The organism is Bythopirellula goksoeyrii (assembly GCF_008065115.1).
Taxonomy (GTDB): Bacteria; Planctomycetota; Planctomycetia; order Pirellulales; family Lacipirellulaceae; genus Bythopirellula; species Bythopirellula goksoeyrii.
Genome location: NZ_CP042913.1, coordinates 4,669,635 through 4,784,977, shown reverse-complemented (window position 1 = coordinate 4,784,977; position 115,343 = coordinate 4,669,635). Strand labels below are relative to the sequence as shown.

At 52.5% G+C, this 115,343-nt stretch carries 97 protein-coding genes and 1 tRNA gene (2 of these 98 cut by a window edge); 39 read left to right on the top strand and 59 right to left on the bottom strand.

Annotated features, from left to right (window positions below; all coding sequences use genetic code 11):
• The 3 genes in view from Pr1d_RS18815 to Pr1d_RS18805 are tightly spaced (at most 42 nt apart) and all read right to left on the bottom strand, a layout consistent with a single transcriptional unit that may run on beyond the window.
• Positions 1–2,664, bottom strand: the 5' portion of a protein-coding gene (locus tag Pr1d_RS18815; RefSeq protein ID WP_148074974.1) for an O-antigen ligase family protein. Its footprint begins 69 nt before the window's first position; only the first 2,664 of its 2,733 coding nucleotides appear in the window; the start codon lies at positions 2,662–2,664; the stop codon falls past the left edge of the window.
• Positions 2,665–2,692: 28 nt separating this feature from the next.
• Positions 2,693–5,047, bottom strand: a complete 2,355-nt coding sequence (locus Pr1d_RS18810; protein WP_148074973.1) for a polysaccharide biosynthesis tyrosine autokinase — start codon at positions 5,045–5,047, stop codon at positions 2,693–2,695.
• A gap of 42 nt (positions 5,048–5,089) precedes the next feature.
• Positions 5,090–6,307, bottom strand: coding sequence for a polysaccharide biosynthesis/export family protein (locus tag Pr1d_RS18805; protein WP_168205351.1), 1,218 nt, complete (start codon positions 6,305–6,307; stop codon positions 5,090–5,092).
• Between the two features lie 537 nt (positions 6,308–6,844).
• On the opposite strand from Pr1d_RS18805, the gene Pr1d_RS18800 reads away from it, so the two are divergent.
• The 8 genes from Pr1d_RS18800 (at position 6,845) to Pr1d_RS18765 (ending at position 15,592) form a co-directional block, all read left to right on the top strand.
• Positions 6,845–8,335 (top strand): lipopolysaccharide biosynthesis protein, encoded by a 1,491-nt coding sequence (locus Pr1d_RS18800; RefSeq protein WP_148074971.1) that lies wholly within the window; start codon positions 6,845–6,847, stop codon positions 8,333–8,335.
• A 6-nt stretch (positions 8,336–8,341) separates the two neighbouring features.
• Positions 8,342–9,691 carry an O-antigen polysaccharide polymerase Wzy gene (gene wzy / locus Pr1d_RS18795; protein ID WP_148074970.1) on the top strand — a complete coding sequence of 450 codons (1,350 nt, stop codon included), beginning with the start codon at positions 8,342–8,344 and terminating at the stop codon, positions 9,689–9,691.
• A 5-nt stretch (positions 9,692–9,696) separates the two neighbouring features.
• Complete coding sequence (locus Pr1d_RS18790) at positions 9,697–10,695, top strand: glycosyltransferase (RefSeq protein ID WP_148074969.1); 999 nt, start codon at positions 9,697–9,699, stop codon at positions 10,693–10,695.
• 82 nt (positions 10,696–10,777) lie between these two features.
• On the top strand, positions 10,778–11,755 hold the full coding sequence (locus tag Pr1d_RS18785; protein WP_148074968.1) for a class I SAM-dependent methyltransferase: 978 nt from the start codon (positions 10,778–10,780) through the stop codon (positions 11,753–11,755).
• Between the two features lie 120 nt (positions 11,756–11,875).
• Entirely contained in the window at positions 11,876–13,138 is a 1,263-nt protein-coding gene (locus Pr1d_RS18780; RefSeq protein ID WP_148074967.1) for a glycosyltransferase family 4 protein, read from the top strand.
• An 18-nt stretch (positions 13,139–13,156) separates the two neighbouring features.
• Positions 13,157–13,810: a sugar transferase gene (locus tag Pr1d_RS18775; RefSeq protein WP_148074966.1), complete on the top strand. Its 654-nt coding sequence runs from the start codon at positions 13,157–13,159 to the stop codon at positions 13,808–13,810.
• Positions 13,794–14,435, top strand: a complete 642-nt coding sequence (locus Pr1d_RS18770) for an acetyltransferase (RefSeq protein WP_168205350.1) — start codon at positions 13,794–13,796, stop codon at positions 14,433–14,435. The genes Pr1d_RS18775 and Pr1d_RS18770 overlap by 17 nt, the downstream gene beginning before the upstream one ends.
• An 8-nt stretch (positions 14,436–14,443) precedes the next feature.
• Entirely contained in the window at positions 14,444–15,592 is a 1,149-nt protein-coding gene (locus tag Pr1d_RS18765) for a DegT/DnrJ/EryC1/StrS family aminotransferase (protein WP_148074964.1), read from the top strand.
• A gap of 33 nt (positions 15,593–15,625) precedes the next feature.
• Here Pr1d_RS18765 and Pr1d_RS18760 read toward each other — a convergent pair whose 3' ends face one another.
• The gene (locus Pr1d_RS18760) at positions 15,626–18,811 is read right to left on the bottom strand and encodes a S8 family serine peptidase (protein ID WP_148074963.1); all 3,186 of its coding nucleotides are present in this window, start codon (positions 18,809–18,811) and stop codon (positions 15,626–15,628) included.
• A 556-nt stretch (positions 18,812–19,367) separates the two neighbouring features.
• Here Pr1d_RS18760 and Pr1d_RS18755 point away from each other — a divergent pair.
• The gene (locus Pr1d_RS18755; protein ID WP_148074962.1) at positions 19,368–21,086 is read left to right on the top strand and encodes a serine/threonine-protein kinase; all 1,719 of its coding nucleotides are present in this window, start codon (positions 19,368–19,370) and stop codon (positions 21,084–21,086) included.
• A 35-nt stretch (positions 21,087–21,121) separates the two neighbouring features.
• Positions 21,122–21,697 (top strand): NADPH-dependent FMN reductase, encoded by a 576-nt coding sequence (locus Pr1d_RS18750; RefSeq protein WP_148074961.1) that lies wholly within the window; start codon positions 21,122–21,124, stop codon positions 21,695–21,697.
• Here Pr1d_RS18750 and Pr1d_RS18745 read toward each other — a convergent pair.
• The 3 genes from Pr1d_RS18745 to Pr1d_RS18735 form a co-directional block, all read right to left on the bottom strand.
• A complete protein-coding gene (locus Pr1d_RS18745; RefSeq protein WP_210417774.1) occupies positions 21,694–21,888 on the bottom strand; it encodes a hypothetical protein in 195 nt (64 codons plus the stop codon). The two genes, Pr1d_RS18750 and Pr1d_RS18745, sit on opposite strands and share 4 nt — an antisense overlap.
• Before the next feature lie 195 nt (positions 21,889–22,083).
• The gene (locus tag Pr1d_RS18740; protein ID WP_148074960.1) at positions 22,084–22,290 is read right to left on the bottom strand and encodes a hypothetical protein; all 207 of its coding nucleotides are present in this window, start codon (positions 22,288–22,290) and stop codon (positions 22,084–22,086) included.
• Between the two features lie 130 nt (positions 22,291–22,420).
• Complete coding sequence (locus Pr1d_RS18735; RefSeq protein ID WP_148074959.1) at positions 22,421–23,245, bottom strand: rhomboid family intramembrane serine protease; 825 nt, start codon at positions 23,243–23,245, stop codon at positions 22,421–22,423.
• A gap of 264 nt (positions 23,246–23,509) precedes the next feature.
• Here Pr1d_RS18735 and Pr1d_RS18730 point away from each other — a divergent pair, with 264 nt between their 5' ends.
• The 5 genes from Pr1d_RS18730 (at position 23,510) to Pr1d_RS18710 (ending at position 29,311) form a co-directional block, all read left to right on the top strand.
• Positions 23,510–24,571 (top strand): ABC transporter ATP-binding protein, encoded by a 1,062-nt coding sequence (locus tag Pr1d_RS18730; protein ID WP_148074958.1) that lies wholly within the window; start codon positions 23,510–23,512, stop codon positions 24,569–24,571.
• Between the two features lie 43 nt (positions 24,572–24,614).
• Positions 24,615–25,430 (top strand): ABC transporter permease, encoded by an 816-nt coding sequence (locus tag Pr1d_RS18725; RefSeq protein WP_148074957.1) that lies wholly within the window; start codon positions 24,615–24,617, stop codon positions 25,428–25,430.
• 78 nt (positions 25,431–25,508) lie between these two features.
• A complete protein-coding gene (locus Pr1d_RS18720) occupies positions 25,509–26,330 on the top strand; it encodes an ABC transporter permease (protein ID WP_148074956.1) in 822 nt (273 codons plus the stop codon).
• A gap of 70 nt (positions 26,331–26,400) precedes the next feature.
• Positions 26,401–27,075 (top strand): NAD-binding protein, encoded by a 675-nt coding sequence (locus Pr1d_RS18715; protein ID WP_168205349.1) that lies wholly within the window; start codon positions 26,401–26,403, stop codon positions 27,073–27,075.
• A 157-nt stretch (positions 27,076–27,232) separates the two neighbouring features.
• Positions 27,233–29,311 (top strand): prolyl oligopeptidase family serine peptidase, encoded by a 2,079-nt coding sequence (locus Pr1d_RS18710; protein WP_210417773.1) that lies wholly within the window; start codon positions 27,233–27,235, stop codon positions 29,309–29,311.
• A 136-nt stretch (positions 29,312–29,447) separates the two neighbouring features.
• Here Pr1d_RS18710 and ispH read toward each other — a convergent pair whose 3' ends face one another.
• The 3 genes from ispH to Pr1d_RS18695 form a co-directional block, all read right to left on the bottom strand.
• Positions 29,448–30,383 (bottom strand): 4-hydroxy-3-methylbut-2-enyl diphosphate reductase, encoded by a 936-nt coding sequence (gene ispH / locus Pr1d_RS18705; protein WP_148074953.1) that lies wholly within the window; start codon positions 30,381–30,383, stop codon positions 29,448–29,450.
• A 78-nt stretch (positions 30,384–30,461) separates the two neighbouring features.
• Complete coding sequence (locus Pr1d_RS18700; protein WP_148074952.1) at positions 30,462–30,671, bottom strand: hypothetical protein; 210 nt, start codon at positions 30,669–30,671, stop codon at positions 30,462–30,464.
• A 218-nt stretch (positions 30,672–30,889) separates the two neighbouring features.
• A complete protein-coding gene (locus tag Pr1d_RS18695; protein ID WP_148074951.1) occupies positions 30,890–31,966 on the bottom strand; it encodes a hypothetical protein in 1,077 nt (358 codons plus the stop codon).
• A gap of 242 nt (positions 31,967–32,208) precedes the next feature.
• Between Pr1d_RS18695 and Pr1d_RS18690 the strand changes: the two genes are divergently transcribed.
• The 5 genes from Pr1d_RS18690 (at position 32,209) to Pr1d_RS18670 (ending at position 37,749) form a co-directional block, all read left to right on the top strand.
• Positions 32,209–32,670: a hypothetical protein gene (locus Pr1d_RS18690; RefSeq protein WP_148074950.1), complete on the top strand. Its 462-nt coding sequence runs from the start codon at positions 32,209–32,211 to the stop codon at positions 32,668–32,670.
• Between the two features lie 43 nt (positions 32,671–32,713).
• Positions 32,714–32,893, top strand: coding sequence for a hypothetical protein (locus Pr1d_RS18685; RefSeq protein ID WP_148074949.1), 180 nt, complete (start codon positions 32,714–32,716; stop codon positions 32,891–32,893).
• Positions 32,894–33,017: 124 nt separating this feature from the next.
• Positions 33,018–34,118, top strand: a complete 1,101-nt coding sequence (locus tag Pr1d_RS18680; RefSeq protein ID WP_148074948.1) for a PLP-dependent aminotransferase family protein — start codon at positions 33,018–33,020, stop codon at positions 34,116–34,118.
• A gap of 227 nt (positions 34,119–34,345) precedes the next feature.
• Positions 34,346–35,302, top strand: coding sequence for a hypothetical protein (locus Pr1d_RS18675; protein ID WP_168205348.1), 957 nt, complete (start codon positions 34,346–34,348; stop codon positions 35,300–35,302).
• A gap of 242 nt (positions 35,303–35,544) precedes the next feature.
• On the top strand, positions 35,545–37,749 hold the full coding sequence (locus Pr1d_RS18670) for a carboxy terminal-processing peptidase (protein ID WP_168205347.1): 2,205 nt from the start codon (positions 35,545–35,547) through the stop codon (positions 37,747–37,749).
• Positions 37,750–37,785: 36 nt separating this feature from the next.
• Here the strand turns inward: Pr1d_RS18670 and Pr1d_RS18665 are convergent, their stop codons facing one another.
• Positions 37,786–38,592, bottom strand: a complete 807-nt coding sequence (locus Pr1d_RS18665) for an MBL fold metallo-hydrolase (protein WP_238476535.1) — start codon at positions 38,590–38,592, stop codon at positions 37,786–37,788.
• Positions 38,593–38,621: 29 nt separating this feature from the next.
• Complete coding sequence (gene trpD / locus Pr1d_RS18660) at positions 38,622–39,650, bottom strand: anthranilate phosphoribosyltransferase (protein ID WP_148074945.1); 1,029 nt, start codon at positions 39,648–39,650, stop codon at positions 38,622–38,624.
• A gap of 175 nt (positions 39,651–39,825) precedes the next feature.
• On the opposite strand from trpD, the gene Pr1d_RS18655 reads away from it, so the two are divergent.
• Complete coding sequence (locus tag Pr1d_RS18655) at positions 39,826–40,746, top strand: nucleoside hydrolase (protein WP_148074944.1); 921 nt, start codon at positions 39,826–39,828, stop codon at positions 40,744–40,746.
• Between the two features lie 25 nt (positions 40,747–40,771).
• On the opposite strand, the gene Pr1d_RS18650 is transcribed toward Pr1d_RS18655, so the two are convergent.
• Both Pr1d_RS18650 and Pr1d_RS18645 read right to left on the bottom strand, forming a co-directional pair.
• On the bottom strand, positions 40,772–41,914 hold the full coding sequence (locus tag Pr1d_RS18650; protein WP_148074943.1) for a S1C family serine protease: 1,143 nt from the start codon (positions 41,912–41,914) through the stop codon (positions 40,772–40,774).
• Positions 41,915–41,995: 81 nt separating this feature from the next.
• On the bottom strand, positions 41,996–42,409 hold the full coding sequence (locus Pr1d_RS18645; protein ID WP_148074942.1) for a TraR/DksA family transcriptional regulator: 414 nt from the start codon (positions 42,407–42,409) through the stop codon (positions 41,996–41,998).
• Positions 42,410–43,129: 720 nt separating this feature from the next.
• Between Pr1d_RS18645 and Pr1d_RS18640 the strand changes: the two genes are divergently transcribed.
• Complete coding sequence (locus tag Pr1d_RS18640; RefSeq protein ID WP_210417772.1) at positions 43,130–46,801, top strand: FHA domain-containing protein; 3,672 nt, start codon at positions 43,130–43,132, stop codon at positions 46,799–46,801.
• Here the strand turns inward: Pr1d_RS18640 and Pr1d_RS18635 are convergent.
• Positions 46,798–47,811 carry a sugar phosphate isomerase/epimerase family protein gene (locus Pr1d_RS18635; RefSeq protein WP_148074940.1) on the bottom strand — a complete coding sequence of 338 codons (1,014 nt, stop codon included), beginning with the start codon at positions 47,809–47,811 and terminating at the stop codon, positions 46,798–46,800. The two genes, Pr1d_RS18640 and Pr1d_RS18635, sit on opposite strands and share 4 nt — an antisense overlap.
• Positions 47,812–47,880: 69 nt before the next feature.
• Positions 47,881–48,237: a preQ(1) synthase gene (queF, locus tag Pr1d_RS18630; protein ID WP_148074939.1), complete on the bottom strand. Its 357-nt coding sequence runs from the start codon at positions 48,235–48,237 to the stop codon at positions 47,881–47,883.
• A gap of 110 nt (positions 48,238–48,347) precedes the next feature.
• On the opposite strand from queF, the gene queC reads away from it, so the two are divergent.
• Both queC and Pr1d_RS18620 read left to right on the top strand, forming a co-directional pair.
• Complete coding sequence (queC, locus tag Pr1d_RS18625; protein WP_148074938.1) at positions 48,348–49,046, top strand: 7-cyano-7-deazaguanine synthase QueC; 699 nt, start codon at positions 48,348–48,350, stop codon at positions 49,044–49,046.
• 3 nt (positions 49,047–49,049) lie between these two features.
• Positions 49,050–49,736, top strand: a complete 687-nt coding sequence (locus tag Pr1d_RS18620; protein ID WP_148074937.1) for a 7-carboxy-7-deazaguanine synthase QueE — start codon at positions 49,050–49,052, stop codon at positions 49,734–49,736.
• Positions 49,737–49,832: 96 nt separating this feature from the next.
• On the opposite strand, the gene Pr1d_RS18615 is transcribed toward Pr1d_RS18620, so the two are convergent.
• Positions 49,833–50,234, bottom strand: coding sequence for a 6-pyruvoyl trahydropterin synthase family protein (locus Pr1d_RS18615; protein ID WP_148074936.1), 402 nt, complete (start codon positions 50,232–50,234; stop codon positions 49,833–49,835).
• 175 nt (positions 50,235–50,409) lie between these two features.
• Here Pr1d_RS18615 and Pr1d_RS18610 point away from each other — a divergent pair, with 175 nt between their 5' ends.
• The 5 genes from Pr1d_RS18610 (at position 50,410) to Pr1d_RS18590 (ending at position 55,654) form a co-directional block, all read left to right on the top strand.
• On the top strand, positions 50,410–51,501 hold the full coding sequence (locus Pr1d_RS18610; RefSeq protein WP_148074935.1) for a M24 family metallopeptidase: 1,092 nt from the start codon (positions 50,410–50,412) through the stop codon (positions 51,499–51,501).
• A gap of 98 nt (positions 51,502–51,599) precedes the next feature.
• Entirely contained in the window at positions 51,600–52,094 is a 495-nt protein-coding gene (gene accB / locus Pr1d_RS18605) for an acetyl-CoA carboxylase biotin carboxyl carrier protein (protein WP_148074934.1), read from the top strand.
• Between the two features lie 68 nt (positions 52,095–52,162).
• Positions 52,163–53,509, top strand: coding sequence for an acetyl-CoA carboxylase biotin carboxylase subunit (gene accC / locus Pr1d_RS18600; RefSeq protein ID WP_148074933.1), 1,347 nt, complete (start codon positions 52,163–52,165; stop codon positions 53,507–53,509).
• A 177-nt stretch (positions 53,510–53,686) separates the two neighbouring features.
• Positions 53,687–55,015 carry a 6-phosphofructokinase gene (locus Pr1d_RS18595; RefSeq protein WP_148074932.1) on the top strand — a complete coding sequence of 443 codons (1,329 nt, stop codon included), beginning with the start codon at positions 53,687–53,689 and terminating at the stop codon, positions 55,013–55,015.
• A 27-nt stretch (positions 55,016–55,042) separates the two neighbouring features.
• Entirely contained in the window at positions 55,043–55,654 is a 612-nt protein-coding gene (locus Pr1d_RS18590; protein WP_148074931.1) for an inorganic pyrophosphatase, read from the top strand.
• A 13-nt stretch (positions 55,655–55,667) separates the two neighbouring features.
• On the opposite strand, the gene hisB is transcribed toward Pr1d_RS18590, so the two are convergent.
• Positions 55,668–56,258, bottom strand: a complete 591-nt coding sequence (gene hisB / locus Pr1d_RS18585; RefSeq protein WP_148074930.1) for an imidazoleglycerol-phosphate dehydratase HisB — start codon at positions 56,256–56,258, stop codon at positions 55,668–55,670.
• 237 nt (positions 56,259–56,495) lie between these two features.
• On the opposite strand from hisB, the gene Pr1d_RS18580 reads away from it, so the two are divergent.
• Positions 56,496–56,711: a helix-turn-helix domain-containing protein gene (locus Pr1d_RS18580; protein WP_148074929.1), complete on the top strand. Its 216-nt coding sequence runs from the start codon at positions 56,496–56,498 to the stop codon at positions 56,709–56,711.
• A gap of 45 nt (positions 56,712–56,756) precedes the next feature.
• Here the strand turns inward: Pr1d_RS18580 and rsmA are convergent, their stop codons facing one another.
• The 4 genes from rsmA to Pr1d_RS18560 form a co-directional block, all read right to left on the bottom strand.
• The gene (gene rsmA / locus Pr1d_RS18575; RefSeq protein ID WP_148074928.1) at positions 56,757–57,662 is read right to left on the bottom strand and encodes a 16S rRNA (adenine(1518)-N(6)/adenine(1519)-N(6))-dimethyltransferase RsmA; all 906 of its coding nucleotides are present in this window, start codon (positions 57,660–57,662) and stop codon (positions 56,757–56,759) included.
• Positions 57,663–57,734: 72 nt separating this feature from the next.
• The gene (locus Pr1d_RS18570) at positions 57,735–58,334 is read right to left on the bottom strand and encodes a riboflavin synthase (protein ID WP_148074927.1); all 600 of its coding nucleotides are present in this window, start codon (positions 58,332–58,334) and stop codon (positions 57,735–57,737) included.
• 2 nt (positions 58,335–58,336) lie between these two features.
• Complete coding sequence (gene pssA / locus Pr1d_RS18565) at positions 58,337–59,203, bottom strand: CDP-diacylglycerol--serine O-phosphatidyltransferase (protein WP_148074926.1); 867 nt, start codon at positions 59,201–59,203, stop codon at positions 58,337–58,339.
• Between the two features lie 29 nt (positions 59,204–59,232).
• On the bottom strand, positions 59,233–60,180 hold the full coding sequence (locus tag Pr1d_RS18560) for a phosphatidylserine decarboxylase (RefSeq protein WP_210417771.1): 948 nt from the start codon (positions 60,178–60,180) through the stop codon (positions 59,233–59,235).
• A gap of 123 nt (positions 60,181–60,303) precedes the next feature.
• Here Pr1d_RS18560 and Pr1d_RS18555 point away from each other — a divergent pair, with 123 nt between their 5' ends.
• Positions 60,304–60,531: an AbrB/MazE/SpoVT family DNA-binding domain-containing protein gene (locus tag Pr1d_RS18555; protein ID WP_148074925.1), complete on the top strand. Its 228-nt coding sequence runs from the start codon at positions 60,304–60,306 to the stop codon at positions 60,529–60,531.
• A gap of 46 nt (positions 60,532–60,577) precedes the next feature.
• Here the strand turns inward: Pr1d_RS18555 and zwf are convergent, their stop codons facing one another.
• From zwf to Pr1d_RS26760, 10 genes are all read right to left on the bottom strand, one after another.
• Positions 60,578–62,032 carry a glucose-6-phosphate dehydrogenase gene (gene zwf, locus Pr1d_RS18550; RefSeq protein WP_148074924.1) on the bottom strand — a complete coding sequence of 485 codons (1,455 nt, stop codon included), beginning with the start codon at positions 62,030–62,032 and terminating at the stop codon, positions 60,578–60,580.
• A gap of 86 nt (positions 62,033–62,118) precedes the next feature.
• Positions 62,119–62,901, bottom strand: coding sequence for an SDR family oxidoreductase (locus tag Pr1d_RS18545; protein WP_148074923.1), 783 nt, complete (start codon positions 62,899–62,901; stop codon positions 62,119–62,121).
• 44 nt (positions 62,902–62,945) lie between these two features.
• Positions 62,946–64,385 carry a decarboxylating NADP(+)-dependent phosphogluconate dehydrogenase gene (gnd, locus tag Pr1d_RS18540; RefSeq protein WP_148074922.1) on the bottom strand — a complete coding sequence of 480 codons (1,440 nt, stop codon included), beginning with the start codon at positions 64,383–64,385 and terminating at the stop codon, positions 62,946–62,948.
• 100 nt (positions 64,386–64,485) lie between these two features.
• Positions 64,486–65,355 carry an HAD family hydrolase gene (locus tag Pr1d_RS18535; protein ID WP_148074921.1) on the bottom strand — a complete coding sequence of 290 codons (870 nt, stop codon included), beginning with the start codon at positions 65,353–65,355 and terminating at the stop codon, positions 64,486–64,488.
• 41 nt (positions 65,356–65,396) lie between these two features.
• Positions 65,397–66,698 carry a diphosphate--fructose-6-phosphate 1-phosphotransferase gene (locus tag Pr1d_RS18530; RefSeq protein ID WP_148074920.1) on the bottom strand — a complete coding sequence of 434 codons (1,302 nt, stop codon included), beginning with the start codon at positions 66,696–66,698 and terminating at the stop codon, positions 65,397–65,399.
• Between the two features lie 181 nt (positions 66,699–66,879).
• The gene (locus Pr1d_RS18525; protein WP_148074919.1) at positions 66,880–68,316 is read right to left on the bottom strand and encodes a M12 family metallo-peptidase; all 1,437 of its coding nucleotides are present in this window, start codon (positions 68,314–68,316) and stop codon (positions 66,880–66,882) included.
• Positions 68,317–68,762: 446 nt separating this feature from the next.
• A complete protein-coding gene (locus Pr1d_RS18520; protein ID WP_148074918.1) occupies positions 68,763–69,452 on the bottom strand; it encodes a transglutaminase family protein in 690 nt (229 codons plus the stop codon).
• Positions 69,453–69,522: 70 nt separating this feature from the next.
• Complete coding sequence (locus tag Pr1d_RS18515; RefSeq protein ID WP_148074917.1) at positions 69,523–70,305, bottom strand: anti-sigma factor; 783 nt, start codon at positions 70,303–70,305, stop codon at positions 69,523–69,525.
• Positions 70,302–70,985 carry an RNA polymerase sigma factor gene (locus Pr1d_RS18510; RefSeq protein WP_148074916.1) on the bottom strand — a complete coding sequence of 228 codons (684 nt, stop codon included), beginning with the start codon at positions 70,983–70,985 and terminating at the stop codon, positions 70,302–70,304. The genes Pr1d_RS18515 and Pr1d_RS18510 overlap by 4 nt, the downstream gene beginning before the upstream one ends.
• Entirely contained in the window at positions 70,960–71,565 is a 606-nt protein-coding gene (locus tag Pr1d_RS26760) for a DUF4864 domain-containing protein (RefSeq protein ID WP_390622092.1), read from the bottom strand. Before Pr1d_RS26760 ends, Pr1d_RS18510 begins: the two co-directional genes overlap by 26 nt.
• A 252-nt stretch (positions 71,566–71,817) precedes the next feature.
• Here Pr1d_RS26760 and Pr1d_RS18500 point away from each other — a divergent pair, with 252 nt between their 5' ends.
• Positions 71,818–72,300 (top strand): TspO/MBR family protein, encoded by a 483-nt coding sequence (locus Pr1d_RS18500; RefSeq protein ID WP_168205345.1) that lies wholly within the window; start codon positions 71,818–71,820, stop codon positions 72,298–72,300.
• Positions 72,301–72,332: 32 nt separating this feature from the next.
• On the opposite strand, the gene Pr1d_RS18495 is transcribed toward Pr1d_RS18500, so the two are convergent.
• From Pr1d_RS18495 to Pr1d_RS18475, 5 genes are all read right to left on the bottom strand, one after another.
• Positions 72,333–73,451, bottom strand: coding sequence for a lactonase family protein (locus Pr1d_RS18495; protein ID WP_148074915.1), 1,119 nt, complete (start codon positions 73,449–73,451; stop codon positions 72,333–72,335).
• A 56-nt stretch (positions 73,452–73,507) separates the two neighbouring features.
• Positions 73,508–73,580, bottom strand: a tRNA-Glu gene (locus Pr1d_RS18490).
• A gap of 159 nt (positions 73,581–73,739) precedes the next feature.
• Complete coding sequence (locus Pr1d_RS18485) at positions 73,740–74,666, bottom strand: ABC transporter ATP-binding protein (RefSeq protein ID WP_148074914.1); 927 nt, start codon at positions 74,664–74,666, stop codon at positions 73,740–73,742.
• A 64-nt stretch (positions 74,667–74,730) separates the two neighbouring features.
• Positions 74,731–76,968 (bottom strand): hypothetical protein, encoded by a 2,238-nt coding sequence (locus tag Pr1d_RS18480; RefSeq protein ID WP_148074913.1) that lies wholly within the window; start codon positions 76,966–76,968, stop codon positions 74,731–74,733.
• Positions 76,965–77,285 (bottom strand): MazG nucleotide pyrophosphohydrolase domain-containing protein, encoded by a 321-nt coding sequence (locus Pr1d_RS18475; RefSeq protein WP_148074912.1) that lies wholly within the window; start codon positions 77,283–77,285, stop codon positions 76,965–76,967. Before Pr1d_RS18475 ends, Pr1d_RS18480 begins: the two co-directional genes overlap by 4 nt.
• A gap of 155 nt (positions 77,286–77,440) precedes the next feature.
• Between Pr1d_RS18475 and Pr1d_RS18470 the strand changes: the two genes are divergently transcribed.
• Complete coding sequence (locus Pr1d_RS18470; protein WP_148074911.1) at positions 77,441–77,779, top strand: Rieske (2Fe-2S) protein; 339 nt, start codon at positions 77,441–77,443, stop codon at positions 77,777–77,779.
• Here the strand turns inward: Pr1d_RS18470 and Pr1d_RS18465 are convergent, their stop codons facing one another.
• Genes Pr1d_RS18465 through Pr1d_RS18455 form a run of 3 tightly spaced genes read right to left on the bottom strand, consistent with a single transcriptional unit; the run spans position 77,780 to position 80,842 of the window.
• Complete coding sequence (locus Pr1d_RS18465) at positions 77,780–78,682, bottom strand: hypothetical protein (protein WP_148074910.1); 903 nt, start codon at positions 78,680–78,682, stop codon at positions 77,780–77,782. It lies immediately after the preceding gene.
• Positions 78,683–78,699: 17 nt separating this feature from the next.
• Positions 78,700–79,389: a metal-dependent hydrolase gene (locus Pr1d_RS18460; protein ID WP_148074909.1), complete on the bottom strand. Its 690-nt coding sequence runs from the start codon at positions 79,387–79,389 to the stop codon at positions 78,700–78,702.
• A gap of 34 nt (positions 79,390–79,423) precedes the next feature.
• Positions 79,424–80,842, bottom strand: coding sequence for a glucose-6-phosphate isomerase (locus tag Pr1d_RS18455; protein ID WP_148074908.1), 1,419 nt, complete (start codon positions 80,840–80,842; stop codon positions 79,424–79,426).
• A gap of 186 nt (positions 80,843–81,028) precedes the next feature.
• On the opposite strand from Pr1d_RS18455, the gene Pr1d_RS18450 reads away from it, so the two are divergent.
• The 3 genes from Pr1d_RS18450 (at position 81,029) to Pr1d_RS18440 (ending at position 84,516) form a co-directional block, all read left to right on the top strand.
• Positions 81,029–81,292: a DUF4404 family protein gene (locus tag Pr1d_RS18450; protein ID WP_168205344.1), complete on the top strand. Its 264-nt coding sequence runs from the start codon at positions 81,029–81,031 to the stop codon at positions 81,290–81,292.
• Positions 81,293–81,433: 141 nt separating this feature from the next.
• Entirely contained in the window at positions 81,434–81,724 is a 291-nt protein-coding gene (locus tag Pr1d_RS18445) for a hypothetical protein (protein WP_148074906.1), read from the top strand.
• Positions 81,725–81,810: 86 nt separating this feature from the next.
• Positions 81,811–84,516, top strand: coding sequence for a protein kinase domain-containing protein (locus Pr1d_RS18440; protein WP_148074905.1), 2,706 nt, complete (start codon positions 81,811–81,813; stop codon positions 84,514–84,516).
• On the opposite strand, the gene Pr1d_RS18435 is transcribed toward Pr1d_RS18440, so the two are convergent.
• A complete protein-coding gene (locus tag Pr1d_RS18435) occupies positions 84,509–85,594 on the bottom strand; it encodes a bile acid:sodium symporter family protein (RefSeq protein WP_168205343.1) in 1,086 nt (361 codons plus the stop codon). The two genes, Pr1d_RS18440 and Pr1d_RS18435, sit on opposite strands and share 8 nt — an antisense overlap.
• A 261-nt stretch (positions 85,595–85,855) precedes the next feature.
• Here Pr1d_RS18435 and Pr1d_RS18430 point away from each other — a divergent pair, with 261 nt between their 5' ends.
• Positions 85,856–87,190, top strand: a complete 1,335-nt coding sequence (locus Pr1d_RS18430) for an MFS transporter (protein ID WP_148074903.1) — start codon at positions 85,856–85,858, stop codon at positions 87,188–87,190.
• Here Pr1d_RS18430 and Pr1d_RS18425 read toward each other — a convergent pair.
• Entirely contained in the window at positions 87,179–87,946 is a 768-nt protein-coding gene (locus Pr1d_RS18425; RefSeq protein WP_148074902.1) for a DUF480 domain-containing protein, read from the bottom strand. The genes Pr1d_RS18430 and Pr1d_RS18425 overlap by 12 nt on opposite strands.
• A 176-nt stretch (positions 87,947–88,122) precedes the next feature.
• Between Pr1d_RS18425 and alaS the strand changes: the two genes are divergently transcribed.
• Together alaS and Pr1d_RS18415 are read left to right on the top strand one after the other, a co-directional pair.
• On the top strand, positions 88,123–90,942 hold the full coding sequence (gene alaS, locus Pr1d_RS18420; RefSeq protein WP_148074901.1) for an alanine--tRNA ligase: 2,820 nt from the start codon (positions 88,123–88,125) through the stop codon (positions 90,940–90,942).
• A gap of 269 nt (positions 90,943–91,211) precedes the next feature.
• On the top strand, positions 91,212–91,550 hold the full coding sequence (locus Pr1d_RS18415) for an STAS domain-containing protein (protein WP_148074900.1): 339 nt from the start codon (positions 91,212–91,214) through the stop codon (positions 91,548–91,550).
• Positions 91,551–91,648: 98 nt separating this feature from the next.
• Here the strand turns inward: Pr1d_RS18415 and Pr1d_RS18410 are convergent, their stop codons facing one another.
• The 17 genes from Pr1d_RS18410 to Pr1d_RS18330 form a co-directional block, all read right to left on the bottom strand.
• Positions 91,649–92,272 (bottom strand): Clp protease/crotonase-like domain-containing protein, encoded by a 624-nt coding sequence (locus tag Pr1d_RS18410; RefSeq protein ID WP_210417770.1) that lies wholly within the window; start codon positions 92,270–92,272, stop codon positions 91,649–91,651.
• A gap of 337 nt (positions 92,273–92,609) precedes the next feature.
• Positions 92,610–93,440: a sugar ABC transporter permease gene (locus tag Pr1d_RS18405; protein ID WP_148074899.1), complete on the bottom strand. Its 831-nt coding sequence runs from the start codon at positions 93,438–93,440 to the stop codon at positions 92,610–92,612.
• A gap of 54 nt (positions 93,441–93,494) precedes the next feature.
• Positions 93,495–95,759 carry an extracellular solute-binding protein gene (locus Pr1d_RS18400; RefSeq protein ID WP_148074898.1) on the bottom strand — a complete coding sequence of 755 codons (2,265 nt, stop codon included), beginning with the start codon at positions 95,757–95,759 and terminating at the stop codon, positions 93,495–93,497.
• Positions 95,760–95,767: 8 nt separating this feature from the next.
• A complete protein-coding gene (locus Pr1d_RS18395) occupies positions 95,768–97,807 on the bottom strand; it encodes a glycoside hydrolase family 13 protein (RefSeq protein WP_210417769.1) in 2,040 nt (679 codons plus the stop codon).
• 212 nt (positions 97,808–98,019) lie between these two features.
• Positions 98,020–99,462, bottom strand: a complete 1,443-nt coding sequence (locus Pr1d_RS18390) for a PEP-CTERM sorting domain-containing protein (RefSeq protein ID WP_148074897.1) — start codon at positions 99,460–99,462, stop codon at positions 98,020–98,022.
• A gap of 47 nt (positions 99,463–99,509) precedes the next feature.
• On the bottom strand, positions 99,510–102,782 hold the full coding sequence (locus Pr1d_RS18385) for an alpha-amylase family glycosyl hydrolase (protein WP_148074896.1): 3,273 nt from the start codon (positions 102,780–102,782) through the stop codon (positions 99,510–99,512).
• A 37-nt stretch (positions 102,783–102,819) separates the two neighbouring features.
• Positions 102,820–103,290: a carboxypeptidase-like regulatory domain-containing protein gene (locus Pr1d_RS18380; protein WP_148074895.1), complete on the bottom strand. Its 471-nt coding sequence runs from the start codon at positions 103,288–103,290 to the stop codon at positions 102,820–102,822.
• Positions 103,287–103,943 (bottom strand): hypothetical protein, encoded by a 657-nt coding sequence (locus Pr1d_RS18375; protein WP_148074894.1) that lies wholly within the window; start codon positions 103,941–103,943, stop codon positions 103,287–103,289. The genes Pr1d_RS18380 and Pr1d_RS18375 overlap by 4 nt, the downstream gene beginning before the upstream one ends.
• Before the next feature lie 21 nt (positions 103,944–103,964).
• Positions 103,965–105,053 carry a DUF1559 domain-containing protein gene (locus Pr1d_RS18370; protein ID WP_148076446.1) on the bottom strand — a complete coding sequence of 363 codons (1,089 nt, stop codon included), beginning with the start codon at positions 105,051–105,053 and terminating at the stop codon, positions 103,965–103,967.
• Positions 105,054–105,348: 295 nt separating this feature from the next.
• Complete coding sequence (locus tag Pr1d_RS18365) at positions 105,349–106,314, bottom strand: PEP-CTERM sorting domain-containing protein (RefSeq protein ID WP_168205341.1); 966 nt, start codon at positions 106,312–106,314, stop codon at positions 105,349–105,351.
• Positions 106,315–106,509: 195 nt separating this feature from the next.
• Positions 106,510–108,372, bottom strand: coding sequence for a FecR domain-containing protein (locus Pr1d_RS18360; RefSeq protein WP_148074892.1), 1,863 nt, complete (start codon positions 108,370–108,372; stop codon positions 106,510–106,512).
• Complete coding sequence (locus tag Pr1d_RS18355; protein WP_168205340.1) at positions 108,369–108,944, bottom strand: sigma-70 family RNA polymerase sigma factor; 576 nt, start codon at positions 108,942–108,944, stop codon at positions 108,369–108,371. Before Pr1d_RS18355 ends, Pr1d_RS18360 begins: the two co-directional genes overlap by 4 nt.
• A 361-nt stretch (positions 108,945–109,305) precedes the next feature.
• On the bottom strand, positions 109,306–110,115 hold the full coding sequence (locus Pr1d_RS18350) for a hypothetical protein (RefSeq protein ID WP_148074890.1): 810 nt from the start codon (positions 110,113–110,115) through the stop codon (positions 109,306–109,308).
• A 222-nt stretch (positions 110,116–110,337) separates the two neighbouring features.
• Positions 110,338–112,521 carry a glycoside hydrolase family 30 protein gene (locus Pr1d_RS18345; RefSeq protein ID WP_148074889.1) on the bottom strand — a complete coding sequence of 728 codons (2,184 nt, stop codon included), beginning with the start codon at positions 112,519–112,521 and terminating at the stop codon, positions 110,338–110,340.
• A 97-nt stretch (positions 112,522–112,618) separates the two neighbouring features.
• On the bottom strand, positions 112,619–113,251 hold the full coding sequence (locus Pr1d_RS18340; RefSeq protein ID WP_148074888.1) for an EF-hand domain-containing protein: 633 nt from the start codon (positions 113,249–113,251) through the stop codon (positions 112,619–112,621).
• A 69-nt stretch (positions 113,252–113,320) separates the two neighbouring features.
• Positions 113,321–114,325 (bottom strand): DUF1559 family PulG-like putative transporter, encoded by a 1,005-nt coding sequence (locus Pr1d_RS18335; protein WP_148074887.1) that lies wholly within the window; start codon positions 114,323–114,325, stop codon positions 113,321–113,323.
• A 42-nt stretch (positions 114,326–114,367) separates the two neighbouring features.
• On the bottom strand, positions 114,368–115,343 hold the 3' portion of the coding sequence (locus Pr1d_RS18330) for a hypothetical protein (RefSeq protein ID WP_148074886.1). The gene runs 419 nt beyond the window's last position; only the last 976 of its 1,395 coding nucleotides appear in the window; its start codon lies off the right edge, out of view; it ends in the stop codon at positions 114,368–114,370.

Here is a 115,343-nt window from a genome sequence, read left to right as displayed (position 1 = left end):
ACGGCGGACCGCGGGATTGTTGGGGATTTGTTGGTTACACCAATGCAGATGGGATTCGGCTGCAGGAAATTGCTGAAGCGCTAGAAGGCACTTGCCCAGCTCATAGCGAATGGCGAATCGGTCCGGAGACAACAAATAAGCATTCTGAAGGCTATCTAGGGCGAGCTGTGGACCCGTCAACTCATTTTGCATTTTGGCTAGGTAGAGCCACGCACTTCCTGCGGCATTAGGGTGCATCGCAGGGATGGCTGCGTCTGCTTGCTGACTCGCATAGGCGAGCAGGGACTCAAGATTCTCCTGATTGTCAGTTTGCTTGTAGAAATGCCAGACGTTGTTCAATGAGTCCCATTCGGGCTGAAAGACTTCCACAAACTGAGAGGCCGGCATCCAGTTGACAGACAAGCGGATAATTTGATCGCGATGTTTGCCTGCCCCTTGATACGCCTTCGCCCAGAGTCGAAGTGCTTCAGTCTCGTTGCCGGCGAGCAGTTCGTTCTTTCCGATAGCGAACAACAGTTCGCCGTCACATGGTTGGACTCGTAACCCTTGTTGCTCGTAAGTCTGAAAGTTGGAAGAGGACGGCTTTTCCAAAAAGCACAACTCGGCAAGACACTGATAGGATTCTCCCTGGAGCGGACAGAGTTGTACGGCGCGGCGGGCGTGACGATAGGCCTGATACAAGAGTCGACTGCGCTCTCCGAAAGCATGGTGCATCCAATCTCGGAGTTGCTCAGCTGAGTTGAAACTGCTGGCAAGTGCGGCTTCGCGGATTTGGCTGATAGGCATGGGATTTTCGGAATCCTGCTGAAGATCTTCGAAAGTTGCCAGGAGGGTACCTGAAAGCCGAGCATGAGCCCGAGCCGAGTGAGGGTACTCCTGCACAACGTAGTTCAGATGCTCAAGCATCGAAGATCCATTTAAACGTTCCGATTCAGCAAGCGTCTCTTGTCGGCTTTCCGAGGCCCGTGTCCTCGCCACCGCCGAGCGTTGGTTGGTCAAACTCGCACGCAAATACGCATCCCATTCCAATGCTACCCGGGCTGGAGATAACACAGTCGTGACTGCCCACACACCAGAGAGGGTTACTCCCAGAGCCAAGTTGAAACGAGCACTTGGGGCCACAAGGCATCGGCTGGCCTCCTGTTGAGGGACCATCGCAGTTAGCTGGTGAATCCTGTGCAACGCAGCAATAAGCAAGAGGGTCGTACAAGTACATGCAGGTATGAACCAGACGAAGTCTACAAGTGAATGGACTGCACTGGCTGCCAGTGCTGCCGCAATACCGCCCGTCATGATTTGCACCTGGGGATTCCCGCGAGCGTTTCGTAGACTCGATGCACACCAATAAATGCAAGTGAGGAACGTGCCCAAAAGCAACAACACGCCAGGAAGTCCGTTTTCCGTAGCGATTTGCAGGTAACCGTTCTCGGCGTGAGTGTATTCCACATCCACTGGCTCGGCGAGATAAGCGGGATAGATGAAGCGATGCGTTCCTGCGCCGGAACCAGTAAGCCAGCCAGCGCGAATTGCTTCGAGGTTTGCAGCCCAGATAGGCTGACGACCTGCGACCGAGTCGATTGTACTGACATCTTGCGAAACGAAGTCGTCAAGCCGCTTGCTGACGTCGGAATACTTTCCACTGAGTGACAAGGCCGCCATTGCCAAGACCATCAGGATGACGCCAGCAGCCAAATGATTGAAGTTGAGCAACCGCGCGCGGGCGTAACAAGCGGTCGCCACCAGAATGACTGTCGCCATCGCCAGGATCCCCCCCCGGGAGAGAGAAGCCAGAATTGTGCAAGCGACCAACACGAGCGCGGTGACAAGTAGCCAGGATAGGATCATGGAAGAGTTGTGATTGGATTGCCAGCGCCGATTTGATTTGTTTGAATTCGAGAGGCTCAGTGATGAGTGTTTTTTCAGTGGTTGGCGCTCGACCATCACCCAGGCTACCAGCATCGCAAGCCCTAGAACCAGAAAGTGTGCAAAGTGGTTGCGGCATGTGAAACCCGCCTTTAATTCATAGGCAGTTGTGGTGAAGGGGTACTCGTAAAACCAAAAGAATCTACCATTTGAAGTGAAGTATTGAGCAATCCCGAACAGGGCAACCCCGACGGCAGAAAGTCCGATCATCTGCATCACTCGGAGGATGTCAGAGTGCGTCTCAAGTCGCTGCACAGCAGTCACGAACAACAGGCCATAGGCAACCAGCGCAGCCAGCGCGAGGCGAGTTTCCTCGGGTGCCAGCGACAATGTCTGCCAGGTCCCGAGTTCGCTCCCGTTGGCTCCAGACCAGAGGGGAAGCATCTCTTGCAAACGAGGCGAGAGCGTGGGCAGCCACTCGGCAGGTATCGGTACAAGCTGGAAGACAACTACCAATGCTGCCAAAGTCGGCACGATCCAGGCAGTAGAGCGAGTCCATGGAACGTTTCCTGAGAGCAGTTGTCGAGCGAACCAGGCGATGGCAGTAGCGACACAGAGAGCAACGATCACCAATCGCCCCAGGGGATGCCTCCCTCCAAACAGATGCGGGGCGACAAAGATTATTGCGCCCAGTCCCAGGTCAACTGTCTTCAGCAGCGCAGCGGAAATCGGCGATTCGCAGTCTACGCTTCGTGAACTTGAAGACCGCTTGCGAGTTCGAGATGACTTCCTTGTCGACATGATATCATTGATCTCAATGCGTCTATACTCAGGCTGCTCGACGAGGTCGGATCGGATCAGTGGGGCTTGTCTTACGTCGCGGAGTCACACTCATCTTGGTCGAAGGATGAGGGATCGTTTCTAGTGGTTCGTCGGCGACTTCGTCGCCGAACTCTTCCTCGTCGTGTCCGTAGCCGTAACCATATCCGTAGCCATACCCATAGCCACCATAGCCGTAGGTTTGCGATTCATCTGACAAGGCATTGGCGACTACGCCCAACACGTTGCATCCCACGGACTGGAAGCTTTCCACCGCCCGAATCACACTGCGGCGATGATTCTTTTCGGGGCGCACGACCAAGATTGCTCCATCCACCAATTGGCCAACGACTTGGGCATCGCTTACCGCCAGGACCGGCGGGCAATCCACTATCACCCGGTCATATTGCGAGTCGGCCCATGCCAGCAGTTCCACGAATTCATTGCTGCTCAACAGTTCAGCTGGATTGGGACGCCGCAAGCCAACCGGCAGAACATCGAGACCCGGTACTTCGGTTTCTACCACCATGGAAGGCGCGGATTCACTGGGAGAAAGCCCACTGGTCAGCACGTCGGCCACACCTGGTCGGCCTTTGAGTTTCAGCAAAGACGTAAAACCAGGCTTGCGCAGATCAGCATCAATCACGAGGGTCCGTTTCCCCGCCTGAGCCATCGCCACCGAGAGGTTCACTGAGATAGTTGTCTTGCCATCGCCCGGTTCAGAACTAGAAATCAGCAGCCGCTCGCAAGAGGTTCCTGAGAGTGAAATCGCAGTCCGCAATGTGCGGAACGCCTCGGTCTCTACGGCATGCGGAAGCTTGTACGTGTGAACGGTATCCATGCCCTCTCCAGGGAGTGGAGTCAAGTTGCGAACCATGGCCAACACAGGGACACCCAATTGAGAGGTCAGTTCCTCCGGTGAAGAGAACCGGTCGTCAAGGATGTCTTGCACGTAGACAATCGCCGTGCCGACGGCAATTCCGCTTGCCAGACAGATGAAGACTAAGAATCGAATCTGTGGTGAGACTGGCACCCGATCTGGCACCGGCTCGCGGACGACGGTGGCTTGAATGGGGGCCTGCATCTGTCGCATGTCGACGGTCGAGATCTTTTCAAACAGTAAGTCATACTGGGCTTCGAGACGTGTCACTTCGCGTTCCAACATGTGGAGTTGCACCAAGTCTCCACTATGTCTGGCAGCTTCCTTACGGGCCTCTTCAAACGAGGCGGACATTTGTTGTTCTTTTTGCCAGGTTTGCTCAACTGATTGTTCCAGCATCCGCTTTACTACCGGGCCAAGGTGATTTTGCGCCATCCCATTCGATTGATTTCCCAAATTGGCGCGATATTCCCGTACGTACCGTTCAGAATTGGCAATGCTGGTTTGCAAGTCAAGGATACGAGGATGATTGGGGCCATAGAACTTTGACAGCGAGCTCAGCTCCGCTTGTAATGTGAGAATCTGTTTCTGTTGTTCTTCGATCACACTAAGATCTTCGGAACTTAGTCCCAGCGAGGAGAGCATCAATTGCCTTCCCACGGACTCTTCCATGGCGACGAGATATTGATTGATATCTTCACCTCTCTCCAACGCTCCATCGATTGACGCAAGCGTTGCTTGCAATTCAAGCCTCCGTTGTTGCACGTCCATCAGGGCGTCGTTCAGTCGCAAGGCTCTTTGAATAGTCGGTTCCACTGCACTGTCGTCCTGACTCATCGCCAGGTGGCCGACTTCCTGGCTAAAGGATTGGAGCTCGTTTTGCTTCTCAGTGAGTTTGGCTTCCAGCTCGGCGCCCTTCTGCAAAAGGCTGTGGAGAGCGTCGCCGGCTGTCCCTTGATGCTTTTCTTGGACGAATTGCAGGTAGGAATTAATGACCGCTCGTACGACCGCTGCCGCTGCATCGGGGCTTTTGGAACGATACGTCACGTCGATGAAGTTGGTCCTCCGCGTGACTTGGGCGCTAAGATTCTCTGAGAGTGTCTCGACCCATTCATGTGTCGGTTTTCCCACCAGGTCGATTAGATGCTGTGGAGCAAGCTGTTTGATGGCGTTTTGCAGAACGATGGGCGAAGAAATCAGTTTTCGATTGGTGGCCATCGTGTCTTCGGAACTCTCGTGATCGCCAACAGTAGCCAAGTGGTCTTGTTTCTGCTGAATGATCAGAAGTTCCGCCGTCGAGGCATACTTTCGGGTAGCCAGCATGAAGTAGGTCATACCGAGCAATCCGCTAATCACAACCGAAGCTATCACCACCTGCTTGCGGCGGCGCACGATGCCGACGAATCGTGCAACTGCCGATACCGCATCGACCGACGGCATGAAGTCGGCGTCGGCTTGATTCTGATTGAAATCTGAATTGATCATAGGTCGCCGCGGGACGGATGGTGTTGGAATGAGGTGCGATTCTCAGAAGAAGGAATTGCCAGAGACGCCTACCGTGAGATGCATAAATTTGCCTAGTGCGTCGTACACGGCCGTAATAGGTGTCTGTTCAATGCTTATCATGTCCCCTTCGGCCATTAGCAGGTTTTCTGCGCCATCCTGCTTGGCTTTTTGCATACTCGCGAGGATTACAACAGGTTTTGGCTCACCTGCTACCTGGCGGATGACGTACACTTTGTCGGCCATCAGAGAACTCGATCCGCCGGCTAGTGCAATCGCGTCGAGCATTCGCAAGTCCTCGGTGGCGGGTAGTTCAAATTGTCCTGGCTTTTCGACCAAACCACCGACATGGATGCTGCGTTTCTTGCGTGCCTTGACCATCACTACATCACGGTCTTCCAGATGAAACTCATCCCGCGAGTAGTGGTTGGGCAAACTGGCCAGATCGATCCGACGGGCCACTTGCTCATCGGCGGGTTCTGTCAGGGCTTTTGCTTGTGCTGCTGGGGGGCCCTCAGGAAAGAGGTCGTTATAGGCTGTCTGTTGGACGCTGCCTTCTTCTTCCGAATTTGTCGGGGGCTGTTCAACAGAATAGTCTGCAAACCGTGTATAAGTGTTCCTCTTGGCAACGTGCTGTCTAATGATTTCCACCTCGGTGCCGGCTTCGTCGGTCAAGCCTCCTGCTAGGGCCAACGCACTCACTACATCGCTTGAATTCCGAGACACTTCATGCAGACCCGGCTTCTCCACCGCACCTAGCACGGTGATGTGGTTAACAGCCTTTTTCTTGATTTCGACAGTGATATTCGGCTGAATAAATATTCCCCGTTCGACTGCAGCTTTCGCAATCCGTTCGCTGGCAACGGCCGGATCCAGATTCTTAACGGCGACCGGACCGATCGGAGATACGTCAACTGCACCATCCTTGGAGACTCGGGCTACCAAGGGGACCGGCTTTTCTTCATTGCGACCACTCATGACCGTGATTTCCAACATATCGTCGGGGCCGATCAGCGAGTTGTCGTATCCCGCTCCAGTCAGCCGAGCCATGTTGACCGACACATCGCCAGGGCTCGGTTTCGCCCGAAATTGATTCGGCAAACTGGCCGCCCGATACTGCGCCGACTGACAACCTGCTAGGTAGCTTCCAATCAGCAGCAAGAAAACACTCCACGTAATGTGGAGCGCAGACTTCTCGACAGTCAGCAGCGGACCTTTCGGTGGCAGTTCAGCAAGGAGCATCGAGTTGCTCTTGGGGGTCATTGCGGATTAGATTTTCGAATTCATACGTAGGTCCGTCTCTGCAGAGATGGACAATGCTACGAGTCAGAGCGCGGGTAGTCACTCTCTGGGGCGCCTTTTCACCCCCTTCTAATGGGTGGAATACTTATTTTGCCGCTAGAGGGCAAGTCCGCTTAGGAGAAACGAGTCACTCTCGGTCATTCCGAACGGTATCCCTACTAGGTTGCTAGCAGAGCGAGCAGTGATTCTGGGGTTGTCTCCGGTAAACGACAAGTTTGCACGGTAAAGAGTAGGAAGCGAGGGGCACCTTTTTACCATATTCAAGTCCGCTCCCGCATTTGATTCTAGGGAGTACGAGCACGGAGCCGCTTGCTTCCGCGTTCAGAAGCTTGAGGAATGGAGCCGCAGATTTCAACGCTGCGCGGGGGACGTTGGGAAGAGCTTGTCCAAGATCGCTTGCATACTATCGACCGGTGGTGAGAGTGTTGCTAGCAATTGCTTCAGAGCTCGACCGCCAAATGAACTTGTTGGTCACGCATGCGCTGCCTACACTCCGCCTCCCGCGCCGAGGAAGAAGTGGCGGACGTCACCACCGATGCTGAAATGTCTCACAATTCGCCCAGCGCACAGAGTTTCGCCATGACCAGCGGTACCCGTAACAACTTGGAGTCCCTAGCAGGCACCGCCACAGTTCGCGATCTGTCGGGGGAAAGACGGGTTCACAGACACCTTGCCACGCAATTGGATTATTTGTTGACCTACGGTCTCTCTTGCGCGACATCGCTTTGTGGTATGATCGCCTTCCGATTGGCGCACACCAACTTAGGAGATATAGGCTTTGCAGAGTACGCTCTGATGCGCCGAGTCGTTGCCTTCTTAGTACCAATGCTGTCGATGGGAATGGCGGTGGCGATCACCAAAAAAGTCGCCCGGCAGGTTGCTGAGAAACGTGCTGTTGACTCGATTGAGACGCTGGGCGTCGGCATTTTGGTATCGCTGGTCGGCGCAACAATACTTGCGCTAGGTATCTTTCTTGCCCCGCGACAAGTCTCGCTTTTGCTTACAGGAGACCATGGTCAAGCACATCTTGTTAGACCTCTCGTGCCGTTGGTGAGCGGTTCGATCCTCGCAATCTGCGCTGGCACCTATTGTCGCGGCCGAATGTGGATCGGAGCATCAAACTCTCTGCAGCTGCTTTGCCTCGGTGTAATTCCGGCAGTCGTTCTCATTTGGGTCCACGATATTCAGACCTTCCTCTGGTGGTCGGGCTGTGCGGTCTGTGCTGTGAGCGGACTAGCTGTAGTCGCAGTTTACCTGAACCAGACAAGCTCGGCGACCTGGCCGTCATGGGGCACGGCTTACTCGCTACTGCAATTAGGGCTGCCTCGCGTTCCGGGCGACCTGGCGTATTACGGTCTGTTCACCGTGCCAGCGATTGCGGCAGCCTACAACGGCGGGTTGCAGGCCGGAGGCGATATGGCCTACGCTATCGCTTGGCTTACGCTTGCTGGTCAGCTCGTCGCCCCGATCAGTGCCCTGCTACTTCCTGAAGCGTCTTATCTGCTACATGTTGGCGAGGCGGCCCTTCTGCGTCGCCGCGTCGGCAAATTAGTCCGATATTCGCTCACGTTGACCACTTTCCTTGTAGCCATGCTAATCTATTGGGGACCGGAGATTATCACGCTCCATTTGGGAGTCTGTCGGTCGTCGCAGCTGCACGCCGTCCGTTTGCTGTTGATAGCGGCGATCCCATTAAATCTCTTTCTTTGTCTGCGAAGCGTGATTGACGCGGGCGAATCATCTGCGATCAGTCCTCGCCTGTGCCTGTTCGCATTCGCCACTTTCTGCGTTGCGTTGCCCTCATTTTGGCGAATGGGTTTGGCCAGTCCGGTGGTCTACGCGTTTGTGCTCGCGATGAGTGTCCTTGCCGTCCTTGCGATGGTGACCACCTCCCAGGTCTTCAGCAAACATCTCGGTACGGCGGGCAACCGACACGGCCCTACCTCAGCCGCTCCGGTCGGAGGTTAAGCCCCAATGTTTCCCTGGCTCGTGACGCTATATCTGATTATGTTTTACATTTGCGCGGTGCGGTTTGCATCGCGAGAAGGCTATTGGTCCCCGGTGATCGTCTTCGGGATCACGGCATTCTACTACTACTTGTCTTTGCCGTTAGAGCTCTATTTCCGCGGCCAAGAGGTATTTACGGCCTATCCCGCGGTGTTCGGTATTTCTCCGGAAGTGCGGAATGCTATAGGAATCTCAGCAGTCTTGGCGCTGCTGGGATTTGTGGCCGGGCACCTTCTCTCGGGCGTGGGACGTCTTGGTGCCCATCGTGATTTCATGCCGGATCGACGATTGCCAAATTCTCTGAAATATCTAGCCCTTTTTTCCCTTATTGCCATATTTTTACTCTACCGCTTCACGCTTTTTGAGAATTTGGGATACCAAGATGCCAACGAGCGTCGCTACAACGATCCCCTTTTTGGATATTTGACGCGATTGTGCTTGCTGTTGAGTTGCTTGTGCGTGGGCGTGATCGTGCAGCGAAAGGGACTCGCCCGGGCACCGGCCTTCTTAATCGCTGCGTTGGTTGTCGCCTGGGGATTTTATACCTCAGACAAGAACCCCATCTTGCAGGCAGCGCTTGGATTGAGCACCTACTGGGTCGGCGCGCGCAGTCGATCCATGAAGCACCTCTACATCTATTGTGGTGCGGCAGTACTGGCGATTGCCTCGCTGCCTCTCTTTTCTGCGTTTCGTGCTCATGCTCCGATCGACATTCGTAGTGCCGTTGCCGACTTTTCTGTGCAAAATACCGACGCGAAAGGTCCCATGATCAGCCTTGTCCTGGCCCTCGAAGAGGATGGGCCCCAATTCTACGGCAGTAGCTATTTGTACGCCCTCGTTGGCTGGGTCCCACGGGCGATCTGGCCAAATCGACCTAATGATCTGGCACAGGAGTTTGCGTTCGACCACATGCCTAATTGGCAGCCGGGAATGGGACTCGGTTACTCACTGTTGGCGGAGGCGTATCTGAATTTCGGCAAGGTGGGTGTCTTTTTACAGTATTTTGGCATCGCCTTTGGCCTTGGCCGACTTTGGCGAGGCCTCTACAATCTCTTCGCGCGTTACGGGGCGACCCCCTATTGGCGGGCGAGCCTCGCTGTTACCTACTTTGGAATCCTCGCGATTATGCACCGCGTGCCAAGTGGCTACGTAGTGCAAAGCTGTGTGTTCGAGTTGCTGGTTCCCGTCGTTGCGTTTTGTTGGTTGGATATCCGTCCCATGCGCAGATACCGGACTTATAATGCGCACTTGGTCACAGGTCCCCATAGAGTTCCTCGGCGGCGTCAGTTCGTTTCGACTCATTCTATTACAGGATAAATCCTATGCGTGTTCTTTGGGTTCATAACACGCCTGCCCATATAGAGTCTGCATGCCCTTTCATATTCATTCTGGCCGATGAAATGCGAAGCCAGGGGATTCACGTCGATCTCTACTCAACAGGGTCTCTGAGAGGCTTCGCACGACTGAATTCGGTGCGCCGTGACGTTACTCATCGATCTCACGACTACGATTTAGTGCATGCCCAGTTCGGTTCCGCTTGTGCCCATGTCTCCGCTCGGACCCCTTGTCGTCGTATTGTCTCGCTACGTGGAACCGATCTGCTCGGTTGTGATACCGGTTCCGCATGGTGGCGGCTGCACGGATGGGCTGCTCGGCGATTGACCCGCCAATCGCTGCCTAGCTACCAGCGCGTACTGGTAATGTCTCATCGTATGCGCGACGAGTTGAGCAGATATCACGGCCGTTGTGCGGGAGTCGAAGTACTGCCGGACGGAATCGACCTGCAACAATTTCAGCCACGGGAACGCATGGCCGCCCGCCGCGAATTAGGGTTTTCTGACGATACTCGTCCTTGGATTTTGTTCGCCTCGCTCAAAAGCTGCAATCCTGTAAAGCGATCCGGCTTGGCCAAAGCGGCGTTTGAGCGAGCGGCCGCCCAGAGGCCCGATGTAGTCCTACAAACTATCAGTGGCAAACCACATGACGAAATACCCCTTTGGATGAGCGCAGCGAACGTGTTGTTGATGACCTCGACTCGCGAGGGCTGGCCCAATGTCGTCAAGGAGGCGCTGGCGTGCAATGTGCCGTTCGTCAGTACCAACGTGAGTGACCTCTCGCGAATAACCGCCGTGGAACCAAGTTGCGTTGTTGCGGATGCCAATCCCGACAAGCTAGCTCAGGGGATTCTAACGGCCCTGGAAACTCCACCCTCTAAACCGTTGCAGAATTACGTGGCATCGATGGCACTGCCAAAAATCGCACGACAACTCACAGCCATTTACCATGACACATTGCAGAAGGCGTCCCCCATCGCAGCGTAGATTTCGCTCCGCAAAGATATCCGCCGGATGGTAATTCGACTATTTATTGCAACCCGCTTCCCCATTGAGGTCAAATACTAAGATGCGATGGCAACTTAAATCGTTTATTCAACAGCGGATAGCACAATTGCCGAGACCCTTGTCTGAGATGGCTTACTTCACACTTCAACGGCATTTCGGGAGCTTGCAGCGTAGTCGCGTTACCCCCGTTAACCGCTTAAGCGTCGGACTCGAAATATGTCGACAAATCGAATTGCAGGGCCGTTCTCCACAAAATGCTACCTTCTTCGAGGTCGGAACGGGCTGGCGACTCAATGTTCCTCTTGCCTGCTGGCTGTGCGGAGCGGGGCAAATTATCACTGCCGATCTAAACGCATTCCTAAATGATTCGCTGATTAACGAAGACTTGGCTTACATTCACAGGAATAAGGAGGCGCTTTTCCAGCAACTTCAGCCGAAGTTCGGCGACCTGATTCAGCTTGACCGCTGGGAACGCTTGACTTGCATGGCGAGTTCACGAGTCTCAACTGCGCAACTGTGCGATCGGCTTAACATCGAGTACTTGGCTCCCAGCGATGCTAGTTGCACGAATCTTGACTCACATTCTGTGGACTTTCACGTTTCCTGCAATGTGCTCGAACACATTCCTCAGGCAGAGCTGAGGAAGATCTTTCGAGAAGCCCGACGAGTTACTCGACCAGACGGACTTTTGCTCCATCGCGTAGACCACACTGATCATTTTTCTCATTCTGATTCCTCGCTAGCGCCTATTCATTTCCTGCGTTTCAGTGAAGCCGAGTGGCGCAAGTATGCGGACAATCGTTACGCATATGTAAACCGCCTCCGGGAAGACGACTACATCGAGATGTTTCAGGATTGCGGTCATATAGTGCGCAATGTGAATTCAGTTTCAGATCAGCACATCGCAAAACTTCTAGACAGTGGTTATTCGCTCAACCATCGCTTTCGTGATAAGAAGCGAGATGTGTTGACAAGACTTGATTCCCTATTTGTCCTGGTGCCTGATTCGGCTACCGCTTTCGAGTCAAACGCTGCATAGTGCTTTGTGAAACATTGTTTTAGGTTCGATTTGATCGGTGCTTGCCACCGGTAGCCTTGAAATACCGGTGGCTATCGCCAATCCGCTCACGATAGAGACCTCTCATTGGGTTAAATTGAAATGCAAACTTGGCTTCTTCATATCGGCGAGCGACTACCCATCGACGAGGGTGCAAGGTGCTATCGTTACGGCTATCTGGCCAGGGAACTGGCTAGCCGGGGCCATAATGTTTTGCGCTGGGCACCTACATTTAGCCACTTCGATAAGAAGCACCGGTTTCAAAGCGATCATCGCGTCGAAATTGCATCGCGGTACTCGATTCAGTTTGTTCATTCCACGGGATACGAGCGCAACATTAGTCTGAAGAGGGCCTGGGTTTATCAATCGCTTGGCCGCCGAATTCGAACGATGATGACTCATGAGTCACGTCCCGATTTGATCGTCGCAGCCGTTCCTTCGCCGGAGTGGGCTGCCGCAGCCGTTGACTACGGGCGCGCAAATGACGTGCCGGTTGTGTTGGACGTTCGTGATCTATGGCCCGATGTGTTTCTCAATGCTGTGCCGCGATTTGCTCGCAGAGCCGGTGAATTGGCTGTGCAGCCTTATCGTCGGCTGACCCAACGCATTTGCCGTGATGCCGATGCACTCGTTGGCGTCTCGCAAGGCTATCTCGATTGGGCGTTAAGGCAGGCAGATCGTGGACGAGGCTCTCAAGACGGAGTCGTTCCAATCGGATTTGAACCAGAGAAGGTTGCTCCCGAGATACTGGCTGAGCATCGAAGGCAACTTCATGAGCAAGGTATCGATCTTTCCTCTACCACTTGTTTTTTTTCTGGATCTCTCGAACGAAGCTATGATCTGAAGACGTTGTTATTGGCAGCCGAGAGGTTGCGGAGCCGCGGCTATGGCCAGTTGCAGTTCGTTATTTGTGGCGATGGTTCTAGCCGTCAGGCACTTGAGCAGCATGCAAGAAGGCTAAATCTAACCAATGTTTTTTTTCTTGGTTGGGTCGACGCGGCAATGTTGCAGGTGGTCACTTCAATCTCCCAAATCGGCATTTGCGCCTACGCCGCCGATGCCACTCAAGGATTACCCAATAAGCCCTTCGAGTATATGGCTGGTCGTCTTGCTAACGTGTCGAGCTTGCGAGGCGAGCTGGCCGAATTGCTCGAGCGGCACCAGTGCGGCGTCACGTACGAAGCAGGCTCGCCCGATTCTTTGGCGAAGGTGCTGGGGCAATTACTCGAAAGCCCAGATAGGTTGGATGCCCTCCGCCGCCGAGGCTACGAAACTTGGAAGCGCCACTTCCACACCCAAAGTATTTATCCAAAGTTCGTTAGCCGTCTTGAATTGCTTGCATCTGCACGGCAGCTTGCTGCCTAACTCCCATGAGCCACTTCGATGCCGTTACCCTCTTCAATCTACCGCGATTACTTCAAGCCACTATTCGACCGGTGCGTGGCAGCACTTGGCTTGCTCATAGTTTCGCCGGTGCTCATCGTCATCGCTGTACTAGTGCGCTACAAATTGGGATCGCCTGTGATATTCGTGCAAACCCGCTCCGGCAAAAAAGGCCATCCGTTTAACATTTATAAGTTCAGAACCATGAACGATGCCACGGATACCGCGGGCCAACTCCTTTCAGACGCGGAGCGTCTAACGCCCTTCGGCCAATTTCTCCGCAGTACAAGCCTCGATGAGCTTCCGGAACTGTGGAACGTCCTAAGTGGGGATATGAGCCTGGTCGGTCCACGGCCTTTGCTGATGGAATATCTGTCGCTGTATAGCATTGAGCAAGCTCGACGTCATGATGTGAGACCCGGCATCACAGGCTGGGCACAAGTACGTGGGCGAAACAAGACTTCCTGGGAAGAACGATTTACACTTGACGTTTGGTATGTGCGCAATCAATCACTCTGGTTGGATTGGAAGATCCTTGTGCTAACCATTCTTGCTGTGCTGATGCGACGAGATGTTTCTGCCGACGGTCACGAAACAATGCCGCGATTCAATGTTCCACGCTATACGAACACATACTATGACCGATCAGCCTAAGGAAATTTTTGTGATTGGTGCCGGTGGGCATGGCAAGGTGGCGGTGCGCGCTGCGCAAGCATGCGGTATTCGCGTAGCTGCGGTGTTCGATGACGACCCCAGTATGTGGAACTCAGCGCTTATTGGCGCTCCTATTTTTGGTCCGTTGGATGCTATCTACCGGCAGAGTCCTCTTCCAACTCTATTGGCTATTGGGGACAATGTACTTCGACTTGAACTGGTGGATAAGATGAATTTGCCCTGGGCATCTGTTATACATCCTGCCGCATACGTCGACGATTACGCTAAGATCGGTTCTGGTGTGCTAATACTCCCAAACTCTGTCGTCCATACCGACGCTGTCGTCGGCGACCATGCCATTGTCAACTGCAATGCGACCATTGAGCACGATTGCCGAATCGGCCCGGGGACGCACGTTAGCTGTGGAGCGTGCCTCACCGGTGGAGTTCAGGTGGGTCGAGGCGTTTTGATTGGCGCTGGCGCTATTGTGCTACCGGGTGTGCAAATAGGGGACTCTGCGCGGGTAGGTGCAGGTGCAGTCGTGACACGCGACGTTCCTTCCGGCATGACTGTCGTCGGAGTGCCGGCGCGCAAATTGGCTCCGAACAAGCGGCATGCCGCATAGGAAAAATCATGCAGAGAATCTACTTGTCTCCTCCCCACATGTCTCCTAAAGATCGCGAGTTACTGTTGGAGGCGTTTGATTCGAATTGGATCGCTCCTCTCGGGCCTCACGTTGATGGACTCGAAGATGAGTTCGCTGAGAAACTTGGCGTGTCGCATGCGGTAGCACTCTCAAGTGGGACGGCCGCGCTACATCTGGCCTTACTTGTCGCCGGCGTCGGCCCAGGCGATGTGGTGATAACGTCTACGCTGACTTTCGCTGCCACTGCCAATGCTATCCGGTACGTGGGAGCGACTCCTGTCTTTATCGATAGCGAACGTCAAAGCTGGAACATGGATCCTGAACTGCTCGAAGACGAACTGCGCGTGTCCGCTAAATTGGGACGTCTGCCCAAGGCAGTACTAGTAGTCGACGTGTGCGGCCAGTGTGCCGACTGGGAGCCGATCCTTTCATTATGTCGGCAGTATGGAATTACGGTGATTGAAGATGCGGCGGAAGCATTAGGTGCGACCTATCGCGGTCAACAGGCAGGCACACTTGCCGATATTGGCTGTTTTTCCTTCAACGGAAACAAGATTATTACGACGAGCGGTGGCGGCATGCTAGTCACCGAAAACTCAGAGTGGGCGTCACAGGTTCGCCACCTGGCCTGTCAGGCACGCGATCCGGCACTTCACTACGAACACTCCCAGATCGGATATAATTATCGACTAAGCAATCTCTTGGCGGCTGTTGGTCGTGGACAGCTTACCCTATTGGACGAGCGAGTTGCCAAGCGGCGGGCAAATTTCGATTGCTACCGCAACACACTCGGCGAACTGCCAGGTATTGAATTTATGCCCGAAGCCACGTTCGGCCAATCGACACGCTGGCTGTCGTGTCTGCTATTGGATCCTCAGGTCCATAGCGTTTCTCCGTCAGAAGTTTGCGCCGCAATGTTGGCAGAGGAAATCGAGTTGCGCCCGTTGTGGAAACCTATGCATCAACAGCCAGTGTTCATCGGCTGCAGAGTACGCAACAGTGGCGTAGCGGATGATCTTTTCCAAAGGGGTCTGTGCTTGCCTAGCGGGTCGAACATGTCGGACTCACAACTCGCACTTGTCGTTGATACGTTGCGTTCGACTCTGGAAAGCGGTGGCTGTCGTCACGCTGCCTAAGTCGGTCTACGCCGTGAATCAGTTCATCACGATTCATGAGGATTGGCCCAGGAGTTGAAACGCATAGTCGGCTGCCACTATATCTGTTTCGTCGTTGCCACCATTGGTTAAGTGAACGGTAATGTCGTCGAAGTCACGAGCCTCGTTGTGAAAGACACCGCCAGCTACATAGGCTCCCCACGCTGCCGCGACTACACGGTCGTCGCCTGCCGAGTCGTAGAATATAGCAAGATCATTACCTCCCGAAGTGGCTTGAGCTTTCGTGCGATCGAATCCGCGAGCTTCATTTCGGTATCCATTGCAGTACATGTAGGCTTGGTTTGACCACGCCACATATACGTCGTCGCCTACAGAGTCGAAGAACACAGCCTGATCATATCCGCCGGCAGTTGCGGATGCTGTCGTCCGATCAAAACCTCGGGCGTCGTGGTAGTAATTTGAACTCGGTCCGTAGATCACAGCCTGATTGGACCACGCCACGTAGACATCGTTGCCTGGCGAGTCGAAAAATACGGCTTGGTCGTATCCGCCGCGGGTTGCCAAGGCAGTTGTTCTCTCGAAACCACGTGCGTCGTTGTAATAACCGGATCCGTAAAGCACGGCCCGATCGGACCACGTTACGTACACGTCGTTGCCAGTTGTATCGTAGAATGCTGCTCGATCGTATCCTCCTGAGGTAGCTAAAGCCGTTGTGCGACCGAACCCTCGTGTATCATTGAAGTAGCCGTCTCCAATCATGTAGGCCCGAGTCGACCAAGCGGCAAATACGTCATCGCCTGTAGTATCATAAAATGCAACACGATCATTGCCGCCAGCGATTGAACGGGACACGGTTTGGTCGAAGTTGCGTGCGTCATTTAAGTAATCCGTGCCGGTCATGTATACTCGGTTGGACCAAGCAGCCACCACGTCGTCCCCTATCGTGTCGAGAAACTCGGCTGAATCATTTCCGCTACTCGCGTAGGCACGTGATTTCTGAAAGTTAATGGTCTCTAAGATTTCTCCGCTGGCGAGAACCAAGGTGACGTGTTGCCCCTGGGAAGTCAGTAGATCATCGCCCGCTGAATCGTATAAAGTGACCTCGTCTTGTCCGCCACCTCCGTAGACTTTCACATTTTCAGTGCTTACCGTGTCCACGGCAAATCCAGTACCGGTGAGATTTGCACTCCCCACCCTCAGCGTCGCCGTCTCATTGCCACTTGTCCCCGTCATCACAATGGTATCATTCCCCGCGCCACCATCGAGAATTATATTCGTCACCGCAATCGCAGCAAAGTTGTGGGTCACCCCATTCACGGTTACTTGGTGAGTATCTCCTGCCGTGAAGGCAAATGTGTCGTCCCCGGTCGTTCCCGTGACGTTCACCGTTGTTCCGTTGACCGTAACCAGATTACTCAATCGGTAGTCGACAGCGTCGTTCATGCCTTGGACGCAAACATAAAACTCTTCACCTGCAGTCGCATAGGCATCCACACGCGATATACCCCCCGCGGCATTGCCGGAAGTCACCATTTGCATGTTTACGTCGTAGAGCATTAGGTTGACCTGACCACCCTGCGCGTCAAACGCGCCTTCTACCGTCATGTAGCCGGCTTGGCTGGCCTGCACGCGATACCAGCTTTCTCCCTCCACGGAAAGTCCGTTGAGTTGGGCGTAGGAAACGGTGCCCCAATCAGTGAAAGTGAAGGTGTTGCTGGCTTCTAGCGTGGCATCGAGTGTGAAATAACCTAGCCCTCCGCTGGATGAGAAACCAACGGTGTAGGTTTGGCCAGCGACTACGTCGAATGAGAACGATTCATTCTGATTGCCACTGACCGTGCCAGTGCTTCCAGAAACTGTCCAGGCGGCCGCAAGCTCGTGCGTCATGTTGTCGGCTTCAACCGTTACCGTACCGTCGCTGCTGGCAGTGAATTTGAAGTAGTCAATGTCATTAAGCGTGCCGATCACACCACTTTGGCTCACGGTGCTCGTGAGATTTCCAAGATTAAACGCGGTTGCCAAAGTCGAGCCATAGTCATCGGACGGCATCAAAGCACTGATGGCCGCTTCGATATTGATGCGTTTGAAAGTGAGGTTGGTGGCGGCGTCGAGGAATTCATCCGCGGTGTCCCGCATATGGTCGTAGATCGTGTCTTGTGTGATATCTGTATAGCCTACGAATTGCATGGCTTCGCGTATCAATACGCTGGCACCTGCAATATAGGGCGAAGCCATGCTGGTTCCCGAATAATAGGCATAGTCATCGTCGATGCCGTTGTTGTTGCCTTTGTAGTCAGGAATCGTGCTACGAATTGAAGAACCGGGGGCGGCAATCGCTCGGACATCCCGCTGACTATAGCCAGCAAGTTGCCCATTGTCCTTGACCGACATGACGGGCACCACATTGGGACTCGAAGCTGGATTTCCCAAGCCTGGGGTGTTGTAACTGGCCCAGCCATTCCCTGCAGAGACGGAGATGAATATGCCATCGGCTTTGAGTTGACTAAACTCATCGTCCAAATTGGTGATCAACGAGGAACTCGAGTTGTATCCAGGAATTCCGAGTGAGAGATTGACCGCCGTAATGGGGTTCTCGAAAGAGGTGCGATTGTCGTGGACCCATTGCAAGGCGCGCTCGACCCAACTCATATACCCTGCGCCCGAGTCATCGAAAACACGTAGTCCGACCAGATCCACGCCAGAGGCGACCCCGTGATCGGCGCCAGCATCACCGCCGACGATACCAGCGACGTGGGTTCCGTGGGAACCCTCGGGACCATCATCATAGGGGTCGGCATCATTTTCAGTAAAATCATACCCACCGACGACACGATAGTTGGCGCCCAATCCTCCGCCAAGCGCAAAATGATTGTAGGCGATGCCGCTGTCGATGATCGCGACGGTTTGACCTTTTCCAGTGAAACCATAGTCGGCTAAGACCTGGTTGAGGCCGGTGGCGTTATGAGCACTTGATAGAGCTTGTTCGATCTCACCAATCTGTTCTTCGAAAGTGAAGGATTCCGAAGGATCAAACCAATAATCAGGTTCCGAGGCAAGATGATGTTCGATGGATGAGGATTCTTCAACGAATCCATGATGAACGATTGACTCGTCGAAAGCGTGATGGATGATCCCTTCGCCAAGGAAACCACTGAGCGGGTCGGCCGACATGACTCGACGTTCTTCCAGAGGTTCAATCCTGCCTTTCCAGTCGAACAGTTTCTTGGGCGGTTTATGCATCTTGGGTGCCTCGTCGGCAACTCACTTGGCATTCGAAGGAGATCTCAGTGCGCAGAGACTGAGTTACTTTCGAGAGCAAGAAGAGTTGTATTCCAGCTGGTGTGAACCGGTGTTAGAGCCGCCGAGGAGAAACGGCCAATCTAGGGAAAAGTCGTGAAAAGCACGTGTAAGCCTGCAGCAAACACACTAGAAGCTTAGGTTACAAAGTCCAGGCACAGAGAAGCTTTTGACAACTTGGCAGTTCACAAGCCAACCGTGTCCAATTCCGAGGTTCCTTCCGCAGAGCGTGTTGCTGGCCATCCACCTGGCCGCGCAATCGCGCTGGTTTTGGGCAACATCGTGTTGCTCCCTTGCATCACCCATGATGTAGTACGTATGCCAAACGAAACCGTTCGGGGGGCATAGTCGTCCGACTGTCCGAGTCGGTTTTCCCGGCTCAGAGTGTCGCGCCAGCTTTCGCCCCTGCCCCCGGAAGGCACTCTGGAGTACCATGGTAGGAATATCCCCCGGATCGCTTGCTCTGTCCAGCAGTGAATTTGTCCAAACGTGAAATCCTATGGAACAGCAAAATAATAATTCTGTCCCGTCGGCTGCCGACACACCGAGCAGCTATGCTGAGACGATTGAGTCGCCACTTTCCCTCTTGGAACTGTCGGATGCAACTCAACCGAGTGTCCGAGTTCCGCTTCAGCGAAATATTGCACTTGTTGAAGGGAGCGCCCCCCAGCTTTCCCAGGAAACACTCGACTTACTGCGAGATCGTCTGCGTACAGTCGCTCTACTCTTGTGTGGTGGCTTTGCTGTCTTTTTGGCATGGGATTTACTTTCGCCAGCACGCTACCTTTCCAGTCATTCGCAGTTGACTCTTTGGTTCCATGCTGCCGTGACAGTTGTGCTGGCAGTGCTAGCACAGCGGATGTGTACTCGATGTGACTTTGTTCTCAAGCATCTCCGCCTCACGGAGTTTTTAGTCTTCGGTACGCCGGCTCTGTTCTTTCTGTTGTTGAATTACGATCAACTTGTCCAATCCGCTGAACTCCAAGATGGTCATTCTCACATTCCTAATATCAGCGGTGTTTGGCTACTGTTAATTTTCACCTACGCGGTCTTCATACCCAATCATTGGCAACGCGCTGCAATCGTTTTGAGCCTGATGGGTCTGGCACCTATGGTCGTGTTGTCCATTGTTTATTTCACCTCACCAGCGTTCTCGGAGTTGAGCCACCTGGCGCCTTTCCGCGGTGTTTTTGTCCAGCAATTTCTTTCCACCTTGCTGATGGTTGTCGTTGGCACAGTCGGTGTAAGAACCATTGGTAATCTTCGCCAAGAGGCCTTCGCTGCCAAGCAACTTGGCCAATATCGCCTGCGGCAGATGCTTGGTAGTGGCGGCATGGGGGAAGTCTATCTGGCTGAGCACAACATGATGAAACGTCCGTGCGCGATCAAGATCATTCGCCCCGAGAAAACCCGCGATCCCAAAGTGTTGGCTCGGTTTGAACGCGAGGTGCAGGCGACTGCCAAGCTCTCGCACTGGAATTCGATCGACATCTACGACTATGGCCGCACGAGCGATGGCACGTTTTACTATGTGATGGAGTTCTTGCCAGGGCATAATATCGGTGAAATGGTAGATACATATGGATCCTTGCCTGCGGGGCGTGTGGTGTACCTCATGAAGCAAGTCTGCGAAGCGCTGTCCGAAGCACATTCCCATGGATTGGTACACCGCGACATCAAACCGGCAAACATCTTCTGCGCCTATCGCGGTGGGCAATTCGATGTAGCCAAATTGCTAGACTTCGGTCTAGCCAAACCCACCAAAGAAGTCGACGATGTCGAACTCACTCAGGAAGGGGCGATCACTGGTTCACCTCTCTACATGTCCCCCGAACAGGCAACAGGCAGTAACGAAGTCGATGAGCGGAGTGATATCTACTCTTTGGGAGCGGTCATGTATTTGATGGCCACCGGCCATCCTCCTTTCGATTATCAACAGCCGATCAAAGTTCTTATCGCTCATGCGAGTGAGGCGCCCATCGCTCCCCGCGAATGGAACCCCTCGGTACCTATCGAGTTGGAAGAGATCATCTTGCGCTGCTTAGAAAAGCAACCCGAAGATCGCTTCCAGTCGGTGGAAGAACTCCGCGACCAATTGGACGCGGTGCCACAGGCCGAGCCCTGGTCAAGCCATCAGGCATCGGAGTGGTGGAACTGCAACGGTTGCCCCAAACGGAAAAAACTTGCTGCCGAACTTGTCGAAATGGCGGCGGGGTAGTGTTTTGATTCGAGTGCAGATTGAGGAGTGGATTTGTGAATCAACTTGTGATTTCTTGCAGTCTGTCGCCCACCAGCCACAGCGCCTTGATGGCCAATCGGCTGGTCAATGAGTTGCGCAAAGTTGGCGACGAAACCGAGCTGGTTGATCTCCGCGATGTTAGTTTGCCATTTTGTGACGGAAATGCCAGCTACGATGATACCAACGTAGCGATGCTCTCGGCGAAGATTGAAGCGGCACACGCAGTCGCACTAGCGATGCCGATTTACTATTACGACGTAGGAGGAGCAGCACGAAATTTGATTGCCATGACTGGTTCATCTTGGAAGGAGCAGATCGTGGGTTTGCTAGGAGCCGCCGGTGGACGAAGCTCCTATATGTCGCTCATGCCAATTGGAAATTCGTTGATGCTTGATTTTCGCTGCATAATCCTTCCGCGATTTGTTTACGCTACCCGACAGAGTTGTGGCAACGGCAAATTGATCGATGCAGCGATCCAAGAACGCCTGGGTCGTCTAGCCGGTGACATGCACCATTTTGCCAGTTGCCTCAGACAGTTTAACGATTCGCCAGAAAACTCAAGTCAGAAGTGCACAAAGGGGAGTCGCTAAGACGCTTCGCCAGGAGTTCGTGTCAGGGCAAAGTAGATGACGTAAATCCAGGTAAGAACGCCAGCCACGATTGCCCATAAGATCGAACGGTTTCTTTGCCAGGAACAAACGACGGCGATGGCAGAACCGAGGCCGATTCCTGATTGAGTGGCTGTTTGCGTTGCTTGGGTGATCATGTCTGCCAAGAGCATGAGTTTTTCCTTACTAATGAAGAGGAATATTTAAAGCCTGCGCAAGGCTTGTTGGCAATTCTGACGTGTTTTTAGTCACGGATCGACACGGATAAAGAGAGGATTAAGTTTTGATGGTTGGATTGTCGGTGTTTGATCCACGCAAATCCGTGGCTAGGAAAAGAACAATTTGGTTGAGGCGACCATCGCACCATATCAATACAAGGCATGTGGCGAGACTCGCTCAGCAACACGACGCCACACCTCAGCGTTAATTTGTTGCTTCAATCGAAATCGATCCCAAAAGTTAGCGTGTGCGATGAGAGACGCGTATTTCTTGGTGACTTCTGTTTGGACTTGAGTTCGAACGGCGCTGGTTGCCCAGGAGAAACCGTCTGCGATGAATTTCGCTTGGTGAGTCATGCCTCTATTGTAGCTCCTAAGGAGGGGCAGTCTAGTAGGGGCTTGTTCTGTTTGTTGTGAAGCGATCGACAAGGCAAGAGTAGAAATGATCAAGCGAGTCTCTTGGCTCGCGTTTCCTTTTGGAGCGCGACTAAACGGCTTCCTCCGCTTCGACGATGTGTTCATGGTTTTGTATATGCTCGGGGCAGTAGCATTGTTGGCCGGCGCATTTGGAACAGTAGCGGAACGAAGTTTTGGGGGAGGTGTTGCTATCTAGGCCGCAAATGCGGCACGTATGCACTGGGGCTTTGCCCACTTTTTCCGCGCGGGATTGATAGGAACGGCGGCGTTGCGATTGTTTTAGATCTCGCAGATGATCGCGGCCAAAAAACACCAGGTAATTGAATACCGAAGCAATGATCAGCAATCGCTGCATCCAATCGCCGACGATCAAGCCGTAGCCTAGCCCGATCCACATCAAGAGGGCCAGCCATTTGATTTGAATCGGTAAGATAAAAAAGATATTGATGACGAAGTTGGGGAAGAGTCGTGCGAATGCCAGGAAGACCGTGCTATAAAGAAATCCGTTGCTGGCAATGTCCAACGCGCCGAAATGCCAGGCTACGAAGGCAGCGACGATGTTGGCAATGATCCCAATCAAGAGAAACAGATTGTAGCGGACGGTACCCCACTCGTTTTCCAGTGTCGTGCCACACATATAGAAAATCATCCAATAGAAGAATGCCCAGATCATCGCCATCTGCGGTGGAACAAAAGCGAAGGTGAACAGGCGCCACACTTCGCCATCAAGAACCATACCGGGGGCAAGATGGATTTTGGCGAGCGCATCGCCACCGAAATTCCCACCCGCTCGGGCCATCTTCAGAACATACAAGAGTGCCTGGCCAGCAATAAGAATGACCGTCAAGTTGGGGATCGCCCAAGGGCGTAGGAGAGATTCGAGGCGTTTGAGCATGAGTTACTGTTGGTTGGAATTCATGGCGAGCCGGATGCGTAAGCTTCCGATAGGGTTTGTGCAATTGCAAGTGTGGCACTAGTTTAGTCCCTATACGAGCAACCACCAACCGCCAATGACTAGTGAGCTTCGAGAGGCGAGTTCCGAGGAAAGAGGGTTTTGTTCGAAACTCGCGGCACGAAACTCTACCAGCCATACCGGAAGCTTACGCGTTCGGCTCGCCTACTGGGCGTGGGCGCGCATGGGGTCTATAATCGGTCGTCTATGAATGCTATTGAAATCCGCCAGCTCCAGAAGTCCTACCGCGTCTATCAGAAAAACGAAGGCCTTGTGGCTTCGATCCGTGGGTTGTTCCATCGTGAATATCGCGAGGTGGCCGCCGTGAAGGCGATTGATCTCGACGTGGAGCAGGGCGAGTTCGTGGCCTTCTTAGGTCCGAATGGTGCCGGCAAGACGACGACACTAAAGCTGCTCTCGGGAGTGATCAGTCCCACAGGGGGCGAGGCCCGCGTCTTGGGGCACGTTCCCTGGCTGCGAGAAAATGAATATCGCCGCCGCTTCGCCTTGGTTATGGGCCAGAAGAATCAATTGTGGTGGGATCTGCCGGCACAGGAGTCATTCACACTGCACGAAAAAATCTACCGCATCGAGCATCACAAATTCATCCGCACGCGTGATGAGTTGTGCGATCTGTTAGATGTGGGACACTTGTTAGGGCGCCCCGTGCGTGAGTTGTCGCTTGGCGAGCGAATGAAGATGGAACTGACTGCGGCGCTGCTGCACTCGCCGGATGTATTGTTTCTCGACGAGCCAACCATTGGGCTCGACGTGATCGCTCAGCACAATATCCAGAAGTTCCTGAAGTTCTATCAGCAGGAGCGGAAGATCACGATTCTGCTAACAAGTCACTACATGAAAGATGTGGCTGCACTTTGTAAGCGAGTGGTAATCATCGCGCATGGCGAGATTATTTATGATGGTTCACTGGCAGGTATTATTGACCGGTTCAGCGGTCACAAGATTCTGTCGCTCCATTTCGCCGATGGTCGGATGCCGAGCGACTTGGCCCGCTACGGCGACGTGCTGGAGATTGTCGAGCCGAAGGCACGGTTGCGGGTCGATCGGGGAAGCATCTCACAAGTACTTTCGTCAGTTTTGGCAAACAACACACTCGAAGACATCAGCGTCGAAGACCCACCGTTGGAGGACGTGATTGCAGAACTATTTTCGCACTCGGCGGCAGAGAGCGAACGAGGAGTGACCGCCGAAGAAATGCGCAACGGCATCAGGCGAGCCGAGAGCGTAAGCGATCGGAGCAGCAAATGATGAGCAATAACGGACAACTGACAACGGACAACTGATAACACCCATGCTTGCACGTGCCGAAACCTGGTGGACGATTCTCAAGATCTGTCTCGAAGAGCGCTTGGTCTATCGAGGAGACTTTGCGCTTGGTACTCTCATGCGATTTCTGCCGATCGTCACGCAGATTTTCCTGTGGACGGCTGTGTTCGCAGCGGCAGGGAGCGGGCTTATCATGGGCTTTTCGCCCGATGACATCATTGCGTATTATTTGCTGACGATGCTGGCGCGAGCATTCTCGAGCATGCCGGGTTTGGCATCGGGAATCGCACGGCAGGTGCGTGAAGGTGAGATTAAGAAGTTTCTCATCCAGCCTATCGATCTGATCAGTTATTTACTGCTGGCCCGAATAGCCCATAAGTCGGTCTACTATCTTGTCGCGGCGGGGCCGTTTGCGCTGGTGTATTATTTGTGCCGAAGTTATTTTCCGGGTTGGCCCCCTCTGGAAGTGTTCGCCGCTTTCCTACTATCGCTAGTGCTTGCGTTTCTCTTAGGATTTTTCTTAGAAGCAACAATGGGGATGATTGCTTTTTGGTTTCTGGAAGTCTCATCACTGTTGTTTGTGTACATGCTGTTTACATTTTTCTTTTCAGGACACATGTTCCCATTAGATTTTTTACCCGATCCATGGAGAACGTTCGTTGATTTTATGCCATTCAAATACATGGCCTATTTTCCAGCGGTGGTGTTCCTGGGCAAGGTGCAAGGGACGGAACTAGTTCACGGCTTGATGATTCAAGCCGCTTGGGTATTGGGATTTATCGTGCTGTGCCGCGTGACAATGCAAGCGGGTTTTAATCGCTACAGTGGATATGGAGGATAGGAAATAATTGCGGAACTCTGAATGCGGATTGCGGAATGAACACTCCGCATTCCGAATTCCGCAATCCGAAATCAGACTATGTCCTATCAACCCTCCTATCTTGGTGTGTTTCTCACCTTCGTCCGCAACAGCTTGGTGCGGGACATGACGTTTCGGGCGAATTTCATCATCGACACGATTTCTTCGATGTCTTGGATGATTATGAATTTGGGTTTTTATGTCCTTGTCTACCAATTCACGCCGAACATTGGTGGCTGGGGTAAATACCAGTTCTTTGTTTTCATTGCGACGACAATGTTTGTGAACAGCCTGGTGCAGGCTTTTTTCATGCCTAATGCTGAAGAGCTGAGCGAGCAGGTTCGTACGGGAGGACTCGACTTTGCGCTATTGAAGCCGATCGATACTCAGTTTCTCGTCTCGCTAAGGCGAATAAGCTGGTCGTCGTTAGGGAATTTCTTTGTTGCTTTACTGCTGCTCATCTACGCCGTCCCGAGGATCGAGGGACTGGAACTTTCTCTGTGGCAGGTTCTGCTGTATCCGGTATATGTGTTGATGGGCGTATTGATTTTATATAGCGTGATGATTGCTCTTGCCGCGACGAGCATTTGGCTGGGACGCAATCAATCGTTGTATGATTTTTGGTTTTACATCACAAATTTCTCGCGTTATCCGATGGAGATTTACGAAGGGACATGGGGTACTCCGTTAAGGCAACTGTTCACTTTTGTGATTCCGATCCTGGTGGTTATCAACGTGCCGGCTCGGTTGATGGCCAAGCCACTTGCTTGGGAGCACTCGTGGTTGGCAGTTTTTGGAGTGGTTGCGACGCTCGGTAGCTTGCTGGGGAGCCGGTGGGTATTCAAGCGAGCGCTATGGAGCTATCGAAGTGCAAGCAGCTAAAGGAATGCGGAATTCGGAATGCAGAGGTCGGAATGGCAAGCCAGAAGCGTAAGCGCCTGGAGAAATGGTAATGAGTGATGAGGATTTTCAACCACGGATAGCGATCCTAGGCGCAGGTCCCATCGGGCTTGAGGCTGCGATCTATGCTCGTTATCTGGGGTATAGCGCCGAAGTGTTCGAACGAGAGGAACTGCCGGCAAAGATTCTCCATCATGCCGAGGAGCGGGTGCTAGACCGTCCATTCAGTGAGCGTGTTTCAACTCTTGGAGTGGCGGCTCTACAGGCACAAGATTCGAAATGGAAATTCCCGGCAAGTTCGGCAAGTCTTTCGGCAGCTGAGTACTATCGCAGTTATCTTCTTCCACTCGCAGAGTCGGATTTGGTATCAGACTCACTGCGCCTCGGTATGGAGGTAGTAAGCGTGAGTCGTGACACCGAGGAAGCGTGGCAAATTGCTTGCCGCAGTAAATTGGGGCAAGAGACTGAATTCGGGGCGGATGTTGTCATCGATTGTAGGGGCAAGGGGAGTGAGAATTTTGTCGAGGAGGAAGGTCAATCCACCGAATCACTCTGTTTTCTCAATCCGGTTGCAGATTATTATGTGCTAGGAAGCAAGAGTTGCGTTACCGCAGAGGAATTCCTCTTCGCAAGTGGACTCGCGCAGATCCGGGAGTTATTTGCGATTCTGGGTGAGCGGGAAGACCTGGATGTTTATGCGACCATGCCGCCGATTGAATGGAAGTAGGAAGTTCAAGGCTAAAGGCTAGGAACCTTTCGTCTGGCTAAAAAAGCAGTTCGTGCTGAAAGGAATAGCGATGCGTTTCTTGTGGTGGGTGACACTCATTGTAGTCAGCTTTTGCTGGGATGATTGTGTAGAGAAATCTTGGGCGAAGGAGTCTGCATTGAAATATCCCGATGCGCGTCGTGAAGATCAGGTGGATACGTTTCATGGAGTCGACGTGCCGGATCCTTATCGGTGGATGGAAGAGGATGTTCGCACTTCTGAGGAAGTCGCCGAATGGGTGGCCGCCGAGAATGAGATTACCCGAAAGTACCTCGAAGCAATCCCCGAACGGGCGGGGATCGAAGAGCGGCTTACCAAGCTTTGGAATTTTGAGCGGTATAGCGTACCGACTCAGACTGCTGGAAAATTCTTCTATCTGAAGAACGATGGCCTGCAGAATCAGGCGGTACTCTACGTAGCTGACACCGCTGATGGTGCGGGACGCGTACTGATCGACCCCAACAGTTGGTCTGAGGACGGGACTGTCTCGCTCGGATTCATGGCGGAGAGTGATGATGCGCAATATTTGGCCTACGGCCGCAAGGATGCTGGTTCCGATTGGTCGACCATCTACGTGATGGACATCGCTTCGGGCGAGCAACTCCCCGATAAACTCGAGTGGGTTCGCTGGGGTGGCGTTCAGTGGAACGCCGAAGGAACTGGTTTCTACTATACCCGCTATCCTGAACCTGAGACCGACGAGCAGCATCAAGCGTTGGCGATCAAGCCGGCGATTCACTTTCACAAATTAGGAGAGAAGCAAGAGGAGGACGAGCTCATCTACAGTCGGCCGGATGAGCCGACTTGGAGCTTTGATTTAAGGCGTTCTGACGATAATCAGTTTTTGGTACTTATGATATCACGCAGTACGGATCCGCAGAATCAGGTGTTCTTCAAGCGAGTCGATGAGTCCGTTGACGCCCCATTTCGTCCGTTGATTGAGGATTTTGAAAACCAATTCTGGTTTCTGGGTAATGTCGATGAGCAACTCTATTTTCTCACGGATTTCGAGGCACCGACCAAGCGAGTCGTCTCCCTCGACGTGGCTAGTTTGACGGGTGACCAATCGGTTCGCAAAAGAATGACTGAGATTGTCCCGGCCGACGAGGCAACCCTGGAAGGAGTCGTGCTATTCAAGGATCAACTTGTGGCCATGTATCTCAAAGATGTGATCTCGAAAGTGAAGGCGTTTGAGCTCGATGGCAAATTCCTACACGACGTCGGGCTGCCAGGAATTGGCTCTGCGAATGGTTTTTCGGGGAGACAGAGCGACACAGAAACGTTCTTTTCCTTCACCAGTTACGTGGCACCAGCGAGTATTTTTCGGCTCGACCTCGAGTCGGGTAAGAGTACTCTGATCCGGCAGCCAGAAGTGGAATTCGACCGGTCGCTGTTCGAATCGCGTCAGGCGTTCTACACGAGTAAAGATGGTACACGAGTGCCGATCATCATATCGCATCGAAAGGGGTTGGAACGCAATAGCGAGAATCCGACGCTCCTCTACGGCTACGGAGGCTTTGATATTTCGCTGTCGCCGTATTTTTCGGTGGCGTATGCAACCTGGATGGAGATGGGTGGCGTGGTGGCCGTGCCAAACCTACGAGGTGGGGGCGAGTATGGTGAGGCGTGGCATCAGGCAGGTAAAAAGCTCAACAAGCAAAACGTGTTCGACGATTTCATCGCGGCAGCCGAATGGTTAATCGACGAGAAATATACCTCGACGCCTAAACTTGCGATCATGGGAGGCAGCAATGGCGGGCTCCTGGTGGGGGCATCGCTCACGCAGCGGCCCGACCTATTCGGCGCCTGTCTGCCTGCTGTGGGGGTACTCGACATGCTTCGCTACCAGAATTTCACGGCGGGCCATTTCTGGCGAGACGAATACGGCACGGTCGACGACGAGGAGGAGTTTCGCGCCTTGCTGGCCTACTCGCCTTATCACAACGTGAAGCCAGGAACCGTATACCCGCCGACGATGATACTCACTGCCGATACTGATGACCGTGTCGTGCCGATGCATAGTTTCAAGTTTGGTGCGGCTTTGCAGGCAGCACAAGCCGGCCCGGCTCCCATCCTCATGCGGATCGAAACCCGTGCAGGACATGGTGCGGGAACGCCCACGACCAAAAAGATCGAAGAAACCGCCGACTGCTGGGCGTTCCTGTGGAAGAACCTGAGGATGAGTGGCGGGGAGTGACGTTGTTGAGTTTATTGGAGTGCGTTCCTCACAATATTCTTCCTAGCCGCAGGCGGAAGCCCGCGGTTGTAATGAATATCCGTAGGCTTCCACCTGTGGATATTATGTTTCACATTGGTTCAAAGCTATGCAGTTCTTAGCGCGTCGATAGCACCCGTAGCTCCCGTGGCAATGGGAACGACACATCTTCAGTGCGGAGGGTACGGGCTTCAACCGTAGCGTCGAAGCGGTCTTGGAGAAAATCGAGTACGGCTTCCACGACGACCTCAGGGGCACTTGCCCCGGCGGTTACCAGGACCGAGTCGACATTTTCGAACCAGTCTGGATCGATATCTTCGACTCCATCGATGAGGTGCGCATTCACTCCTTTCTCGCGGGAGAGTTCGGCCAGTCGCTGGCTGTTGGAGCTATTCTGGCTTCCTAGCACTAAGGTGAGATCTGCCTTGTCAGCAAGAACCGAAACCGCCTCCTGACGATTTTGGGTGGCGTAGCAGATGTCGTCCTTGGGTGGGGAGGCGACGTCGGGGTATCGCTGCCGTATTCGCTTGATGATTCGGTTGGCGTCGTCAACGCTGAGTGTGGTTTGCGTGAGATAAGCTACTTTGGATTCGTCTACCACGGTGAGTCGATCGACTTCCTCAGGAGTTTCGACAAGTACAATGGCTTCAGGTGCTTCGCCCATGGTGCCGATGACTTCGTCGTGGCCCTCGTGGCCGATGAGAAAAATCGTGTACCCCAGATTGGCGTACTTGATTGCTTCAAGATGGACCTTCGTCACGAGCGGACAAGTCGCGTCGATTGCCCGTAGTTTGCGGTCGCGGGCCAGTTGGCGGACCTCTGGAGAGACGCCGTGAGCGGAGAACAAGAGGGTCGCACCTTCAGGTACGTCTGCCAGAGAATCAACAAAAACGACTCCCTGAGAGCGGAAGCGATCCACGACGTATTTGTTGTGGACGATTTCGTGGTAAACATAGATGGGTCCGGGCAGTGACTGGATTGCCAGTTCCAAAGCATCGATCGCCATATTTACGCCCGCACAGAAGCCACGGGGGCTGGCCAACAAAACACGCATGAGTACAAAGCCTGGGTGAGGAATGATTGAAGCAAGGTGCTTCCAACATCATAACCGCAGGCATAGAGATTCGACAACTCAGCGGGGCTTGTTGGGAGCCTGCTTCCAGGTTTGTCTGAAGTACGGAATCTTTTGCTTGTCTTTCGCACCGAAGCGAGTTTCAAGTCGCTTGAGATCCCTGTTCAACTTCAAACTGAATTCAAACAAGGCATGACCGTCCACAGTTACGGGAGGTAACTCGTGGCGTGCGTCTGCAGGACTGGGTGCTGGAGATTGTGAGTTTGCCATTTTCTTGCCTCTTCTCGACGGGGACACTTTTGTGTCAGGAGTATTGACCTGTACCGCCGATCCCTCGTTCCTTCAGCGAACAATCCAGTTCGCGTCTGTTATTTCCATCATACGCACGACACACCAAAATAGTTCGTGGTTCGGGCGGGGAAAAACGATTCTCTAGAGAGAGAAGCGGAGATTCGGGGGCGGTGTAACACCCCCAGAGGAAGAGTTTTTCATTTTTTGGGGCGTTTTGAGGAACTCTTGCGATTTGGAGAAGATTTGTTCGACATTTCTGGGGCAACATTATTCTGTAACTCAAGTGACTTAGACAGTTCTTGGCGGCTTAGTTTTCCGTCTCCATCGGCGTCGATCTCATTGAAACGCGCTGCCAGAAACCGGGGAGCTTCCCGGCGAGTGAGCATCCCATCACTGTTGCGGTCGGCACGACGAAATAGCTGAGCGATTCGTTTGGTAACTTCGGGACGATTAGAGTTCATTTCAGAGAACTTCGAGACCTTTCCCTGGAAGCCCAAGAACTCTGTTTCGGTGACTCGTCGATCGCCGTTCTGGTCCGCCCTTTGAAGCATACCAAAGAAACGCTCTTTCACTTCTTCAGGAAGATCGTCAATCGCGATAACACCATCCCCGTCGCGATCCAATCGACTGAAAATGGACTCGGCATTTTCACGGGTTGAGAAGGCTTTTCCAGGTTCAACTTTGCCACGAAGACGCTCGACCAGCGCATATTGCTCATCAGAGAGCAGGGACAACTCGACCTCGACATCAATCTGCTGGCGTTGGGTGTAGCGGAGCGCCAATTGGGTAAAGCGGGGTGACTGTTGTTGGAGTTGCCTTATTCGAAATTGGCTGCTGTCTTTTGATTTTAGTTGCTGATGGATCTGGTTATACAACGTCTTTAGATTCGCGGGTACTTCGTCGGACTTGATGGTCAGATCCGAGTTTGTGTCCATCCAGGCCAGTAACAAGAGCAGGGCATCGGAACCGGGCAATTCGGCACTCACTTTCTTCGCTAGCGGTTTCTCAGGCCGCTCTGCAGAGACTCCTTGTTGAAACTCCTCTATAGAAAGTTGTCCATCCGAGTTGGAGTCGGCTGTCCTCACTAGCCGGCGGAAGAGAAAGGAGTACTCGTCTGATATCTCGGCCGAGTTCAACTGGCCGTCGGTATCTTTATCGAGTCGTGTAAACAGATCGGCGGAGTCATCGGGCTTTGCTGCCGCTAAGCCTACCGAAACGAATTGCAGCGACAATGCCGCTGCGATCATCGATTTGTAATTTTTGAAGGATAGCATAGCTCGGGGGAAGGTTCTTGCTTTGGGACGGCACTTGTTCGACAGCTATCATATCAAAACCCTGCAGGAGCACTAAAGTTTCGAGTTTTTCGCTGTGATTTGCTCAAATTCTGCTGGCAAAAACCTCTCTGGACGGTATTGGCAAGATTTGGAACACTTCCGGCCCAAATAACAGTAGAAGGGCAGGGTGACTTGTTGAATACTTTTAGCACACTCCAGCCTAAGTACGGGAGATGACTGGTATGACACATTCTCATTTATTCAATAAAGCATTCTTTACGTTTGCGGTACTTTCTTGTCATATGATGCTACTCACAGCGCTCAGCGCTAAGTCTGCAGGCGCACCGGAAGCAGTAGGTGGTACTCCTCAAATGTATGAGGATTCGGAAGTTCGGCAAACCGGTTGGCCCTCAATTCCACTTCCCAAGATCACGATGCCGAAGGTGTCGATGCCTGACATGTCCTCAATTACTGGGCCCGTAAAGTCGGGGTACCAGAAAGTTAGCACTGGTACTGCCAAGGCATGGGAAGGCACCAAGGAAATGTTCACATTTGGCGGCGAAGAATCTCCAGCATCTAGTTCTCGTCAGTCTGCTCAGCAGAAGCAGGGTTTCTGGAGTAAGTTGTTCACAGCAGAACCTGAGCCATCCAGCGGCCCGCAGACCGTGGGTGAGTGGATGTCTCAACCTCGCCTTGATCCCTAGAAGCAGCCGCCACGCGGCTTAGTTACAAGAGTCTGACAATAACATGCGTAAACATATCTGGTCAATCGGCGTGACCTTCATGGCATGGACACTTGTCAGCGGTTGCACAGCCTGGCAAGACTCATCACCGCCAGGTCTCGGGAAATGGAATAACGAACGGCGCATCCTTCAGGAAGCGAAGAACGACCCGTTTCCCTCTCCTGAGCAAGTAGGGATCAAGTAATCGCACAGAACATTCTCGCAGGCAGAGCGGGAATCACTCGCTAAAATGCAGGTGCTAGACTCTTGACTCAAAGAGTACGATAATACGGACTTGACCAGTTAACTCCGTATTGCTGTGCCTTCTCATGAAATCAGAATCACCATTCTCCAAGCTCCCTTCGCTCGGCGAGCTCTTATCGCATCCTACAGTAGCCCGAGTAGTAAAACGGGTGAATCAAACTACTGTTGCGCAACGAGCAACTGGATTTCTCGAGGAGTTACAAACAAACATTCGGCAACGTGCTGATTGGGGGAATATTCCTTCGGTAGGTCAGTTGGCTGAAAGATTAGCACGCCGACTACTTGGCCCTGCAGAGAGTTCCATCCCCTGTGTTAATGCCACGGGGATTCTTTTGGGCGACTGTCAGCCAACCCCGCCTTTGGCCGAGGTGGCAGTCGACGAGCTCGTACGTGTATCAACAGAGTATTTAGCGGCGAATTCCACCTTGTCCGACCGTGTTGCGACGGCCCTCGTTGAGACCACGGGCGCAGAGAGTGCTTGGGTCACTCATAGTTTTGCAGTGGCTGAGAAAACAGCCAGGGCTGTTGGTGGCAATGTCATTGTCGCTCGCTATGCAGGGCTACTAAACCCTGGAGACTTTAGTTTGGTTCACTACGAGACGATTGCACAGAGATTAGAGAGTGCAGATATGGTTGTCGTCGATGGTGCCGGACTACTGGGGGGGCCTAGTTGCGGAATTGTCGTCGGCAAAGAAGAAAAGATTGCCGAGTGTGTTCGTCATGCTCCCATCGATGAGAACACCGCTAACGAACTCACCTTGGCTGCTCTCTGTGCCACGATGAAGATTTATCAATCCGGCGACCGTGTAACACATCAGATTCCCTTGTGGCAACTTTTGACTACGCCGCTTGAGAATCTTGAACAAAGGGCGCAACGAATTGCTACGCTTCTCACCTCGTGCAAAAATGTTGCATCGGCCCAGCCAACTCGCTGCACTTCGGTCTGGTGTGAATCGGATGCTGCCCGCCTGGCGAACGACTCTTGGGCGGTTGTCATCAAGCCGGATGGAGAGGAGGGCAACAATCTCAGAGACGCTTTTCTGGAGGCTACACCTCGAATCAACTGCCGCGACCAACAAAATGAAAGTCAGGACGGAGAAGTGTGGCTTGACTTGCGTGGCGTATTTCCCCGCTGGGATCAGCACCTTGTTGCCGCTTGCGAGTGATAGATCGCGCTTGTTGGATAGACTCATTTTCTACTGCATAAAGGCGGGAGTCTCTTAGTTCACTCTGTTTTCGCCCACTCTGTTCTACCACTGGCAAAGTTTATAATAGCAATTATCATGGGTATCTGATCTCGTCAAATTGCGTCGTTCCTTTTTCGTCATTTGGAATCGCTAGATTGCTGAATTTCACTACCGCCATTGTCTGTCTCTTTTTTGCAAATAGCCTCTTGGCTCCTAGCTTATTTGCTAAGGAAAAACTTCCTGCAGAGCAGGTGTCAGCAGTCTTGACTGCCGGTGACGACCGAACGCAGGCCGATGCTGAATTGAAACCAGAGCTGGAGAGCACAGCATCGGTAGACTTGGGGCAACCTGCAGAACCTACATCGAAGAGTGAAAAGACAAGGTCTGATCAAGAACAATTCACCTATCCTTCACAGCATCATCTTTGGGCTAAGTTCCCGATTGGTTCGTGGAGAGAAATTGAAATCACTACCGAAACCTTTGATGCTTCTGGAAAAATCTATGGTCGAAGTGTGACCCTTCAAAAGGAGACTTTGAAGGCAATTGCCGAAGACAGTTATGTACTGGAAACCCAGGCAACGGTAGAAGTCTCTGGCAAACAGATTGTGGGACCCGTCAATACTAGGATATTGAGGCTCTTAACTGATCGGCCTGGTGTCGTCTTTTCCATTTCTCGACGCGATGACGAGATTGTCATGCTCGATGAGCGTCCCATTGAGTGCGAGGTTTGGGATGTACTTTACGGCGAAGATGCTCAGAATCTGCGAGACCGCGTTTACTATTCGGCTGAAAAGTTTCCTCATTTCCTTCGTCGTGAAACATTCGAGGAGGCAGAACAAGTGCCTGTTGCGACCACTCCCACGGATACATCAGGTCTTGTTGCAGAACACGTTCCCCTGTTGATAGGAGATCAGCTTGTCCCTTGCGTCTGCGAAAAGTCTGTTCGCTTTCGAGAAAAAGGGAGCATTCAAAGTATCAGGATGATATCTTCGAAGATTCCAGGTGGCGAGGCACAAGCCTGGTCCACGGATTTCAACGCCGACGCTCAGCCTAATCGCTGGAGCGTGCTCAAATTGCTTGATTTTGGAGTGAACCCCGCCGCTGGTGATTCCGTACAAGACGACGGAACGAGTCTTCCTGGCAGAACGTCTCAAGCGAAATAGATTGTCCGCATTTCGGTCCCATTGTAGAGCCGGAAGTCGGTTCATAGCTAAATGTTGCGACTTTGCCCCGTGTGTGTCGATCTTGTCCGCATCGGGCTCGCCTTGTACTATGACAACAACCTATTTCGGGCTTGATGCCCATCTGCGACGATTTGCCTGGACACCTATCTTACCGTAGTTGCAGGCATATCATTTACTTCAGACGCAATAGTTTACTAAGCGTAACAATGAGAGGGATTGTCATGTTTTTTGACGGAGAGCGTTTCGGGCTGTCACGGCCTTTTCGCAATTTCGTGTTGGCCTCACTAGCGACCATATGTTTGGCGACAGCGCTATTGGTTCCGACCGTAGTCGCCAAGCCTACGGATCCCACGCGCGTTGATCGCCATATTGCAATTATGGTAGCCGCGCTGATGGATCGCAGGCATCTCTCTGAAATGCAGATGGACGATGAGATTTCGCATCGGGCTCTCGACATGTTTCTTAAGAGCCTCGATCGCATGAAACTGTTTTTTCTACAGAGCGACGTAGATGAATTCATGGCCGAGCGTGACAATCTAGATGACTACGTTAAGTCTGGGGATGTGAAAATCGCCAAGAAGATCTTCGATCGATTCCTGCAGCGGGTCAATGAGCAAGTTGCCGTCGCTCAAGTATACATCGACGACGAGCATGATTTCACGCTTGATGAAACCATGATTCGTGATCCCGATGAATGGGGCTACGCCAAGACAAAAGAAGAACTCAACGAAAGGTGGCGCAAGCGGGTCAAATACGATTTGCTATTGGAACTAGCTGACGAGGTTCCCCAAGAAGAAGCCGTTGAAAAACTACACAAGAGGTACCGTGGTATTCAGCGCAACTGGGAACAACACAGTAATGACGAATTGTTGGAGGATTTCCTCACTGCGATCACGACCAGCTTCGACCCCCATTCCAGTTACATGTCTCCAAGCAATTTGGATAATTTTACGATTCAGATGCGCCTGGAGCTTGATGGAATCGGAGCATCACTCGAATCCAAGTATGGTGAAACCATCGTTCGCCGGATCGTACCCGGTGGAGCAGCCGACAAGGATGGACGACTCAAAATTGAAGACGTCATTGTTGGCGTTGCCGAGGGAACTGATGGCGAATTTGTCGATATCGTCGACATGAAGATTAACGATGTCGTTCAATTGATCCGGGGTAAGCCGAACACGATCGTGCGGCTCGAAGTCATGCCAGCTGACAAGTCCGGTCGTAAGATTTACGACATAACGCGGGCGCGTATTGAATTAAAAGACAGCGAGGCTCGTAGCGAGATCTTAGAGCGTCCGATCCAGGAAACTCCTGCCACGGATCCGACCGCTTCCGACGAGCACTCTCATGCGGTTGACTCGATCGTGCCCGAAACCGAAACTGTGGAGAATGTTACAGGCAAGATCTTAGAACAACAAAAGGGATCGAATGGTCCCTCGCGACGCATCGGCGTTATCAGTCTGCCGAGCTTTTACATGGATATGGAAGGTCGTCGGGCCGGCAAAGTGGACTTCAAAAGCACGACTCGGGACGTTCGCAGGTTACTCGAAGAATTCAACAAGCAGAACGTCGACCTTGTCGTAATGGATCTTCGCTTCAATGGAGGTGGCTCGCTTCCTGAATCGGTGGAAGCCACGGGCTTATTTATTGACAAGGGTCCTGTGGTCCAGGTTAAGGGTCCTGACGGTCGAGTTCAGCCTTATCCCGACGAAGAAGCCGGCGAAGTGTGGTCGGGACCGTTGATTGTGCTTATCAATCGATTTAGTGCCAGCGCTAGCGAGATTTTTGCCGGAGCGATTCAGGACTATGGTCGTGGACTAGTGATTGGCGACCACTCAACCCATGGAAAGGGAACCGTTCAGCAATTGTTCGAACTTGGGACGCAAATCTTGCCACTGCAAGAAGCTCCTAATCTGGGTGCCCTTAAGATGACCATCCAGCAATTCTATCGACCCAGCGGAGACAGCACGCAGAACCGTGGTGTTGTCTCTGATGTTGAGATTCCCTATCGCACGAGCTATTGGGAAGGAATCGGCGAGGCAGATTTGGATTATGCTCTTAAGTTCGACCGGGTCGCGCCACAACCACATGACAATTACCACGCGGTTTCGGCTCCCATGATCGAGCAATTGAAGCAACGGTCCGCTGCTCGTGAAGCCAAAGCAGAGTTCTTCATCAAAGAACAGCAAAAGATCGATCAGATTATCAAACGTCAGCAAGAGCCCACAGTGACGCTCAATAAGGAAAAGTTCCTAGCTGAGCGTGCTGAAGTTAATTCGGACAAAGATCAAGAAGAAATGTTCGAGAGTCTCGAAGACAAAGATAGTCCGGTATTTCCGATGACGCCCTACAACGAAGAGGTCATTGCGATTGCACTCGATTATCTTGAATTGTTGCACGAAGATAATGTCGCCCTGGCGAAGTAACTTAGGTTCAAGCTAAGAAGCGAGAAAGAAGCTACTTCATTGGAGTGGAACGCTCAGGCCGTCATAGGCTAGTTCCACTCCGGCAGGGAGTTTAGCGCTTACTTTGGCGTGATCCAGTTCGTGCGATAGGTGTGTCAGCAGTGTCCTGCGCGGCGCGAGTTCTTCTGCAACTGCCAGCGCTTCATCTAGACTAAAGTGTGTCGTATGAGGATTGAATCTCAGGCAGTCGAGGATTAGCACTTCTAAATCGCGGAGCTTTTTCATGCTTTCGACGGGAATCGAATTCGTGTCGGTACAGTAAGCCACATCACCGAAGCGAAATCCGAGTACTTGGCAATGCGGCCCATGCTCTAGACGAAGCGGAATAACCGGGGTTCCGAGTACCTTAAAGGGCTCCAGGCCTATTCTCTCCATTTGCAATTGTGGAACGGCCCCACGGTGCAAGCCACTCGGATCGCGAAACGCGTAGTCGAAGGACTTGCGAATACGATCCTCCACCTGTTGCTCGCAATACAATGGTACAGGACCGCCAAGGTAGAACTGCATCAATCTCAAATCATCGAGTCCGAAGATGTGGTCGGCATGCTCATGGGTGTAGAGAACGGCCTGAACTATACCAATTTTTTCGCGCAAGAGTTGGGTGCGCAGGTCGGGGGAAGTGTCGATCAATAGATTTCCTGCTTCGAGCCCCAATACCAAACTGCACCGAGTGCGGTTGTTGTGTGGATCGGTACTCGTGCAAACTTCACACCCACAGCCAATGGCAGGAACTCCCACCGAAGTACCGGTGCCGAGGAATATCAGCTGGCCTCGGATATCACGTGTTGTAGGCAATCGGGACAATGGATGGTTCCTGTAGTTGACGAACTAGCTCAACTCGCCGGTTCGTGGGACAAGCAAACTAGCTGATCGAGCAATGCTTGGGCCTTGCCGCGATCGATTGCTTCCGCAGTTACTGAGGCTGCTTCTTTAGGGGAGGCAGAGTGGCCAACCACCAGCAGCCCCGCTGCGGCATTTAAGAGGACAATATCTCGGGCAGGTCCGGGTTCTCCATCCAGCACACTTCGTACGAGTTGAACGCTGTCCTCAGGACTTGTAATCTGTAGTGTATCGAGCCCACTACGTGAAATTGCGAAATCCTCTGGATCCCATTCAAACTCTTTTTCTCCAGCTGGGGACACTTCGGTGACATGCGTGGTGCCAGCCAGCGTAACCTCGCCGAGACCATCGTAGCCACTCACAACAAACGAACGCTCTGTACCCAGCATCCCTAGTGCCGAGGCAATGAGAGGCCGGATTTCAGGCCGCCCAACTCCCAGCAATTGATATCCTGCCCCGGCTGGATTTGCCAAGGGGCCGAGGAGATTGAATATGGTGCGGATGCCTAACCGCTTGCGAACTGCTGCGACATGCTTCATGGCAGGGTGCATCAGCGGAGCAAAGCAAAAACAGATCCCTAGTTCGTTCAAGCACCGTTCCACTTGGGGCACCGTAGCTTCGATGTTTACTCCTAAACCAGCGAGCACATCTGCCGAGCCGCTCTTGCTGGTTACGCTGCGATTGCCGTGCTTTGCGACGGGAACACCTGCGGCGGCGATTACCAGGGCGGCTGTAGTGCTAATATTAAATGTGGTGCTCCCACCTCCACCGGTGCCGCACGTGTCGAGCAGGACGTCATGATGGCTTAGAATGGGCGTCATGTTCGCCCTCATCGCTGCCGCCGCCCCGGCAACTTCGGCAACCGATTCTCCCTTCTCGGCCAAGGCCGTCAAGAATGTCCCTATCTCCAGATCGGTGCAGCCTCCCGTCATGATCTGACCGATAGCACCTTTCATTTGGCTGGCTGTGAGATCTTCTCCAGCGACTATTTGGGACCTCAATGTGCTGAATGTGTCTTCCATACTGGTTGTTTCTTGGAGGATCGGACCTTACAATGCCCGAAATGAAATCGGGCCCAGCGGTTGTCGGAGTTGATGTCTCTCCCGAGAGAGCCATTTCCGCTCAGTGCCGCATCCCCCTATTCTGGCAGGAGTGCCACACTTCTCCTAGGCAAAAAAAGGATCGGCAAGAAGCCAAATGGCCAGAAAAGTGATTCTCGACGTGGACCCAGGTGTAGCCGATGCAGTTGCGCTCTGCTTGGCGCTCTTCGATCCGAAGCTTGAAGTGGTCGCCGTCACTGCGACTGGGGGAAATGTTGGCCCCAAGCAGGCCACACTGAATGTACAGGCACTCGTCGAGCAGCTTGATCCTCAGCGTTGGCCACGAGTGGGAGCTGCGGATCCAGATCAATTGCTCGTCACCGATGGTCGCGAGTATTGGGGAGAGGATGGGCTCTGTGGGGCCAATTTTCGCATCGCAGAACTCCACCATCGTCATTCTGCCGTTAAACTCATATCCGATGAGATCAAAACCTCTCCAGGAGAAATCACGATCGTGGCAGGGGGGCCGATGAGCAATATTGCCACGGTCTTGCAGCGCGAACCGGACTTGGCAATGCAAGTGGGGCACTTGTTTATCGTTGGTGGAACACTTGCGGGACCAGGCAATGTCACTCCCACCGCCGAGTTCAATGTCTATTGCGATTGTGAATCCGCACGTTCTGTTTTTCTTAGCCCAATTACCAAGACTTTGTTGCCATTGGACGTCAGTTCGAAAGTCGTCCTGCGCTATGACTTGCTTGATCGTTTGCCAGATGAGAAGACGAACCGCGGTCGCGTACTCCGCAAACTACTTCCTGGCGCGCTGCGTTCCTCTCATGAGCGACTGGGTATCGAAGGATTGCTCGTACCAGAGGCAGTTGCCATTGTCGGCATTCTTCATCCGGAATTGCTGACCACCGAACGACTCTACTGCGACGTGGAAACCAGTGGCGAGCTAACTCGTGGGATGACGGTCATTGATCGTCGGCGTAATTCGCCGCATCAGCCGAATATGGATGTTGTGGTCGACATCAACGTCGAGGCAACGATTGACTGCATACTGCGCGGGCTGAAGTAGGTCTGCCGCAGTTAAGAGATTGAGCCTAGGGAGCCGACTGATCAGGGACTTCCCATCGTACGATACTGACATAGACCTTCTCTAGCTGACCTGAGCGGAATAGCTCCACGGGCACCTTGCGCCCCACTTCAGTGCGTTTGACTAGATTGATTAAGTGCTCGTCATTGTCGATCAACATTCCGTCGAAACGAAGGATGATGTCACCCGTCTGAATGTCGGCTCCACTGGCTGGCGAACCGGGAGTAATGTTGGTTACTCGGGCACCCGTCAGCCGAGTCAGGCCAACCCGACGTGCCGAGGCATCGTCAAAACTGCGGTCCAATGCAACTCCAAGGAAACCTCGTTCGACTTCGCCGGCATCGATGAGTTGGCGCATGATACGCACTGCGATGTTGATGGGGATTGAAAAGCCGATACCTTCGTTGCCACCGGAATTGCTGGCAATGGCAGTATTCATGCCTATGACTTCCCCTCGCATATTCACCAGCGGTCCACCAGAATTTCCAGGATTGATGGCCGCGTCGGTTTGAAGGAAGTTCTGATACATCACTTCCCCTTCACCAAGGTCCAGGTTGGAGCGGCCCTTGGCGCTGATGATTCCTCGGGTCACGCTTCGCTGGAGATTGAAGGGACTGCCAAAAGCAAGAACGATATCGCCAATTTCCATCTGGTCGCTATTGCCGATGCGAGCAGGGACAAGATTGGCTGCTTCTACGAGTAGCACGGCTACGTCTGTTTCTCGATCTTCCCATATCCGTTGAGGACGTAGCTGCCGACCGTCGGATAATTCCAGGGAAATTAGACTTGCGTCAGAATGCTTGATTACATGGCGATTTGTCAGCACGTAGTCAGACCCACGATAACGTACCAGCACGGCGGACCCCGCCTCTTCGGCATCCCGTCTCAAGCGATACTGAGGACGTGGTGTGGCTTCCACATGCACTACTGAAGGAGAAACGAGCTTAATGACACGCTTGTAGATGCCAAGTTGAGAATCGAGTGACTCTACATCGCGGTCTAATTCCGCAAAGGCCTGTTCTCGTTCGCTGACAGGAGCATTGCTTGTTACTTGCTGAGCAGCGAGTCGAAGTGGAGAGAACGAATTCCAGAACGCCAAAATAGATACTAGAAAGAGCCTCACGGATATTGGCAATTTTCCTGGAAGCATCAAAGGATTCTCTTTTTTTGGCTTGTGAGCGACAAAGTGCTCTTTGGCACTCTGTTAATCCCTGAATTCTATCAGGCGTCTCTAGTCAGTATAGCTGAAATCGCTATCGACGAGACTCCCCCAATTATTGCTTACTGATCCGCCACCACCCGACTCAGACGCACGTTGGCAATCGATGCAAGTTATGGCATAAGGAAGGGCATTCAGGCGAGCCAATGGAATTTTGCCTTCACAAACTTCACATTGTCCGTAAGTCCCTTCGCGCATCCGCTCTAAGGAACTCTCGATTTGAGCCAACTCGCGGCTCTCGACCTCGGCCAATTGCGAGCTGATTTCATCCTGGGCAGCATCGAGGGCAGCGTCGACCACATCCCCACCAGTCTGCTCTGGTAAAGACTTGAGCATACTCAGGTCCCCGGCCAAAGCCTTGCGTAAGGCATCGCGCCGGTAAACCAAAAGTTCACGCAATTTCAATATTGAGTCTTTTCTAGCCATGCTGTTCACCTTACCGATCAGGTCGCGACGTCCAATATCCTTTGGATTGCCGGGAGGCAAGTCTCAAATAGTTGTCGCGGTTGCCACTTTGCTCTGTTCCGCTTTGGAAAATGCCGATCCAACCGGCGTAATTCCAAAGTGCCTTTTGTTCCTCAGCTCGCCCCCCCTCTCAGGGGGAAACTATGCGAGATGCAACGTAACTATAGTACGCATCCGGCTGAGTTTAGGTCGCACAAACCCAAAAAGACGCCCTTAAACCTCAGTTTCGCAGCAATAATCCACGTAAGTCCTTATTTTGTAAGCAATTACGAACTCAACTAGCCTCTCGAAAAAGCGCTTGAAATAACACACTTTTCCTTTGCGAATCAGGACAAATCACCCTGAATCAGGAAATTTTGTCTAATTCCTCATTCTTGGGGCTAAATGTCTAGCCACTACCCAGCAGTTTCGATAATCGGTTGTTCTCGCGTCTGGGAACACCCTATTTTTGACACAATCCGCAAAATCTGATCCAAGCCACTTGCAGAACTTCTATGACTGGGCTTTCCCCAACAATCCAAGCGCTCACCTTCGCAATTGTCTGAGGCCTTTTCGCCGCATCCGCGCTTGGATTGTGCTTTCGTGACCTACTATTGCGTACATCATGATTTTTGGGTCACCCCCTATGGGGGGATCGAATTTCCCTATGCTCCTTACTTTTGCACATCTTGGCCAGGCATTATGACCACTCTGCAAGTAGAAGAAACAGTTGCATCGCAAAGTCTCCCGTCGAGTCCTACTCGGTTCAAGCTGGATATTTTCAGTGATGACCAGTGGACCCATTCGATCGAACTACCTGCGGGTAAATGTACCATCGGCTCGAGCCCCAGTTGCCAAGTACGGCTCGCAGAAGAGCAGGTTCGCCCTCTGCATTGTCTGTTGGTGCACGGCTGCGATGGAGTCACTGCCACAAGCTGGTCGCCAGGGATGTTGCTCAATGACCAAGAGTTCACTACTGCACCACTCTATGCAGGTGACAAACTCTCGATCGGCAGTTTGCAATTGAAACTAGCAATCACCGATGCCGTCGATTCTGAGCTGCCACAGGACGCCAAAAATACTCCCAGTAACGAACCGAAGTTGGAGCAGACTCCTGACCTACCACCAGACCCACAGCCCTGCCAGACAGAAGAATCGTCAAGAAAGTACGAAGTCTGCGATACCATTGTGTTGGTCGGAGACAAGAGCTCACTGCAAGCAGATAAGAAACTTGCCGAGATTAATCAGCAGTCGCGTAATCGGTGCAGGAGTCTGATCGCAAGCCTCCGCCAGGAGCGATCACTTGCAAAAAAGTCACAGCAAGAAGCAGAATCCTATGCCGAACGCTGGGAAGCTGCCGAGCAGGAGCGAAACTCTCTTGCCGCTGAATTGGAACAACTTCGGACGAGTTTTGCAGAAGAGAACCGCAGTCTTGCTGAGCAATTGCAGGCCCTAGAGGGAGAACGGGATTGGCTCTCCGGTGAGGTGGAGCAGTTGCGAACCAACGCTACCGAGGAGGTCCGGCACCTGACCGAGCAACTTCATTCCGTCCAAGGTGAACGTGAATTGCTCGCCGAAGAACTAGAAGAAGTCCGCACCAACACCTCGGAACAGATTCACCAGCTATCCGAACAACTCCAAGTTGGCCAGGCAGAACGCGAATCACTTTCCCACGAACTAGAGCAACTCCGCAACAGCTCAACTGAGCGTGACTCGCAGCAGGCCGCGGAGTTGGATCGTGTGATTGGCGAGTTATCTGCTGCCTACGAAAAAACATCTCAATTAGAAGCGGCGCTGAATGAGGCAGAGGCACGAAGTCAAGAAGCACAGCGTCGAATCGACGAACTGAGTGCAAATTGCGATCAATTTACAGAATCTACGCATTGCCTCCAGGAAGAGAAAAACCAACTCTCTCAGCAGATTGCCGAGCAAGACAATCGTATTGCCGAACTGGAGCATGATCACGTTGCATCCCTGGAAGCGGCACAGATCGCAGAAGCCAGACTTGCAGAACAGATTCAGGGCCAAAATGAACTCTCCGATGAATTGGCCGCTCTTAGAAAAGAGCTTTCTGAAGCGAAAACAGAAAACGCTCGTTTGAAGGAGGAGTCTGAGGATCTACAACGCTCGGCATCAGATTATCAACAGCTCTTGCAGTGTGCAAAAGAGGAACTTCGGGTTACTGTCGAAAATCTAGAACGGCACTCCAGTGAGCAAGAAGACCTCCGCAATGAACTATCTGAGTTGCGCACGGAGCGTGAACAGTATTCGGACGAGAAAGCGAAGCTGATCAACGAGGCTGCTGAGCAACGCAACCAAAACGAGTTGTTGGAGATCGACGTCAAGAGCCTTACCTCGGAATGGCAGCAATCGCTAGCTGAAATCACTCGGCTGAAGAAGGCAGAGGAAGAAAACCTATTCCGCATCGAAGAACTTGAAGAAGAGCAAGTCAACTTCGACAAGAATGCGTTTGAGGCACTCAGAGTAGAACGCGACCAATTGTCAGAACAATTGCGATCGATCCAGGAAGATATCGATGCACGCGAAGAACTACTCCAGAATGCCTCTCAACGGCTGGAACAACTCCACGCTATCGTCTCTGAGAGCGAGGAAGCTCAGGCCGAATTAAATGAAGACATTGCCGCCCGAATTGGACAGATTGAGCTGCTGACAGGCGAATTGGATGACTTGCGGGCGAACGTCATTCGCCATGAGGAAGAGCGCAAACAATTCTCAGAGAAGATCACTGACCGCGAGAATACGATAGAGCAGCTTCGTGCCGAATTCGATGAACTCAGAGCGAGTATTGCGCTAGCTGAGCAGGAGCGAGATAATATAGCCCAAAGCTTCGCCTCACAAGAGTCACAACTTATCGAGCTAACGAGTGAACTTGAGGGTAAGCGGGCGGAGATCGAAGCTTTCTCGATTGAACGTGAACAGCATGCTACAAGTATCTCCAACCATGAGAGCCAAATAGATCTGCTAAGCACCGATCTCGACACTTTGCGGACGAAACTTGAAGAAGTCGAACAAGAGCGGAACCAACTTGTGGAGAGATTGGCTTCCCAAGAGTCGGAGTCTGAAGGTTTCAAAGCTGAACTGGAAGAGCTGCGTTCCAAAGACTCTCAGATTGATGAAGAGCAAGAGGAATATTTCCAGTGCATAGCTGCCCAGGTTGATCAGATTGAAGAACTAACTTCCCAGCTCGAAACAGTTCATAAGAAGTTCTCTCTGGTTGAGCAAGAACGTGACCACGTCGCCAAGTCTCTTGCAGAGCGGGAAAGCAAAATCGAACAGTTGACAGCCGATCTAAAACAATCGCAAGAGTTGCTGACCGAATGTAGTGAACAGGCACAGCAGTTGAACGTGGTTCACAAGCAGACTCTGGCAGAGCTTGAGCAGGCCCGTGGGGCAGGTGCCACTGACACTACGGGAGTAGTGAAAGCTATGACTATTAAGCTACCAAGTGAATCGGAGGTCAACTCCGATAGCGCGGAAGCGGTGCCCACAGAAGAAGATTCCACAGAATACGTCAAATCGCCGACCGTTGCACTTACCACTCCTATCGATCTCGAAGAAAAAGAAGAACAAGCGGAGCCATCCGCTGATTTCCAGCCACCTTCGTTCATCGATCAATACAGCCATTTGCTTGATGAAAACGGCTTTGGACAGGTCGAAGAGAGATCCCCTCTAGCGCCAGAATCAATAGCACCCGCTAAGGATTCTCCGCTGCCAAGTAATCCTCTCTCTGAAGCGGATGGCGAAGACGATGGGGACCTGGAAGCCTATATGTCGAATCTCATGCGACGCGTGAGAGGAGAAGTGTCTGGTGTCTCGAACCCTCACACCTATAGTGGCATTCAAGAGTCTAGTTTCAATGGCGATTCTCAAATCCAGAAAACAAACTCTCATACGGCATCTCCTAAGAGAACAGAGACAGAAGATATTAAGCCCGAAGAACCTCACGGATTGCTGGACATCGCAGACCTGAAAGCGACATCGAGTAAGCCATCACAGCCCATTGATTTGGCCTCCATGCGAGAGCTAGCAAATACTTCCGCCCGCTCTGCTATTGCCAAGCATAGCAAACGTCGCCACTTCGAAGGTGTCTTGGGCAAGTTTCTGGTGTCCTCGATTGCGGGGGGAACCGCAACTGCCATGATTGCTTCAGCCGAACATTTCGCCCATCCCCTTTTTCTCGGCGGATGTGCAGTCGGAGTCGTGAGTATTTATTGGGGGTTCAAACTCATAGCAGAGCTGCTTGAAATGATTCGCGACGGGGGAGCGGAGAGCAAAACGGCCGAATTCTCAGAGCAAGCAGACTCGCTACCTATAGATGGTGGCAATAAATGTCTTGAAGCATCTCAAGACTAGAACCCACGATCTGCACAGACGTCGCCAAAATCACGCAGGTGATAGTCGATTCCTAGGTAGTCGAGGATACGAGTAAGTCCCTTGAGAGCTACCGCGGTTCCGTCTGGGCCACTGAATCCGCCAAATTGACCGCCACCCTTTAGGTGTGGTTCCAGGTCGAGGAAAACTCCGGGAATACCACGTCGCTTCAATCGTCGTTCTAGTTTGGGTATCTCGAGAGCAAAATCCTTGAGAATCTGGTCATGCCCACTGTCACCGACATCAGCCGGAACGAAATTCTTTAACTTGTCCTCCTCGACGTGAGTCTGACGCGAGTTAAGTTGGGGATCGTGGTAGTCCTTGATGTGCATCCAACCAATGCTGGGCTTCATCGCCTGGTATTGCTCAAAGGTTTCTTGAGTCGAAAAGCCTTGGCTTACGATATTTCCTCCGTCGAAGATGGTAACCAGGGCAGGGTGGTTCACACGTCGATGTAACTCCGCCATCAACTGTCCCGTTTGTCCTACTAGATTGGCCTCGATTTCCAGGCCAAAAGTTAAATCGCTTCGGTGGCACATCTCGGCAATCTCGCCGAGTTGATCGACAGCCTGTGGCAGATGGTCCCACGGATCAGTCCCCTTAGGGTGATAAAAGGAAAACCCTCGAATGAGTTTCGTCTCGAATGCGTGAGCCATCGCGCAAGCTTTTGCCACCTCCGTTGCCAAGTATTTTTTGAAAGGTACAAACTTGTTCGAAGTGCCATCGTCGGCGCTAACGAGTTTCACCTTGCCAATGGGCGAGCCTATCGAGGCGACATTCAGTCCGAAGTCCCCCTCCAGGTGCCGTAGTTTGGTGATCTCCGCCTTGGTGAGATTCATCACATTCTTGATGCCATTGCCGACGTCGATAAAACGTATGCTGTAGTATTCAAGTCCTAAAGCAGCCAGCGCGGAATACTGTTCCCAAGCGGTCTTGTGAATGGCGGCTTCGTCGCCGAAAGCGGAGATGATAACTCGGGGGGTAGCTGGCATGAAATTCTCCTGCGATGAATTAGGTGGATCGTAATGTCAGGAGATAGCAATCCCCCGGCTTTGCTTTTCTCACATAGCCGATGCGAACTCGGCTGTCACCGTCTCAGTGATTCCGCCGCGTGCGGTGAACGCCGCTACGATCTTCAACCACCGAGGTGACAAGACAGCCGTCATGTCGTCGAGAATGACATTCGTGATATTCTCGTAAAAAATCCCCTCATTGCGGTAGCTCTGCAGATAGAGCTTCAAGCTTTTCAGCTCGACGCACAACTTGTGAGGTATATATGTGAACGTAATGGTAGCAAAATCAGGCTGACCCGTTTTGGGGCAGACCGACGTAAACTCGGGGCAAACAATCTCGATACGGTAATCCCGCTCGGGAAACTGATTTTCGAAGGTTTCCAGCTTGGTGCGGAAGTCACTCATGGGGCTCTCCTTTCAGCGAATCTGTGATTGTGGCATGATAAGGAGCGGGCGCAAAGTGGCTCATTTTTGAGGCTCCCGAGAATTGGTGTCGATTGATGTATTTTTAGACTATGACAGACTCCCCCAAACATGCCGTGGTGTTGCTTTCCGGTGGCCTCGATTCGGCGACAACTGCCGCAATCGCACTCAGCCAGGGCTTTCAGGTCCACGCCTTGAGCATCGACTACGGCCAGCGTCATCGATTTGAACTGACGTCGGCTCGGCGGGTAGCCGACTCCTTGAAAATTCAGGATCACAAACTCGTCTCGATTGATTTGGCTAGTTTGGGTGGAAGTGCCCTGACGGCAGACATTGAGGTTCCACAAGGTCGTAGTGGGGAGGAAATGTCGGTAGGTATTCCTGTCACATATGTTCCGGCTCGCAATACGGTCATGCTCTCGTTGGCCCTGGGTTTCGCTGAGGTGCTGGGAGCGGCCGATATCTTCGTTGGTGTCAACGCGGTCGACTATAGTGGCTATCCCGACTGCCGACCGGAGTTTATCGTTGCGTTCGAGCAGCTTGCCAACTTGGCCACCAAAGCCGGGGTGGAAGGGGCGACCAAATTCTCAATTCATGCTCCACTAATCCAGATGACTAAGGCAGAAATCATTCGACAAGGCATGGAACTCAGCGTTGACTACGGTCTGACCCATACGTGTTATTCGCCCAACGAAGCAGGGCTAGCCTGCGGCAAGTGCGATGCCTGCCAGCTTCGCAAACAAGGTTTCGCTGACGCGGGACTTGAAGATCCGATAGAATATCAAGTTTGAACTATGAAAGTTGCAGAGATCTATAAATCGGTGCAGGGAGAAGGACTGCTGACTGGCACTCCCAGCGTGTTTGTCCGCGCGAGCGGTTGCAACCTGCGCTGCTGGTTCTGTGATACCCCGTTCACTTCATGGCAGCCCGAAGGAACTGATTACGCGGTCGATGAAATCGTGGCGGAGATCGAAGAGTGGGATTGCCAGCACGTGGTGCTTACGGGCGGGGAACCGATGCTTTTTGCGGAGCTTATCCCTCTTGCCGAGTCATTGCGCGCCAGCGGTCGGCACATCACCGTCGAGACGGCTGGCACCCTGTTCCTGCCCGTCGAGTGTGATCTAATGTCCATTAGCCCCAAGCTCAGCTCCAGCGGGCCGGACGCCGAGCAGTTTCCTCATTGGCACCGTCGTCATGAGCGTCAACGATTTCAACCCGAGGTGATAGCTCAACTGCTTGAGCAGCACGATTACCAACTAAAATTTGTCATCGACCACGCGGGAGAAATTGAGGAAGTCGAGGAGTTTCTGAGCCACTTTTCTGGAATACAAGGTGACCGTGTGCTGCTGATGCCCCAGGGAACGACTTTGGAGGAGCTTCAGCCACGAAGCGCATGGCTGGAACCAATCTGCATTGAGCACGGGTGGACCTTCTGCCCGCGAAAGCAGATCGAGTGGTTTGGGCCTGTAAGAGGGACTTAAAGTATCAGCGAGCCTGGTCGTCGTCGACCCAGGTCAATGTCGCTCCACAAGAAACTGTTTTGGGAAATCGGGGTCGAGGACGACCCGGCTCGCAGTTCACGGTGCATACGTCGCAAAGCACCGCGGGGTCTCCCACAGCCGCACTTCGACGATGGGCACATCATGTGCCCTGGTCTGATCGTAGATCAACTTGGCGATGTTCTCAGCCGTCGGGTTTTCGTCCAATAAGTAGAGTGGCTCGCCCATTTCTTCGAGCATGGGCACCACGGGGTCGCGGCTGCAAAGGATCATGCGGTGGTCCAGGTTCTCGTCGATCCAAGTGCTTACCGTCTTCTTGATGTCGCTGAAATCTAGCACCATCCCACGCGAGTCCAGCTCCGATCCCTCAATGCTAATTACGGCCCGGCCGTTGTGGCCATGCAGGTAGCGACACTTGCCATCGTAGTTCAATAAGCGGTGGCCGTAGCAGAAGTCTATTTCACGGGTGACTCGAAACATGGATGAAGGCCCTTTTATTTATACTTAGCGGAGGTGCTAGCCTAACATATTGGCCGCGATATGCATACGAGTCTGCCACAGTCGCTCTTGCCACAGAATGCAGAGTGCCCGATATTGGGCACAGCAAGATCATCGCCAAAAAGAACATTCGAATAGATCGCCGAGACTCGACCCGATGTCCAACTATGCCCAACGCCGCAGCAAAATTGCGAGAGAACTTCGCAAAGAGGGTACCGACGCCCTGTTGGTGACCAACTTTGTAAATGTGACCTATCTGACAGGGTTCACGGGTGACGATAGCTACCTGCTCATAACTCCGAAGCATGGGATCCTCATTAGTGACGAGCGTTACACGACTCAAATTAGCGAAGAGTGCCCCGACTTGGAGACAGAGATTCGGGGCCCGGGAGTGCAGATGCTCCCCTGGGTTGCCAAGATACTTACCAAGGCCAAGGTGAAGCGGCTCTCTGTCGAAGCATCTTCGATGACGCTCGAACTTCACGCAGGGTTAGAAAAGGAAGTGCCCGGGTGTGAATTGGTCCCCTGTACAGGATGGGTTGAAGAACTGCGTTTGATCAAGGACCGCACCGAAATCGACCGTACCCGCACCGCCTGTGACCAGGCACGGCGCGCGTTTGAAGTGGTACGTGCTAGCCTGCGGCCCGAAATGACCGAATTGGAGGTCGCGACCGAGCTGGAATACCAGGCACGCCGCTTTGGCGGGAAATGCATGAGTTTTCCCTCCATCGTGGCAGTTGGCTACCGGTCAGCACTTCCTCACGCTAGTCCTACCAACCAGCGATTGAGCGAGGCGGACTTCACCTTGATCGATTGGGGGGTGAACGAGGGCCTGTACATGAGCGACTTGACCCGTGTGTTAGTGACCGGTAAACTCTTGCCTAAATTACGCAAAATCTACGAAGTGGTGTTGAAGGCCCAAATGGCCGCTATCGCTGCGATTCGACCGGGGGTCACCTGCGAGGCTGTCGATAAAGTTGCCCGCACGATCATTGACAAGGCGGGTTACGGCAAGCAGTTTGGGCATGGTCTGGGCCATGGAACGGGGTTGGAAATCCATGAGGCTCCAAGGTTGGCCCAAGGTCAATCGAGGGTGTTGGCGGCGGGCATGATTGTGACCGTTGAGCCAGGTATTTATCTCGAAGGTTGGGGTGGAGTGCGGATCGAGGATGATATCCTCGTCACCCGAGAGGGGCATGAAGTCTTGACCTCCGTGCCAAAGCAAATAGAAGAATGTGTGGTTGGTTGACCGCTCGCTTGCCTTACAACCGATCGCCATAAAGGAAATTACCGATGGCTGGTCGGTCAGGGAAACGCACCCACAAAAAGGACAGCAGGAGACGTGACATGAGTAATGGAGGATCCGGATCGAGCGATGTATTCGATGTTCGCAAAGTGCGACGACTTGTCGAATTAATGAACGAGCACGAATTAGCTGAGGTTGACCTGCGACAAGGAGACCAGCGGATTCGTCTTCGCCGCGGTCAGGAACCGGTGGTCACGGTGGGAGGCGCCTCGGTGCCACTTGCTCCAACGCCAGCTCCAACAGCAGTTCCAGCAGCCGATAGTACTCCACAGGCCGTTGCGGCCGAAGAGGCTAATGTCGCTTATGTGACCAGCCCCATGGTTGGTACCTTCTACGTTGCTTCGAGCCCCGAATCGCCGGCACTCGTGAGTGTGGGTGACTCTGTTGGGTCAGATACTGTCGTTTGCATCATCGAGGCCATGAAGGTGTTCAACGAAATCCCCGCTGAATGTTCCGGTAAGTTATTGGCCCGCCTTGTAGAGAATGGCGACCCGGTCGAATACGGTCAGAAGCTGTTCAAGGTTCAGCGCGGCTAGCTCACCCCAGTCACTTTATTTCTCCTACCACTTGAAGTAGGTTTTTTCCTTCGCTCCCGCTCTCCGCCATGTATCAAAGAATCCTTATAGCCAACCGGGGAGAAATCGCATTACGAGTGATCCGTGCATGCAAGGAGTTGGGCATCGAAACGGTTGCCATCTATAGCGAAGGGGATCGAGGTGCCCACTATCTTGATTTGGCCGATGAAGCCTACTGCGTCGGCCCCCCGCGTGCCGTTGACAGTTATCTGCGAATTGCCAACGTAATCAGTGCTGCCGAGGTCGGCAACGTGCAAGCCATTCATCCAGGTTACGGGTTTCTCTCAGAGAACGCTCATTTCAACGAAATCTGTCGTAGTTGCAACATAGATTTCATTGGTCCCAATCCCGAGGCGATGGCGAAGCTTGGCGATAAGAACGAGGCCCGCAAACTGGCCATGCAGGCTGAGGTGCCAGTCGTGCCGGGGAGCGACGGAATCGTTGAATCAGTAGACGACGCGTTGCACTTTTCCCACGAGGTAGGTTTCCCCGTGTTGATTAAGGCGGTCGCTGGTGGTGGTGGACGTGGCATGCGGGTCGCAGCCAACGACCTTGCTCTCAAGACTGCCTTCAATCAAGCCAAATCAGAAGCCGAAGCAGCCTTTGGCAATGGTGATGTTTATCTTGAGAAGTACATCGAACAACCGCACCACGTCGAAGTTCAGGTGCTTGCTGATCACCACGGCAACGTTGTGCATCTCTGGGAGCGTGATTGCTCTGTGCAGCGACGCCACCAAAAACTGATCGAAGAAAGCCCCAGCACAAGCGTTGATCAAGAAACCCGTAATGCGATGTGCAACTCGGCTCGGCGCTTGATTTCTGAAGCAGATTACACCAACGCTGCTACCGTGGAGTTTATTGTCGACAAGGAAGGCAACTACTATTTCATTGAAGTAAACGCCCGTATCCAAGTTGAGCATCCCGTTACTGAGATGGTCACAGGGATTGACTTGATCAAGCAGCAGATTTTGATCGCCTCGGGTGAGAAACTTTCTATGAGCCAGGAGGATATTGTGCAATCTGGTGCCGCTATCGAGTGCCGCATTAACGCCGAGGATCCTCGCAACAATTTCCGTCCCTCACCGGGAAAAATTGAGCGGTTGATCGTTCCTGGCGGTTTTGGCGTGAGATTTGATTCTCACGTCTACAGCGGATATGTGGTCCCCCCCTACTACGACTCGATGATCGGTAAACTGATTGTGCATCAGCCTACTCGTGTCGAAGCAATCCGCACGATGCAGCGGGCGCTCTCTGAGTTGCAGGTCGATGGCATTCAGACCACGGCCGGCTTGCACCAGGAGATTCTAAGCCATAGCGCTTTCGCTGAGGGCCGGATCGATACGACCTTCATCGAGCGAGAATTCACGTTTGGATAGTTCTTCCGAATTGCAGGCTTCCACCTGAAAATTCTAAGACAGCCAATCTGGCTGCCCCATGGGACCATTTTCGAGGTCGCATCCTTAGGCTACAATGCACAGCCTCGGGCAGGGCAGACGGCGGCCTCCAACCCGATAGCTGGATTTTGACAACTTGAGACTTGGGAACGATAAATTATGGCTGACAATACCCTCTCGCGTCCTCCGAAAATGATGCATAACTTCCGTCGGGCGGCGATCTTGTTCGCAGGTGGGCCTGCTCCTGCCGCCAACGCAGTTATCTCCGCAGCCGCTACGGCCTTTCTGCGCAACGACATTGAAGTCGTCGGCATCAAGCATGGGTATTCCGCTCTGGTGGAGTACAGCCCCTCGCATCCGCTTGAAGAGGGTCGCGACTATGTGATGGTCAATCACAAAATGCTCGGTCGGACTCGCAATTCCTCCGGAATCATGATTGGTACGGCACGTACCAACCCGGGAAAGCTGGTTTCTCATCCGTCTCACTTGGCCGATCCAGAAAAAAGTGCCCCACTCAAAACAGTTTATGAGGCACTCCGCTCAATCGGTGTGGACGTGCTCATCTCAATCGGCGGCGATGACACACTCAAAACGGCCAATAAATTCAAAATGTTCCAGGAGCGGCTTCCTCTGGATGCACACCGAATTCCCATCGTTCACTTACCCAAAACGATCGACAATGATTATCGAGGTATCGACTTCACTTTTGGGTACTTTACCGCTGTTGATTTTCTTGCCGCCGAAGTTCGCAATCTGTTGGCAGATGCCGAGGCCAATCGCAGCTATTTTCTCTGTGAGTCCATGGGACGTAGTGCGGGCTGGCTAGCCTACGGAGTGGCAATCGCAGGCGAAGCGAGCTTGGTCGTAAGTGTTGAAGACGTAGTAGGGAAGTATCGCACCACGGAAGAAACGGTTGATCCCTCCACGGGCGAGAGTAGCAGCCGACCCGTCATGAATATGGAAGCGGTCATCCCTCGCATCGTTGCCACTATGACAGCCCGCGAGCGCGAGGGCAAAGAGTACGGCGTGATCGTGATCGCCGAAGGGCTCGCGGAATTCCTGCCCAGCAAGTATCTCGAAGGGATAGGCCGTGACGATCACGGTCATATCAATATCTCCGCGGTCAATTTACACGATGTCTTCGCCGATTTGATCGCTAAAGAGTACAATCGGCAAACTGGCAAGAAACGCAAGGTGAATGCCGTGCAACTCGGCTACGAGGCCCGCTGTGCTAGGCCACACGCTTTCGACGTGATGCTTGGAAGCCAATTGGGCGTAGGTGCCTATCGGGCACTTGTTGAAAAACGGCTCAACGGCGTGATGGTCTCCATCTCGGGACAACTCCAATTAGAGTATGTCCCCTTCGACGACTTGGTCGATCCTGAAACCCTGGTCACGGTTGTCCGCTATATCGAACGTGACAGCGATTTCCAGCGACTGACCCGATTTCTTGAAACTTATGTCGATGATGGCGAAGTCCATCGTTAGGCGACACATATAAGGCTGAAAATCTCTATGAGCTTCCCAGCTCCGTTCTTTAAGTGGCGGCCCCACCCGTGGCATGGTCTTGAAGTGGGTCCTGATGCGCCGCGGCTCGTTTATGCCTACATTGAGCTCACTCCATTCGACCGGGTGAAATATGAACTCGACAAGAAGACCGGCTACTTACGCGTCGATCGCCCTAATCGCACGTCTTCTTTTGCTCCGACGCTTTACGGTTTTATCCCTAAGACGTATTGTGGCGACCGGGTGAAGGCGATGATGCTAGGAGCTAAATCTGGCGACTCCGATCCGCTTGATATTTGTGTCATCAGCGAGCGTCCCATTAATGTCGGGGAGGTTATACTCAAGGCGCGCGTGATTGGAGGGCTACCTATGCTCGACGACAACGAGGCTGACGACAAAATCATTGCCATTCTGGACAACGATGCGATGTGGGAGAATGTGCAGGACGTCTCTGACTTGCCGGTGATCATGGTCAATCGCCTACGGCATTATTTTAGCACGTACAAAATGCTCACTCCGGATGAACCTCCGGTGAAAGTCAGTGAAGCCTATGGTCGAGAACATGCAGAGAAAGTGATTGAAGCGGCAATGGCGGACTACGCCGAGCAATTTGGGGAGTAAATTTCAAACTCACCTACTCCAGAGTCCCCTTGGTACTCGGAACACCGGGCATTCGAGGGTCCGACTCGACGGCCATCCGCATCGCGCGGGCCGTCGCCTTGAAAATTGCCTCGGCAATGTGATGGCTGTTGCGGCCATAGTGCAAGAGGACGTGAAGATTGCATAGCGCGTTGGCAGAGACCGCTTGCCAGAAATCTTCCAAGAGTTCGCTGTCGAAGTCGCCAATTTTAGCGGCAGGTACAGGTGCACGATATTCCAATACGCTGCGGCCACTGAAATCGACGGCCACCGTTACTAAGGTTTCTTCCATCGGCAGCGTGAAATGCCCATAGCGGCGAATCCCGGCCTTGTTACCTAACGCCTCTCGAAGCGCCAAGCCCAGACAAATGCCGGAGTCTTCCACGGTGTGATGTTGATCAACATGTAGGTCGCCATCGGCCTTGAGCGATATATCGAATGCCCCATGCTTTGTGAAAAGATCAAGCATGTGATCCAGAAAACCAACGCCAGTCTGGATGTTTGCTAGACCCGTGCCGTCGAGGCACAGATCGATATTGATATCAGTTTCATTCGTCTTACGTTCGAGTTTTCCAGTACGTGCCATCGTGTTTCACTTGTATTTTGCAATTAGTTCAATAGCCGCGACTAAACCTGGTCGCTATTGCTTTCTTTTCATCTTATCATGGACCTGAACCAAAGGGGACTGGTTCAAGGGGTACCAAAACTCCGAGAAAACCAGTCGATTTGGTAGATTGTCCCCCTGACTGGTATAATCGCTCCTGAACGCGTACTTGCTGACGCCCTTCACTCATCTCTTGGGAGGCACGAAACTATGGCACCCATGAAACGCCCTGCAGCATTTGAGCATCATGATCCTATCGAGGACAGTCACTCGCTTACACACCTGGCTCACCGATGGCACGTTTCTCGCCGTAAGATTCGTGCGCTTCTCAAGTCAGGTAAGTTGCCTTTTGTCGATCTCGAAGGTCAGCTCCGTGTTCCCGACCCGGCGGTGAAGGAGTTTGAACGTGGGTGGCAAAGAGTGAATGGAGGTTAACTATCGGCAACTCATGCAGGAAGCTTTCGCAAACGGCTTGCCATTTCATAGTGTCCAGTTTGGTGCACGAGACCGTACCAATTCCGTTAGTCTCATGAGTGTCGACACATCGAGTTGCTCGGTGCGAGCTTCATCAGAAAGTTGCATCTCAGCTAGTATCTCGTCCACTTCGGCCTTGGAGAGGTGGTGTTTGAGAGCCGCCACGACATTCGCCCTCAGAAACTTGCGACGATGGATGAAAATTGCTTTGACAAACTGATGGAAAAATCGCAAGTCAGGGATTGTGCTTCGCTTGGCCGGATCGACCACTATTCGCACAATAGCCGACTCAACCTTTGGCATTGGCCAGAATACCGTTGGTGGCATCAATCGCACAATTTCCGCTTCGGCCTGAGCCTGCATCCACACGCTGAGCGCCCCGTAGTCTTTGCTCCAAGGTTGCGCCACGATACGGTCTCCCAACTCCTTTTGAATGGTGGCTACCATGGAATGGGGCACATGTTCGCAAAGCAAAAGATTGCTCAGCACGGGTGTAGCGATGTTGTAAGGTAGATTGGCCACTAGTTTTAAGCGGCGATCGGGGTACTCTGCCAGTTTTTCGCCAATCGCTTCTAGTACCCGGCTGTCAAAGTTGTTTTTGTTCTTGAGTGCATCCTGGTGGAGCATCGTCACATGGGGAAAGTCGATGAGTTGTTCGCTTGCAAGTTCGAACAAGTGGCCATCGATCTCAACAGTGACCACCCCGGCAGCCTTTTCGGCCATCAACGTTGTCAAGGCTCCCGTGCCCGTACCAATTTCCAACACAACGTCCTGCTCAGTAAGATCGGCAGCGTCGATGATCACTCGGTGGAGGTTCAGATCGATGAGAAAGTTTTGCCCATGCCGCGTTGCCGGAGATATCCCCATCTCGCGGAAACGATTCATTAAGAAGGTCTTGGTCTGGCGGTTCATGGGCGGAGTGTTTCAAATTTCGAGTTTCGAGATGTGAGCCGGGTCGTCCTCGACCCCGGTTGATGCCAACACCTACTTTTCAGATTGCCAGGCAAGTTGACGTGCGACATACTTGGCCAGAACATCGGTTTCTAAATTGACTCGGTCACCCACTTGCCGCAGCCCCAGCGTGGTTACTTTGAGTGTATGGGGAATCAGCGCCACACTGAATCGGTGACGTTCCACATCGACTAAGGTGAGGCTCACGCCATCGACTGCCACGCTCCCTTTGCTGGCCATCTGTCGAGTCAAATCACCCGGGACATGCAGCCAAAACTTGGACCACTCAGCATCGTCGATTCGCTCTTCAACCGCCCCAACGCCATCAACATGGCCTGTTACGAGGTGACCACCAAGCTCGTCGCCCAGGCAAAGTGAAGTTTCCAAGTTGACTCGGTCCCCTACACTTACATTGCCTAAAGTTGTTCGCAGAAGGGTTTCCTCGCCAGCTTCAAATGCTAGGACCTCCTCATCGAGAGCCACAACCGTTAGACAGCAGCCATTGATCGCGATGCTGTCCCCGACCGCCGAACGGGCTGCGGTTAGAGCGTCGGTTATCTCCAGTCTCACACCTGGTCCCTGGGAGGCCAGGTTTCGCACGGTCGCCAAACTCTCTACGAGCCCTGTAAACATGGTTATGCGACCTCACCAGATACTGGTTTTTTCAAATTCGCTTTATCTCGAGATAACTTCCAGAGGTATTGTGCTGCGGGAACTGCCACATAAAGCCCACACACGAAAGGAACCACATACCATCGAAAAGTCACCAATAGCATAATGGCAAATAGCAAGCCGACGACATGCGCAAAGCTGCGCCGGCCCCGCACGAATTGAGTAACAATGTGTGGATAGGGAATTCGTGAAACCATCAGTACGGCGATGATTATCGCGCAGAGCGGCAGGATACGTTGTAACCACCAGTCATAGCCGGCGAAGTTCTCATAGTTAATCTCATTGCGGAGTGTATAGGAGAACATGGCCCAGCTGGCAATTACTGACGCCGCGGCAGGGGATGGGAGTCCAGTGAAGGTGCCGTGGTCATCGGTTTCATCGGTCTCGACATTGTATCGGGCGAGTCGCAAAGTCGCGCAACATGCGAACAGGGCAGAGATTGACCAGACCGCTTCGCGGTGGACGCTGGTAAAGTCTGGACACATTTTTACCAATAGGATAGCTGGGGCTACGCCGAAGGATACCGCGTCGCACAAGCTATCGAGCTGGCCGCCGAAATCGCTAGTGGTTCTGGTAATGCGAGCGACCTGGCCATCAAAAGTATCAAACAGCATTGCTAGGAAAATCAAGCCACCGCAAAGCATGAGATTATGTGTTGGATCAATGCTATCGAAGATGTGGCGATAAGTTTCCAGCTTGGGCGAGGGCAAGATGTCAACGGTACCCGCTTTGGCAATTCGACTAGCAACGACAATCGCGAAGAACCCACACACCAGGTTTCCCAAGGTAAACAGGGTCGGCAGCACGTTGATTGCGCGAATAGGTCTCATGCAGATATTTTGGGGGAAATCATCTATTACTATCGATACCGGGCCAGAATCGAACTGCCGGCTAGCACTTTGTTACCGACAGCCGTGGTCACCTCGACCGAATCCCGAGGTAGAATCAACTCCGTCCGTGAACCAAGCTTGATCATACCAAATTTCTCGCCACGTTGGACCTCCCGCCCAGGCCGTAGGATGCAGACGATTCGTCTGGCGATTAACCCTGAGATCGCTCGCACGGCCAGTTTTCGCTCTGGATGGTCAAGCTCCTCCAGTCCGATCCACATGAATTCATTGCGAATCGCGCTTTCGGGGTTCATCGCGTTGAGGAATTCTCCCGGCTTGTAGTGCATGTCAACGACACGCGCTGCTCGTGGGGAACGATTGACATGCACATTGAATATGGAGAGAAAAATTCCGATGCGAACCGCGGGACCGTTGAAAAAATCGTAGTGATCAACTTCAGTGATCTCAGCGATCGTGCCGTCAGCTGGTGAGACAATTGCTGAGGGATCCGTGGGAATCTGGCGAGGTGGATCACGGAAGAAATAAACGATCAGAGCCAGTACCACGGCCGGTATCACAGCAAACCACTGCCACGGACTGCCCAGCCACAGCAAGAGAGCAATCGCAGCGACCAAGGGCCAGCCCATGATCTGCAATTCAGCAAGTCCCCAGCGGGCGAATGGTAGCCGGTCTCGCCACGTGAAGGGGTCGTCAGACGGGAGCCAATGGGCTGTGCATTGATTTTCGCAATATTTGAGATCACGGGGGTCGAGAATCTCATGCGGAGCCCCTGTGGAGTCTCCCCGACGCAGGTCGGCCATCCGCCAGACATATCCTTGACGAAAAGTCTGCAGATACCACCTACGCCAGCGACCCCAGGTAAGCTCAATCTGGTAACAGACGCCCCCACCCGGTTGCACACTGCGAATGTTCTCCGGCAGGGGAGGGGAGGGGTCTAAGGTTTCAGATTCCGCCATCAGATTACCGAATTATTTCGCTTGGTGGGTAATCTTTCCAGAGTACACATTAGCTACGGAGATTCAAGCGTCGAGATTTTACCTTGAATATGCTACGATTCGAGCAAACTCGGAGAATTAACCATGTTCACAGTCGAAATAACCGATGTCGGAGATTCCTTGGGAATCGTTTTCACGGATGAAATGCTAAAGAAGCTGGGAGTCGGCAAAGGGGATAAAGTGCTTGTCTTGGAAACTTACGATGGCCTAAAACTCATCCCTTACGATGCAGAATTTGAAAGACAGTTTAAGGTTGCCGAGAAAGTAATGGACAAAGAACGTGATGTACTTCGCAAATTAGCCGAGCACTAATGTAGGCAGGAACAAGCCGTGCGCAGTTCCGGCAAACAATACTGTATCACCCCAATAGCGGACAAGTATCAAACCACTCTCGTCCTTGAGCAAGCATCCATTCACGACACTCATCGGGGCCCCAGAAGCCTGGGTCGTACATGAACAGGGTTGGTTTGTCGCGAGCCGTCCAAGCTTCCAGAATCGGGTCGCAAACCTTCCAGGCGGCTTCTACCTCGTCGGCCCGGGCGAACAGGCTGGCATCACCTTCGAGCGCATCGAGCAGCAATCGTTCATAAGCTTCGGGAATCGCCCCGCGAAATTCCTTTTGATAGTTGAAATTCAGGTCGGTCTGACGCATCTTCATGCCGGCATCTGGTACTTTCGTTTGAAAATGGAGTTGGATCCCCTCGGCAGGTTGGACCTGGATCACCAAGCGGTTTGACTCACCCAAGCTGGTGGGGCTGTTCTCAAACAGATTGTGCGGAGGACAGTGGAACTGGATCACAATCTGCGTCGTGCGGCAGGACATCGCCTTGCCGCTGCGGAGATAAAACGGCACCCCCTGCCAGCGCCAGTTGTCGATCCACAGCTTGAGTGCAGCAAAGGTTGGTGTGCGGCTAGTTGGTTCAACACCCTTCGAGCTCGTGTATCCACGATACTGCCCTCGGAAGGTGTAATCGCGGATTTGCTCAGTCTCAAGGGGGCGAATAGCGTGAAGCACCTTCACCTTTTCGTTTCGGATGGAATCAGCTTCATACCGCACGGGTGCTTCCATTGCCGCCACCATCAATAGTTGCAGCAGATGGTTTTGTACCATGTCGCGCACAACGCCGGCCGAATCGTAGTACCCAGCACGGCTTCCGACATCGACTTCCTCGGCCACTGTGATCTGAACATGGTCGATGTAGTTGCGATTCCAAATCGGCTCAAAAATCGTGTTGCCGAAGCGGAGAACCAACAAGTTCTGCACGGTTTCTTTGCCCAAATAATGGTCAATTCGGTAGACCTGTTGTTCGGCAAAGACCTCATGTGTGACCCGGTTGAGTTCCCGGGCACTCTTCAAATCCGTTCCAAACGGTTTTTCGATCACGACACGGCGGGGACCGTTGGATTCGCAAGACATTCCCGCCTGGCCCAGCTGCTCAATCGCCGGTTGGTAGAACCGGGGAGCTGTAGAGAGGTAATAGACGCGTGTGCAGGTTTCGCCACCTTCGAGTTCGTCTAAGAACTTAGAAAGCGAGGTAAAATCGTCCGGTTGTCCGATGTCGCCCGGCTGATAGTAGATTCTCTCAGCAAACTGTTCCCAATTCTCGGAGTTAAACGATTCTCCCACAAACTTTTCGGTGGATCGGGCAAGCTCCTCCCTCCACTCGGCGTGAGTAAACTTCGTTCGCGAGACCCCAACGATGTTTAAAGTCGATGAGAGCCTTCCTTTGCGATAGAGTTGATACAAGGCAGGTATCAACTTGCGACTCGTCAAATCGCCCGAAGCGCCAAAGATAACAATAGTCGCGGCCATGAATTGGGGCTCCTAAACGTCAAGGAAAGGGAAACCTAAAAAAACTGCCGCCACAAAGCCGCGACTGCTGGTCGCAGTATTCATTATTAAATTGTCATCGCCGTGAACCCACCATCGACGTAAATCGCAGTCCCCGTAATAAAACTTCCTGCTTTTGGAGAGAGCAGCAGGAGTGCCGCGCCAACAAGTTCTTCAGGCAAACCAAATCGATCCATCGGAGTGTGCCTCATGATACTCTCAGTTCGTTCGGGGCTAAGGATCTTGCGATTCTGTTCGGCAGGAAAAAATCCAGGACAGAGGCAGTTAATCCGTATTTTCTGAGGCGCAAATTCCCGGGCCGTGTTTTGTGTAAGGTTCAGTATGGCAGCCTTGGTGGCGGCGTACATGTAGACACGCGACAACGGAAGAAAGCAAGTGACACTGCCGATGTTAAGAATCGATCCGCCTCCTTGCTTGACCATTTGAGGAATAAAGATCTGACAGGCCAGATGCGTTCCCATGAAGTTTGCGTCGAAAATACGTTGTAGTTCTTCGTCGGTGATTTCCAGGTAAGGAGTTGCGGAGTTAACCCCTGTGCCGTTGATTAAGGAATCGACACGGCCATGCTCGCCAATCACGGTGTCGAGCAGTTGTTGCAGAGATTCTCGCGAAGTGGCATCCACGGAAGAGAAAGATGCTTTACCTCCTAGCTTCTCAATCGCTTGGACACGTGCCTGACCACGTTCCTCGCTGCGCCCAGCCACTACGACGTGCGCACCCGCCTGAGCCAGGCCATCACACAATGCCCCCCCGATCACTCCCGTGCCACCGATCACAACGGACACCTGCCCATCGAGGCCAAATTGTTTCTGCAAATATTCCGAGGTCATAAGTGTTGCTTGTGGTCAATGGTCGGTGGGCAGTTGACAGTTAGTCATTGCTTGGGCTTCTTCCGCAGCTGAATCCATTCCGCGTGGAAAGTACCCGGTTTGTCGAGACGCTCGAATGTATGTGCACCGAAATAGTCGCGCTGAGCCTGGAGCAGATTGGCTGGTAGTCGCTCGCGGCGGTAACCATCGTAGTAGGCTAGGGCGGCCGAGAAGGCGGGGGTTGGGATGCCCAATTGTGCTGCCGATGCAACCACGTGTCGCCAGCCATCTTGAGATCGCTCGACAGCCTCTTGGAAGTAAGGAGCTAGCAGCAGATTCTCCAACTTCGGATCTGCATCAAAAGCTTCCTTAATGCGATCAAGGAAAACGGCACGTATAATACAACCACCACGCCACAGCATGGCACAATCGCCAAAGTTCAAGGGCCAGTCGTGCTCAATCGCCGCAGCCTGCATTTGCACAAATCCCTGGGCATAGCTGCAAATCTTTGAGGCATACAGGGCATCACGAATCTGCTCGATGAAATTGGTTTTGTCGCCAGAGTATTTTGGATTTGGTCCCGAAAGCACCTTGCTCGCTCGCACCCGGGCTTCCTTCATGGCCGACAGGCAACGCGCATAGACGGCCTCGGTCACCAAGGTGCTGGGGACACCGAGGTCCAGGGCCAACTGGCTCATCCACTTGCCGGTCCCCTTGGCTCCGGCACGATCCATGATCTTGTCGACCAAGTAGCCGCCGTCGTCGTCCATGACGCTAAAGATGTCACGTGTGATTTCGATCAAGTAGCTGTTGAGTTCACCCTGGTACCAATCTTCAAAAACGTCGTACAACTCTTCGTTGGAAAGCCCCAAGCCTTCAGTCAAGAGAAAGTAGGCTTCACAGATCATCTGCATATCGCCGTACTCGATGCCGTTGTGCACCATCTTGACGTAGTGACCGGCGCCACGCGGTCCGACCCATTCGCAACAGGGGATATCATCGTTCGGACCGACCTTGGCCGCGATAGCTTGGAAGATTGGTTTAACATGGGGCCAAGCGGCCTCGCTTCCACCAGGCATCATGCTAGGACCTAGCAAAGCGCCTTCCTCACCTCCAGAGACACCTGTGCCGCAATAGAGTAGTCCTTTGCTTTCGACATACTTGGTACGACGTTCGGTGTCCGCATAAAAAGTATTGCCCCCGTCGATGAGAATATCGCCGGGTGACAAGAGGGGGATAAGGGTTTCGATCAGGTCATCCACTGCGGGTCCTGCTTTGACCATCATCATTACCTGACGGGGTGTCTTGAGCGAGCTGACCAGATCTTCCAAACTGTGACAGCCAACGAATTGCTTTCCCTTGGCTCGGCCTGCCATGAGGTCGTCGACCTTCGATGTAGTACGATTAAACACGGCCACGCGATAGCCACGGCTTTCGACGTTCAGTGCTAGATTTTCACCCATCACGGCGAGACCGATCAGTCCAAAATCACAAAGTTCTGACATTTTATATTCCAAATAGGGAGTTATTTCGTTCTAAATCGATTTGAAGATTATCGAACGAAGTCATAGGCTGTTAGCAATCAGTCGTAAGCCATTTCAAAGGTTATTTTGAGTCCACTGGCCAGGGCGGGGTGGCGGGGAGGTACTGATTAAACTCATCTACTAGCTGTTGTTGGTAGTCACCTGCAAAGGTGCCTGCGAAAAAGCGATCGATTCCTTCATCCAGAAGTCGCTTCCAACTGGCTTCTTCTTGACCTGGGTTGATGGGAAAGAACAGGCAGTTGTTGGCCACGGCGGCTTTGTGATCGCCCGGGGCATCGCCAATCATCATCGCTTTGTTCGGATCGTATTGACCGGCGACCACAAGGGTTTCCTTCTTCGTGCCCGACTCTTGGCCACAGATTGCCCGCACATAGTCAGCCACGCCATGCTCTTGCCACTCGGCCTCAAGGGCTGCGTTGGGTGTGGCTGAGACGACCAACATGTCTGATCTCTCGCCAAGCTTCTCGAGACATTTTTTTACATTCGGAAACGGTGGCACACCACGCACCATATCGGCGATGGCTTCATTCACTGCACGAGACCATTCCAGTGCTTTCATCAGATCTGGATCCCCCGTCGCTTCAGTTGCTCTTTCCAGGGCAGGGTTACCAAGTTTGGTTTCCTGTTCGATCCAGTTAATCACACCCTCAGGGCGAGGCACTCTCACTCCGCGAGCCTTCACCTCGGGACGTCGGCGCAACCAATCGAGTTGCTCTACCAGCGCCGGGAATCGATTGATCCCACGACTCTTGGAGTAAAGATTCACAAACTCGGCTGCTTCGCGGGCATACTTGCTCACGCCTTGAAGTTCGTAGAAGTTGACAAATGCCGGGATGAAACATTCTTTGTGCTTCACTTCCATGGTGTCGAAGACGCAACCATCGGAATCGATGCCCACGAAGAACTCGTGCTTGGGGGTAAAATCTTTCATGCTTGCCCTAGTTTCAAGGATTCTTAATCTTGCTCAGCGAGTTACGCAGGAGCCTTACTACGGTCAGCCTGCGGTACATACTTGCCAAGCTTCTGCTCTGCAAAAAGTGGCTTGAGACGGGCGAGACGTTGTCGACCATTTTCCATCGGCAAGCTCACCATCGTATCGCCTACCAGCGGCTTGCAGTAGTCGACGAAGTCATTGGAAACGTCGAGCCCATCAGCAGAAATCCACTTTTCAGGGAACGTCCGTTCGCTGTTGGCCACCTCGGGCAGCGGAACCTTGTCATAGGTCACGCCGTAGGTGGAACCGGGTTTGCGCAGGATCGTGGACATGAAGCCGCTCTCTCCTGCAGCGGCCAGTTGCAATGCCTTCACGCCCACCTCATAAGCCTCATCGAGATCAACCACCGAAGCGTAGCCGATGGAGTTCCGCTGGTCTGTGCCTGATACATTGCAGCGGGCCGCACCCTTCGCTGCAAGGCCTGTTGAGTTGAGGTAGTTGACGATTAGCTGTGCCACGGTGAGTTGACTGGCTCCGAAAGAGGTGTGACCGAAAGAATCTTTTACTTCTCCCAGATCACCCACGTCGAGCCCTTCGCTTACAACCAACATCGCCCGCCCATCGCGTTTGAGTTGGTCATTTACATTGTCGGCCACTTGCTCCAAAGTCACCTTTCGCTCTGCAAGATAGATCTGCAACGGCATCTCACGATTGGGGTCTGCCAACCTCGCTGCGGCTGGAATGAACCCGATCTTGCGACCCATCGCTTGCAATACCAAGACAGGATCCGCAGGAGAGGAACCCGCGTTCTCTTCGTTGGCATTTTGCACCATATGCATCCAGTACTTGGCACACGAGCCGTAGCCGGGGGTATGATCGATAAGTTTGAACTCGCTATCGCCAACGTCGTTGTCAATCGTCTTGGGAACACCAACTCCGATGAGATCCAGTCCCCGCTCCTGGCCGAGAGCCGCGACCTTATTGGCCGTGTCCATCGAATCGTTGCCGCCGATGTAGAGAAAATATCCAATATCATGGGCCTTGAAGATCTCGATCACTCGATCGAAATCTTCATTTTGCCAGCTCTTGAGTTTGTAACGACAGGTGCCAATTGAACCGGCAGCAGGAGTGAACCTTAGCAAAGCTATTTCTTCGGAAGATTGTGCCGATAGATCGATCAATTCTTCTTTCAAAACCCCCTCGATGCCGTGATGGCCTCCGTAGATTGAGCCAATCTCAGACGACTCGCGGGCCGCTTCTACAATACCTCTCAGCGTGCTATTGATCACACAACTCGGGCCGCCACTTTGCGCGACAACCATATTCTTCGGACGACCCATTTCTTGAACCCAGCAATCTCTTCTAGCAAGCCGCAATTTAGCGGGGATTTCAATGAACGATACTAGTTTTTGCCTAAGCAACTTCTAACAGAATCAAGTATTGTAGCGGCAGGAAAGCGACCCAACAATTGGCACGCGGTTGCAAAATATGGCCTGAACAATACGGAAAATGCGAAATTGACTACTGATAAATCGGCAAGCCTAAGATGCGCTGTTCGATTTTTTGCAATTCTGCGTTCAAGAGGGCGCCGTCATTTTTCGCATATTGGGTGCGAAGTTTATCCCCTCGAATCCCTTCGGCCAAGCCGTCAAGTTCTGGTAGATAACGACTCACGGTAAATCCGTCTGCAAGTTGCTCGACCTCAACCTTACCGGCCAGAATCTTTTCAGCAAAGATGATTCCCGCTCGGTTTGCTGCCATGTCAACAAAACTAAATCCTGTTCCTCCATTCGCATCGAGGACCTCTTTGGCCAATCCGACTCCCCGAGCATTTGAGCCACCTAGCGCAACGGCCAAATGGGCTGAGACGAAGAAATGCTTAGCCAGATCGGTGCGGCCGCGCATCGTTGGTTCTCCGAGCAGAGCTTCACGATCAACTCTTTGCTGCTCTGATTCCACTTGCGATACCAAACCTTTGGTAAAAGGAAAAGAGAGGAGTGCTCCCTCGGTGTCCATGAAGATCCCTAGGGCAAGTAGCATCGCTTCGGACTGTTCGTGGGTTTTGAACTCACTGACCACCGCAGCCGCTTCCCGTACAAAGCGAGCTGTCAAATCGTCGCCAGTTAAATTACTTTCTGCATGATGCACACCCTCGGCAGTATTCTTATCTGCGCGGGCTTTTTCTAGCTTGGCCATTTGAGTGAGTTGACGTAGTACTTCTCTTACTTCCTGAATCAATCGAGGAGAGGTGGCTGAAGCTACCAACCGCTTGTACTGTGCTGCACCAGGATCATTCGGAAGTGCTTCGGCCAAAACTTCGTAAATCTCGATCATACGCTGCTTGGTGGGCAGTGAGACATCTCCAAAGCTAGGGACATGTCTTTCACGCAACTCGTCAGTGACCAGCGACATCAACAACGCGTTCACCGGATCGAACTGGATTCTTCCACCGAACGTCGCTGGTTGTCGAATATCGATTACCGGTCGCATGACACTAGTGGGTTCTGGACTGTGAGTCGCGCCCAGAAAATGTCCGAGTTCATGTACCAAAAGTTCGAGCCGATGAGACTCCCGCACGTTACGAGCCCGCTCCTTGAGCAAGATGTAGGGAAACAAAGTACCACGACTGCCACCCATGTGGGTGCGTCCAGAACTGACCTCATATTGACTGCTGAAACCGATTACCAGCCGAACTCCCTTCGATGAGACTTCACGCTCGAACTCATGCATGGATTGATGGAAATCATGCGTAGAGTTGTTAGAGTCCCAAGTCTCGACCCCGACCACCTCGAGTTGAACGCCACAATTCACCTCTAGGATTTGCGAAGCTGCTGCCACTCTTTCCCGCAAACGTGGTTCCCAGATTGAACGATGCGTAGGTTCGTCGTCGTCGACAGCTATTTTGACAGGAATTTCTACTAACCCACTCTTATGTGCGACGTTTGAATCTTTCGCCATTCGAGCCTGGGGTTCCAGATCGCTCTTCCCGAGGCCAATTTTCTCTAAGGAAAGAGAATTCTTTCCCAGACCTTGCCTAAAGAAATATGCACAACCTGGACTTAATTCGAGGGTCTGAAATATCAGCCCCTGGCCAAATCTCACACTTAGGCTCCGATTGAAGAAAACAGGCCGCGAGTCTCCCGGAGATATTGTTAGAGAACGTTTGACCTCCCCCACAGGATGCAGTTCGATGGAAACGCTGGCCTGGGTTCGATTGGAGAGTACCGCCACGTCAGCGCTGAGCTGTTGATTTACCAACAGTAGAAAAAGCAGACTGAGTCCGCGGGAAGCGATTCGGCTTATTTTCAGAATCAATGATGAAGACACTTAAACCACCAAGAGAACATAAACGCAAGATATCAAGCAACTCTTGCCATTCTACCTTAGGAGGATAAAACGGCGAATCACTTTTCTAGAAGTCCCAATAGTTCCTGCATCGCCAGCATGTTTCGCTCTTGTCCCGTGGCGGTAAATACAGAAAGAAGATTCACCAGCATGCGGGCTAACCACTGCTGGTGAGTCGCTCGTGGCAGCCACTCTGTCGATACCACTAGGGGCCTTCCGGCTGTCTGCTCGATCCGTTCTTTTGCTTCCTGGACAGTTAGCACGCTCCCACCGAAAAAAGGATCCACGACCATCGATCTGCCAGACACACCCTCTGCAGATTCCACTTCTGCCATGAAATGACCTGGTGAATTGATGCCGTACACGGTAAGGCCTACAAGTTCAGCAACACGTTTGTAGATAAGCACCAATGTGATGGGTAGCCCTTTATGGGAATGCAATACGTCGGGCAAGTAACTGTTGGCCGGATTGTAATAGTCGTCCGTATTTCCTCGAAGACCGAACACATCGAATAGCACATCGTGTAGGTGAGCCAACAAGGCTTCCTTTGAATTGGAGTGGACTCGCCGCTGTACAGTTGTCGCAAGTTGCTCAACGACCGTTTCAGCTTCCACAATTCGTGCCTCGGGCCGTTCATGGAGGGCAATCGCAAATGCCGCTCGAAAAAGCCCGGCCCCGGTATCGAGATTTGCAATTTCCGCCTCAAAGAGCTGATGGGCGGCAGGTCGGCAATAGATGGGAGTTCGCATACTGTTAGTCTAACGAACGCTAGAGGCGTCTGCATCGAAATGCTGCAGAGCAGTTTATGTTGCGACTAGATCATTCGATAATGCCTCGGAAAAGCACATTGTCTCCTGGATGAGCCTCCGAATCAGTGTCTTCTACTGTGAGCCAAAGCCCTGAGTATTCCGATGACCCTTCGGTCAGGTCGATCACGGCACTAGCAGTTCGATGTTCACTGACTGGGAGACTTGCCAACCGAACAAAGTCACCAGATTTCAATTCTGCCCACAATTGCACGACTGACTTGGGATCGGTAGCCGGGAGGCCAGCGGCAAGTACATGCCACTGCTTCACCGCCTCATTGCGGACAATCGAAAGAGTAATTCCTTCCTTGCTAGCCAAAGGCTTGAGTCCCACCGTATGAAACCCAGGAGAATTTGGTTCTAGTGCTGCGTCTCCCCAAGTTTCTTGCTTGGGTGAACTTGCTACATCAATTCCCTCAGGTAGGAGTTTCCAGCATAGGGCAGCAGTGACAGCACCCAATAGCGAAGCAGCCAAGACATAGGGCATAATACTACGCTGAAGCGTCTGTTCATTGCTTCGTTCTGGAAGGACTACGGTCTCTTTTATAGAGACAGTTGATGACTGGTTCGCATCGGAGAGAATTTTGGACATGATCCTCTTTTCGACCGAGAGTGGAACATCGACAGAATCAAGGCTCACTCCCAAACTTGCCCAGGCTGCAGAGATCTCAGCGAGCTCCCGAGAACACACTTTACATCCCCCGTCTAGGTGATTGCGCATCTCAGCTTCGGCCGAGGGGTTGAGTTGCCCCAGAGCATACTCCAAGAGTAGATCTTTTCGATCTTCGCAATTCATTCTTGATTTCGCTCCGGGAAAGTTGAGGATAGTTTTGCTCTGAGGTGACTCAAACCTTGTCGAATTCGACTCTTTACGGTTCCCAAGGGGGACTGCAGGCGGTCAGCAATTTGCTGATGGCTAAGCCCCTCGAAGAATGAAAGTTCCAATACTTCCCTCTCCGTGACATTCAATCGGCCCAGGGCCGTTCGGACCAATTGAGCTTCCTCTTTTGTGCTTATTTTGTCTTCTGGAGACCCAATCGGATCGACTGAATTGCTCTCCAAATAAGGTGCCAGATTGTCGACGACTAGACTCCCCTTTCTTCCCAGAGTTCGCAGTCGGTCTATAGCACGGCTGCGCGCTATCAAAAGGATATACGTCTGAGGTGAGCTTCTCGATGAGTCATATCGCTCAGGATTCTGCCAAATTTCCCAAAAAACTTCGGATAGCACGTCCTCAGCTGCTTGCTGGTCGCACAGAATTCGCAAGCAGACGGCGAATGCCTTACCACCAAATTGTCGCAGGAGATTTTGAAAAGCACTCTCGTCTTGCTTTTTAAGTGCAAACATCCAGCGCACACCCAAATCCCCCCCCGCAGGAGTAACAACCTCCTCGGGAGCCAGTGGTAGACCAGATTCGGGGTGAAACGCACTCATAAATCGCTTTACGTGTTCAGGCAACGTTTGGGCACCAAACATCGTTGGATACCCCAGTTCTATTCATTGGTTTCCGAGGGGACCAAACCGTTGGGGGACTCGCCGATTCTGGGGGAGCCAACGGCTGCAATGGAAAAACGCCTTCCGTCATCCAGCATCCAGAGTATTCCCCTTCTTTTTGTCTGCCGAGCAGGAATAAGAAAGCCTGTAGTTTACCCCGAGAATCGAGCATGGTCACTGTGACAGATGCATGATCATCGTGAATTTCGGGCTTCCCGACTAGCAACTCTTGTGGTTTCAGGAGTGCATCATAGGGAGGCCTATGGACCATACTGGCAAATCGTGTAAGTGGTCCCGTTATAGATTTGTTAGAAGGGGAAGCAAAGGCAAAGCATTGACGAATCCCGACAGTTTGATTGGTGGATCCCAATCCATCCAGTTGAATGCTAACGACTTCTTCGGGGCTGAGGTGAGATGCGGGTTCAATGAGTTTCTTGTTGACAACTTCTCCCAGCAATTCTGGAGAGTCAAGCTCGCGATCTTGTAGACTATTCAACAGGAGAGAGACCAAGAACTGAATTGCGAGAGTTGCCAGAAATCCGAAAACGAAAAAGCAAACCACTACGACAAAAAGTCCGCCGCGGCTGGTATCGTCTTGAAGTTGTAGGTCGCCACTCACTGCAATCGAGTTACCAATGGTAAAGGAGAAGTGTACCCATACGGCGAAGATTACTATTCAGACTAGATGAGGATTTGGGGCAAGTCAACTTGATTGCAGTAGAAGTTTGTCGCAAAACTGGCAAGAATGAAGTGGCAGTCACCATATAATTGTGACCTCTAGACACTACTATAAGAACAGCCAGAAGGAGAAACAATGAATGACCGAATGCGTTGGATCGGCCTGGTCCTATTCATAGTGCTCTGTCTTTCTGCAGGTGGACTGGGGGCGACTGCCACGACTCCTGAAATCGATGGCTGGTATCAGACTCTAAACAAGCCTACATGGAATCCGCCATCCTGGATTTTTGGTCCCGTATGGACAACGCTTTATCTAATGATGGCAATTGCTGCATGGCTTGTGTGGCAGGAGAGAGGAATACGTGCTGCAACTTTGCCACTTTTCCTCTTCGGCGTTCAACTACTATTGAATCTTGCCTGGTCGTGGATCTTTTTTCGGTACCATCAGATTGGTTGGGCCTTTGTTGATATTGCACTACTGTGGTTGGCGATTGTTGCGACCACTACGATATTCTTTCGCCATTCACATTTGGCAGGTTGGCTTTTGATTCCCTATCTCTTATGGGTTAGTTTCGCCGCAGTTCTCAACTTTTCTATTTGGAGGCTAAACTTGGGATGAGTTACTGATCCATCCCACATGCACCAAAATCGTTATGGTTGGAACACGATGCAAATCGGAGCAGGTGAGCTCACGGATTGACCGGTATAGTCCAACTCTCCTGAATCTTGGTCAATCTTGAAAACTGAAATTGAGTTGGAGTCTCGACCAGCGACGAGTAACCACTTGCCACTAGGGTCGACGTTGAAATTCCTGGGATGCTTGCCGTGGGCCGCTTCGACTTCGATGAACGTCAGCCTCCCCGATTGAGGGTCGACTCTGAATGCAGTAATCGAATCATGGACACGATTGCCTGTATAGAGAAACTGGCCACTTGGATGCATACGGATTTCAGAACAATTGTTCCCCGGGGTTCGGAGGTCTTCAGGTATCGTGGGAATCGTTTGTATGGGTTCCAATGAGCCGGCTTTAGAATCGTATTTAAAAACCGTAACAGAGAGCCCCATCTCATTGACGACGTAGGCAAATTCGCTGTTAGATGAAAAGGTCATATGACGGGGACCGCCTCCTGGAGGCGAATTGCCATGGCCATATGACTCGAGGGTCCCGGTCGCTGGGTCAGTTCGATAGATCTCGACTCTGTCTGTGCCCAAGTCCGGGACCAATAGGAAGCTATCGTTGGGAGACGGATTCACAGAATGAGGGTGCGGAGTTTCTTGGCGTGAAGCGTCAGGTCCTGAACCTTTGTGTTCAACGAGTGCAGATCGAGCCTCAATACTCCCATCCTCGGCCAAGGGGAAGACGGCGACGGTTCCGTCGCCATATTGTGCGCTATACAGGCAGCGAGTAGTAGGATCAATAGCGACATGGCACGCTCTGCCTCCGCCAAGAGGCTGTGTATTCATAAGCTGGAGCGATTTGCCATCGGAACCAATTTCAAAAGCCGCCACACCTCCATCACCGTTGGGCAGTCGACACGCCGCGTACAATCGCCTGCCATCGCTGCGCAGAGTGAGAAATTCTGGTTCACCGATTTCGGCAACTAACTGAGGAGGCTCCAGTACTCCTGTTTCTTCGTCAAGGATCGTACGATAGATGCCTTCCTTTTCCCCCTGCTGTGGCGCCCCCATGCCAACCCAAACAGTGGCATTATCCGCATTCGCTATCTGGCCGACGAGAAAAAGCATCAGGCAAGCGCACAAGACAGACATATGAAGCCCCTGAAGGTTCGGAAAATGAAATAGAACCGCTTGCTGCGCTAACACAGTACCCCGTAGGGGAGTCGAACCCCTGTCTCCGCCGTGAGAGGGCGGTGTCCTGGGCCACTAGACGAACGGGGCGAGGACGAATGCGGAGTGTGGAATTCGGAATTCAGAATGCAGCGACTCAGCATCAGAACTGTCATTTTGGCCTTCGCGCCCACGTTGTCAAGGTGACGGAGCTAGCCGGAAATGCTTGTCTTACCCTCCATTCAGCAATCCGCATTCAGAATTCCAAATTCAGGAAGTAATTCCCTTGGTCAGTGTCATGAAGGCCGTTTCCAGGTTGATTTCTTCCTCGCCGAGCTGGGTGAGCGATAAGCCGTTGTCAAGCAGCAATCGAGCGAGCTGACTGTAGTCGTGGTCACCAGGGATAAGCGTGACCCGCAGTCCCTGCTTGCCTACTTCAACCTTCTCGACCATTTCATGCTGTTCGAGCAGTTTGGCGGCTGCCTCTCGATCATCCGAGACGTCGATCTTGAGTACCGACTGCTGTCGGACCTGTTTCATTACATCAGCGACGTCGGCATTGACGATCAATTCTCCCCGCTCGATGATGCCGATCTTGTTGCAGATGTCGGCCAACTCCGGCAAGATATGGCTGGATACCATAATCGTCTTGCCCATGTTGCGTAATTCCTTGAGCAGGCCGCGGATCTCAATACGTGCGCGGGGATCTAGACCACTAGCGGGTTCGTCAAGCAAGAGGACCTGAGGATCATGCAACAACACCCTCGCGAGGCCAAGCCGCTGGGTCATGCCACGCGAAAGGCTGGTCACTAATTCATTGCGTTTGTAGCCAAGATCGACCAGATCGAGGACTTCGTTGCAAATCTTGCGTCTCTCGGGTCCCTTAATACGATATGCCGCAGCGAAAAACTCCAGATACTCGATCACTTGCATATTGTCATACACGCCGAAGAAATCAGGCATGTAGCCAATGATGCGGCGAATTTCTTTGGGCTTCGTGTAAATCGAATAGCCACCCACGTAGGCCTCGCCCCAGGTAGGGTTGAGCAACGTGGCCAGGATCCGCATGGTCGTTGTTTTGCCAGCTCCATTGGGGCCGATGAATCCGAACACATCCCCACGTTCGAGCTTGAGCTCGATCTTGTTGATGGCGAACAGGTCACCGTATTTCTTAGTTAGGTCGTGGACTTCTATCACGGGTGTGGCTATTGATTGGTGGCAAGTGGTTGGTATTCAGCGAGACGGGTCGTCACAACCTCGGTCAAAGTGAATCGTTCTGCTCGTTCGGTCCCACGGGCAATAAGAATCGATAGTAAACCCAATGGCGATCTTCATCACTTCCCAGTGGTTTGTCATCGTCAAACCACTGGCTACCAGGATTGCTGCTCTTGGCTAGTAGGATCGCCAGGTCAGGTTGTTCCAGGAAATGACTCATATCCAAGAATGACTGATAACGGTCCAACATGCCAGTATAGCGACCGCCGCTAAGTGCGTGAAAGAACATCATCGTCTTGGTGATTCGTGTGACATCTTCTTGCGCCAGCCGAAATGGGACTGTGCCGTCTGAGGCCGTATTGGTAATGGTTGTATCCCCCGCAGTTGCACTTGTAAGCAGTGTTTTTACCATCCGGGGCTGTTTCGCTTCGCTCAGGTCAATCGTCAATCCGGCAGGGATTTGCCCCAGATTCCAGGCCCATTGTCCGTAGAGTAGCACGCAGTCTTCCAGCGTTTGGTCCGATTCATTGGCAATCGTCCCTCCGAGCAATTGCTCGTCAGTCCGAGACAATGCGGGATCTAACGGTGTGGGCGCCTTGGCGTTCCATCGTGAGGTGATCGTTTTAGTAGACCACAATTGCACTGGAACATTTTTCATAGCGCTCAATTCCGGGGAAAACTTATAGCCTCTATCAAATAATGACGTCTGACCGCTACTCGATTGCATGCCTCCCAGGGAATATCCTGGCTGCCCAAGCCAAGCAACCAAGTGTTGATTTTCGGGTGCATCTCCCTGACCAAGAAGTGCCGGCTGAAACGAAAGATCAAATTCATTCACTTGAGGTGTAAAAAAGTGCGTCCAAGTCGTACCGCGGACTGCATTGTTACTCACATCGAAATCAACGACTTCAACTTGATTGACTCGCAGTTGATCCCCCTTCTGCCAGTTGGCAAACCAATAGGCACCTGCTGACACAGCGGCAACCATGAGTGGGAAACTAATCCACGTGAACTCGGGACGCTTCAGAATCTTATTTACTAGATAATAGTCACCGGGACCAATCAGCAGGATGTAGCCCACCACGAGCAATGCCACCAAAGCAAATGGCACCACGGTAACACCCACAAACGACTGATCAAGCACATTGCGGAGTTGGGTAATGATATCCTCGTTACTTACTTCGACCGTATCACTGGCCCCCGATTGCGAATGAATGCCATTTCCCCAGTCAAGGGATTTTCGCAGGAAGCCAATACGACCTGGCCAATCACGCAGGGGAGGCCTGTCAAAATCCAAGCCGACAAATGTTAACTCTCCGAAACCTAGATAGGAGCGGATTACCAAAGGAATACTCTGGGGGCCTCGTCGAGCAATGGCCTCTTGCCTGCCTCGAATGTCGGTGAGCAAGGGAACCTGGAAGTTGACGCGTCGATCAGGAGTGATCGATTTTTCGGATCCGCTATATGTTTCCAGTGCTTGGGACTGCTCGATGTCTACGATCTCAGAAAACTTGCCCGGAACCAAATCAGCCAGCGCACCACCGGATCCTAACAACTCCTCGGCCTGCGAACCACAGAAGAGCACAACTTTGCCACCCGTTTCCACCCAGCGGCGGATCGCCTCGGTACGCGCAGGATTTTGCAATAGAGGACGATACAAATCGGCTTGTGAAGTGGATAATATGAGGGTATCGACTCCTTCATATCCTTGCCACTGAGTCGGCAGATCGGCCGTAGATTCTAATTGGATGAGTCGCGTCCTAGAAAGCTCATCATCTGCTTCATTGGCCAGCAGATCACCAAGTCCCAGCGAGGGACCAAGAGTGACTATTAATCGATTGGTTGCAGGCAATCCTCCTGTTATGACCCCGTCGCCGGCTTCTGGTCCAGCGAAGAAAGTACGTGATACACGAACCTTGCGATCGTCTGAAATAAACCTTGCTTCAAGAGGCGCACTGGATTGACCCACTCTAACAAAAAGAGGTACAGTCGTGGTTCGACCTGGCTCGATCCCGACGGGGCGATTGGGAAGATTCACGACCGTAGTCGGCACGCCATCTCCATCAGGAACCGTGATGTGGACGGTTCCTGTGAGAGCTTGCGATCCTCCCTCGATATCTACTTGTACCGGGGTCCAGCACCCCAGTTTGTAGGCATTGGCAAATCCGATGCGCACATCGGTAATGCGGGGTTTTTCCACTTGGGCCTGCACAATGCCAACCAAGAGAAACAGGTAGGCGAAAGAGTGCGACAGTTGTTGTATTATCCTGGTCGGGAAGATCACGGCTTCTCCGCGTCGTCACAGGTACAAACCAACAAACCACAACCCGGACACCCCTCACCATACTTTTCAGCGACCGCTGCTGAGAGATCAACACCGGCCACGTTGGCAATCGTAGTCAGCCAAGCGAGAACATCTGCGAATTCTGCAGCCTGTTCGTCAGGGGTCCCTTCGCGTAGGGCCGCTGCCAGCTCACCAACTTCTTCCATCAACCACATAAAGGTCCCGTCGATACCACGCGCCACGTCCTTTTCTAGGTACATCTGTCGAATGAGTTGCTGGAAATCTCGAAGCGAAATGGCAGGATCAGTTGTTGGCATGGCACTAAGCGGTATGAATTGAGAATAGAAACTCCTTCACTTAAGGATAATCGCCTGCTGGCGTTTGAACCAGTGCTAGAAGTTCTCGATGATTGCTAGTATCCTGGCATAGTGGTCAACACGAAACACGGATTTTCATCTTGGAGCTGCCCTCAATGTCGGAATATGTCACGGTGGCAAAAGTTGGAGCGATCCCCGCAGGGCAGGGGGGGACCTTTGCAATCGGTGACAAGCTCGTGGCCGTGTTTAATCGAGACGGCTCTTACTACGCTATCGATGATCTCTGTCCCCACATGGGGGCTTCATTGGGAGCTGGTCAATTGGACGAGGAAGGGGCCGTCACTTGCCCTTGGCATGCTTGGCGATTCGACATCTGCGACGGCACTTGGCGAGACAATCCTCGCTTGAAGATTCCTTCTTATCCCGTTCGTGTCAAAGGGGAAGAAATCCAGGTGCAACTTATCGACCAGAACTCACAATCTGCTGAACAGTAGTCACTGCGTGGTATCCGATAAAGAGGTGAATTTGACATTTTGTTCAAGCGTCATTGAAGGATTCGATTCGGAGATCAGCTCTGCCTTGTAACTCAGAGAGGAGCTTTCGGACCGCCCCGAATCCGAGTCGAATTGCACTTCCCCTGTGGATGTCTGACTATCTACGGACCACGTTGCCTCTGCGTCCTCCAGTGGCGAAAGCGACATCTGCTGCTCGATAGAGATTCGATTGTTGTCCGGCAATTTGCCAATCTGATACTCAAACTTTACAGCTGCTTTGCCCAACGCAGGGATCTCCATCTCAAGAGTATCCTTCCAAGTACTTCCCTCTTGAACCTCACCTGTTGGCAACGACAGCGGCCCTCCCAAGCGAGCCAACGATTCAAAACTCCCAGCTCCGCCATCTTTGGCAAATAGCTTTCCTCCAGGCACTGATTTCACCGCGTCGGCCAGGTCGATCGGCAAGTCAAGGAGTTTTACTATTCCTTGAGGGGACATTGAGAGTTGTACCGGTTCTTCGCTCAAGCGACGGCCAATTGGGAGTAACATCGCAGCGTATCCCTGAGGATCTGAAGCAGACTGTGAGTCATAGGTTACTTCCTGCCCATCGGGTCCTTTCGCAGTCAAGGCATAGGAATTCACTTGAACAGAAAGCGTTGCTGTTCTTTCCGCATCGACCTCAACCACTTTCCAGGTAAAGTCGATTTGCTCGGCAACATCGGCAATTTGTGTTCTGGTTTTCCCGGCACCAGATTCGAGGCGTGCCGTTTGCGTTAGTCGATAGTCATGAGACTCTCCCGGAACGAATTTCCATTGGATCACGCTTTGAGCACGCAGAAGTCCCACGGGAGCTAGCGCGAACATGACCAGAAGAAGTATTGGTAAGAGTTGATTTCGCAGCATCGAATTATTCACCATCTTCAAAGTGTTATTGATGTTCCAGGAGCAAGTAGGAGCGGCTCACAAGTCGTATGAGTGCGAACACGCTCGGCCCAGCTTGTCACGTCTTGCTCAATGGGAGGCCAGGTATTGTAGTGGCAAGGAATGACTCGTCTACAGTCGAGCAGCTTGATCGCCTCGATTGCGTCTTCAGGTCCCAAAGTGAATAAGTCGCCTATGGGCAAGATCGCCAAATCGATTCCTCGCAACCCTATAAGTTTCATGTCTGAAAAAAGTGCTGTGTCTCCTGAGATATAAATACGCAGATCTACCAGATCGAGTAGGAATCCTGCCGCACTTCCGCCATAGCTCCCGTCTGGGAGCCCCGAGCTGTGATGCGCGACGGTCATCTGTGCCCGACCAAAGGGGAGATTGACCCCTCCTCCTAAGTTCATCGCCGTAAGTTGGTCCTCGGCGACACCCTGTTGCTTGAGCCACTCACAGATCTCAAAGTTCCCCAGCACACGTGCATGAGTCCGTTGGGCAATTGCCACTGTATCCAAAATGTGGTCAAAGTGGCCATGCGTTTGCAGTATGTAGTCTGTCTCGATAGCGGAAGCTTTGATCGGTGCCGTCGGCGACTCATCCAGAAATGGATCTACCAACAAAGTCTCGCGCTCAGTTTTCAGCGTAAACGATGAATGTCCTAACCACGTTATTTCAACTGACACATTCATTCCTCTCGCTTACGAGTCCCAGAACTTTTCAGTTTCCCCGCAGGATGGCGTTCATGTTCTTCTTATAGGCTTCGACGCCCGGTTGGCCATACGGATTGGTGCCCACTAATCTCCCTTCGACGACTGTGGCCAACATGAACATCTGAAAGAGTTGTCCCATGACGAATTCATTGATCGCCGGCACATGGAGATCAGCCGTCGGCCGATTATCCTCTCGGTAGGCCTGATTGGTCCCTTGCGTGGCAGCGGCGAGAACGTCGGGAATGGTCTTCTCCGCCAATTCGTCAAGACCATCTTGATTAAACTTGCTCGTGCCGATGGACACTGGCGCGGTCTTGCACTGGTCGACAATGATATTCGTGATCAGCTTATCGCGTTTGCCTTCCTGGTGCTGCTGGCCTCGAGAATGTAAATCACGAGTGTTTACGATGGTTAGCGGCAAAGCACCTCGTTCTCGTTTCCCAAGACTTTCCGCCAGTAGTTGGTCGTACCAAAGTCCAAACGCCTCAAGTTGCTTACCCCATGTCGAGAGCAAGCGAACATCACAGCCCAGTTGCTTTTCCATGAGGTGGCAGATGCCGGTGTAATCAAGCACAACATTTTTTCCGACCGGTGCCGTGCGGAAGTGTTCATTCATCGCGGCAGCCCCTTCCAAAAGTTGCACAACATCGAGTCCCATGATCGCGGCGGGCAACAAACCGACAGCTGACAAGACAGAGAACCGTCCTCCGACTCCATCGGGGACGGGAAACAACTCACGGCATCCCAATGCAGTTGCCAAGTCAAACAATTTGCCACTCGTACCGGTGACCGGCACGACGAGATCGGCAAGTTGTTCTTGATTCGGGCCGAGTGCTTTTTGAAGACGTCGAAGGAGAATTCGGAAGCCAGAAGCAGTTTCAAGTGTCCCTCCGCTTTTGCTGATGACCACGATGCCCCAGCGGTCGTCTACGTCACTCTTCGACATAGTGGAAGGAAGTAAGTCAAACAATCCTTGCAGGGCATCATTGTCAACATTATTGCCCTCAAAGCTGATGCGTGGCCGATTGTCACGAATTGCTCGAGGAAGTTCGTTAAAGTAGGGATGGCAGCACGATTCCAAGAGGGCCCGCGCTCCCATGTAGGAACCCCCGATTCCCAACACGACGACGCGATCAACTACCGCCGAGAATCGATTGGCAGTAGCGATGATGCGACCAACCTCACTCTCAGTACCACCCGTCTGGTATTCGGCCAGTAGTCGCTCGGGGAGATAGTGGAAACCGGCATCGAGTGGTACTTTGTTCGAAGGTGGGGTCACACCATCGGCCCATAGCTCAGCATCTGCAAGCACGTCGTTGCGAGCCGCAGTCAGTTGCGGAGTAAGTTTGGCCAGTTCGTCCGAAGCCAGGCCATGCTCTGGCAAGTACGTTCCCCTCGGGTCGTAAGAGATGGTAATATCGGGCATGGGAGTCCTTCTGCGATCGAAAACGATTCAAAACGGTGAGTCCAATTGGCACTGGCCAATTCTAACAGCCAACCGCAAGGTAGGGGAATCGCCAATCCGGTGGTCATAGAGTATCATGGAATATAAGCTGCTATGTCTGGCAGAATTCTTGTTTTCCACTTGATCGCTCACTATTGGAAGCCTGGCATGAAGAAGACCATTCTCCTCGAAAAGTTGGAACAACTAAGGGCTGAGCTCGCAGCGTCTTCAGCACTCGACGAAGGCTCTCACGAGCAATTGCAGTCGCTAATCAACGACATCGAACGTGCCGTCGACGCACCACCTTCGGAAGATGAAGGCATATTATCTGGCGAAGTACAGGATTTGGTTCTGAAATTCGAGACCGAGCATCCCCAAATTACTAGCGCATTGAATCAGGTAGCTTCGGCACTGGCAAATTTAGGCATTTGAAGGGGCCTTGCAATTTCCTGCTAGCTTGAAACGATTCGAGAACCTAGTTGCAGTTGAATTCCAGGCGTGGGATACTAGTTTGAGGAATTCGCGTAACGGACGGCTGAGTTTTACACTTGCCTTAGAACAGGGAAAACTTCGATGAACAAATGCCTAATGCTGCTCGTTGGTTGTTTGCTTTGTGTGGTCGTCGCTGAAAAAACTTTTGCTCAGATTGCCTACGTGACTTACTATACTCCGGCTCCAACATATATTGCGCCAGCCCCGATACAGGTGACAAGTTTTTACGCCCCTGCACCAGCTGTGGCTTACCAGCGGGTTCCTGTCGCCCGAACTCGTTATCGCCCCCTGCTAGGCGGTACGGTCACAAGATACCGTACAGCCTACACACCTGTAGTCGTCTCCTCCATGCCAATGGTATATGGATATTAAGTGGGGGACTTGGAGCTGGGGACTAGGGACTGGGCGAGTAGAATTCCGACTTTCACTCCCAATCCCTGAATCCCAGCCCCTACGTTATGGCTGAACTCAAAACATTCGTCTTCACCGACATCTGCCGCAGCGTTGATCTCAAGAATGAGATGATCGGTCGGAGTGTTACCGAACGCGACATGGCGTTCATTCAGCAGATTCTCATGCCGCATCGAGAGCGAATAGAAGCTCACCTGGAAGAAATGACCGGCCGCGTCGTTTCCACTGCCGGGGACGGCCACTTCTTGGTATTCAACAACACCATTCAAGCAGCCGTCTGGGCCGCCGATGTGCAGAAAAGCCACCTTGAAAACCCCATCGCGACTCCTAGTGGCGGGCAAGTTGAGGTTCGCATCAGTATGCACGTGGGGGTGCCACAGGTTGACCCGACGGCCCCCGATAATTTTGTGGGCAAAAGTGTTGATTACGCGTCACGATTAAATGACTACGCCACCGGCGGGGAAATCCTCGTTTCGCGGAGTGTGATGGCTATTCTTGATGACGTCGGGCTTGAAGGGATTTCCTTCCACCTGCATGGCCGCCGTCACCTCAAGGGCATCGGCCACGTGGAAGTCCATGAATTACTTTACGATGAACATGGTCCGCGTCCCTTACGCCAGCAACCTGCCAGTAATACTGATCGCCAGTGGACCGTGATCCCCACAATGGGTGCTGGGCAAAATGACGGTGGACACGACTCTGCCGTGGCTTCTGCTGTACGACTCAAGAAAGTTGGAAACTACGAGCTAGAGTCTCTGCTAGGAAGTGGGGGGATGGGCGACGTCTATAAAGGACGTCACACGCAATTTGGCCGCCAACGCGCAATCAAAGTCATCAAGCCGCAATACGTTGCCGCAGGCAACGAAGAGGTCATCCGCCGATTCTATCAGGAAATCAAGGCAGTCGGCGCACTGGAGCACAGAAACATCGTCGTCGCCATCGATTCCTCTGCACCGACTGACCGACAGCACTACCTGGTTATGGAATACATCGAAGGGGTGTCGGTCCACGATCTGGTTGAACAACAAGGCCATCTCTCTGTCCCCGACGCCTGTGAAGTCGTCCGCCAGGCAGCGCGGGGGTTGCAGTACATCCATCGCAATGAAATGGTTCATCGAGACATCAAGCCCTCAAACTTGATGCTAACGCTTGTTGATGGAGATGGAGTGGCGAGTCAACCAGCGATTGCTGAAGCAGACGAACCCGTGGAGGGAGTCGTAAAGATTCTCGATCTTGGCTTGGCTCTCTTGGCGGGGGATGCCCAGGATCGCTTGACTCGGTTTGACAACAAGGCGATGGGCACAGGCATGTATATGTCCCCAGAGCAGTGGAAGACCACCAGTGTCGACATCCGTGCTGATATCTACAGCCTTGGCTGTACGCTTTATCACCTTCTCGCAGGGAAACCACCATTTGTTGATTCGGATTTGCGCCCTGAAAAAGCGCATGAGAAATCCACGTTGCCACCGATTCGCACGAACGCTGTCCCTCGCAAGCTGTGGGAGATCATCGAAAAGATGGTCGCTAAGAAGCCGGAGGACCGCTACGCAACTCCGGCTGAAGTTGCGGCAGAGCTAACGCCTTTTTGCGAAGGGAACGATTTGCCGGCATTAGTGCATGGCTATTTGGAGCCAAGCAACTCTTCTAGCTCTCATCGCTATACGCGGATTGATTCGGGGGCAGGCGTGGATACATGGCTCTCCCGGGCAAGCCATCTTTATCCGTCACGCCGGTGGATTCTGCGACGTGGGCTTCCGTTTCTTTTTGTTGTCGGTGCCTTTGCGGCGCTCGCTTGGACAGCTTTCCAGGCCCGGCAAAGGACGATAGCCAACGCGATGCAGCAAGCCCGGGACACGCTCCCTCTCGCGGCTGAGACCGCGGCCAACGACATAGGAGAATACGTCACCAAACGGTTTCAGATCTTACAACAAGCAGCCAGCGAGCCCGAGCTTATCGAAATGGTTCAGAGTTTTTCTGAAGATGATGCGAGAAGCGAATTAGAATCTTATCCGTTGGCCAAATGGATCAAGAAGCATCGCCAAGACAATATGGATCGCTCACCTTCCGATAGTTGGTTTGTAAACGATCTCTCGGGCAAGCAGATTACACGCCATCCTCTGATAGTGGAGGAGACTAAGCTGCCTGAGGATAGCTTCCTGGAAAACTATGCCTATCGAGATTACTTTCATGGACTAGGTAAAAACCTTACCGAAGAACATGCTGAATCAATCGAGCCGATTGAGTCGCCAAATCTGTCCGCTGTCTATCTCAGTACTACTACCGGCGAACTGAAAGTCGCATTTTCTGTCCCTGTCTGGAGCAATCCAGCACAAGATGAGAAACCTAAGATAATAGCTGTGCTTTCAATGTCGGTAGAGTTGGGAGATTTTGAAGTATTGAACAAGAACGTCCAAAAAGGAAAAGACATTGTGCTAGTCGATCTACGTGAAGACTATCTCGATACATCGGTGAAGGCTGGGAAACGCGGTCTAATTCTCAACCATCCTTTTCTCTCGATTTGGAAAGACAAGCAAAGTCCTCCCAGAGTCTTCCCTGAAGTTTTAGAAGCAATGGATGCAAGCGAAGACCATTTCATCGCTGGCTACCATGACCCTCTTTCCATCAATCCTAAAACGACCTACTGGGGAGTCTTCGAGCCGGTTTCCTATACGATCCAGGATATGATGACTGATACGAAGAAAACACTTAAAGCTGGATGGGTCGTGTTGGTACAGACTCCTGCGATCAACTGAGCGCAGTTGTGTGCCTTGTCAAATACCTATCCACAAAGCCAGCCAGAATATGCTGCAATAAGGTCGCGAGCACGATCAGCAAGATAACACGCGGTTCTTGCTGAAGGACCTCGCCTGCCAACACGAGCGCCAACCCTGTGTGTTTCATGCTGAAGGCAAAAACAAGTGCGGTAGTCGATTCCCGGTCTAGCGAAGTCATGCGGGCAAGCAACCAGGCGCTGGCAACTCCAAGTAGTTGTAGAGCAACTGCCAACCCGCCAGCCAGAAAAATGGCTCGCCAAACTGGCCGTTCAAACAGCCCAGGCAATGCCAGAGAAGCGTTCGTATAATTGAGAGCCAAGAGTGCCAGCGCACTGACAAAACGAATCCAGCTTCTCTTTCGTTCGATTAACTCTGCCCCCACAATCCGATTGAACAACATCCCAGCCAGCGAAGGCAAAATGACCCATACGATGAAGAACGTCCCAGTAAATCGCTTCACCAGTTCTTCACTGTGCGCCGTGTCCTGCGGCGAGAGTGCTAGCCCCATTAGCTTGAGTACTTGCGGGGTTGCTAAGGGGCTGAGCAAGATCGTGAGTACAATCAGCCCCAATCCGAGGGCGACATTTCCTCGCGAGTTTTGAGTCCAAGCGACCGAAGAATTTGCCACTGGCATGGCAGCTACTAGTGCCAAACCGACCAGAGTTCCACTCGTGGCTGTTTCTCCGAGTAGTAGCGGAACTACCCATCCCAGCATTCCCACAAATAGACTCGGTACCAGCCAGATACATACTAACCCCATGATCAAGATGCCTGGTCGCAGTAGGAGCTGCCAGACTTGTTCCCAACGCACAACAGCAGCAGCGCAAAACAAGAGAACCGCCAATAACAGCATAGGAGCCGTTATCTCACCGGCATAGGGATTCCCCCAGGACAGCTTGCGGATCACCAAACCTGGTTCAGGCAGAAAAGCGGCAAAGACGTAGCATCCAATCAAGAGCCACAAGAAATGGATATGAATCCACTTAAGCAGAGCAGAGATTCCCTCATCAGGAACTGGATCAGGAATCCGTTTGCGCTTCTCTAGGGATTCATCCACTCTCATAAGTTGCCGTCACGTGCGAAGAAAATTGGTCGCGATACCAGGCAATCGCCCAGTATCGCCGCGGATTTCACTAGAATAGCAGAACTCGCATCCAGATTCATCCTCAGTCACGTCCCACTTGAACCCTACGGGAATCACTAGTGTCTTAGTTGGTTGTCTGGTCTATAATGCCGTTTTCCCGCATACGATCCCACCTTTGCAAGCCTACCTAGAGGAGTGGCAAGAGGCCCTCTTCCGAATCCAGAACGAATCCCCATGTCCACCCCGAGCGCAGAGATTGCGGAGTTGATGACTTCTGCCACACGAACGGCAGTTTCATCCCCGGAGCCCATTGCTACCCAAGAAGAGACCACCTTACCCTGGTTTTATGGCTGGGTGATTCTTCCGCTAGCAATCATGATGATGTTGGCAACGAGTCCAGGGCAGACTTTTGGTGTTAGCTATTTTAACGAGCAATTCATCGCCGAATTTGGCTTGAGCAATACGGCATTGTCCAGTACCTACTTGGCGGCAACCCTACTAGCTGCCTTGTCATTGACTTCGATTGGGTCTCTTATCGACCGTTTCGGCATACGCCGGATGGCAATTGGAGGATTTGTCGCAATGGCTGGAGCTTGTGTAGTGGCCTCCCAGGCCACTGGACTTGCAACCCTATTTGTTTCCTTCCTACTCTTACGAACGTTCGGCCCTGGCACGATGACCCTGCTTGCCAACAATACTTTAGCGGCTTGGTTTGATCGTCGCTTGGGACTGGCCAGCAGTATCGCACAGGTCTCGATGGCAGGGGCGTGGGGCCTCGTACCGATAGCGATCGTGGCGCTTATCGATTCGGTCGGTTGGCGGGGGACATATGTAGTCTTTGCCGCGATCATGATAGGCGGATTCTTGCCTCTCGTTGCTGTGCTGTTGCGTGAATCCCCTCGCGAAATTGGGCAGGTTCCCGATGGTCTAAGATTTCACGCCGCGAAACGCAAATCTTTCAGCTACGGCAATGAACTCAATTTGAGCGAATCAATGCAGCACCGTGCCTATTGGATTCTCCTGATTTCTACGGCAGTCTGGTCGCTCATCGGAACCGGACTTGTATTCCATTTGGTCGGGGTCTTTCGCTCTCAAGGCTTCACAGCACAGGACTCAACTGCCGCAGTGACATCAGTTGCATTTGCGATGGCCGCGACTCAAGTAGTGGGGGGAATCTTGGCAGATCGTCTGGCAATGCGTTGGTTGCTTGTCGTCGCAATGTCGCTGATCGGCTTGGGATGTGTAGTTCTCGCTGGTGCTGCCGACAGGGATATGCTCGTCCTTGGGTACGGAACCTATGGCTGCGGCCAGGGGATAAAATCAGTGATTGCCGGCACCGCTTGGGCCCGCTACTTCGGGCGCTCGCATCTGGGAAAGATCCGTGGCACATCACTTACCGCCGCGGTGGGAGCGAGCGCCGTCGGCCCCGTGGTGATGGGAGTCAGCGTAGATTATTTGGAAGGGTTCACCCCTTCACTCTGGTTGTTCGCTACGCTGGCAGGCGTCTGCGCTGTGGCAGCTTTCTGGGCGACACCGCCACTCGTGTCAGTAAAGCATTCACACGCCTAGCTGCTGTTTCAAATCTTCCAATTCGCTTCGCAATTGGTGGATCTCTCCAGAAAGTTCCTCGCGAAGTTCGGCCAATTCCCGTTTGAGATCGCCTGACTCCTCGCGATGAACAATCTGCGTGGGTGCAGCTTGAACCGATGAACGGGTCGCTGTGGAGGCCGGTGTATCTTCTTCATCGGATAACGGTTCGTCCCCCACGACGGCGTTGCCATGCTCCGCCCGAACTTTGGCTAATTCCTGCTCTTGATACAGGGCATGGGTCAGTACGCAGCCACGACCCGGAGGCGTGAGCAGAATGACCAGCTTCTTCTGCCGCAGGCTCTCCACCAGAGGCCGCAATTCAGAAAGACCTGAAATTGGCTCCATTCGAGCAGCGCGGGCACGCAGTTCTCCCATGGTCTGGGCACCTCGCAGCAACAACTCCGCCATCACAGCAAGCTCGCGTTTGTCGACTCCTAACCAGTCATAGGCCAGATGCCGAAACTTGTCGACACGTCCATCTCCCTGAATTGTCGCCACGGCACCGACCTTACGCAGATTCTCGATGGCGTCGTCGACATGCTCTTCGTCGAGCTGCATCTGGGGGAAGCGATTGCTTTTCTGATTGCAGCCATTGACCAATGCGTTGAGGGAGAGGGGATAATTATCAGGTGTCGTTTTCGCTTTTTCGACCAGTGTCCCCAAGACGCGCCGTTCAGTGCGATCGAGCGGCTGCCAGCGAGGTCCTTCTGATTCGGGGGCTGCTTCAAGATTCATGTTTTTGGCTCCAGGCAAAGTGTTTCTTAGTTGTGAGTATACGAGTCATAGGAATGGTCGACGAGTGGCGAAAATGGCCCAACTTTCAATCACTCGGACAGATGCCCTGCCGTTGTTGCCGTGCCTGCTGTATATTCAGACTTTTCTATCACTCTCAGACCCTGAATTCAGTCCGCATGAAAACCGACGAACTCCGCGAAAAATATCTGGCATTCTTTGAAACGAAGGGCCACACCCGTGTTGCCAGCGACGTACTGGTTCCCACCTGGGATCCTTCGGTACTGTTTACCCCTGCGGGGATGAACCAGTTCAAAGATCATTTTCTTGGCAAAGTAAAATTAGACTATACCCGTGCCACCAGCTGTCAGAAATGTTTGCGAACCGGCGACATCGACAACGTCGGCCGCACGGCCTATCACCACACCTTCTTCGAAATGTTGGGAAACTTCAGCTTCGGCGACTATTTCAAACGCGATGCGATCAACTGGGCATGGGAGTTTCTCACAGATAAGAAATGGCTTGGTATTTCTCCTGAGAGACTCAGCGTCACCGTGTATCTTGATGACGATGAAGCCGCAGAGATCTGGTCTAAGGACGTTGGACTTGCCGTTGCCAGGATTGAGCGGCTCGAGGAAGATGAGAATTTCTGGCCTGCCAGTGCCCCCAGTCAGGGCCCCGACGGAGTCTGTGGTCCCTGTAGTGAAATCTATTTTCATCCCGATCAAGGGAAATCGGTAGAGATTTGGAATCTAGTTTTCACACAATTCAATCGCGTGGGTGATCCTCCCGACAATCTGCGACCACTTCCTTCAAAGAATATCGATACCGGCATGGGACTGGAACGGACGGTGGCCACCTTGCAGGGAGTGCCAACCAACTACCACATCGACAACCTCATGCCGATCGTTCAAGCCGCTGCGGAAGTTTGCGGTGTAAAATACGCGCTCGACACCGACGCTGGTCGACGTTGTCGACGGATCACGGACCACGTTCGCGCATGCACCTTCGCTGTCCATGAGAACGTCTATCCGGGGGCCAATAAGGAAAAATACGTCGTCAAACGCCTACTCCGTCGTGCCGTGCTCGATGGTCACCAGTTAGGACTTCGAGAACCATTTCTACATAAGTTGGTCCCCGAGGTGGTCGAAGCCATGCGGAATGCCTACCCCGAGTTGGCCGAGACCGCCGACCGCGTTGCCGGAGTGATTCAGCAGGAAGAAGCCAACTTCTTCGGCACGATTGACGCCGGTCTCAACCGAATTGACCGAGTGTTTGACGAAATGCGAAGTGATAACCGCGTCAAAGTCGAGGGAGAAGTCGCCGCCGAATTGTACCAAACCTATGGTGTCCCACCGGAGTTGTTCGAGGCACTTGCTGCCGAACACAATCTTACGTTCGACTGGGATGGTTACACACGTGCGATGGAAGTTCACGGCGAGGCGTCGGGAAAGGTTCAGCACACGGTCATGGGTGCCAAAGGGCCACTGGACTCGCTTAAACACGCGCTGCACAGCACCCCTTTCCTGGGTTATGAAACTACCGAGGCCGAAGCCGTTGTGAAGGGAATCGTGGTTGGTGAGGCCCCCGAGGATCATTTGTGCGACGAACTCAACGACCAGAGCCACAAGTCGGTTCGAGTCGTGCTGGACCAATCTCCCTTCTACGGCGAAAGCGGTGGTCAGGTGGGAGACACAGGCCGACTTGTCGGCGAAGATTTCGAGTTCACTGTGACCGACACCCAGAAAGACGGTCATTTGATCGTTCATATTGGGCAGCTTACCAAAGGAATCATACGAGAGGGTGATGCCGTCCAGGCGGTCGTTGATACTGAACGTCGCCAAGGGATTCGCCGCGCTCACTCTGCGACGCATATTCTGCACCACGCTTTGCAAAAGCACTTGGGTTCCCACGCCCAACAGCAGGGGAGCAAAGTGGATTGCGATTGGCTACGCTTTGACTTCACCAATCTTAGCCCTGTTACTGCGGAGCAAATTGGTGCGATTACGCAAGATGTACACAAACTCGTTGAAGGAGCTGAGCAGGTAAAGTGGGAGACCTTGCCCCTGGCAGAGGCACGCAAACTGGGAGCGATGATGCTCTTCGGCGAAAAATATCCCGACCCGGTCCGGATGGTATCGATGGGAAGCTTTAGTAAGGAACTATGTGGAGGTACCCATCTTACCAACACCAGCGAGGTTGAGGCTTTCGAAGTGGTCACCGAAGAAGGAGTCTCGGCTGGCACGCGCCGCATTGTGGCACTTACAGGCCCCCAGGCAATACGGTACTCCGAGCAAATCTCGGAAGCTGTCCAAAGTGCGGCTGAGACGATCGATTGTCCACAACTGGCCCTAGCTGAGAATGTCTCCGATTTGTTGGAAAAACAGCGAGAACTAAAAAAGCTACTCACTTCAGGGGGGACACTTCCAAGTCGCGACGCGAGTGGAGTGGCAACTAACATTAGCGACGAAATACCGAATTCTGCCCAAGCAAAGGAAATTCTCACCCAAGTTGCCAAGATGCTTTCCGTGACACCCCTGGCTGTGCCTGAACGGGTGGCCGCAGTCAATGAAGAGGTGGCCGTCTTGCGTGAAAAGTTGACCCAGCGGGCCGCTGCAGGGCCAATGTCTGCGGATTCCCTGCTTGAAGTTGCGACAGACGTGGGCGATGTTCGAGTTGTGGTGGCCGAAGTCCCTACGGCCGACGCGAACTTGATGCGGCAATTGATCGACCAAATCCGACAAAAAGTCGTCTTGAGTGCGATACTTTTGGCCAGCACCGAGGGGGATGACAAAGTAACCCTCGTAGCAGGTATCTCAAAAGACTTGCAAGCCCGAGGAGGCCATGCAGGAAACTGGATTAAACCAGTTGCACAAGCCTTGGGAGGAGGAGGTGGAGGCCGGCCAGATTTAGCACAGGCTGGCGGCAAAGAACCTAGCCGACTACCAGAGGCTTTAGAAGTAGCTCGACAAAAGATTGTCTCCATGCTCGATAAGTAGTACCGAGTCATTTCGTGCTAGCAAATTCCTTGTGAAGAGATGAATAGTTGCCAAATGGCGTTGAGAAATAACTTTCTCTGCTTAGCTCATCTCCCATAAATGAAGTTTTGATAAACTTCACTTGTCTCGAGTGAGTGTCCAGGTATAAGATTGCCATTAGGGGGAGCGTTTGAGAATGATTTCTCTTTCTAATCTACGCCCAACACAGGCTGCCGTAGGCGGCTCTTCCCGGCGGCATGTTTGGACGGAACCGAAAATGGACAATTGTCATGAGAATCGATCGCGGACCCGATTGGTTGATCGTGCAGCTAACGCCCACGGATGAACCTTTCGACAACTTGGCCGACCGTTTATGGTCCTTGCTAGACCAACATTTCGTCTATCGGCTTGTGCTTGAGATGGACACCATTGATTTCTTTCCCAGCCAATTGATGGGTCAGTTGGTCATGTTACACAAGCGAGTACTCAAACATGGGGGGGCACTAAGATTGTCGGGCCTTTCACCAGAGTGTCTTGAAGCTCTGCATGTTTGCCGCTTAGATCAGGCCTTACCGCATTTTTCCACCCGTTGCGAAGCGGTTCATGCCGGACAGTTGGCACGCACTTAGTGTGCTTGAGGCGATCCATCGGACAGTCCAGTGCCGAGTAAGATCTTCGTTACTGCGCATGCCCGCGGCAGCGATGTGCAACGGGTGTAGAGTTCCAATTACGGTGCCTTGCGGAGTTTCGGCTTGCTCACTTCAGGTGAAGTTGCATCCTGTGCCTCGTCTGGATGGAGCAGATGAAAGATTCCCGTTGGACTGACAAGATCGGCTGCGGTGATCAACTCTGCTAACCCGGCGCCAGCCAACTCGCTCCCCGAAACATACTTCCCGGGATTGATCCAACTGCGCATCATGTCGCGAGACACACCAAACAGATCGGCCAGCAGCGCATCCATGTCTTTTTCTAGATGACCAAAATGGCGTGCCCACTCTGCGGCTTCAGCAAGTCCCACATTTTCTTCGCTTTGCCATTTCATTGGATGGAACAGTAAGACACTGTAGGGCGATACGAACCGGCGTTCACAAGCGGCGAACGGCCATAAAGCTGCCGAAGAACATTCGCCCGTGACAACCCCGGTCGCCCGTAAGCCCCGCAAGCGAATGATCGTCATCAACGAAACGGCACAATAGGGACTGCCACCTGGCGAGTCGAAATAGAAAGTACACTGACCGCCAGGTTCTATATCCAAGAGGCGATCAGTGAGTTCGGACTCGTGTTCGGTAAGATCCCCCGTGATGGCGATTTCGGGGACTCGATTGTCTTCTTCGTTGTGGACCTGCGTCATCAAACTGGTGTCCTGATGGTTTTGAAGGAATGAATCCTTATCGAATTTCTGGTGCGAGGCTACCAAATGGTCGTCTCACCGCCCAGTCGATCCCTGGCTCCATTTTAGAAACGCAGAGTGAAACACACCAGTTTTAGTCACCTTTTTGGGAAACATTTCTCGATCAGTTCGGTGAAAATTCTGCCCAACCCATACAATTGACACTTTGCAACTCCCCAGTAGCAAAGAAGTTACACGTTTTGCAGGTGCCGTGGAAGGCAAGCAGCTTGCAGAATGAGCAAAACTGTGGTTCCGCCATCTTGCCAGGGAGGCGTCTTGCCCGTCGATACTCCAACGTTCATTCCTTCACCGCTCCAAGAGTCATGCCTGATACAAGGTAACGGCTCAAGGCCAGGAACACGATTACCACGGGCACACTCACCAGCAACGATGCGGCGGCATAGAGTGCCCACTGCGTCGACATACTCGCCTGAAAGCTTTTGATTCCAAGTGGCAGCGTAAACATATCGCGGTCTTGCAATACCTGAGCAGCCACGATGTATTCACTCCAGGCGGTCATGAAGCTGAAAAGGGCCGTGATCACCAAGCCCGGGACTGCAATGGGCAGGATGATAAGCCAGAAAGCGCTGGCTCGGCTACAGCCATCAATATGGGCCGCCTCTTCGAGCGAGGGAGGGATCGTGTCATAGAAGCCTTTCATTTGCCAAATGCAAAAGGGGAGTGCAGTAGAAACGTAGAATACTAACAGTCCCAAGAAGGTATCTACCAAGTGTAATTTGGCAATCAAGATGTAAAGAGGAAGTAGCAACATCGTGGCAGGGAACATCTGGGTGGTCAGAATCGCCAGCATCGTGGCTTGCCGCCCGATGAAATTGAATCGGCTCAACGCATAACCTCCAATCGAGGCAAGCACTACTCCTGTGAAAGTAACGAGAGTCGACACCAACAGAGAGTTCCCCAGCCAACGTAAGAAAGGTTGCTCGGTAAACAGTTCTCGATAAGCGGCGAAAGTCCAATTGGGAGGAATAATCGACAAATCAGTCGATTGCAGTTGGTCGCCCGGCCTGAGCGAAATCGATAATACCGTCAGCACGGGATAGATGCTGATGGCCGCGAAGACCAAGAGCAGCAAGTGGCGAGACAAGGTGATAAGTAATGATTCTTTCATGGCAATTTGTCTAATTTAGAAGAGCCGGAAGCGTAACCTGCCGGTCTTCATCCGTTACGTATAAACACTCTCAGTTGCGCGGGTACGATGTAGAGAATACAAGCTAACAGCGAGCAATAGTACAAAGATTACCATCGACAAGGCAGCTCCATAGCCGTAGCGATAGAAACTGAAAACGGCTTTGTAAACATACGAGACAAGGATATGCGTCTGGTCAGCCGGCTCACCACCGTTGGAGACCAGCCAGATGACATTCAGATTGTTGAAAGTCCAAATGCCACCGAGAACGACGGCCGGAGCGAGCACAGGTTTTAACAGCGGGAGCGTAACGTTGCGAAATTGTTGCCAGCGGTTGGCCCCATCGATCCGCGCAGCCTCATAGAGTTCCTGCGGAATACCCTGCAAGCCACCTAAAGCGATCACCATCATAAAGGGATATCCCAACCAAACATTCGCTACGATGCACGCAGTGAATGCGAGGCCAGGTTCTCCGAGCCAGTTGAGCGGCGGGATTCCTAAGAATTCTCCCAAGAGCAGGTTCACCGCACCGTAGTCATAGTGAAACATGCTCCGCCAAGTGAGCGCGGTAATGTAGGCCGGCACCGCCCAAGGAATGATCAGCAGGACCCGATAGAGGGGCTTGCCGCGTATCGGGCCATTGAGCGCAATCGCCAAGGCCACGCCGATCCCCACATGAAATACAACATTGACGACCGTCCAGACCAAGGTTTTCAGCAACACCCCGAAAAACTTCGCTTCGGTGAATACATCTACGTAGTTGCGGAGGCCGACAATCGACCACTCCTGGAAATTGTGGAGCGACATGTTGGAAAGTGAAAGCAACACATTGTAGAAAAACGGAAAGACGACCGTGGCAAACATGACAACCAGCGCTGGGGCAATGAGCAGATAGGTGAATGGCTGACGACGCATATCAGGTAGGAGCCCCATCAAACTTTTGCGTTGCCAGAAAACCAAGCCACCGCATATCGCAAGCCCCGCCAGTTGCCAGAGCCAGAGAAACGCTGTGCTTACTGATTCCTGCTGAATGATCTCGATCGAATGTAGTGCATTCTGCTGCATCTGGCGCGCCGCAGCGGCGGGAGTCGTGTTGCCTCCCAGGAGAGTCTGGTACGGGGGACGCATCGCATCCCAGACGGCTCGCATTTCGACATCCACGGGCATGATTCGGCCCCGGTCAAACTGCTCTTTCGAGGCAGCGAGCGTCGGATCTTCGCGGATCAGCGGATCGTCGAGCAGCTTTTTACGAGAAGGCAAGATTCGCACCAGTTCCATAAATTTGCGCTGTGATTCTGAGCTAGTCATAAACTGGACAAATTGCATTGCATCTTCTGTTGCCTGGGGGCTGACCAAGGCGTTGAGTGAATAACCTTTGGGAGATATCATCGGCGCCATCGGTTTGCCAGTTGCACTTACTACAGGTAGGGGGGCAATGGCCGCATCAATTTCCTCGGTTTCCAAATAGTCGGTCCAACTCCAGTCGCCATTGATGATCATGGCAGCCTTCCCTGATTTGAACAGCGAATCGGCGGTCTCGTAGTCACAGTTTCTTGGCACGACCCCATGCTCTTGCTGCAAGGAAAGAATGAACTGATAGGCGGAGACGCTTTCAGGGGTATCCAATGCGGGCACGGGTTGGCCTGATTCGTCGAATACCCAGGCTCCATAACCAGTTAGAAAAGGGATCGCAAAAAAAGGTTCGACGAAGTTCCACACCAACCCATAGCGATCTTGGCGTCCATCACGATCGGAGTCGAGCGTATTGGCCACTGCCAGATCAACCATTTCAGCGGTGGTTACAGGTGGTTCCGCGATGAACTTACGGTTGTATACCAGGGCCAAGTGATTGCCGAATCGATCAGGAACCTGCAATAGCATGCGGTGCTCAGAGTCATTGGGGGCAGGCAGATAAGTGAGTGCTCCCTCGACAAACTCACCAGCTTCTTCCGAGTTCACCCAGGGACTCATGTCGCCGACAATTCCCATTGCGTGAAATGTGCCCAGCACGTCGGAGGGGCCATAAACTAGTTCAGGCCCGATGCCTGCCAAGGCGGCCGTCTGGAAACCGCTCCTCAGTTCTTCAGTTTCCTTGTAGAGTGTTCGCACATCGATTTCTGGATGGGCGGCTTCAAATTCCTCGACAAGCTTGTCGAGCATGACCCGATCGCGAGGCACCATTTGGTGCCACAAGGTTATGCTCCGCCGAGGGTCATTTTGGGAGCAGCCGCCAAGGAGGAACAGATACGCCAGGGCAAATAAAGTCAAAATGCATTGCCCGCCACGTGATTGAGAACCCATACTGTTGGTCACTCCGGGTTGGCTCGTTCGGCTAGTACTACGCCTCCCAACGGCGGAACCGTGACGATACAAACCCCATCTCGGCGGACGATGTCGGCCTTGGCTTCTGGGTCCCAGGTGACAATAAGTGACTGAAGCTCCCGAGCGGTGTCACAGGGGACTTCCCAACTGTAGGTGGCCTCCCCTCGATTGATCGCCACCAACACGCTTTTTCCTTTCAAAGTGCGGCGAAATGCAAAAAACTTCGCGTCGTCGTCACTTACCACCGGTTCGAAATCGCCATGTTCCAGCACATCATACTTGCGGCGGAGATGGATCAACTGCCGGTAAAAATCGTGCAACTCTTGATTGAATTGGACCGTGTCGGTCTCGCGATCCCGACCCAGAGGATCTGTAGATTGGTCATCGTAAATCAAATCATCCCATACCATCGGAAGCCGATTGCAGGGATCGTCGGCCCCCCACATGCCTGCCTCATCACCGTAGTAAATCATCGGGGGGCCGACGAATGTCATCTGCATCAATGCGACCAAGCGTTGAATGTTTCGCTCCAGATCGTTCGGCTTGCGAATGCTGTACTCGTTATCGTATCGGGGAGAGACCCGCTCGCTTACATCGTAGTCAAAACGCTCCGGCTGCAAGTAGGGCTGGCGACTTCGATTCACGATCATCGAGCCGACTCGCTGAGTGTCGTGTGAATCGATTAGGTTCTGCAGTGCATATTGCATCTTCTGCGGGTACTCATTCAATCGAGCGACCAATTCCTGGCCGAAGTCGTGGGGAGTGAGGATACCATCGATCAAGAATCCTTTGGCTAGATAGGCGAAGCCATGGTAGTTCATCGTTCCGGAGAAGTGTCCTTCGACCAAGTGATCACGAGCATTTTCCCAAAACTCGCCGACGGTGTATGCCTCGGGATTAAGTTCCCGCACAAGTGTATTCCAGTCCTGCCAAAAACCTGAAGGAACTTCATTGGCTACGTCGAGTCGCCAGCCATCGATGCCGTCGCTTGGGTCACCGTCGCCGTCGGGGTCCATCCACCGGCGGGTAATGTCCATCACATATGCCTTGGGCCCCGGATGCAGGTCATTCTGCTGTTGGTCCTCGGCGAACTCAGGCAATGTCTCGAATCCCCACCAACTTTTGTAGCGAAACTCATTCTGCGGAGTCGCGGGATCGTCAAAGTACTGAACGATATACCAATCTTTGTAAGGGGAAGCTGCTTGCTTCTCCCGCAGGTCGGCAAAGGCAAAGAAATCGCGGCCCGTGTGATTGAATACCCCATCGATGATGACTCGCATGTCCCGTGCATGAATCTCCTTAACGAGTTTCAAGAACTGCTTGTCGGCAGCGGTCCATTGCCAGGTCTTGGGGTCACTCGTTTCTTGCTCAATGATCGCCAAGTCGCCCGCCGGATCAGGGCCAAAATAGGGATCGATGTGATGCATCGAGGCTCCGTCGTACTTGTGCAGCGACTTGCCATAGAATACGGGGTTGAAATAGATGGCGTTGATGCCCAGATCCTGGAGATAATCGAGTCGATCGAGCACTCCTTGCAAGTCTCCACCGTATCGGCGATCGAAGATTCCCTTCTCAAAGAAACTGCCGCTGAGTTCCTTTTCCCAATCGGCGCGAGCATACCAATCCCCAGTCCAAGGAGAAACTTCCCAAGTCTCGGGAATCGAAGCTAAGTCTTCCAACGATTCACGGGTCGGATCATTTGAGGAGTCACCATTGCGAAATCGATCAGGAAAGATTTGGTAGAACACCGCTTCCGCAACCCAGTTGGGGACAAAGCGCGAAACGTCCGGCTGAACCTTAGGGGGTTTTTTATTCTCGCTGCTCGCACTGACCACAACCACTCCTGGATCGGCTGAGGCTGGGGCGGTGGAAGGGGAAGCATCGACCGTCGTGGTAGGTGTGACACTTGATTGCTGCTGGCGTTGGCAACCGGTGCTTACGATTGCAATTAGACAGGCCGCAACTGACAATAAGCACCGCGCGGCGAAGCACTCACATATCCTACTGCTCATAGTCGATCGATTCATTCGTTTCGCTTTCGTGCAACGAAAGCCCTCGTTGCACATGATGGAATGTCTGTGATTCCTGTTGAATTTCAGTGGGCAACCTAGTCGGAGGGACACCACCTCCAGCTTCCCGGACCGCGTTGCGATCCGGCTAGGCAACATCCTCGATTTTGGACCTGAAAAGCTGGCCGCCGGTGCCATGCCTGGCGGCCAGCTTGAAATTGGTCCACCCACTAACTCTTGCGACGACGGCTACCCATCATCGCGGTTGCGGCGAGTGTCAACAACGCCAGCGAACTGGGTTCTGGTACGGCATTTGCGCCGGCCAGGGCAGCCGGCTGCACAATGGTAACAAACTGATCCCCATCGGCCTCAAAGCTCAAATCAGGGGGCAGAGAGCCAAAGTTACCCGTCAGGACACCAACGCCAGAAAACTGATTCGCAACAAAATCATGATTCCCATTGTTGATGAAAGCCAGAAGCTTGATGTCACCGGTGGGATTACCTAATGCAGAAAGAGGGAGCGAGAACTCCAAGCCTGTGATCACGTTCTCGGGATCTCCTTCTGTTTGCATGGGATCCGAATCAGCTGGGGTCCCTTCAACACCTGCGACGTTGCTGTTGTTAAAGGCCATCTGCAAATCAATCGTATTGTTGAAGTTGCGATGATTAAGGGCGTTGGTAGGATCATTGCTATCGACGGGCAGAGCGAGTTCAAGTTCCGGAGCGATACAGCCGGCCCCCCCATCCGTGGTATCTGCAGTGCAGCCACCGGCACCGAGCGCGTAATTCTGATCAATCAATTGGCCTGGGGCCAATCCTGGCAGTGCTGGTCCAATCAAACTGGTTGTCGAAGGTCCGCCAGCATAGGGATTGAAAGGAAAGTCAGTCAGATTACGATCTGTATTGTAGCGATCTTGCCATTGCGCAAGGTCCAGGCCGTCTACGACACCATTCTCGTCGGCGTCGCCTTCCGGCTTTGTCGTCCCGATCATATAGCCTCGTTGCCACGTTAGGAAATCCTTGCCATCAACGTTGAAATCGCTATCGAAGTCTGGTCCCAGAGGACCTCGAAGAGTATTGGGCATGCCCAAAGGAGCCATTTGGTAGCCAGCCTGAACGACTTGGCCGCTGGTACCTTGAGTCAGATCGGCGAAGTGAGCGCTGAGCGCCCAGAATCCACGCCCGCCAACGTTTTCGCCGCCATTGGTGAAAGTTAGGTATTGGTCGGCCAGAAAACCCGTATCGAATATCAAGCCATCTTGGCGCTGTAAAGCACCGTCCGTCGTACCAAACCCACCACAGCAGAAGGCATCAACCGCAGCAGGAAGTGAGCTGCCTATAATCTCATTAACCCCACCCGATACGGAGTCGATATAGACTTCCAATTTATTAAAATTCGTTTCGAGATTTCCAGTGATCGTCACGTACAGTCGCCCATTAGCTACGACTCCAAATACTTGGTCTATCTCCGAGCCACCATCTGCGGTAGCGATAAGATCATCTGACGAATTGTCGCCAAACCGCGTCTTGGTATTCTGGACCGAAAGGGCCGTTCCGTAGCCGTCAGCCATGGTAGCCGAACCGTCGAGAGTCGGCACCGCTTCGGCAGTTCCTACGAGAGCGATCGCAACAAACGACGCTGCTAAAGATTTCAACCAATCGTAAAGATTCATGTTATTCTCCCTCTTCGAAAAAATGAGACTCAGAGTATTCAAACGAACTAAAACTTACACCTCACACTCTTATGTGAGTGATTCCTCGCACCCACAACTAAAACTAGCCCCGTTACGATGTACAAAACAAATGCCGAAGGTTCTGGCACGGCTTGTGCAGTTGCGGTTAGTGCGGTCAGCCCTGCTGCACCATAAGCCTGCTGCCATACGGCGAGGTCTGACGCATCGATTGCACCATTGAGATCCGCATCGCCTTGATCGTACCGCCCAGGCATACCTGCATTTCTCTGCCAAACAAGAAAGTCACGCCCGTCTACGTCGCCATCGAGATCGAAATCACCGTTTACGGTTTGGAATATCTCGGTCACGAGTGTTTGCACATCGAGGATGTCGACGATGCCATCGACGTTCAAGTCAGTGAGCCAGGCATTGCCGCCAATCGCGGCATACAGATTCTCTACGTCACCAACGTTCGACGAGCCATCTTCGTTGAGATCACCTCGCCGACGCAAAACCCCTTCGTAGGAATTCAATGACGTGGGGCTGATCCCGCTCATCGCATCCAATTCGGGTCCCAGTGCATACAAATCGAGGTTATTGACCAGGCCGTTGCCATCCAGATCTGCAGCCGCGTTGAACTTGGCATTCTGGCTGTAAAGCACATCTTCGAATGAGCCATTGTTGAAACCGGCAAGATCACCAGTTCGCACCTGTCCATTAAAATTGAGGTCGCCAAACCCGGCACCCACGCCCGTCTCGGTGAACATGCCCACATTTCGGCGTATCGTGAAACCATTCGTGCCATCGAAAGAGGGTTCAAAAGTAACAACGGTGGCTACATGGTTACCTGTGCCGACGTTTTGGAATCCGAATACAAAGGAATCAGCGTCATAGCGACCTGCAGTTCCCTGACCGTCCAGGGCCATCTGCAGCACTTGCTCGTCGGTGAGCCCCGCAGGCAGATCGAGGAACAAATGCATGCTGCTGGCGGTGGCATCGTTTGACTTGACGATCAGATCGCGATTTTGCAGCGTATTGGGACTCGACGCGAATGGATCAAAACTAACCACCGTCGATTCAGGAGCAAATCGGTCCACATAAATGGCCCGTTTGAAATCGGTAAAGACCGCTGGTCCCCCGTCGCCACCCGTTCCAGAATCTCGATGACGAAAGGCCCTCGCTGTGATAAAATGCCGGCCTTCGGAGAGTTGCGTGGTATCGATCGTCTGTGAATAACTTCCGAAGCCATTGTTACCGAGGCCCGGGATGCGAGTGTCGGTGAATTCCTCAAAGCCATAGGAAATGTCACCTGGAGTGGGATGGTCAATCCCGGCGAGATTGTTCAGGTCTTCTCCTTCGTTCAAGCGAACGAGTGCCGTGTCGCCATCTGCAGCGAAATCACGGATCATCAAGCCTGTTGTGGGATCGACCAGACTGATGGGCGTGGTGTTGAGCTGCACTGCAAAGGAATCGGCTCGAATCACGTCGATGTCGCCCAATCTTGCCGTGCCGTTGTTGCCTGCCGTGGGAATTGCCCCGGCAATGGTTCCCGCCACGTTCGTTAAATTGAGGCTTCCTTGAGGAGTGGCCAAACCATAAATCACGTAACCTCGGCCATGCGTATCATTGCTAGGAATGCTCATGTTGATCTGCCCAGATCCGTTTACTTTGACCGTCTCGGGAATTACCTCGCCAGGGTCAACGGTGGGGTCAGCCGCATTGCCAGTGAGTTCGACGAGAATAGATCCGGGTGCGAAATTAGTCTGTACGCCACTGCGTGTCTCAACAAAGGCATCGTTGCGACTGTTGAGCCCTACGATCGCGGAGTTGGATCGCTCGTAAATGTAGATATTGGAAAAGCCGTTGGAATTAAAAGCGTCGTCGATCCAACGCTCGTGGAAATCGCCTCGACCATGTGAGCTGCGAACCTCCACCAGTTTCGTGATGGTCTCGCCATAGAAACCTCCAAGGGCGTCGTCCTTGCCGTCATTGGGAAAATCACGGTTCTCGCCAAACTCTTTCGCGTTGAGATAGACCAGGGCATTGCCCGGTCGCATGAGCGTGTAGGCATAGGCCACATTCTTCAAGAAAGGAAAGCCACCGGGCAGATGGTCATGACTATCGACGAAAGACACCCCTTGGCTGCCGTTCTGGAGGCCATCGTCTTGAAAGTCTTGACTCGCACCACGAATGCCGTGCCAGTTATTGGCAAGGCCATTTCCGGTAAGGTTGCTCCGCAACGCGAAAAACAGTGGGAAATCCAAAGCATCGCGATTGCCACCCACCGTGGTGTTCGATGGTGAAATGGCCAGCGGGTTCGGCAAGTCGTGACGAATAAATTCCTGGACAAAACCCTTGTTGCCGTCAAGCACTTCACCGAACGAATAAACCGGCTTGAATGTGCCGTCGTGATTGAGTCGCGGATTCGCCCGAAAGACGGCTTGATCCAGGTAATTGAGCACCCAGGTGGGCATGTGCTTGATCGCGTCCGTGCGGAAACCGTCAACACCAATTTCTTGCACCATCCACCGGGCGTTTCGCATCAATAGGCCCGTGGCATTCTCCATGATAGGATCGCCCGCAAGCGGAGTGGTCGTATTGAAGTCGTAGAGCGTGACGTTCGCGTTGAGTGCCGGATCGAAGACGCTCGTGCCGCCGAGGTCTTGATCGGTGTAGAAACGTGTATTGTTAGGATCAGGTTTGTTGTAGATCGTCCCGGCCGGGATGTTGTCCGGATCCCCCTCCGCCACCGGGTGACGAATAAACTGGTAATTTTTTTCCTGCGCGATATCGGTAAGCCCCGCCAGTCGACCTTCTAGGGGATTATTATCGAAGTTGATGAAAGGATCATGAAAATCACCGAACTGATCGCCCGGTGTGTTCATGACAAAACCGGGATACCCCCCCAGAGCCACAAAAGCAGGTTCGTTGGGGCTGCCAAATCCGTTGTGATTCCAAATGAGATCGGTGTAGACATTCATGCCGGCGCGGTGAGCCGAATTGACGAGCGACTTCAATCCGTTCTCGGTTCCGTAGAGTGTTTCGTTCTGGGGTTTACCCAAATCGAACCGATCGAATAAATCGTAGCCGACCGAAAACGGCCCCGTGTCGGCGCGTTGAGGGGGGGGTAACCACATGGCCCCATAATCGGCATAAAACAGATCGACTTGCCGATCCTCGATGGTCTGCCATCTCGCTTCGAACATTTGCAACATGGCCGGGGCGGACACGTCTTGGGCGCATGCAAGATTCTGCTCTTGAGACGCTAAGCAGAGCGCGCAGGCCACCAGGATTCGTCGTACTAGTCTCGTGAAGATCATCAAAGGAGCTCTGTTCACTTAAGTAGGCATTCCACAACTATCTGCGTCGTCGCTTCGCCGGATCCTGCCATCCCGCGGGGGGTTGGGTCGTGAGTTCCAAGTTGATATCGTTTGAGCCAGGTTCGACATTGAAAGTCAAACCAGACAAATCTGGGGATCGATACCAAGCCGGCGTAATCGGTGGTCCAGGGGGTGGAGGTCCACCAGAGGCAGTTTGTTTCAAGGGTGGAGGTTCATTAGCAACGACTGTCACAAGATATTGTCCTGGAGGGATGCCTATCTCTCGACCCGTTCGCAATTCGTACTCACCATTCTGACCAATCTGCCCGTAAGCAGAAGGTCCAGAGTTGGCAGGCTTAAAGGTCACTGTGCCTCTAGTGATTGGTGTGCTATCGAGCGTCACAATTCCTGAAACCGATGATTCGTAGACGCCACCACAACCGCTTAGCCCTATCAAGAGTGGAACCAAACACAATGGAATATGTTTGTTACACGCACGCGACTTCATTTCTCTATATCCTCCATCGACGTATCCTCATCATCCTTTTGATTTGTCTTTGTTATCGATTGGAGTTCCTCAGAATCTGGGCTTTCGTAATCATCCATGCGTGCGTGATCTTCTTCGATGCCAGGTTCGTTGATGGAATGATCTGACTCCTCAGGGCGATAAAGCTCGTCAGGAGGAGGATCATTCTTGGATCCTTCTAGCTCGATCGCGAAGACATTCCTGCCTGGCTTGACCGAAAACTCTAAGCCGCTTGTCTCAGGTTTGGTGTATTTGGTAGCTGATAACCGAGGGCCGGCCAATGGAGGGCCCCCTTCTGCAACACTTGTACTCTTGTCGGCTGGTTCGCTAACTATGACCGCTGCAGTATAGTTCCCTGAATAGATCTTACTTTCATCAGGCCTTGTCATATTTCCCTGGCCAATGCGAAGTGAAAAGCTCCCATCAGAGTGAATTGGACCGGTCGCAACTGGACCTTGTTTTTCAGGGTAAAATGTTACTTGCCCACGAGGTGCCAGGGTCCCATCCACTGTGACGGTTCCTTGAACGATTGCATTACCTACATGAGTGTTGTCAGCACAGCTTGCGATAAATATCAATCCAAGGAGTAGCGGTGTGAGGCGTACCAAATTATTCATACTCATACATTGATGCATTCCAAATAATTCCTTTGAAGGTTAGTTCGTTTCGCCTGCAACCTCACCACCTGCCCTCGTGGCCAAGGCACGATATGTAGCACCATCAATGCTTTCATTAATAAACCGAACTGCGCCGTCTCCCAGAGCGAATTGCGCTCCGCCAGGATGCAGACTCTTGAAACCTCGCACATCGTTCCAGCGATTTGACTTGATTTCTGTTGTATCCACTCCGATGAGAAAGAAGTTAAGAGGAACACCACAAGTACCCCAGGTCCCATCCGCAAAATAGGCCATGCTGTGATAATCCTGCTCGACCACTCCTTCACCAATCATGAAAGTCCCGCTAAGACCATCTGAAACCGTCCTAAGTGGCACCTTCTCGTAGTAAGATGCACGAAAGATTAATCCATTTGCATTTGTCACATGATGCAAATCGGGGATCGATCCAAATCCGGTAAATTCAGAAACCGGGCTAAATGCATTCGAAGAAGCCTGGTCAATCACAAAATCTCCGGCGACCCCCTTGTAACTAGTTGTAGCAACAGGATTGGCCAAATTGTTGTCCCAATACCATTGATCTGGTGACGGTACTGCACTCGGATCTGATGGGCAGGTGAAGATCGGCAACTGTTGTTCCATGAAAGAACGGATTTCTTGGATGCCCATTCCCGTCCCACGATTTGCCCGGGCAGTGTGTTTATCCCTGCCACGCGGCGCATTCTCTAAGCCGGATGTTATTCCCGCATACATCGCTTGTTGTTCAAGCTGAGGCAGTATTTCGACAGTCCATCCTTTTCCCGTATAGCCTGGACCACCCTTTGCAGGATCTAATATGCCATCTTGACCCGATGGACCAACCCAGACTGCTTCACGCTTATCGAAATCCATGGTCCTGTCTTCCGGCCATTGCGAAACGCTGTAGGGCAGATACTTATTAGAGTTTTCGTAATTCAAGCAAGCCAAACCGAGGTTTTTCAGGTTATTCGCACAGCTCATCCGTCGCGCTGCTTCCCGGGCCGCTTGGACGGCGGGGAGCAAGAGAGCCACCAGGACTCCAATGATGGCGATTACCACCAAGAGCTCCACAAGGGTAAAGCCGAGTTGCCTGCGCGAACGATTTTTGTTCATGACAAGATTCCTTTGATATTTCACTAATTTCCTGAATAATCAACAGCCGCATTGCACTAGCAACTAGTTTTCACAAGTCACCGAGAGCGATGATCGCTAGTACGATGCGGCTGATGAGGAATTCGTATAGTGTCCAAATGCAAAAGGTCGTCAACCGCCGCTCGTACGCCAAGCGGGGGAGCACTGGCGTACGTAGCGGCGTTTGACCAACAAACAAGGAAAAAAATAGTTGCTAGTCGTGAGTGGCGAGTGGTGAGTTGAAACCCCGAAGCTCGTAACTCATGGCTCGTAACTCCTAACTCTTGCGGCCGCGTCCGAGGACGAGACCGAACATTGCCAAGCCAACTAAGGCAATTGAGGCGGGTTCGGGGACGATGCAAACTTCAAAGTGCTGCAAACCATCGGCGTAGGTGCTTGTCAAATTGATTTGACCAACTGTCCCAGTGAATGTACCAGCACCATCGCCACCCAGATTTCCTTGATCGCCTGACGGGGGAGGTCCTATGAGTCCTCCGAGGAACTGGTTCGACAGATAGTTCTGGTCGCCGTTGTTGATCATCGCACTAATCTTGATGCAATCACCAAGACCTGGATTGCCAATAGCTGACAAAGGGATTGCTAATTCCAAACCAGTCTGGACGGCTTGCGCAGCGGCGATACCCGCAGCGTCTAATGCGGCCGAACCGCCAGTGACTCCTGCAGTATTAGTGTTATTAAAAGCGACTCCGATTCCCGAGGCTCCCACGCTGGCATTGGAACCTTGTTGAGAACCAGCGAAAATGTCAAGACTCGATTCCACCACACTGGTATTGCCTACACTGTTGAAGTCGAAATCAAAGCGATCGCCATTGAAGTTTCCATTGCGGTTTATCATCAGGAAATCTGCGGCAAAGCCCGGATCAAACGTGAATCCTGCGTAACTGGCCGCCCATCCATCATTGCTCGGATTGTTTCCACCATTTCCCGTGTTGTTCGTGATGACGTTCTCGCCACCTGCAATGGAGTCGATGAAAATGTTCAACTTGTTGAAGTTGTTTTCCAAATTGCCGGTCAAGGTCAGATACAAGGTCCCACCGGAAACTTGGGCCCATGCGGCGTCAAGTTCGCTACCACCATTGGGGTTGGCATCACCAAACTGCGTCTGAAGGGTTTGTGTTGCTGCCAGCGTGTAACCGTCGCCGGCTGTGCTGCCATCCAACGTCACGGCGGAAACAGGTGCGGCCATCGAACAAACAATGGCCAAACATAGAAGTCGTCTCATTACTCCACCTCCGGGGGTTCTCCCCAAAAAAAGAAAACAAACAACAAGAAAGCTGGGTAGCACGGCATGCTCAGTTTTCTGGTCAAGCCGAGAATACGTCACTTCACCGAAATAGATACACTCTTCCATTGTTCTCACAATCACTTCCAATGGCAACGAATTTTGTCACTCTCAAAAGGGAATCTACTTGAAAAGTTAGCGAATGTCTTGCATTAAGTTAACTGATAGGTAGCTAGAAAAAAGGGTCGCCAAACCCATGCGACCACAATTCTGCCCCGTCCACCGCGTTTGCACTCCAGGCTGCCGATGTTCTTGCTGTAACTGCACCATGCCCTGGCGTTGCAGCCCACGCTTGCCACCCCACCGTCCTGTGACAGCCAAGTAGTGGGTTCCGACGTGAATTTCGTCGATCTCGTGAATCTTACTGCCGTGGAAGCTGGCGATTCCGATGCGATCAAAGGCAAAGTTGCCATGCAGCTCCGCATCGACAATCGAGGCTTGTTCGTCCCGAAGCGACTCGGGGTTGCGATACACCTCCACGATGTCGTGGTTCTCGACGCCAAAAGTGATCTTAACTACGTAAAAGTTCGCCTCGGTGTCTTCGACGCCCAATGCTGGGAAATTGCCCGCCCCATATACGTTGTAGTTCGAGGTAGCTCCGTAGAGAGTATCCTCGGCACCATTGCCAATCGAGAGTACGCGGTTGACGTTGCCATCGGCACGATGCAGCTCAAGACCGTAAAACTCATCGTTGCTTGCGGAAAGTTCAGAGACACGCTGCAGGAAGCTGATATAAACATGGGTCCCATCACGCCCGATGAGGCGGACGCTGTCCTGATCTTCGACCAATCCGGCTGCATCGAACACACTGCCAATGGAAGTTGCTAACGTGCGGCGGATGCGGTTCTGCTGTGCCGTCTGCACCGCCCTATTGCCCAGCGGGACGATTCCCTTGGCTGTCAGGCTTCCAACGGCAACACCATTGGAGTCTGGCCCGGCCTTGCTATCAGCGGCGATACCAAACCAGGGTCCCGCCCAACCATAGCCGCCATTCTGGGCATCGAGTGGACCTGCGGGATAATCAAACCCCTCGTAGGCTAATAAGCCATCGCGTGGACCGGTGGTTGGTTCCAGGCTGCACACAAAGGCCGCCTTGTCAGCTGGGAATTCCGCCACGGTTGTGGAAACTGGATTCACGCGAGCTGCTTCTGAAGCATTGAGTTCCAACCGCCGAAGAGCCTTGCCCGTGGAGTCCAAAACATCGGCCCTTACCGCACCATTAAAAACATGCAACTCGGCAGCTCCGGATTGCCGGGCCATCAAGCCAAACTCGGTACCTGTATCGAAAATATCAAGGTTCCGCGTATGAACTCGAAATCCATGTGACTGGGCAGGAACGACTGCCGCCATGCGACCTTCTTCAAGTCGGACTTCGTGCGGTGCCTTCACCAAGAACCGGGCGGGGCTCTCTAGCAGTACGGTTGCGCCATCGAGAAAAGTTATTTCGGCCAATCCCTCCTGGAGCTCAAGTTCCTGACCAGCCACCAACTCTGAGCCATATCCGACAGGGTGAGTTTTCTCATGTCGCCACAAACTGTTTTGTGTTCCGGTAATCCGTGCAACTACTGGGGCAGTTTTACCTGCCGCAGTGCGGCCAGAATTTCCAAAATAGGAAAGGAGACCCAATGTCGCTGCGCTGGAAAACAGGGCAATCCCTGTTAGCGCCGCCGCCACTGCCCACGAAGGCGACTTTCGCCAGAAAGAAGCTACCGAACTATCAGGTAACTCCGACAAATCAGAATCGTCGGCATTCTCATCGTCCAGTTGCTCCATATCATCATGGCTCGCGCTGTCACGACGGGAATCATAACGGGCTAGGCTCCCGCCTTCGGCATCTAAGGATGCCTCCATTTCAAGATAGTCCAGATACAACGACCGTGCAGCGGCACTGTCGGCGAGTTGTTCCTGGAGCCACTGCTCATCGAGCGCAGTAATCTGGCCGTTGCACAGGTCGCCCAGTACTCGCATGAGTTTCTTTCTGTCAGAATCTGCGATCATCCCAGGCCTTCTGATACAAGCGTTCGGTTGATGCACTCTTGCAGCACCCGACGAATTCGATTGAGAGCCTTGTAAACGGTATTCTCGCTTCTCCCCAAGCGTTGAGCTGTCGCCTTAAAATTCACTTTGCGTTCTTCATAACACTGTTGGACCAAAGATCGGTCTGCTGCAGATAATTTCGATAAACATCCCCGCAACGCATCCCGCCGACAATCGAACAAGTCTGCTCGTCGCACACCCTCGGCTGCCAGTAAATCAAACGCAACTTCATTCACTTGGAACCCAGCGTGTTTCTTCTGTCGACGAAACTTGCGCACTTGATTGTGAGCGACTACCGCGACCCATTTTACGAAGTCGGAGCCAAGCTCAAACTGTTCATACTCCCGCCACAGTACGACGCAAACTTCCTGGAAAACGTCCTCAGCATGGGCCGAGTTTCCCAACAGGGTCACTAGGTAGGCGTACAACCACCGGTCGTGCTTGGCGAACAGCCTCGCAAATTCGTCTCGTTGATTGTCTTTCTCCAACGAATGATCCTCCACAAGTGCCCCTTCACAAGTGAACTCAAGCAAAAAAGCTGAAAAGTATCCTTCACTATTGTAAGTAAGGCGCGCAACCAAGAAATCTGGTATAGGAAACTTGGAAAAAACCAGTTTCCAGTTCGAGAATCGGAAGGGATCGGTGCGCAACCCTATGTAAGACAAGGAGTTATAGAAACACCCCCTTGTCGAAATTTCCAGCTTCTAAAAAACCAACTTGGGACGAAATACGCCCAGCACAAACAGCATCAGGCTCAGCCCCAGCGAAGACGGTTCAGGCACAGAAGTCGAAGCTGCGAGGCGAATTGGATTGAGCGTGGCATCATTCAGTTCCCTCGGGCTCAGAATAGGAGAGGAATCTACCGGGCGTCTCAAAGGCCTCAAACCTGAGCCTCTACGACACCAAACGCTTGCTCAGCTTTTTCTTGGCAAGTCCGAGTCCGAGCACACCGCACACCAAACCGCCAAATAGGAACGCGGAGGGTTCGGGGACGGCGGAGATGGTTAGATTGTCGAAATACTGGTCGCTGCTGCCACCGCCGTCGGTAAAGACTTGAATCTTGGCAATCGGATTGGCCGGATTAGTTACGCTGCCGCTCCAGCTACCAATGTTACTGCTGCCTCCCCAATCGGTGCCATCGCCCGCTGAAGCGGTAGCCGTGTAGGCACCTCCGGAACCGATGCTATAAGTCACGGTGAAAAAATCATTGGGATCATAAGTCTTGCCAGTTGACGAATAGGTTCCAGTATAGCTTCCCCCGTCGTTGCTGTAATCAAAGGCACCGCCGCCGACAAAGGAAAATTCTGTTTGCACTGCATTCGAAGAATCTAAGAGGCGTATACCGACGCGAGTTCCGGGATCGATATTTGTATTGTGGGCATAATCGAGCGACAGAGCCTGGGTCGGAAGTAGGGCTCCACCAGCAAAGGTATGCGTTGCCGTGCTTCCACCAAAACCGCCGTTATCGAAGATCACCCAAACACCGTTATTTCCGTCGTGATTCCCGGCAAAAAAGTTTCCGGCATCGCCTTGAGTCTCAGCGAATTCCCAAACATTTACTGAAGTAGTTCTATCAAACCCGTCAGGATCTGCGTCAGGCGCGGCCGTCGCCTCGTATGTAACGGCGAGCGAGGCCAATGATCTGTCAGCAGAGAAAAATGTGGCAGCCATAGCTAAGGCCATCAAGAGGAGTGTTTTTTTCATGGCATGAACATACAAAAGGTGAAAAAGAGTGGAGCCCTGGGTTGTAAGAGTGACATACTTGGATCGGACTCGTTCAGAGCCTACCCCTGGCAACATCTTATCCGCCGAACAGATGGTTTCTGAGCGGAAAAATCTGGGAAAATTCAAAAAAAATCCCTGAAAATTGGTCTCATAGTGGGCCTGGTGGAACCCGGGGGGCCTAAAATGTTATCCGACATTGAGTTAGGAAGCAGGGTGCCTAAGTCGCCCGACAATAGTGCCGCTGAGCCCTAATGCCATTAGGAGGCATAACCCCAGTGAGGTCGGCTCAGGCACGGCGCTCGCCGTTGCCGAGATTGGCAAAGATTCTCCATAGTGCATCTGCCAGTCTGCCAAGTTCCCGACGCTGGGAGTGCGTTGCCAGACCAGAAAATCGTTCCCGTCGACATCACCATCTTCGTCAAAATCGCCGGCTAAACTAGCGACCCGTTTGAGGCTGGCATCAAAGACAAAGAAGTTTTCTTGAAGACCAGTGGTCGAGATAGCGTTGTCGAACCAGATCACAGGGCGCACGTACTGCGTCCCTGCCGGTGAGGTTCCCATGATGCTGTAGACCCCGTCGTTAATTTCGTAGCCAGGCAGGATCAATTGAACGAACTCTTGGCCAACTATACTCGACTCGCCGGCGCCGTAGAACTGGAGGCCGAACTGCACATTGGCATTTGCATTGGCCTCAATACGCGTATCGGAGAGTTCGAATTTAAACTGTTCTCCAGGCTGGGCAGCGATCCCCGTCTGAAAAATGCTACCGTTGTGACCATTCTGATCTGCAAAGAAGCTCGCATGGCCCCCTTGGCCGGGGAAAAAAGCATGGAACCCAGTGTCGCCTGTAGAAGTCCAGCCGAAACCTCCCTGCTCAAACCCAGGGTTTACGAGCAGTTCGACTCCTGGATCGGGTGGATCGACGGGGCCTCCACCATCTGAAGGCCAGATGAAGGTGGCCACGGACTTTCCAGGAAGACTGTAGGAGACATATTGGTTGTTATCCACAATGCGAAACGACTGCGTCCCTCCTCCTGAATTGAATGCAATCAAGGCTCTCGATCCATCGGGGTTCTTAAAGGCGACCGTTTCGACGGCATTGTTGTAGGTCGGCGATCCGATTCGAACCGCCCCCGGCTTCACAAACTTGCTAGCATGGGCAATCGCGTAATACTCTTCATTTAAAGTCACATTGCCATTTCCATTGTTGATGGTCACTACTCCTCGACAGTTGGAGCAGCCCCCTTGATAAGGACCGCTATTCTCATCGAGGGCCAGATTCCAGTAGATCGACGACTGGCCCCAGTTACGCGTATTACCAACGATGAGGTTGTCCATGTGCCACATTAAATTGTCAGAAAAGTTAGTCGCCCAACCGCCGCCGCTTGCCTCGGTAAAGTGGATTTCTTTATCAGGGTGGGCATTGTGAACGGTCGTTTGTGCACTAACATCGCCGGCGTAGGAGTGGAATGCCGAGCCTGCGACATATTGCTTCAACTGAGGGTCATTGAGCGCATTGATCGCATAATCGGGTTCATCCCAGTTGTGGTCCCAGAGGAATATCTTTGTATTAATCCCCTCGGCGGCAAACTTTGGGCCAACATGGTTTTTAATCAGATCCGCCTGCTGGGCCCAAGACATGTAGGTTCCAGGATAATTATTCGGAATATGGTGGGGTTCGTTCTGCATTGAAACGGAGTCGATCGTCAATCCCTCGGCAGCATAGGCATCGATAAATTTTTCAAAGTACGTCGCGTAAGAACTGTAGTACTGAGGATTTAAAGTGCCTCCAATCAAGGATTTGTTTGATTTCATCCACGCCGGAGCTGACCAAGGGGAGGCCATAATGCTCAGGTCGGGATTGAGAGCCTTAGCCTGCTGGAGTTGCGGGATGATGTACTGCTGGTCGTGGGCGATCGAAAAATTGTCTTGAGGAATGTCCGTCTGGTTGATAGGGAGATCGTTGTAGGTGTAATGACCCGAGGCGGTGAAGTCCGAGGCCCCCATGGGAATGCGAAGATAACTCATGCCGATACCGTTGGTAGGCGAGAAGATTTGGTTCATGAAATTGTTGCGTTGTGTCGCATTCATCTTATTCTGGATGAGCCAGGCCGACGAATCGGTTAGTGCGGCACCAAAACCGTCAATAGTCTGGTAAGTGGTGTTCGGATTCACATTGACGATGAATCCCCCCGAGCCGGAACCTGGTTGGAAACTGAGAGCAGGTTGCTGGGCGAGCAATTGGCTCTTGTCTCCCTTGGTGAGCCAGACGTCAACTGCGGCAGAAGACGGACTGATTGCAGCCCAAAAATACGCTGCAAACACCATGGTCAATGGTCCTGCCTGGCGAAGTGCAAAAATGATGCTCTCGTTGCTAAGGTACATGCCAGTCTCAGTCTTGATAACGCGTTTAAATACTTATGATTCGTTCTGTTTCGATGACAAAAAAGTATTGAGCTCCTTCGGGCAATCGTGGATAGAGCTAGAGATCTAAGACTAAGGTATTCGAATTCCGGAGTGACACACTTTGACCTAAGATCGTGTTTGAATTGTACTTGGCCGGTAGATCGATTCTCGGATGTGTCACTTCAATCCGGTAAATCCCAGGATTAATGGCACGAATTGACTTGAGTGTTTCCGGAAGATCGTCTGGGCTGCAACTCAACTCTGCGCTCCCAGCGAAATCGCTCACTCCCGATGCGTTGGGAATCGTACCATCGAAGTACGGTTCGGCCACTAGTTGGATGTTGGCATCTTTGAGCGGTTTTCCCTTCCAGCGAACTTCGCAACGGAACGGAAGTAACCCTGCCTTCTCACGACGCCATTTAGTGAGGCGATCTACAATTTCCTCTGAAGAGAGCTGGTGATCGCCATTTTGATCAAAATCATCTAGCGATGCCAATAAACCGGGTGAGCCTTTCAGCTCGTCTTCTGAAAGAAAGCCATCCCCGTTGGAATCCAAATCTGACATTGCTTTCGCGGCCACACTTTCGGGATCGAAATCAGGCATCTTGACTCGAGCAGGGCCCCATTGGCACCCTAGTGGCAAAGAGAAGGAGACAATCGCCGTTAGAAGCAAACATCTGCGATAACGCATCATGGAGGATTCCAGCATGCAACGACTGTTTGCTCGATCCAGTTTCTTCTCTCGTCTCTGTATTCCGCTCGTCATCATCACTCCACTTCAATTGACAGCTTCAGTTTCTCCACTTGCGCGGCTACCCATTGCCTGATGGACACGAGGGTCGACGTCGAAAGGAAGAGCATGAATAGAACCGTCGCAATAGACTGCTTGAAATACCCCGGGATGGGAACTTCCGAAACGAAAATTTCGGGCATCAGGAAAGCCGGGTGTGTCTTGTAAGGGTTCTTTGAAAGCAGAGACCATGATATCAGAATCATAGCCGACATACATGCATTGGTCGTCGTTTTCAACCAATCCACTTTGATAGTGATCGGGGTCCAAATACCGTTCACCTCCGAAATACGTTCGGCTTGTACCATCTGATACTTGCCGCAATTCGACTGGATAACGCGGAATCACCACCCCGTTTGGTTCCCACTTGCCGTTGAAGAATGGACCCGCAGTCCAGCGGTCTTCATCTTTGGCTTCCTCGATAGTCTGTGGGAAGCCTTGGAATTCTCTGGGTCGGATTCCCAGTTCGGCGGTGTATCCGCCGCTAACGCAGGCTCCATAGTCGGAACGCGCAGCATTTTGCAACTGATCGGCATTAAATGGATCAGTCCACGGATCTTGCGTAGCTGGCAACGCCGAAGCAGAGCGGCGCGACGGACAAACGAAAGTGCCCAGAGGCACGGCCGCCATTTCCGTCAATCTACTTTGCTTGTTGCTGCCAGACATTCCCGCTGCCATCTGGCGAACATTTCCGGCTTCAACGTACTCCAGTAGGCTGAAGATCCAACCACCTGGTTGATTTTTGCCATAACCGAGATCGGGATCGCCCAGCCATTGATAATGCCAACCACCTGCGGGTAGCTCTTTATGGGTTTGCTCATAGTTCAGGAAACCCAGGCCAATTTGCTTGAGATTGTTCTGACACTGGGTCCGTCGTGCTGCTTCGCGCGCCGCCTGCACGGCAGGCAATAACAAGGCGACCAACACGCCGATAATCGCAATCACCACCAAGAGCTCGACAAGCGTAAAACCGTGTTTACGATCAGATTGCATCTTCTGTTCCCTCGTTCACTTTCTCCAATGGTTAACCATGATCTAACCGCGTCGCCTCAACACCATCGTGATTATTCCTGCCATCAAGCCGATTGACAGCGTGGTTGGTTCAGGCACAGTAACTGCACCCACCACTGGAGGCCCCCCTCCTCCGTATTGAGTTTGCCAGATGGATAAATCCACTCCATCAACGGTTCCACTATTGTTGGCGTCGCCTTGGGACGGTAAATTCCCGATGCCAAAACCACGTTGCCACGTCAAGAAATCTTTTCCATCGACGTCGCCATCGCCATCGAAATCTGCGTCCTCAGTTGATGCTGTCACCTCAACCAGCGATGCATCAAAGATGAAGACGCCTTCATCGGTCGTTGCAGTTGAGAGCACATTGTCATAGGAGACTACAGGTCGCACATAAACGGTTCCAGCAGGAGCGGTCCCACTCATCACGAATACGTTGCTATCGACCATACCCGTATTGGTATCAATGGTTTCAATGGTTTCACTTATCTTCGTGAAATCATCATCGCCATAGAACTCCAAACCGAATTTGAGAGTGGCATCGAAATTGCTCTCAATGCGTACGTCGTTCAAACTGAATTGGTAGGTATTGCCCGCAGTACCCAGAATTGACTGCTGGTAGATGCTACCTTCATTGCCCGGCAAATCTGCATACAGGCTGGCATGGCCATTTGCGGGTCCCACTCCGGCGAAAAAGTTATCAAATCCAGCAGCACCGAAGCTCCCCCAGTAGTCGCCAAAATTTTCTACGACATCATCGTCTTCATCCTCAAACCCTGGGTTTTTCAGCAACTCACCACCGGCAGCCGGCACTTCTGAAAAAAACGAGTTGAATACGAAGGAATTGGCTTGTTGAGTTGTGCCACCAACATAGGCGCTATTAACGTTGCTGAATTCAGCTATGGGGCGGGCAAAAGCAGCGCTCGCAGGTGCTACGGCCTGCATGCTAAACACTGCCCCGTTAACACCTCCTCCTGTATCGACGTTCGGCAGTGCCAGT

Excerpts from the sequence above, each read along its gene's own strand:
- Pr1d_RS18810 (WP_148074973.1), bottom strand. The coding sequence starts at position 5,047 with ATGATCAATTCAGATTTCAATCAGAATCAAGCCGACGCCGACTTCATG.
- Pr1d_RS18805 (WP_168205351.1), bottom strand. The coding sequence starts at position 6,307 with ATGCTCCTTGCTGAACTGCCACCGAAAGGTCCGCTGCTGACTGTCGAG.
- Pr1d_RS18800 (WP_148074971.1), top strand. The coding sequence starts at position 6,845 with ATGCGCTGCCTACACTCCGCCTCCCGCGCCGAGGAAGAAGTGGCGGAC.
- wzy (WP_148074970.1), top strand. The coding sequence starts at position 8,342 with ATGTTTCCCTGGCTCGTGACGCTATATCTGATTATGTTTTACATTTGC.
- Pr1d_RS18790 (WP_148074969.1), top strand. The coding sequence starts at position 9,697 with ATGCGTGTTCTTTGGGTTCATAACACGCCTGCCCATATAGAGTCTGCA.
- Pr1d_RS18785 (WP_148074968.1), top strand. The coding sequence starts at position 10,778 with ATGCGATGGCAACTTAAATCGTTTATTCAACAGCGGATAGCACAATTG.
- Pr1d_RS18780 (WP_148074967.1), top strand. The coding sequence starts at position 11,876 with ATGCAAACTTGGCTTCTTCATATCGGCGAGCGACTACCCATCGACGAG.
- Pr1d_RS18775 (WP_148074966.1), top strand. The coding sequence starts at position 13,157 with ATGCCGTTACCCTCTTCAATCTACCGCGATTACTTCAAGCCACTATTC.
- Pr1d_RS18770 (WP_168205350.1), top strand. The coding sequence starts at position 13,794 with ATGACCGATCAGCCTAAGGAAATTTTTGTGATTGGTGCCGGTGGGCAT.
- Pr1d_RS18765 (WP_148074964.1), top strand. The coding sequence starts at position 14,444 with ATGCAGAGAATCTACTTGTCTCCTCCCCACATGTCTCCTAAAGATCGC.
- Pr1d_RS18760 (WP_148074963.1), bottom strand. The coding sequence starts at position 18,811 with ATGCATAAACCGCCCAAGAAACTGTTCGACTGGAAAGGCAGGATTGAA.
- Pr1d_RS18755 (WP_148074962.1), top strand. The coding sequence starts at position 19,368 with ATGGAACAGCAAAATAATAATTCTGTCCCGTCGGCTGCCGACACACCG.
- Pr1d_RS18745 (WP_210417774.1), bottom strand. The coding sequence starts at position 21,888 with ATGCTCTTGGCAGACATGATCACCCAAGCAACGCAAACAGCCACTCAA.
- Pr1d_RS18740 (WP_148074960.1), bottom strand. The coding sequence starts at position 22,290 with ATGACTCACCAAGCGAAATTCATCGCAGACGGTTTCTCCTGGGCAACC.
- Pr1d_RS18735 (WP_148074959.1), bottom strand. The coding sequence starts at position 23,245 with ATGCTCAAACGCCTCGAATCTCTCCTACGCCCTTGGGCGATCCCCAAC.
- Pr1d_RS18730 (WP_148074958.1), top strand. The coding sequence starts at position 23,510 with ATGAATGCTATTGAAATCCGCCAGCTCCAGAAGTCCTACCGCGTCTAT.
- Pr1d_RS18725 (WP_148074957.1), top strand. The coding sequence starts at position 24,615 with ATGCTTGCACGTGCCGAAACCTGGTGGACGATTCTCAAGATCTGTCTC.
- Pr1d_RS18720 (WP_148074956.1), top strand. The coding sequence starts at position 25,509 with ATGTCCTATCAACCCTCCTATCTTGGTGTGTTTCTCACCTTCGTCCGC.
- Pr1d_RS18715 (WP_168205349.1), top strand. The coding sequence starts at position 26,401 with ATGAGTGATGAGGATTTTCAACCACGGATAGCGATCCTAGGCGCAGGT.
- ispH (WP_148074953.1), bottom strand. The coding sequence starts at position 30,383 with ATGCGTGTTTTGTTGGCCAGCCCCCGTGGCTTCTGTGCGGGCGTAAAT.
- Pr1d_RS18700 (WP_148074952.1), bottom strand. The coding sequence starts at position 30,671 with ATGGCAAACTCACAATCTCCAGCACCCAGTCCTGCAGACGCACGCCAC.
- Pr1d_RS18695 (WP_148074951.1), bottom strand. The coding sequence starts at position 31,966 with ATGCTATCCTTCAAAAATTACAAATCGATGATCGCAGCGGCATTGTCG.
- Pr1d_RS18690 (WP_148074950.1), top strand. The coding sequence starts at position 32,209 with ATGACACATTCTCATTTATTCAATAAAGCATTCTTTACGTTTGCGGTA.
- Pr1d_RS18685 (WP_148074949.1), top strand. The coding sequence starts at position 32,714 with ATGCGTAAACATATCTGGTCAATCGGCGTGACCTTCATGGCATGGACA.
- Pr1d_RS18680 (WP_148074948.1), top strand. The coding sequence starts at position 33,018 with ATGAAATCAGAATCACCATTCTCCAAGCTCCCTTCGCTCGGCGAGCTC.
- Pr1d_RS18670 (WP_168205347.1), top strand. The coding sequence starts at position 35,545 with ATGTTTTTTGACGGAGAGCGTTTCGGGCTGTCACGGCCTTTTCGCAAT.
- trpD (WP_148074945.1), bottom strand. The coding sequence starts at position 39,650 with ATGGAAGACACATTCAGCACATTGAGGTCCCAAATAGTCGCTGGAGAA.
- Pr1d_RS18655 (WP_148074944.1), top strand. The coding sequence starts at position 39,826 with ATGGCCAGAAAAGTGATTCTCGACGTGGACCCAGGTGTAGCCGATGCA.
- Pr1d_RS18650 (WP_148074943.1), bottom strand. The coding sequence starts at position 41,914 with ATGCTTCCAGGAAAATTGCCAATATCCGTGAGGCTCTTTCTAGTATCT.
- Pr1d_RS18645 (WP_148074942.1), bottom strand. The coding sequence starts at position 42,409 with ATGGCTAGAAAAGACTCAATATTGAAATTGCGTGAACTTTTGGTTTAC.
- Pr1d_RS18640 (WP_210417772.1), top strand. The coding sequence starts at position 43,130 with ATGACCACTCTGCAAGTAGAAGAAACAGTTGCATCGCAAAGTCTCCCG.
- Pr1d_RS18635 (WP_148074940.1), bottom strand. The coding sequence starts at position 47,811 with ATGCCAGCTACCCCCCGAGTTATCATCTCCGCTTTCGGCGACGAAGCC.
- queF (WP_148074939.1), bottom strand. The coding sequence starts at position 48,237 with ATGAGTGACTTCCGCACCAAGCTGGAAACCTTCGAAAATCAGTTTCCC.
- queC (WP_148074938.1), top strand. The coding sequence starts at position 48,348 with ATGACAGACTCCCCCAAACATGCCGTGGTGTTGCTTTCCGGTGGCCTC.
- Pr1d_RS18620 (WP_148074937.1), top strand. The coding sequence starts at position 49,050 with ATGAAAGTTGCAGAGATCTATAAATCGGTGCAGGGAGAAGGACTGCTG.
- Pr1d_RS18615 (WP_148074936.1), bottom strand. The coding sequence starts at position 50,234 with ATGTTTCGAGTCACCCGTGAAATAGACTTCTGCTACGGCCACCGCTTA.
- Pr1d_RS18610 (WP_148074935.1), top strand. The coding sequence starts at position 50,410 with ATGTCCAACTATGCCCAACGCCGCAGCAAAATTGCGAGAGAACTTCGC.
- accB (WP_148074934.1), top strand. The coding sequence starts at position 51,600 with ATGAGTAATGGAGGATCCGGATCGAGCGATGTATTCGATGTTCGCAAA.
- accC (WP_148074933.1), top strand. The coding sequence starts at position 52,163 with ATGTATCAAAGAATCCTTATAGCCAACCGGGGAGAAATCGCATTACGA.
- Pr1d_RS18595 (WP_148074932.1), top strand. The coding sequence starts at position 53,687 with ATGGCTGACAATACCCTCTCGCGTCCTCCGAAAATGATGCATAACTTC.
- Pr1d_RS18590 (WP_148074931.1), top strand. The coding sequence starts at position 55,043 with ATGAGCTTCCCAGCTCCGTTCTTTAAGTGGCGGCCCCACCCGTGGCAT.
- hisB (WP_148074930.1), bottom strand. The coding sequence starts at position 56,258 with ATGGCACGTACTGGAAAACTCGAACGTAAGACGAATGAAACTGATATC.
- Pr1d_RS18580 (WP_148074929.1), top strand. The coding sequence starts at position 56,496 with ATGAAACGCCCTGCAGCATTTGAGCATCATGATCCTATCGAGGACAGT.
- rsmA (WP_148074928.1), bottom strand. The coding sequence starts at position 57,662 with ATGAACCGCCAGACCAAGACCTTCTTAATGAATCGTTTCCGCGAGATG.
- Pr1d_RS18570 (WP_148074927.1), bottom strand. The coding sequence starts at position 58,334 with ATGTTTACAGGGCTCGTAGAGAGTTTGGCGACCGTGCGAAACCTGGCC.
- pssA (WP_148074926.1), bottom strand. The coding sequence starts at position 59,203 with ATGAGACCTATTCGCGCAATCAACGTGCTGCCGACCCTGTTTACCTTG.
- Pr1d_RS18560 (WP_210417771.1), bottom strand. The coding sequence starts at position 60,180 with ATGGCGGAATCTGAAACCTTAGACCCCTCCCCTCCCCTGCCGGAGAAC.
- Pr1d_RS18555 (WP_148074925.1), top strand. The coding sequence starts at position 60,304 with ATGTTCACAGTCGAAATAACCGATGTCGGAGATTCCTTGGGAATCGTT.
- zwf (WP_148074924.1), bottom strand. The coding sequence starts at position 62,032 with ATGGCCGCGACTATTGTTATCTTTGGCGCTTCGGGCGATTTGACGAGT.
- Pr1d_RS18545 (WP_148074923.1), bottom strand. The coding sequence starts at position 62,901 with ATGACCTCGGAATATTTGCAGAAACAATTTGGCCTCGATGGGCAGGTG.
- gnd (WP_148074922.1), bottom strand. The coding sequence starts at position 64,385 with ATGTCAGAACTTTGTGATTTTGGACTGATCGGTCTCGCCGTGATGGGT.
- Pr1d_RS18535 (WP_148074921.1), bottom strand. The coding sequence starts at position 65,355 with ATGAAAGATTTTACCCCCAAGCACGAGTTCTTCGTGGGCATCGATTCC.
- Pr1d_RS18530 (WP_148074920.1), bottom strand. The coding sequence starts at position 66,698 with ATGGGTCGTCCGAAGAATATGGTTGTCGCGCAAAGTGGCGGCCCGAGT.
- Pr1d_RS18525 (WP_148074919.1), bottom strand. The coding sequence starts at position 68,316 with ATGGCGAAAGATTCAAACGTCGCACATAAGAGTGGGTTAGTAGAAATT.
- Pr1d_RS18520 (WP_148074918.1), bottom strand. The coding sequence starts at position 69,452 with ATGCGAACTCCCATCTATTGCCGACCTGCCGCCCATCAGCTCTTTGAG.
- Pr1d_RS18515 (WP_148074917.1), bottom strand. The coding sequence starts at position 70,305 with ATGAATTGCGAAGATCGAAAAGATCTACTCTTGGAGTATGCTCTGGGG.
- Pr1d_RS18510 (WP_148074916.1), bottom strand. The coding sequence starts at position 70,985 with ATGTTTGGTGCCCAAACGTTGCCTGAACACGTAAAGCGATTTATGAGT.
- Pr1d_RS18500 (WP_168205345.1), top strand. The coding sequence starts at position 71,818 with ATGAATGACCGAATGCGTTGGATCGGCCTGGTCCTATTCATAGTGCTC.
- Pr1d_RS18495 (WP_148074915.1), bottom strand. The coding sequence starts at position 73,451 with ATGTCTGTCTTGTGCGCTTGCCTGATGCTTTTTCTCGTCGGCCAGATA.
- Pr1d_RS18475 (WP_148074912.1), bottom strand. The coding sequence starts at position 77,285 with ATGCCAACAACTGATCCTGCCATTTCGCTTCGAGATTTCCAGCAACTC.
- Pr1d_RS18470 (WP_148074911.1), top strand. The coding sequence starts at position 77,441 with ATGTCGGAATATGTCACGGTGGCAAAAGTTGGAGCGATCCCCGCAGGG.
- Pr1d_RS18465 (WP_148074910.1), bottom strand. The coding sequence starts at position 78,682 with ATGCTGCGAAATCAACTCTTACCAATACTTCTTCTGGTCATGTTCGCG.
- Pr1d_RS18455 (WP_148074908.1), bottom strand. The coding sequence starts at position 80,842 with ATGCCCGATATTACCATCTCTTACGACCCGAGGGGAACGTACTTGCCA.
- Pr1d_RS18450 (WP_168205344.1), top strand. The coding sequence starts at position 81,029 with ATGAAGAAGACCATTCTCCTCGAAAAGTTGGAACAACTAAGGGCTGAG.
- Pr1d_RS18445 (WP_148074906.1), top strand. The coding sequence starts at position 81,434 with ATGAACAAATGCCTAATGCTGCTCGTTGGTTGTTTGCTTTGTGTGGTC.
- Pr1d_RS18440 (WP_148074905.1), top strand. The coding sequence starts at position 81,811 with ATGGCTGAACTCAAAACATTCGTCTTCACCGACATCTGCCGCAGCGTT.
- Pr1d_RS18430 (WP_148074903.1), top strand. The coding sequence starts at position 85,856 with ATGTCCACCCCGAGCGCAGAGATTGCGGAGTTGATGACTTCTGCCACA.
- Pr1d_RS18425 (WP_148074902.1), bottom strand. The coding sequence starts at position 87,946 with ATGAATCTTGAAGCAGCCCCCGAATCAGAAGGACCTCGCTGGCAGCCG.
- alaS (WP_148074901.1), top strand. The coding sequence starts at position 88,123 with ATGAAAACCGACGAACTCCGCGAAAAATATCTGGCATTCTTTGAAACG.
- Pr1d_RS18415 (WP_148074900.1), top strand. The coding sequence starts at position 91,212 with ATGAGAATCGATCGCGGACCCGATTGGTTGATCGTGCAGCTAACGCCC.
- Pr1d_RS18410 (WP_210417770.1), bottom strand. The coding sequence starts at position 92,272 with ATGACGCAGGTCCACAACGAAGAAGACAATCGAGTCCCCGAAATCGCC.
- Pr1d_RS18405 (WP_148074899.1), bottom strand. The coding sequence starts at position 93,440 with ATGAAAGAATCATTACTTATCACCTTGTCTCGCCACTTGCTGCTCTTG.
- Pr1d_RS18400 (WP_148074898.1), bottom strand. The coding sequence starts at position 95,759 with ATGGGTTCTCAATCACGTGGCGGGCAATGCATTTTGACTTTATTTGCC.
- Pr1d_RS18395 (WP_210417769.1), bottom strand. The coding sequence starts at position 97,807 with ATGAATCGATCGACTATGAGCAGTAGGATATGTGAGTGCTTCGCCGCG.
- Pr1d_RS18390 (WP_148074897.1), bottom strand. The coding sequence starts at position 99,462 with ATGAATCTTTACGATTGGTTGAAATCTTTAGCAGCGTCGTTTGTTGCG.
- Pr1d_RS18385 (WP_148074896.1), bottom strand. The coding sequence starts at position 102,782 with ATGATCTTCACGAGACTAGTACGACGAATCCTGGTGGCCTGCGCGCTC.
- Pr1d_RS18380 (WP_148074895.1), bottom strand. The coding sequence starts at position 103,290 with ATGAAGTCGCGTGCGTGTAACAAACATATTCCATTGTGTTTGGTTCCA.
- Pr1d_RS18375 (WP_148074894.1), bottom strand. The coding sequence starts at position 103,943 with ATGCATCAATGTATGAGTATGAATAATTTGGTACGCCTCACACCGCTA.
- Pr1d_RS18370 (WP_148076446.1), bottom strand. The coding sequence starts at position 105,053 with ATGAACAAAAATCGTTCGCGCAGGCAACTCGGCTTTACCCTTGTGGAG.
- Pr1d_RS18365 (WP_168205341.1), bottom strand. The coding sequence starts at position 106,314 with ATGAGACGACTTCTATGTTTGGCCATTGTTTGTTCGATGGCCGCACCT.
- Pr1d_RS18360 (WP_148074892.1), bottom strand. The coding sequence starts at position 108,372 with ATGATCGCAGATTCTGACAGAAAGAAACTCATGCGAGTACTGGGCGAC.
- Pr1d_RS18350 (WP_148074890.1), bottom strand. The coding sequence starts at position 110,115 with ATGAAAAAAACACTCCTCTTGATGGCCTTAGCTATGGCTGCCACATTT.
- Pr1d_RS18345 (WP_148074889.1), bottom strand. The coding sequence starts at position 112,521 with ATGTACCTTAGCAACGAGAGCATCATTTTTGCACTTCGCCAGGCAGGA.
- Pr1d_RS18340 (WP_148074888.1), bottom strand. The coding sequence starts at position 113,251 with ATGCTGGAATCCTCCATGATGCGTTATCGCAGATGTTTGCTTCTAACG.
- Pr1d_RS18335 (WP_148074887.1), bottom strand. The coding sequence starts at position 114,325 with ATGCAATCTGATCGTAAACACGGTTTTACGCTTGTCGAGCTCTTGGTG.